Source organism: Ruegeria sp. YKSE079, from assembly GCF_059612845.1.
Genome location: NZ_JBXWRJ010000002.1, coordinates 224,389 through 328,690 on the forward strand (window position 1 = coordinate 224,389; position 104,302 = coordinate 328,690).

General features: G+C 58.1%; 109 protein-coding genes, 1 tRNA gene and 1 pseudogene. 66 read left to right on the top strand and 45 right to left on the bottom strand.

Translation table 11 applies throughout. The features are described 5' to 3' along the window. Nucleotides 1–146: 146 nt before the first annotated feature. The 11 genes from secG (at nucleotide 147) to AC2FMY_RS02750 (ending at nucleotide 8,704) form a co-directional block, all read left to right on the top strand. Nucleotides 147–512, top strand: a complete 366-nt coding sequence (secG, locus tag AC2FMY_RS02700; RefSeq protein ID WP_480748178.1) for a preprotein translocase subunit SecG — start codon at nucleotides 147–149, stop codon at nucleotides 510–512. 157 nt (nucleotides 513–669) lie between these two features. Continuing rightward, entirely contained in the window at nucleotides 670–2,313 is a 1,644-nt protein-coding gene (gene pyrG, locus AC2FMY_RS02705; RefSeq protein ID WP_480748177.1) for a CTP synthase, read from the top strand. A gap of 93 nt (nucleotides 2,314–2,406) precedes the next feature. Continuing rightward, nucleotides 2,407–3,177 (top strand): isocitrate lyase/PEP mutase family protein, encoded by a 771-nt coding sequence (locus AC2FMY_RS02710; protein ID WP_496744852.1) that lies wholly within the window; start codon nucleotides 2,407–2,409, stop codon nucleotides 3,175–3,177. 76 nt (nucleotides 3,178–3,253) lie between these two features. After that, entirely contained in the window at nucleotides 3,254–3,547 is a 294-nt protein-coding gene (locus AC2FMY_RS02715; RefSeq protein ID WP_480748175.1) for a DUF1330 domain-containing protein, read from the top strand. 42 nt (nucleotides 3,548–3,589) lie between these two features. After that, nucleotides 3,590–4,039, top strand: a complete 450-nt coding sequence (locus tag AC2FMY_RS02720; RefSeq protein WP_480748174.1) for a tellurite resistance TerB family protein — start codon at nucleotides 3,590–3,592, stop codon at nucleotides 4,037–4,039. Nucleotides 4,040–4,059: 20 nt separating this feature from the next. Further along, nucleotides 4,060–4,497, top strand: a complete 438-nt coding sequence (locus AC2FMY_RS02725; RefSeq protein ID WP_480748173.1) for a tellurite resistance TerB family protein — start codon at nucleotides 4,060–4,062, stop codon at nucleotides 4,495–4,497. Then, entirely contained in the window at nucleotides 4,494–5,246 is a 753-nt protein-coding gene (locus AC2FMY_RS02730) for a phosphate/phosphite/phosphonate ABC transporter substrate-binding protein (RefSeq protein ID WP_496744855.1), read from the top strand. The genes AC2FMY_RS02725 and AC2FMY_RS02730 overlap by 4 nt, the downstream gene beginning before the upstream one ends. A 128-nt stretch (nucleotides 5,247–5,374) precedes the next feature. Then, complete coding sequence (locus tag AC2FMY_RS02735) at nucleotides 5,375–6,151, top strand: ABC transporter ATP-binding protein (protein ID WP_480748171.1); 777 nt, start codon at nucleotides 5,375–5,377, stop codon at nucleotides 6,149–6,151. Between the two features lie 32 nt (nucleotides 6,152–6,183). Beyond that, nucleotides 6,184–6,930: a transporter substrate-binding domain-containing protein gene (locus AC2FMY_RS02740; protein ID WP_480748170.1), complete on the top strand. Its 747-nt coding sequence runs from the start codon at nucleotides 6,184–6,186 to the stop codon at nucleotides 6,928–6,930. Nucleotides 6,931–7,013: 83 nt separating this feature from the next. Next, nucleotides 7,014–7,901, top strand: coding sequence for an ABC transporter permease (locus AC2FMY_RS02745; RefSeq protein ID WP_480748169.1), 888 nt, complete (start codon nucleotides 7,014–7,016; stop codon nucleotides 7,899–7,901). After that, complete coding sequence (locus AC2FMY_RS02750; protein ID WP_496744858.1) at nucleotides 7,898–8,704, top strand: ABC transporter permease; 807 nt, start codon at nucleotides 7,898–7,900, stop codon at nucleotides 8,702–8,704. The genes AC2FMY_RS02745 and AC2FMY_RS02750 overlap by 4 nt, the downstream gene beginning before the upstream one ends. Nucleotides 8,705–8,754: 50 nt before the next feature. Here AC2FMY_RS02750 and AC2FMY_RS02755 read toward each other — a convergent pair whose 3' ends face one another. From AC2FMY_RS02755 to AC2FMY_RS02765, 3 genes are all read right to left on the bottom strand, one after another. Further along, the gene (locus tag AC2FMY_RS02755; protein WP_496744860.1) at nucleotides 8,755–10,011 is read right to left on the bottom strand and encodes a vWA domain-containing protein; all 1,257 of its coding nucleotides are present in this window, start codon (nucleotides 10,009–10,011) and stop codon (nucleotides 8,755–8,757) included. Nucleotides 10,012–10,057: 46 nt separating this feature from the next. Further along, the gene (locus AC2FMY_RS02760) at nucleotides 10,058–10,966 is read right to left on the bottom strand and encodes an AAA family ATPase (RefSeq protein WP_480748166.1); all 909 of its coding nucleotides are present in this window, start codon (nucleotides 10,964–10,966) and stop codon (nucleotides 10,058–10,060) included. Nucleotides 10,967–11,072: 106 nt separating this feature from the next. Beyond that, the gene (locus tag AC2FMY_RS02765) at nucleotides 11,073–11,510 is read right to left on the bottom strand and encodes a hypothetical protein (RefSeq protein WP_480748165.1); all 438 of its coding nucleotides are present in this window, start codon (nucleotides 11,508–11,510) and stop codon (nucleotides 11,073–11,075) included. A 117-nt stretch (nucleotides 11,511–11,627) separates the two neighbouring features. Here AC2FMY_RS02765 and pyrC point away from each other — a divergent pair, with 117 nt between their 5' ends. The 3 genes from pyrC (at nucleotide 11,628) to AC2FMY_RS02780 (ending at nucleotide 15,132) form a co-directional block, all read left to right on the top strand. After that, a complete protein-coding gene (gene pyrC, locus AC2FMY_RS02770; protein ID WP_480748164.1) occupies nucleotides 11,628–12,665 on the top strand; it encodes a dihydroorotase in 1,038 nt (345 codons plus the stop codon). 70 nt (nucleotides 12,666–12,735) lie between these two features. Further along, nucleotides 12,736–13,416 (top strand): orotate phosphoribosyltransferase, encoded by a 681-nt coding sequence (locus AC2FMY_RS02775; RefSeq protein ID WP_480748163.1) that lies wholly within the window; start codon nucleotides 12,736–12,738, stop codon nucleotides 13,414–13,416. Between the two features lie 225 nt (nucleotides 13,417–13,641). Further along, nucleotides 13,642–15,132: a replicative DNA helicase gene (locus AC2FMY_RS02780; RefSeq protein ID WP_480748162.1), complete on the top strand. Its 1,491-nt coding sequence runs from the start codon at nucleotides 13,642–13,644 to the stop codon at nucleotides 15,130–15,132. 65 nt (nucleotides 15,133–15,197) lie between these two features. Here the strand turns inward: AC2FMY_RS02780 and AC2FMY_RS02785 are convergent, their stop codons facing one another. Then, nucleotides 15,198–16,667, bottom strand: a complete 1,470-nt coding sequence (locus AC2FMY_RS02785; protein ID WP_496744864.1) for a flavin-containing monooxygenase — start codon at nucleotides 16,665–16,667, stop codon at nucleotides 15,198–15,200. Further along, nucleotides 16,664–16,906, bottom strand: coding sequence for a hypothetical protein (locus AC2FMY_RS02790; RefSeq protein ID WP_480748160.1), 243 nt, complete (start codon nucleotides 16,904–16,906; stop codon nucleotides 16,664–16,666). The genes AC2FMY_RS02785 and AC2FMY_RS02790 overlap by 4 nt, the downstream gene beginning before the upstream one ends. A gap of 253 nt (nucleotides 16,907–17,159) precedes the next feature. Here AC2FMY_RS02790 and AC2FMY_RS02795 point away from each other — a divergent pair, with 253 nt between their 5' ends. The 10 genes from AC2FMY_RS02795 (at nucleotide 17,160) to AC2FMY_RS02840 (ending at nucleotide 26,419) form a co-directional block, all read left to right on the top strand. After that, nucleotides 17,160–18,098 (top strand): isopenicillin N synthase family dioxygenase, encoded by a 939-nt coding sequence (locus AC2FMY_RS02795; protein WP_480748159.1) that lies wholly within the window; start codon nucleotides 17,160–17,162, stop codon nucleotides 18,096–18,098. A gap of 48 nt (nucleotides 18,099–18,146) precedes the next feature. Then, the gene (gene alr, locus AC2FMY_RS02800; protein WP_496744865.1) at nucleotides 18,147–19,181 is read left to right on the top strand and encodes an alanine racemase; all 1,035 of its coding nucleotides are present in this window, start codon (nucleotides 18,147–18,149) and stop codon (nucleotides 19,179–19,181) included. Then, nucleotides 19,178–19,960: an MlaE family ABC transporter permease gene (locus AC2FMY_RS02805; protein WP_480748157.1), complete on the top strand. Its 783-nt coding sequence runs from the start codon at nucleotides 19,178–19,180 to the stop codon at nucleotides 19,958–19,960. The genes alr and AC2FMY_RS02805 overlap by 4 nt, the downstream gene beginning before the upstream one ends. Beyond that, nucleotides 19,957–20,703, top strand: a complete 747-nt coding sequence (locus AC2FMY_RS02810; RefSeq protein WP_480748156.1) for an ABC transporter ATP-binding protein — start codon at nucleotides 19,957–19,959, stop codon at nucleotides 20,701–20,703. The genes AC2FMY_RS02805 and AC2FMY_RS02810 overlap by 4 nt, the downstream gene beginning before the upstream one ends. Before the next feature lie 548 nt (nucleotides 20,704–21,251). Beyond that, nucleotides 21,252–21,686: a paraquat-inducible protein A gene (locus AC2FMY_RS02815; protein WP_480748154.1), complete on the top strand. Its 435-nt coding sequence runs from the start codon at nucleotides 21,252–21,254 to the stop codon at nucleotides 21,684–21,686. Between the two features lie 40 nt (nucleotides 21,687–21,726). After that, nucleotides 21,727–23,091 (top strand): DNA repair protein RadA, encoded by a 1,365-nt coding sequence (gene radA, locus AC2FMY_RS02820; protein ID WP_480748434.1) that lies wholly within the window; start codon nucleotides 21,727–21,729, stop codon nucleotides 23,089–23,091. A gap of 36 nt (nucleotides 23,092–23,127) precedes the next feature. After that, on the top strand, nucleotides 23,128–23,691 hold the full coding sequence (locus AC2FMY_RS02825) for a CvpA family protein (protein WP_480748153.1): 564 nt from the start codon (nucleotides 23,128–23,130) through the stop codon (nucleotides 23,689–23,691). A 179-nt stretch (nucleotides 23,692–23,870) separates the two neighbouring features. Further along, nucleotides 23,871–25,331 carry an amidophosphoribosyltransferase gene (gene purF, locus AC2FMY_RS02830; protein WP_480748433.1) on the top strand — a complete coding sequence of 487 codons (1,461 nt, stop codon included), beginning with the start codon at nucleotides 23,871–23,873 and terminating at the stop codon, nucleotides 25,329–25,331. A gap of 155 nt (nucleotides 25,332–25,486) precedes the next feature. Next, the gene (locus tag AC2FMY_RS02835) at nucleotides 25,487–25,732 is read left to right on the top strand and encodes a hypothetical protein (RefSeq protein WP_496744868.1); all 246 of its coding nucleotides are present in this window, start codon (nucleotides 25,487–25,489) and stop codon (nucleotides 25,730–25,732) included. A gap of 42 nt (nucleotides 25,733–25,774) precedes the next feature. Next, the gene (locus tag AC2FMY_RS02840) at nucleotides 25,775–26,419 is read left to right on the top strand and encodes an SDR family NAD(P)-dependent oxidoreductase (RefSeq protein WP_496744870.1); all 645 of its coding nucleotides are present in this window, start codon (nucleotides 25,775–25,777) and stop codon (nucleotides 26,417–26,419) included. A gap of 68 nt (nucleotides 26,420–26,487) precedes the next feature. Here the strand turns inward: AC2FMY_RS02840 and AC2FMY_RS02845 are convergent, their stop codons facing one another. The 4 genes from AC2FMY_RS02845 to AC2FMY_RS02860 all read right to left on the bottom strand — a co-directional run bounded on the left by AC2FMY_RS02845 (nucleotide 26,488) and on the right by AC2FMY_RS02860 (nucleotide 29,060). Beyond that, on the bottom strand, nucleotides 26,488–27,330 hold the full coding sequence (locus AC2FMY_RS02845) for an ATP-binding protein (protein WP_480748150.1): 843 nt from the start codon (nucleotides 27,328–27,330) through the stop codon (nucleotides 26,488–26,490). A 117-nt stretch (nucleotides 27,331–27,447) separates the two neighbouring features. Continuing rightward, entirely contained in the window at nucleotides 27,448–28,368 is a 921-nt protein-coding gene (tatC, locus tag AC2FMY_RS02850; protein WP_480748149.1) for a twin-arginine translocase subunit TatC, read from the bottom strand. After that, a complete protein-coding gene (gene tatB / locus AC2FMY_RS02855) occupies nucleotides 28,365–28,838 on the bottom strand; it encodes a Sec-independent protein translocase protein TatB (RefSeq protein WP_480748148.1) in 474 nt (157 codons plus the stop codon). The genes tatC and tatB overlap by 4 nt, the downstream gene beginning before the upstream one ends. A 6-nt stretch (nucleotides 28,839–28,844) precedes the next feature. Then, a complete protein-coding gene (locus AC2FMY_RS02860) occupies nucleotides 28,845–29,060 on the bottom strand; it encodes a twin-arginine translocase TatA/TatE family subunit (protein WP_480748147.1) in 216 nt (71 codons plus the stop codon). Between the two features lie 223 nt (nucleotides 29,061–29,283). Between AC2FMY_RS02860 and AC2FMY_RS02865 the strand changes: the two genes are divergently transcribed. After that, nucleotides 29,284–29,589 carry a hypothetical protein gene (locus AC2FMY_RS02865; protein WP_480748146.1) on the top strand — a complete coding sequence of 102 codons (306 nt, stop codon included), beginning with the start codon at nucleotides 29,284–29,286 and terminating at the stop codon, nucleotides 29,587–29,589. A 33-nt stretch (nucleotides 29,590–29,622) separates the two neighbouring features. Beyond that, complete coding sequence (locus tag AC2FMY_RS02870) at nucleotides 29,623–30,288, top strand: helix-turn-helix transcriptional regulator (protein WP_480748145.1); 666 nt, start codon at nucleotides 29,623–29,625, stop codon at nucleotides 30,286–30,288. Nucleotides 30,289–30,297: 9 nt separating this feature from the next. On the opposite strand, the gene AC2FMY_RS02875 is transcribed toward AC2FMY_RS02870, so the two are convergent. The 8 genes from AC2FMY_RS02875 to AC2FMY_RS02910 form a co-directional block, all read right to left on the bottom strand. Further along, entirely contained in the window at nucleotides 30,298–31,467 is a 1,170-nt protein-coding gene (locus AC2FMY_RS02875) for a peptidoglycan DD-metalloendopeptidase family protein (protein ID WP_496806950.1), read from the bottom strand. Nucleotides 31,468–31,529: 62 nt separating this feature from the next. Continuing rightward, nucleotides 31,530–32,180 carry a protein-L-isoaspartate(D-aspartate) O-methyltransferase gene (locus AC2FMY_RS02880; protein ID WP_480748143.1) on the bottom strand — a complete coding sequence of 217 codons (651 nt, stop codon included), beginning with the start codon at nucleotides 32,178–32,180 and terminating at the stop codon, nucleotides 31,530–31,532. Continuing rightward, entirely contained in the window at nucleotides 32,177–32,959 is a 783-nt protein-coding gene (surE, locus tag AC2FMY_RS02885; RefSeq protein ID WP_480748142.1) for a 5'/3'-nucleotidase SurE, read from the bottom strand. Before surE ends, AC2FMY_RS02880 begins: the two co-directional genes overlap by 4 nt. Nucleotides 32,960–33,102: 143 nt before the next feature. Then, entirely contained in the window at nucleotides 33,103–34,122 is a 1,020-nt protein-coding gene (locus tag AC2FMY_RS02890) for an ABC transporter ATP-binding protein (RefSeq protein WP_480748432.1), read from the bottom strand. Between the two features lie 146 nt (nucleotides 34,123–34,268). After that, entirely contained in the window at nucleotides 34,269–35,315 is a 1,047-nt protein-coding gene (locus AC2FMY_RS02895) for a methyltransferase domain-containing protein (protein ID WP_496806951.1), read from the bottom strand. A 105-nt stretch (nucleotides 35,316–35,420) separates the two neighbouring features. Then, nucleotides 35,421–36,533: a YhaZ family DNA alkylation repair protein gene (locus tag AC2FMY_RS02900; protein ID WP_496744880.1), complete on the bottom strand. Its 1,113-nt coding sequence runs from the start codon at nucleotides 36,531–36,533 to the stop codon at nucleotides 35,421–35,423. A 2-nt stretch (nucleotides 36,534–36,535) separates the two neighbouring features. Beyond that, entirely contained in the window at nucleotides 36,536–37,315 is a 780-nt protein-coding gene (locus AC2FMY_RS02905; protein ID WP_496744882.1) for an SDR family oxidoreductase, read from the bottom strand. A 73-nt stretch (nucleotides 37,316–37,388) separates the two neighbouring features. Continuing rightward, nucleotides 37,389–37,751, bottom strand: coding sequence for a nuclear transport factor 2 family protein (locus AC2FMY_RS02910; protein ID WP_480748138.1), 363 nt, complete (start codon nucleotides 37,749–37,751; stop codon nucleotides 37,389–37,391). Between the two features lie 109 nt (nucleotides 37,752–37,860). Here AC2FMY_RS02910 and AC2FMY_RS02915 point away from each other — a divergent pair, with 109 nt between their 5' ends. The 3 genes from AC2FMY_RS02915 to AC2FMY_RS02925 all read left to right on the top strand — a co-directional run bounded on the left by AC2FMY_RS02915 (nucleotide 37,861) and on the right by AC2FMY_RS02925 (nucleotide 41,998). Further along, on the top strand, nucleotides 37,861–39,465 hold the full coding sequence (locus AC2FMY_RS02915) for a peptide chain release factor 3 (RefSeq protein WP_496744884.1): 1,605 nt from the start codon (nucleotides 37,861–37,863) through the stop codon (nucleotides 39,463–39,465). 61 nt (nucleotides 39,466–39,526) lie between these two features. Further along, nucleotides 39,527–40,468 carry a glycosyltransferase family 2 protein gene (locus AC2FMY_RS02920; RefSeq protein WP_496744886.1) on the top strand — a complete coding sequence of 314 codons (942 nt, stop codon included), beginning with the start codon at nucleotides 39,527–39,529 and terminating at the stop codon, nucleotides 40,466–40,468. A gap of 183 nt (nucleotides 40,469–40,651) precedes the next feature. After that, nucleotides 40,652–41,998 carry a DEAD/DEAH box helicase gene (locus tag AC2FMY_RS02925; RefSeq protein WP_480748135.1) on the top strand — a complete coding sequence of 449 codons (1,347 nt, stop codon included), beginning with the start codon at nucleotides 40,652–40,654 and terminating at the stop codon, nucleotides 41,996–41,998. Between the two features lie 75 nt (nucleotides 41,999–42,073). On the opposite strand, the gene AC2FMY_RS02930 is transcribed toward AC2FMY_RS02925, so the two are convergent. Genes AC2FMY_RS02930 through AC2FMY_RS02940 form a run of 3 tightly spaced genes read right to left on the bottom strand, consistent with a single transcriptional unit; the run spans nucleotide 42,074 to nucleotide 44,099 of the window. Beyond that, nucleotides 42,074–42,976, bottom strand: a complete 903-nt coding sequence (locus AC2FMY_RS02930; protein ID WP_480748134.1) for an EamA family transporter — start codon at nucleotides 42,974–42,976, stop codon at nucleotides 42,074–42,076. Nucleotides 42,977–42,997: 21 nt separating this feature from the next. Next, a complete protein-coding gene (locus AC2FMY_RS02935) occupies nucleotides 42,998–43,903 on the bottom strand; it encodes a fatty acid desaturase (RefSeq protein WP_496744888.1) in 906 nt (301 codons plus the stop codon). After that, nucleotides 43,896–44,099, bottom strand: a complete 204-nt coding sequence (locus AC2FMY_RS02940; RefSeq protein WP_480748132.1) for a DUF2061 domain-containing protein — start codon at nucleotides 44,097–44,099, stop codon at nucleotides 43,896–43,898. Before AC2FMY_RS02940 ends, AC2FMY_RS02935 begins: the two co-directional genes overlap by 8 nt. 105 nt (nucleotides 44,100–44,204) lie before the next feature. On the opposite strand from AC2FMY_RS02940, the gene AC2FMY_RS02945 reads away from it, so the two are divergent. After that, nucleotides 44,205–45,074: a helix-turn-helix domain-containing protein gene (locus AC2FMY_RS02945; protein WP_480748131.1), complete on the top strand. Its 870-nt coding sequence runs from the start codon at nucleotides 44,205–44,207 to the stop codon at nucleotides 45,072–45,074. A 108-nt stretch (nucleotides 45,075–45,182) separates the two neighbouring features. Further along, on the top strand, nucleotides 45,183–45,365 hold the full coding sequence (locus tag AC2FMY_RS02950) for a hypothetical protein (protein WP_480748130.1): 183 nt from the start codon (nucleotides 45,183–45,185) through the stop codon (nucleotides 45,363–45,365). A 58-nt stretch (nucleotides 45,366–45,423) separates the two neighbouring features. On the opposite strand, the gene AC2FMY_RS02955 is transcribed toward AC2FMY_RS02950, so the two are convergent. The 3 genes from AC2FMY_RS02955 to bcoG all read right to left on the bottom strand — a co-directional run bounded on the left by AC2FMY_RS02955 (nucleotide 45,424) and on the right by bcoG (nucleotide 48,648). Beyond that, a complete protein-coding gene (locus AC2FMY_RS02955) occupies nucleotides 45,424–46,185 on the bottom strand; it encodes an SDR family oxidoreductase (RefSeq protein WP_480748129.1) in 762 nt (253 codons plus the stop codon). Next, nucleotides 46,182–47,645, bottom strand: a complete 1,464-nt coding sequence (locus AC2FMY_RS02960; protein WP_496744891.1) for a carnitine 3-dehydrogenase — start codon at nucleotides 47,643–47,645, stop codon at nucleotides 46,182–46,184. Before AC2FMY_RS02960 ends, AC2FMY_RS02955 begins: the two co-directional genes overlap by 4 nt. An 85-nt stretch (nucleotides 47,646–47,730) precedes the next feature. Further along, nucleotides 47,731–48,648: a 3-dehydrocarnitine:acetyl-CoA trimethylamine transferase BcoG gene (gene bcoG / locus AC2FMY_RS02965; RefSeq protein WP_496744912.1), complete on the bottom strand. Its 918-nt coding sequence runs from the start codon at nucleotides 48,646–48,648 to the stop codon at nucleotides 47,731–47,733. Nucleotides 48,649–48,781: 133 nt separating this feature from the next. Between bcoG and AC2FMY_RS02970 the strand changes: the two genes are divergently transcribed. Continuing rightward, complete coding sequence (locus tag AC2FMY_RS02970; RefSeq protein ID WP_480748128.1) at nucleotides 48,782–49,768, top strand: GlxA family transcriptional regulator; 987 nt, start codon at nucleotides 48,782–48,784, stop codon at nucleotides 49,766–49,768. A 17-nt stretch (nucleotides 49,769–49,785) separates the two neighbouring features. Here AC2FMY_RS02970 and AC2FMY_RS02975 read toward each other — a convergent pair whose 3' ends face one another. Then, nucleotides 49,786–50,832 (bottom strand): aldo/keto reductase, encoded by a 1,047-nt coding sequence (locus AC2FMY_RS02975; protein WP_496744894.1) that lies wholly within the window; start codon nucleotides 50,830–50,832, stop codon nucleotides 49,786–49,788. A gap of 113 nt (nucleotides 50,833–50,945) precedes the next feature. On the opposite strand from AC2FMY_RS02975, the gene AC2FMY_RS02980 reads away from it, so the two are divergent. The 3 genes from AC2FMY_RS02980 (at nucleotide 50,946) to AC2FMY_RS02990 (ending at nucleotide 52,555) form a co-directional block, all read left to right on the top strand. Next, nucleotides 50,946–51,344 (top strand): rhodanese-like domain-containing protein, encoded by a 399-nt coding sequence (locus AC2FMY_RS02980; protein WP_480748126.1) that lies wholly within the window; start codon nucleotides 50,946–50,948, stop codon nucleotides 51,342–51,344. A gap of 104 nt (nucleotides 51,345–51,448) precedes the next feature. After that, nucleotides 51,449–51,646, top strand: coding sequence for a hypothetical protein (locus AC2FMY_RS02985; RefSeq protein WP_496744896.1), 198 nt, complete (start codon nucleotides 51,449–51,451; stop codon nucleotides 51,644–51,646). Between the two features lie 144 nt (nucleotides 51,647–51,790). After that, on the top strand, nucleotides 51,791–52,555 hold the full coding sequence (locus AC2FMY_RS02990; protein WP_496744898.1) for an ArsR/SmtB family transcription factor: 765 nt from the start codon (nucleotides 51,791–51,793) through the stop codon (nucleotides 52,553–52,555). Here AC2FMY_RS02990 and AC2FMY_RS02995 read toward each other — a convergent pair. Next, on the bottom strand, nucleotides 52,531–53,454 hold the full coding sequence (locus tag AC2FMY_RS02995) for a sulfotransferase domain-containing protein (protein WP_496744900.1): 924 nt from the start codon (nucleotides 53,452–53,454) through the stop codon (nucleotides 52,531–52,533). The genes AC2FMY_RS02990 and AC2FMY_RS02995 overlap by 25 nt on opposite strands. 191 nt (nucleotides 53,455–53,645) lie before the next feature. Here AC2FMY_RS02995 and AC2FMY_RS03000 point away from each other — a divergent pair, with 191 nt between their 5' ends. From AC2FMY_RS03000 to AC2FMY_RS03030, 7 genes are all read left to right on the top strand, one after another. Further along, nucleotides 53,646–54,266 carry an ImuA family protein gene (locus AC2FMY_RS03000; RefSeq protein ID WP_496744902.1) on the top strand — a complete coding sequence of 207 codons (621 nt, stop codon included), beginning with the start codon at nucleotides 53,646–53,648 and terminating at the stop codon, nucleotides 54,264–54,266. Nucleotides 54,267–54,325: 59 nt separating this feature from the next. Next, nucleotides 54,326–55,540: an MFS transporter gene (locus AC2FMY_RS03005; RefSeq protein ID WP_480748122.1), complete on the top strand. Its 1,215-nt coding sequence runs from the start codon at nucleotides 54,326–54,328 to the stop codon at nucleotides 55,538–55,540. Continuing rightward, nucleotides 55,537–56,136, top strand: coding sequence for a YceI family protein (locus AC2FMY_RS03010; RefSeq protein WP_496744904.1), 600 nt, complete (start codon nucleotides 55,537–55,539; stop codon nucleotides 56,134–56,136). The genes AC2FMY_RS03005 and AC2FMY_RS03010 overlap by 4 nt, the downstream gene beginning before the upstream one ends. An 81-nt stretch (nucleotides 56,137–56,217) precedes the next feature. Beyond that, the gene (locus tag AC2FMY_RS03015) at nucleotides 56,218–57,441 is read left to right on the top strand and encodes an MFS transporter (protein ID WP_480748120.1); all 1,224 of its coding nucleotides are present in this window, start codon (nucleotides 56,218–56,220) and stop codon (nucleotides 57,439–57,441) included. 115 nt (nucleotides 57,442–57,556) lie between these two features. Further along, nucleotides 57,557–59,275, top strand: a complete 1,719-nt coding sequence (gene metG / locus AC2FMY_RS03020; RefSeq protein ID WP_496744906.1) for a methionine--tRNA ligase — start codon at nucleotides 57,557–57,559, stop codon at nucleotides 59,273–59,275. A 315-nt stretch (nucleotides 59,276–59,590) separates the two neighbouring features. Beyond that, a complete protein-coding gene (locus tag AC2FMY_RS03025) occupies nucleotides 59,591–60,691 on the top strand; it encodes an efflux RND transporter periplasmic adaptor subunit (RefSeq protein ID WP_496744908.1) in 1,101 nt (366 codons plus the stop codon). Nucleotides 60,692–60,694: 3 nt separating this feature from the next. Next, on the top strand, nucleotides 60,695–63,841 hold the full coding sequence (locus AC2FMY_RS03030) for an efflux RND transporter permease subunit (protein ID WP_496806952.1): 3,147 nt from the start codon (nucleotides 60,695–60,697) through the stop codon (nucleotides 63,839–63,841). A 45-nt stretch (nucleotides 63,842–63,886) separates the two neighbouring features. Here AC2FMY_RS03030 and glpD read toward each other — a convergent pair whose 3' ends face one another. Continuing rightward, nucleotides 63,887–65,503, bottom strand: a complete 1,617-nt coding sequence (gene glpD, locus AC2FMY_RS03035; RefSeq protein ID WP_496748297.1) for a glycerol-3-phosphate dehydrogenase — start codon at nucleotides 65,501–65,503, stop codon at nucleotides 63,887–63,889. A 183-nt stretch (nucleotides 65,504–65,686) separates the two neighbouring features. Here glpD and AC2FMY_RS03040 point away from each other — a divergent pair, with 183 nt between their 5' ends. Next, complete coding sequence (locus tag AC2FMY_RS03040; protein ID WP_496748298.1) at nucleotides 65,687–66,448, top strand: DeoR/GlpR family DNA-binding transcription regulator; 762 nt, start codon at nucleotides 65,687–65,689, stop codon at nucleotides 66,446–66,448. A gap of 33 nt (nucleotides 66,449–66,481) precedes the next feature. Here AC2FMY_RS03040 and AC2FMY_RS03045 read toward each other — a convergent pair whose 3' ends face one another. Together AC2FMY_RS03045 and AC2FMY_RS03050 are read right to left on the bottom strand one after the other, a co-directional pair. Next, on the bottom strand, nucleotides 66,482–68,713 hold the full coding sequence (locus AC2FMY_RS03045) for a S41 family peptidase (RefSeq protein ID WP_496748299.1): 2,232 nt from the start codon (nucleotides 68,711–68,713) through the stop codon (nucleotides 66,482–66,484). A gap of 52 nt (nucleotides 68,714–68,765) precedes the next feature. Further along, on the bottom strand, nucleotides 68,766–69,311 hold the full coding sequence (locus tag AC2FMY_RS03050) for an iron-containing redox enzyme family protein (protein ID WP_496806953.1): 546 nt from the start codon (nucleotides 69,309–69,311) through the stop codon (nucleotides 68,766–68,768). A gap of 13 nt (nucleotides 69,312–69,324) precedes the next feature. Here AC2FMY_RS03050 and AC2FMY_RS03055 point away from each other — a divergent pair, with 13 nt between their 5' ends. From AC2FMY_RS03055 to AC2FMY_RS03140, 18 genes are all read left to right on the top strand, one after another. Then, nucleotides 69,325–69,837, top strand: coding sequence for a hypothetical protein (locus AC2FMY_RS03055; protein WP_496806954.1), 513 nt, complete (start codon nucleotides 69,325–69,327; stop codon nucleotides 69,835–69,837). A gap of 10 nt (nucleotides 69,838–69,847) precedes the next feature. Then, entirely contained in the window at nucleotides 69,848–71,083 is a 1,236-nt protein-coding gene (locus AC2FMY_RS03060) for a YcaO-like family protein (RefSeq protein WP_496748300.1), read from the top strand. Beyond that, nucleotides 71,071–72,348, top strand: coding sequence for a TfuA-like protein (locus tag AC2FMY_RS03065; RefSeq protein ID WP_496748301.1), 1,278 nt, complete (start codon nucleotides 71,071–71,073; stop codon nucleotides 72,346–72,348). Before AC2FMY_RS03060 ends, AC2FMY_RS03065 begins: the two co-directional genes overlap by 13 nt. 43 nt (nucleotides 72,349–72,391) lie before the next feature. Next, a complete protein-coding gene (locus tag AC2FMY_RS03070; RefSeq protein WP_480748109.1) occupies nucleotides 72,392–74,992 on the top strand; it encodes an adenylate/guanylate cyclase domain-containing protein in 2,601 nt (866 codons plus the stop codon). Nucleotides 74,993–75,210: 218 nt separating this feature from the next. Continuing rightward, complete coding sequence (locus tag AC2FMY_RS03075; RefSeq protein ID WP_496806955.1) at nucleotides 75,211–75,954, top strand: SDR family NAD(P)-dependent oxidoreductase; 744 nt, start codon at nucleotides 75,211–75,213, stop codon at nucleotides 75,952–75,954. Next, on the top strand, nucleotides 75,951–76,421 hold the full coding sequence (locus AC2FMY_RS03080; RefSeq protein WP_496806956.1) for a MarR family winged helix-turn-helix transcriptional regulator: 471 nt from the start codon (nucleotides 75,951–75,953) through the stop codon (nucleotides 76,419–76,421). Before AC2FMY_RS03075 ends, AC2FMY_RS03080 begins: the two co-directional genes overlap by 4 nt. Nucleotides 76,422–76,426: 5 nt before the next feature. Beyond that, the gene (locus tag AC2FMY_RS03085; protein ID WP_496806957.1) at nucleotides 76,427–77,227 is read left to right on the top strand and encodes an enoyl-CoA hydratase family protein; all 801 of its coding nucleotides are present in this window, start codon (nucleotides 76,427–76,429) and stop codon (nucleotides 77,225–77,227) included. A gap of 3 nt (nucleotides 77,228–77,230) precedes the next feature. Next, a complete protein-coding gene (locus AC2FMY_RS03090; protein ID WP_496806958.1) occupies nucleotides 77,231–78,391 on the top strand; it encodes an acyl-CoA dehydrogenase family protein in 1,161 nt (386 codons plus the stop codon). 1 nt (nucleotide 78,392) lies between these two features. Further along, on the top strand, nucleotides 78,393–80,015 hold the full coding sequence (locus tag AC2FMY_RS03095; RefSeq protein WP_496806959.1) for an AMP-binding protein: 1,623 nt from the start codon (nucleotides 78,393–78,395) through the stop codon (nucleotides 80,013–80,015). Nucleotides 80,016–80,186: 171 nt separating this feature from the next. After that, on the top strand, nucleotides 80,187–81,326 hold the full coding sequence (locus AC2FMY_RS03100) for an ABC transporter substrate-binding protein (protein WP_496806960.1): 1,140 nt from the start codon (nucleotides 80,187–80,189) through the stop codon (nucleotides 81,324–81,326). A gap of 51 nt (nucleotides 81,327–81,377) precedes the next feature. After that, nucleotides 81,378–82,298: a branched-chain amino acid ABC transporter permease gene (locus AC2FMY_RS03105; RefSeq protein WP_496748201.1), complete on the top strand. Its 921-nt coding sequence runs from the start codon at nucleotides 81,378–81,380 to the stop codon at nucleotides 82,296–82,298. Further along, nucleotides 82,295–83,278, top strand: coding sequence for a branched-chain amino acid ABC transporter permease (locus AC2FMY_RS03110; RefSeq protein WP_496748203.1), 984 nt, complete (start codon nucleotides 82,295–82,297; stop codon nucleotides 83,276–83,278). Before AC2FMY_RS03105 ends, AC2FMY_RS03110 begins: the two co-directional genes overlap by 4 nt. Next, nucleotides 83,271–84,020 (top strand): ABC transporter ATP-binding protein, encoded by a 750-nt coding sequence (locus tag AC2FMY_RS03115; protein ID WP_480748101.1) that lies wholly within the window; start codon nucleotides 83,271–83,273, stop codon nucleotides 84,018–84,020. Before AC2FMY_RS03110 ends, AC2FMY_RS03115 begins: the two co-directional genes overlap by 8 nt. Then, nucleotides 84,017–84,706, top strand: a complete 690-nt coding sequence (locus AC2FMY_RS03120; RefSeq protein ID WP_480748100.1) for an ABC transporter ATP-binding protein — start codon at nucleotides 84,017–84,019, stop codon at nucleotides 84,704–84,706. Before AC2FMY_RS03115 ends, AC2FMY_RS03120 begins: the two co-directional genes overlap by 4 nt. A 2-nt stretch (nucleotides 84,707–84,708) precedes the next feature. Continuing rightward, on the top strand, nucleotides 84,709–85,116 hold the full coding sequence (locus AC2FMY_RS03125) for an acyl-CoA thioesterase (protein WP_480748099.1): 408 nt from the start codon (nucleotides 84,709–84,711) through the stop codon (nucleotides 85,114–85,116). Further along, nucleotides 85,113–85,520 carry a RidA family protein gene (locus AC2FMY_RS03130; protein ID WP_496748206.1) on the top strand — a complete coding sequence of 136 codons (408 nt, stop codon included), beginning with the start codon at nucleotides 85,113–85,115 and terminating at the stop codon, nucleotides 85,518–85,520. Before AC2FMY_RS03125 ends, AC2FMY_RS03130 begins: the two co-directional genes overlap by 4 nt. A 40-nt stretch (nucleotides 85,521–85,560) precedes the next feature. After that, nucleotides 85,561–86,448 (top strand): tryptophan 2,3-dioxygenase, encoded by an 888-nt coding sequence (locus AC2FMY_RS03135; RefSeq protein WP_496748208.1) that lies wholly within the window; start codon nucleotides 85,561–85,563, stop codon nucleotides 86,446–86,448. A gap of 2 nt (nucleotides 86,449–86,450) precedes the next feature. Then, the gene (locus tag AC2FMY_RS03140; protein WP_480748096.1) at nucleotides 86,451–87,272 is read left to right on the top strand and encodes an alpha/beta hydrolase; all 822 of its coding nucleotides are present in this window, start codon (nucleotides 86,451–86,453) and stop codon (nucleotides 87,270–87,272) included. 11 nt (nucleotides 87,273–87,283) lie between these two features. On the opposite strand, the gene AC2FMY_RS03145 is transcribed toward AC2FMY_RS03140, so the two are convergent. From AC2FMY_RS03145 to AC2FMY_RS03155, 3 genes are read right to left on the bottom strand one after another with little or no spacing between them, the layout of a single operon-like run. Then, on the bottom strand, nucleotides 87,284–90,481 hold the full coding sequence (locus tag AC2FMY_RS03145; RefSeq protein WP_480748095.1) for an efflux RND transporter permease subunit: 3,198 nt from the start codon (nucleotides 90,479–90,481) through the stop codon (nucleotides 87,284–87,286). Beyond that, nucleotides 90,474–91,454: an efflux RND transporter periplasmic adaptor subunit gene (locus AC2FMY_RS03150; protein ID WP_496806961.1), complete on the bottom strand. Its 981-nt coding sequence runs from the start codon at nucleotides 91,452–91,454 to the stop codon at nucleotides 90,474–90,476. The genes AC2FMY_RS03145 and AC2FMY_RS03150 overlap by 8 nt, the downstream gene beginning before the upstream one ends. A 51-nt stretch (nucleotides 91,455–91,505) precedes the next feature. After that, nucleotides 91,506–91,706 carry a YgaP family membrane protein gene (locus tag AC2FMY_RS03155; protein WP_496748212.1) on the bottom strand — a complete coding sequence of 67 codons (201 nt, stop codon included), beginning with the start codon at nucleotides 91,704–91,706 and terminating at the stop codon, nucleotides 91,506–91,508. 195 nt (nucleotides 91,707–91,901) lie between these two features. Between AC2FMY_RS03155 and AC2FMY_RS03160 the strand changes: the two genes are divergently transcribed. Together AC2FMY_RS03160 and AC2FMY_RS03165 are read left to right on the top strand one after the other, a co-directional pair. Continuing rightward, entirely contained in the window at nucleotides 91,902–92,585 is a 684-nt protein-coding gene (locus AC2FMY_RS03160) for a phosphoribosyltransferase (protein WP_496748214.1), read from the top strand. Between the two features lie 69 nt (nucleotides 92,586–92,654). Next, nucleotides 92,655–92,744, top strand: a tRNA-Ser gene (locus AC2FMY_RS03165). 95 nt (nucleotides 92,745–92,839) lie between these two features. On the opposite strand, the gene AC2FMY_RS03170 is transcribed toward AC2FMY_RS03165, so the two are convergent. Together AC2FMY_RS03170 and AC2FMY_RS03175 are read right to left on the bottom strand one after the other, a co-directional pair. Further along, nucleotides 92,840–93,043, bottom strand: coding sequence for a hypothetical protein (locus AC2FMY_RS03170; protein WP_496806962.1), 204 nt, complete (start codon nucleotides 93,041–93,043; stop codon nucleotides 92,840–92,842). Then, nucleotides 93,040–93,243, bottom strand: coding sequence for a hypothetical protein (locus tag AC2FMY_RS03175; protein WP_496806963.1), 204 nt, complete (start codon nucleotides 93,241–93,243; stop codon nucleotides 93,040–93,042). The genes AC2FMY_RS03170 and AC2FMY_RS03175 overlap by 4 nt, the downstream gene beginning before the upstream one ends. An 88-nt stretch (nucleotides 93,244–93,331) precedes the next feature. On the opposite strand from AC2FMY_RS03175, the gene AC2FMY_RS03180 reads away from it, so the two are divergent. From AC2FMY_RS03180 to AC2FMY_RS03190, 3 genes and pseudogenes are all read left to right on the top strand, one after another. Continuing rightward, nucleotides 93,332–93,550, top strand: a complete 219-nt coding sequence (locus AC2FMY_RS03180) for a helix-turn-helix domain-containing protein (RefSeq protein WP_496806979.1) — start codon at nucleotides 93,332–93,334, stop codon at nucleotides 93,548–93,550. An 817-nt stretch (nucleotides 93,551–94,367) separates the two neighbouring features. Beyond that, a pseudogene (locus AC2FMY_RS03185) lies at nucleotides 94,368–94,475 on the top strand (IS5/IS1182 family transposase); the annotation flags it as partial. Between the two features lie 139 nt (nucleotides 94,476–94,614). Beyond that, nucleotides 94,615–95,472 (top strand): ankyrin repeat domain-containing protein, encoded by an 858-nt coding sequence (locus tag AC2FMY_RS03190; protein ID WP_496806964.1) that lies wholly within the window; start codon nucleotides 94,615–94,617, stop codon nucleotides 95,470–95,472. 18 nt (nucleotides 95,473–95,490) lie between these two features. Here AC2FMY_RS03190 and AC2FMY_RS03195 read toward each other — a convergent pair whose 3' ends face one another. From AC2FMY_RS03195 to AC2FMY_RS03250, 12 genes are all read right to left on the bottom strand, one after another. Further along, entirely contained in the window at nucleotides 95,491–95,709 is a 219-nt protein-coding gene (locus AC2FMY_RS03195) for a recombinase family protein (RefSeq protein ID WP_496806965.1), read from the bottom strand. A gap of 150 nt (nucleotides 95,710–95,859) precedes the next feature. Continuing rightward, the gene (locus tag AC2FMY_RS03200) at nucleotides 95,860–96,243 is read right to left on the bottom strand and encodes a hypothetical protein (protein WP_496806966.1); all 384 of its coding nucleotides are present in this window, start codon (nucleotides 96,241–96,243) and stop codon (nucleotides 95,860–95,862) included. A 216-nt stretch (nucleotides 96,244–96,459) separates the two neighbouring features. Then, the gene (locus AC2FMY_RS03205; RefSeq protein ID WP_496806967.1) at nucleotides 96,460–97,704 is read right to left on the bottom strand and encodes a phage major capsid protein; all 1,245 of its coding nucleotides are present in this window, start codon (nucleotides 97,702–97,704) and stop codon (nucleotides 96,460–96,462) included. A gap of 262 nt (nucleotides 97,705–97,966) precedes the next feature. Further along, nucleotides 97,967–98,203 carry a hypothetical protein gene (locus AC2FMY_RS03210; protein WP_496806968.1) on the bottom strand — a complete coding sequence of 79 codons (237 nt, stop codon included), beginning with the start codon at nucleotides 98,201–98,203 and terminating at the stop codon, nucleotides 97,967–97,969. Nucleotides 98,204–98,303: 100 nt separating this feature from the next. Next, entirely contained in the window at nucleotides 98,304–98,951 is a 648-nt protein-coding gene (locus AC2FMY_RS03215) for a hypothetical protein (RefSeq protein ID WP_496806969.1), read from the bottom strand. 241 nt (nucleotides 98,952–99,192) lie between these two features. Continuing rightward, entirely contained in the window at nucleotides 99,193–99,612 is a 420-nt protein-coding gene (locus AC2FMY_RS03220; RefSeq protein ID WP_496806970.1) for a DUF3102 domain-containing protein, read from the bottom strand. Between the two features lie 211 nt (nucleotides 99,613–99,823). After that, nucleotides 99,824–100,006: a helix-turn-helix transcriptional regulator gene (locus tag AC2FMY_RS03225; protein WP_496806971.1), complete on the bottom strand. Its 183-nt coding sequence runs from the start codon at nucleotides 100,004–100,006 to the stop codon at nucleotides 99,824–99,826. Between the two features lie 65 nt (nucleotides 100,007–100,071). After that, nucleotides 100,072–100,776: a hypothetical protein gene (locus AC2FMY_RS03230; RefSeq protein WP_496806972.1), complete on the bottom strand. Its 705-nt coding sequence runs from the start codon at nucleotides 100,774–100,776 to the stop codon at nucleotides 100,072–100,074. After that, nucleotides 100,773–101,000, bottom strand: coding sequence for a hypothetical protein (locus tag AC2FMY_RS03235; RefSeq protein WP_496806973.1), 228 nt, complete (start codon nucleotides 100,998–101,000; stop codon nucleotides 100,773–100,775). Before AC2FMY_RS03235 ends, AC2FMY_RS03230 begins: the two co-directional genes overlap by 4 nt. Before the next feature lie 31 nt (nucleotides 101,001–101,031). Then, on the bottom strand, nucleotides 101,032–101,985 hold the full coding sequence (locus AC2FMY_RS03240) for a tyrosine-type recombinase/integrase (RefSeq protein WP_496806974.1): 954 nt from the start codon (nucleotides 101,983–101,985) through the stop codon (nucleotides 101,032–101,034). A 350-nt stretch (nucleotides 101,986–102,335) separates the two neighbouring features. After that, complete coding sequence (pbfA, locus tag AC2FMY_RS03245; RefSeq protein WP_496748216.1) at nucleotides 102,336–103,685, bottom strand: (R)-1-hydroxy-2-aminoethylphosphonate ammonia-lyase; 1,350 nt, start codon at nucleotides 103,683–103,685, stop codon at nucleotides 102,336–102,338. Between the two features lie 73 nt (nucleotides 103,686–103,758). After that, nucleotides 103,759–104,302: aldehyde dehydrogenase family protein (locus AC2FMY_RS03250; RefSeq protein ID WP_496806975.1), on the bottom strand; the 544-nt coding region annotated here is incomplete at its 5' end.

The window sequence follows — 104,302 nt, forward strand, 5'->3', positions numbered from 1 at the left end:
CCGAGCCTGCGCGAGGCAAGGGCCTCTGTCCAGTCCTTTTGGTGTGATATCCGACATCACCGGACGTGATGGAAACTCCTCCCTTGCCCCTCCGGGCAAACTTGCATAGATACCACGCGATACACGCCACGCCGCACAGGAAGACCATGGAAAACGTTGTCCTCATCATTCACCTTCTTTTGGCTTTGGGCCTGATCGCCGTCGTTCTGATGCAGCGGTCCGAAGGTGGCGGGCTTGGCATGGGCGGCGGCGGTGGCGGAGTCATGTCGGGCCGCGCGGCGGCAACTGCCTTGGGCAAGCTGACATGGATTCTGGCGATCTGCTTTATCGTCACGTCGATCACGCTGACGATCATCGCAGCCAAGAAATCTTCGGGCAGTTCTGTCATCGACCGGCTGGGTGTTCCTACGCAGGAAGAATCGCAGCCCAGCACACCGGAGCTTCCGGCAGGCGAAGACCTGTTGCCGCCGGCACAGGGCGACAACGCGCCGCTGATCCCGCAAGCCGACTGATCCACAAAACCTAGAAATCCGATAGAGAACGGCACAGCATCTTGCGGTTCTCTTGCGCTTTGCGCGCGAATCTCTTATATGTGAAGTCCCGTGGTGCTGCGGTTTTTTTTGACCGCCGGGCAGTTGATAATACGTCACACGGGAGCAGCCGAAAAACATGGCACGATTTATTTTCATTACTGGCGGTGTTGTGTCTTCGCTCGGCAAGGGCCTGGCGTCGGCGGCACTTGGCGCTTTGCTTCAGGCACGGGGATACTCGGTGCGTTTGCGCAAGCTGGATCCTTACCTGAACGTCGATCCCGGAACCATGTCGCCATTTGAACATGGCGAGGTTTTCGTCACCGATGACGGGGCCGAGACCGATCTGGATCTTGGCCACTATGAACGTTTCACTGGTGTGGCGGCACGCAAGACGGATTCAGTGAGCTCTGGCCGCATCTATTCCAACGTGCTGGAGAAGGAACGCCGCGGAGACTATCTGGGCAAGACCATTCAAGTGATCCCGCACGTCACCAACGAGATCAAGGATTTCATCGCCATCGGCGAAGATGAGGTCGATTTCATGCTCTGCGAGATCGGCGGCACCGTAGGCGACATCGAAGGGTTGCCATTTTTCGAAGCTATCCGCCAGTTCAGCCAGGACAAACCGCGCGGTCAATGCATCTTTATGCACCTCACACTGCTACCCTATATTAAAGCGTCGGGTGAGTTGAAAACAAAGCCGACCCAGCACTCGGTCAAGGAACTGCGGTCAATCGGTCTGGCTCCCGACATTCTGGTCTGCCGCTCGGAAGGGCCGATTCCACAGAAAGAACGTGAGAAACTGGCCCTGTTCTGCAACGTCCGCCCGGACAGCGTTATTGCGGCGCAGGACCTGTCCACCATCTATGACGCACCGCTGGCCTATCACAAGGAAGGTCTGGATCAGGCGGTTCTGGATGCTTTCCAGATCAGCCCGGCCCCGAAACCCGATCTGGCCAAATGGGAAGACGTCAGCGACCGCATCCACAACGCCGAAGGCGAAGTGAAAGTCGCCATCGTCGGCAAATACACTCAACTCGAAGACGCCTATAAGTCGATTGCCGAGGCGCTAACCCATGGCGGCATGGCCAACCGGGTGAAGGTGAAGATCGAATGGGTCGATGCCGAGATTTTCGACACCGAAGACCCAGCACCCCATCTCGAAGGTTTCCACGCGATCCTCGTCCCTGGTGGCTTTGGCGAACGCGGGACCGAGGGCAAGATCAAAGCCGCACAATATGCACGCGAGCACAAAGTACCTTATCTGGGTATCTGCCTGGGCATGCAAATGGCGGTGATCGAAGCCGCTCGAAACGTCGCCGGCATTGCCGAGGCCGGGTCCGAGGAGTTCGACCACGAAGCCGGGAAAAAGCGTTTCGAACCCGTCGTCTATCACCTCAAGGAGTGGGTTCAGGGCAATCACCGGGTCGAGCGCAAGGTCGGCGACGACAAGGGCGGTACAATGCGACTGGGCGCTTATGACGCGGTTCTGGCAGAAGGCTCCAAGGTGGCCGAAGTCTATGGCGCGCGCAATATCGAGGAACGCCATCGCCACCGCTATGAGGTGGACATCAAGTATCGGGAAAAGTTGGAAAAATCGGGCCTGAATTTCTCGGGAATGAGCCCCGACGGGCGCCTGCCGGAGATCGTCGAATGGTCGGATCATCCGTGGTTCATCGGTGTTCAGTATCATCCCGAACTGAAATCCAAACCTTTCGACCCGCATCCCCTGTTCAAGGATTTTGTCCGCGCCGCCAAGGAAACATCACGGCTGGTATAAATCACCGCAAAGTGTGGGGCGGGTCGGACTTTCCTGTTCGACATACCCCGTCTCAAGGTTCACTGTCTGTGGACACGAGACAGGAGATCGGTCATGAACTCTCAGATTACCCGCGCAGAACAGTTTGCGGCCTTGCATCGCAAGGGCGACCCGGTGATTCTCTTCAACATCTGGGACGCGGGCAGCGCTGCTGCAGTACGCGACGCCGGTGCCAAGGCAATTGCAACGGGCAGTGCTCCGGTTGCCATGGCGCAAGGTTTTTCCGACGGTCAGAACGTGCCGATGGATGACGCGCTGGATAATGCCCGCCGCATTGTCAACGCCGTCGATCTGCCGGTCACGCTGGATTTCGAAGGCGGATATGCGGAAGATCCGGCAACGATCACGACCAATGTTCGTGCAGCGTTGCAATCCGGCGTGATCGGCTTCAATTTCGAAGATCAGATCATCGGAACAAAAAACCTGTACGACATTGAAACGCAAGTGGGTCGGGTTGCCGCAATGCGCCAAGGCTGTGAGGCGTCCGGCATTCCTGCCTTCATTAATGCGCGCACGGATATCTTTCTGAAGGCTCATCCGGACAACCATGATAATGCAATGCTGGATGATGCCGTTGCACGCGCCAAAGCCTATGCTGATGCCGGGGCCAGCGGGTTCTTTGCCCCCGGCCTGAAGGATGAAGCACTGATTGCCCGACTTTGTGATACCATCGACCTGCCCGTCAACATCATCGCCCTGCCCGGCACGCCAGATACGCCGACACTGGCGAAACTAGGTGTTGCACGTGTCAGCTATGGTCCGGTGCCCTATCGACAGATGATTGCCTGGCTGCAAGAGAATGCGAGCGCGGCACTGCGGCCATAGGGTTGATCCGCGTTAGGGTATTGCAAATCTGCGGTTTCCTTCGCACTTTGCCTCGTGAACCGCAGGAGGAAATCCCATGACCAAGGGATACTGGGTCGCCCATGTGGATGTGGACGACATGGAGACATACAAGACCTATATCGCCGCAAACGCCGCACCGTTTGCCGAATATGGCGCCCGTTTTCTGGTGCGCGGCGGTGAGCGGCAAGTGCGCGAAGGTCAGGCGCGCGCCAGGACCGTGGTTATCGAATTTCCGACCTACGAAGATGCTTTGGCCTGCTATGACAGCGTCGGCTACCAGGATGCCAAGGCTTTGCGTGACCCGGTGTCGACCGGCGATCTGGTGATCATCAAGGGATATGATGTCTAGTTCCTGCTTGGCGACCTTCTCAAACCGGAATAGTCTGCCCCCATGCTGAAGAAGTTGTTTCAGGCGTTTCGCCCCCCCCAACACTCGGCGCTGCCCGATCCCGACGCCGAACTGGCGCTGGGGGCTTTGCTGGTGCGCGTGGCACAAGCGGACCGCGACTATCAGGTCGAAGAAATCCGGCTGATTGATAAAATTCTTGCGCGCCTTTACCAGCACAACGCGATCGAGGCCGCCAAGGTGCGCGCGACCTGCGAGAAGCTGCATGCCGCCGCGCCGGATACAGACACATTCGGCAAGCTGATCCGTGAAACCACCGATCTGCAAGAGCGTATGGCCGCCCTGGACGCGCTTTGGGAAGTCGTGCTCGCAGATGGCGAGACTCAGGAAGGTGAGATCAAGATCGTCGAAGAAGCCCGCGCAGCAATGGGGCTCAGCTTCAATGACAGCAAGGCGGCCCGCGCGCGCGTTCAAAGCCGCTTGGACCCGCAGTAAACCCACCCTATAACCGATTCATGTTTGGCAACTTTCTTTCTCGACTGACACAACCACAACCCGACCCGCTGGGTGCCGAAGACGCCCGTCTGGCACTGACCGCCCTGCTGGTGCGCATCGCACGGTCCGACCACGACTATGCAGATACCGAAATGGCCCGGATCGACCGCATCACCGCGCGTCGCTATGGCCTGTCCCCGTTCGAGGCCGCTGCCCTGCGCGCCCAGGGAGAGGATCTGGAGGCACAAGCCCCCGACACCGTGCGCTTTACCCGCGCCATCAAGGAAGCCGTGCCCTATGACGACCGCAAGGCGGTGGTCGAAGCGATGTGGTCGGTGGTTCTGGCTGACGGAACGCGCACCGGCGAAGAAGACTCGCTGTTACGGCTGGTAACCAGCCTGCTTGGCGTTAGTGATGTTGATTCGGCATTGGCGCGGCAAAAGGCACAACGTTCATGACCGCAATGCTGGGCATGTACGACTTGCCCTCGCTGCAACCCGCAAATGACAGGTTTTGGTCGCTCATTCGCCAACACCTTGGCCGAGGCCCCGATACGCTGACACGCGACCGGGATTTCTGGGATATCTGGCTCGACCCCGAGATGGTATTTTCGCAGACTTGCGGCATGCCCTATCGAACCCGGTTGCATGGAAGGGTGCAGATCGTTGGCACACCCGATTATGGTCTGCCCGGTTGCCCCCCTGGTCACTACTGTTCGGTGTTCGTCGCCCGCAAGGATGACCCACGTAGCCTGGAACAGCTGACCACCGGAACCTTTGCCTATAACGAAGCACTGTCGCAATCCGGCTGGGCTGCAGCGGTCACCCACTTGGCGGAACTCGGTCTGGCCCCCAGAATGCTCTTGGAAAGCGGAGGTCACGCCCGCTCGGCTCAAGCTGTCGCCGAAGGAAAAGCAGATTTCGCATCACTCGATGCCTTGACCTGGGAACTGCTGAAACAGCACACCGACCTCAGGTACAGGCTCCGCGAGGTCGATCGCACGGAGCCAACCCCAACGCTGCCCTACATTACATCCGATCAAGAAGACGCTTCAGCCATTGCTCGCGCCGTGCGCTCAGCGATCTCCGATCTGCCCGACACAGACCGCCAACTGCTGCATTTGCGGCAGATGGTGAACATTCCGGCCCAGGCATATCTGGCGATTCCAACACCTCCGGGTCCAGAAGTTTTCGCCAGGTCACCCTGACCGTTTCGAGCATTATCTATGATCAAAACGGGCAATCACCCCCCCATTTGCTACATTTGCGCATTGCAATGCTCAGGAATTTCGGCCCTAGTACCGGACCAACACCACTCACAAAAACCGGACAGACAGTGACCAGTACAGCCCCCGTCATCGAAATCAGGAACCTTCACAAAAGCTTTGGACAACTCGAAGTGCTGAAAGGGGTCGACATCACCGCGCATCGCGGCGACGTCGTTTCACTGATCGGATCGTCGGGATCGGGAAAATCCACGCTTCTGCGTTGTTGCAACCTGCTCGAAGACAGCCAAGAGGGCGAGATCATCTTCAACGGCGAACCGGTGCGCTGGACCGGCAATGGCAACACTCGCCGCCCTGCCGACCCCAAACAGGTGCTGCGTATTCGCACCAATCTTTCCATGGTGTTCCAGCAATTCAATCTTTGGGCACATATGACCATCCTGCAAAACGTGATGGAGGCCCCGCTGACCGTGCTGGGGCGCGACCGGCACGAGGTCGAGGACAGTGCCCGGAAATATCTTGACAAAGTGGGCATCGGCGACAAGTGCGACAATTACCCGGCACAGCTGTCAGGGGGCCAGCAGCAGCGCGCCGCCATAGCACGTGGGTTGTGCATGGAGCCGCAGGCGCTTTTGTTCGATGAACCCACTTCGGCACTGGACCCCGAGCTGGAACAGGAAGTCATTAAGGTCATCAAGGATCTGGCCGCCGAGGGCCGCACCATGATCATCGTAACCCACGACATGAAGATGGCCGCAGACATCTCCAGCCATGTCGTCTTTCTTCATCAGGGCCTTATCGAGGAAGAGGGCTCACCCGAAGATATCTTTACTGCCCCTGAATCGGAGCGACTTCAGGGCTTCCTTTCCGCCACTCAGGCGGCATAAATTCAAATCAGTAACAAACTGGGGAGTAACCAATGAAGAACCTGATTCTGACCACCGCAGCCCTAGCTCTGGGTGCAGGCATGGCAATGGCCGACACAGTGCGAATGGGCACCGAGGGTGCCTATCCTCCGTACAACTTCATCAATGACGCCGGTGAGGTTGACGGATTTGAGCGCGAGTTGGGCGACGAGCTCTGCAAACGCGCCGAGTTGGACTGTGAATGGGTCAAGAACGACTGGGATTCGATCATCCCGAACCTTGTTTCGGGCAACTACGATACCATTATCGCCGGCATGTCGATCACCGACGAACGTGACGAAGTTATCGACTTTACCCAAAACTACATCCCACCGGCGGCATCGGCCTTTGCCGCTGCCTCCGAAGGTGCTGATCTGACGGGCGTGATCGCGGCGCAGACCGCGACGATCCAAGCCGGTTATGTCGCTGAAAGCGGCGCCACCCTGGTCGAGTTCGCAACCCCCGAAGAAACCATCGCCGCCGTCCGCAACGGCGAGGCCGATGCCGTCTTTGCCGACAAGGACTATCTGGTGCCACTGGTCGAGGAATCAGGCGGTGAGCTGATGTTCGTCGGCGACGATGTTCCGCTGGGCGGAGGCGTCGGCATGGGCCTTCGTGAATCCGACGGCGAGTTGCGCGGCAAATTTGACGCGGCGATTACTTCGATGAAGGAAGACGGCACGCTGAACACCATGATCAAGAAGTGGTTCGGCGAAGACGCCGCTGTCTACGGCACTGACGGCACGACCGTCACCAACTAATACGTCCGGCAAACGGTTCGGCGCGCCTGGCGCGCCGAACCGGCACCGGTTTCTGGCCGGGCTTGACGATCGAAAGACGCCTCATGTTTTCCTATTGCGCTGATCCCGAAACGCTCAGCACGTTCCGCTGGTTTTCCTGCTACCTCACAAACGGCGTGCACCTGTCGTTCTATATGTCGTTCGTGAAGGTTCTGGCTCTCTTGGCCGTCACCGCGCCCGTGGCGCTGAGTTTCGGCTTTGTCGGCGCTATGTCCGCGCGGTCGCATCTACTGCCGCTTAGCTGGCTGGGTAAAGGATACATAGCTGTCGTACGTGGCGTACCCGACATCGCCTTCTTCCTGTTTTTCGTAATCGCGCTGGATCAAGCGTTCGAATGGACACGCCATCAGATACTTTGCCCCGAATGGACCGATGCGATCCGACAGGGCAACGATTTTCTGGTCTGCCCCGCCGCCAAATTGCCGCTTGGAACCGCTCCGGAATGGGTTCATCAAACCTACGGATTTTTTCTGGCCGTTATCACCTTCGCCATTGTGTTCGGAGCCTTCGCGGCCAATGTCCTGTTCGGCGGTATGCGCGCCGTGCCCCACGCCCAGTTGGAAACCGCCGCGGCCTATGGGATGAGCCGCAGCCAGACCTTCTGGCGCATTCTGGTGCCACAGATGTGGGTCTATGCCCTTCCTGGCCTCAGCAACCTGTGGATGGTGTTGATCAAAGCCACGCCGCTGTTATTTCTGCTGGGGATTGAAGATATCGTCTATTGGGCGCGAGAGATCGGCGGCACAAAGACCTCAAAATTCACCCAGTACCCCCACGGCGACTGGCGAATGTGGTACTTCCTGTTCCTGCTGGTCTTCTATCTCGGTATGACCCGGGTCTCTGAGATCGGCCTCGAAAAGCTGATGCGCAAACTGTCCCACGGGCAGGCGACATCCGGCGGTGAGCTGCTGCGCAAGGAGACCACCGCATGAGTTGCCTGCAAACCATCCACGACTATGGCCTGCGGTCGATCGGTATCGGTGAACGGCTTTTGCCCAAAAGTGATTTTACGCTGTGTGAGCATTTCACTTTGATCGGCTCGGGCATGATCTGGAACATCTATTTCGGCCTTATGGCGTTGACCACCGGCTTTTTCCTCGCGACCGCTCTGGCAGTCGGAAAAAGCTCGGTCAACCGCTGGGTGCGCAAACCGTCGGAATGGTTCATATTCGTGTTCCGCGGCTCGCCGCTCTTTATCCAATTCTTCTTTGCCTATTTCTTCTTCCTGTCGCTGAAGAAAAGCTATCCGATGTTTGACGACTTCACTTCGGCTTGGTTGGGGGCGCTGATCGTTCTGTTTCTGAACACCGCAGCTTATTCGGGTGAAATCTTCTACGGCGCTTTGCGCTCGATACCAAAAGGCGATCTGGAAGCCGCCGATGCCTATGGCATGTCCGGTTGGCCGCGCTTCCGCCGCATCGTGTGGCCGACTATGCTGCGGCTGGCTTGGCCCGCCTACACCAACGAGGCGATCTTTTTGTTCCACGCCACCACACTTGTTTTTTTCTCGGCCTTCCCAGCCTGGCAGCAGCGCGGCGACGCGCTTTACTACGCCAGCTATTTTGCCGACAAAACTTTCAACCCCTTCGTGGCCTACCCGATCCTGGCTTTCTATTTCATCTTGCTGACGCTGTTGATATCGTGGGCATTCAGTCTGGTGAACAAGCGCCTGAACCGGCACCTCCCGAACGGGCAACGCGCCAAGATGCGATTCCGTCTGAACCTCGCGCGATAGGAGTGCTCTAAGGCCGTCAAATAGGGTAACGGTCTTCTGGGCGAACGGCTTCAGACATGCAGTGACGTCAAGAGGCGATCTTTTTCTCCTACGTCCTCAGGTGTCGAAATTGCGGTTGCGAGGTCTTCCAGCGACGCTATGGAATGCCCGGCCCGGAAACTGTCCACATGCGGCAGCATCGCTGCGACGCCGCGAGCTTTGGGCGCGAAACCGTCCCAGCGCAAAAGCGGGTTGAGCCAGATAAAGCGGCGCGAAGAGAGGTGGAGGCGCTCCATCTCGTGCGCCAGACGCTCCGGATCACCGCGGTCAAGGCCGTCGGTTATCAATAGAACAACCGCGCCCTGTCCCATGACCCGGCGCGACCAGTCGCGATTGAATATGTGCAGGCATTCTCCGATCCGAGTTCCCCCTTCCCAATCCTGCGCCTCTGCGCCCGCTGCCATCAAAGCCGCGTCTACGTCGCGTTGATGCAGGTGACGAGTGATATTGGTCAGCCGCGTTCCGAATGTGAAGGCGTGCACGCGCGCCCAACCCGCGCCACGCGTGTTCGAAACAGCATGCAGAAAGTGCAGGATCATGCGGCTGTATTGGCTCATCGATCCGGAAATGTCGCAGAGGGCGACGAGGTTGGGCCAACGCGGACGTGGTTTGAGGCGTGCAATATCACGCAACTCACCGCCCTGACGCATGGCTGTGCGCAGAGTGCGGGCACGGTCGATGCGATTGCCCGAATGGCTGGCCCGCCCCCGTCGTGACAAGATGGGTTTGACCGGAAGTGAAAGCCGCGCCAGCATGCGCTTGGCCAGAGCGATTTCCTCGGTGCTCATCTGTTCGAAATCCAATGTGCGAAGACGTTCCTCACTAGAAGCTGTGCGCGAGGCGTCAACTTCTATCTCGGTCGCCTCTTCCTCTTGTTGAGATTCGGGCAGGTCGCGCTGCACACCTTCCAGCAAGGCCTCGGCAGCGCGTTTCGCGCCCGCATCCGCCTTGCGTTCCTCCTGCACGCCGCGTACCGCTGGCAGCATCATCGCCATCATGTGTTCAAGGTATCGCGGATCGCGCCAAAAAAGCCGGAACACCTGCGCAAACACGGCCCGGTGTTCCGGTCGGTTTACGAAGCAGGCGTGCAGCGTCCAGAAGAAATCTTCCTTTTCCGAAAATCCCGCCGCTTCGACCGCACGAATGGCATCAACCACTCGGCCAGGTCCTATGGGCAGGCCGGCCTTGCGCAGAGCACGGGCGAAATGCGTAATGTTCTGCGCCAGCTTCGGCTTGTCGGGAATTTCCAGCGGGAGTTGTTCGGCCATCAGCGTTCAGCAATGCCTTGCGGGATATGTTTTGACCGGTCGGGCATCAGACCGGTTCCAGCGATGCCTTGGCCTGATCGAGAATGCGCTTGGCTTCGGATCCCTGCAGTTTCTGGATATCGTCCTGATATTTCAATATTGCCCCAACGGTGTCACCGATCACTTCGGGACTCAGATCAAGGACATCTAGTGCCAAAAGACATTTGGCCCAGTCAATCGTTTCCGCAACGCCGGGTTTCTTGAACAGGTCCTCGGTGCGCAACTGCTGGACGTAGGCGACGATCTGACGGCTCAGGTTTTCCGCAGCCTCCGGCGCGCGGGCATGCAAAATCTCGACTTCGCGTTCAAAACTCGGGTAGTCCACCCAGTGATATAGGCATCGGCGCTTCAGCGCGTCATGAACTTCGCGGGTGCGGTTCGATGTCAGGATAACGATAGGCGATTCAGGAGCCTTGACGGTTCCAAGTTCCGGAATCGTCACCTGGAAATCGCTCAGTGCTTCCAGCAGGAAAGCCTCGAACGGTTCGTCTGTGCGGTCCAATTCGTCGATTAGCAACACCGGAGAACCGAGTTCATCCGGACGCATGGCTTGCAGAAGGGGACGTTCGATCAGAAACTCGTCCGAAAACAACTCGGTTTGCAAGGCCGTTCGGTCGGCCCCACCCGAAGCCTCGGCAGTTCGGATTGCGACCATTTGGGCGGGGAAGTTCCACTCATAGACTGCTGACGAAGCGTCCAGCCCTTCGTAACATTGCAGTCGGATCAGGCGGCGGTTCAGCCCTGCGGCGAGCGCCTTGGCAATCTCGGTCTTGCCGACGCCAGCCTCGCCCTCCAAAAACAAGGGGCGGCCCAGCTTGAGCGCCAGGAAAACGACCGTAGCCAACGGCCGCCCACAGACATATCCTTGAGCAGCCAGCAATTCCTGCACCGCACCGATTGTTTCTGGCTTGTTCATCCACTCTCCCCCGATTGTGCCCAACAGGTCACGACAGGTCCGGCGCGTCAAGTCGCGCGTTTTTCAGGACATATGTCAACTTCGCTGATCGGCAATCGGGGCGCACTCATTTCGAACTCCTTACAAGCCGCATGCGAATGTGGTGCCTCCAGTGATGTGTCAAACACAACCAGAGCGTCACAATGGGAGCTGCCCATCCGCTTTCGACCTCGATAATGTCCACAAGCTCCGCGCCTTGGGCGCAGGGATGCACTTCGAGCCGGTGCACAAGATGCGTTCCCATCCCGGTTTCGTCCGATGTCATCTGATGCCCGGCATCGGTGCACTTGGTGACCACCATCCTATAGGGCCGAGCAGGCAGAAGGCCAAACAGCGACAGGTCGACATCGATCACCTGCCCTTCGTGCACTGGCCCCGATGGCAAATGATCGAAGCGCATCCACGGCCGGGTCACTGCCTCGAGCGTGTCGAGGTCGGTGACCAGTTCGAACAACCGATCCGGGTCGGTCGGATAGACATGTCTGAACGTCAACGTCTTTTTCATGATGACTCCCGATGCCTTAGCCTGCATGGGCTACAGCGGTCTGAGAAGCGCGCAAATTGCCTCGCCCCTCACCGCTGGGGCTTTCCCGACCGCCCCGCCTGTGCTAGCGGGTGCGCCATGACACAAAGCCTCACGATCCGCCGCCCCGACGATTGGCATCTCCACCTGCGCGATGGCGCGATGTTGCGGGCCGTACTGCCGGAAACCGCCCGCCATTTCGCCCGTGCGATCATCATGCCCAACCTTGTGCCACCGGTGGTAACTGGTAATCAGGCAGCCGCTTATCGCGACCGAATCCTGGCGGCCCTACCCGAGGGGATCTCGTTCGAGCCTCTGATGACGCTCTATCTGACCGAGGATACCAACCCAGAGGACGTGACCAGCGCTTATGCCAACGGATTGATCAAGGCCGTCAAACTGTATCCTGCCGGGGCGACAACGAACTCGGCTTCGGGCGTGCGCGACTTTGACAAGGTCCGAAATGTGCTGGAGAGGATGGCCGAGATCGGCTTGCCATTATGCGTCCATGGCGAAGTCACGGACACACAGATCGATATTTTCGACCGAGAGGCGGTGTTCATCGAAAACGTTCTTGACCCGATTCGTAGGGCAACGCCCGGACTACGCGTGGTGATGGAGCATATCACAACGTCAAATGGCGTGGACTACGTCAAGGCAAACGCAAAGGATCTGGGCGCAACAATCACGGCCCACCACTTGATCATCAACCGCAACCATATTCTCGTGGGTGGCATCAAGCCGCACTACTATTGCCTGCCGGTCGCAAAGCGCGAGGAGCACCGCATTGCCCTGCTCGCCGCCGCCACATCTGGCGATGAGAGGTTTTTTCTGGGTACCGACAGCGCGCCGCATACCGATGCAAACAAAGAAATGGCCTGCGGTTGCGCGGGATGCTTCACCGCCACCAACACGATGTCACTGGTGGCCGAGATGTTCGATCGCGAAGGCGCATTGGACAAGCTGGAGGCGTTCACCTCGTTGAATGGGCCTGCCTTCTATCGGTTGCCGGTGAACACAGGAACGATCACCCTGATCAAGGGGAAGCCGGTGGCCTATCCCACAAAGATCGAAACCGGTGAAGGGCCAGTGACGGTGTTTGATCCCGGGTTTCCTTTGCATTGGCACGTTCACTGACTGCATCTTTTCCCAAATGCTCCCGCCGGAGGCCGACAGCCTCTCTGACCAGATCCAAGGATTGAACAGTATGATCCCGTCTAGCTTTCCCGACGCCACCGAAATCGCCCGTCTGACCGCACGGATGCTTTTGGAGATCAAGGCCGTGCATTTCAATGCGCGCGAACCGTTCACGCTGGCCAGTGGCCTGCCAAGTCCGACCTACATCGATTGCCGCAAGCTGATCTCGTACCCGCGCATTCGCTCTACGCTGATGGATTTTCTGACCGTTACCGTGATGCGCAACGCGGGATTCGAGGCCTTTGACAACATCGCGGGCGGTGAAACCGCAGGCATCCCCTTTTCAGCCATGGTGGCTGAGCGTATGGCGCTGCCGATGACCTATGTTCGCAAAAAACCCAAAGGATACGGTCGCAATGCCCGGATAGAAGGTGTGATGAGCGAGGGCCAGCGAGTGTTGCTGGTCGAAGATCTGACCACCGATGGCGGATCAAAACTCAGCTTTGTCGACGCGATCCGCGCAACCGGAGCCACCTGCGGCCACACGGCGGTTATTTTCTATTACGGCATCTTCCCCGAAACGGAGAAGACACTGGGCGAACATGGCGTTAAGTTGCATCACCTTTGCACCTGGTGGGATGTGCTGGCTGAAGCCAAGGTGCAAGGCGCGTTTGATTCCGAAACTCTGGACGGAGTTGAAGCGTTTCTGAATGACCCGCGCGGCTGGCAGGAGGCCAACAAACCGACGTAACTCGGTAGAACCGTATGTGGATAATTAAAGCCGAATCGTGCCACCTCGGACAAAATATTGTGGTACTTTCTTTAATGCGCCACATGATGTACCATCCCAATAACAACCAAGCCCTGCTGTACGAAGTTATCCCACGGTCTCCCGGTGAGTTAACCACAGGGATTTCCAGATGGCGCAGTCCTCGCGCATACGTGTAGACAGGGCGGTAAGGCGACGGGGACAAGAATGAACGAGATCAGCAGTATCGGGCAGGCAACGGCACAGATTCAGAATGCCGAAACCATGCCGCATTCGATCGAAGCCGAGCAGCAGTTGCTGGGCGCGATCCTGACAAACAACGACCTGTATGACCGCATCGCTTCGATCATCGGGGCCGAGCATTTCTTTGATCCGGTGCACACACGCATCTATGAAGTGGCCGCAGCACGTATAGCCAAGAACGCGCTTGCCTCTCCGGTGACACTGAAATCCTTTATGGCCGAGGATGAGGGCCTCAAGGAACTGGGCGGACCAGCCTATCTGGTCAAGCTGGCCGGTGCCTCGATCAGCGCCTTTGCTGTGCGCGACTATGCGCAGATGATCTATGATCTGGCTATCCGGCGTGAGTTGATCCGGCTGGGGCGGGACATCTCGGATAAGGCGGCGCGGGTCGACGTGGCGAGCGAGCCGAAAGAACAGATCGTCGAAGCCGAGCAGGCGCTTTACCAGCTTTCGGAACAGGGGCAGACGGAACAGGGGTTCCAGTCCTTTCTCAAGGCCGTGACCGAAGCAGTCAACGTCACCAACGAGGCCTATCAGCGCGGTGGCGGAATGGCAGGAATTTCGACCGGCCTGGTCGATCTGGACAAGCAGTTGGGCGGGTTGCATCCGTCGGACCTGATCATTCTTGCCGGACGCCCCTCGATGGGCAAGACCTCGTTGGCAACCAATATCGCGTTCAATGTGGCAAAGGCCTATCGGCGCGGAACCAGGTCGGACGGCTCCCAAGGCGCGGTCGATGGCGGCGTCGTCGGGTTCTTTTCGCTGGAAATGAGCGCCGAGCAATTGGCGGGCCGGGTTCTGGCCGAGGCCTCCGAGATCTCGTCGCACAAGATACGTCAGGGCGATATGACCGAGGCCGAATTCCGCCGGTTCGTGGATGCCGCCAAAGAGCTGGAAGCCTGCCCACTTTTCATCGATGACACACCTGCATTGCCAATTTCCCAGTTGGCGGCGCGCGCGCGTCGCCTCAAGCGGACACACGGACTGGACTTGCTGGTCATCGACTATCTGCAATTATGCCGGGGCATGTCGGACAACCGCGTGAACGAGATTGCAGAAATCTCAATGGGCATGAAAGCGATTGCCAAAGAGTTGAACATTCCCGTCATCGCGCTGTCCCAGCTTTCGCGTCAGGTGGAAAACCGGGACGACAAACGCCCGCAACTGTCCGACCTGCGGGAATCGGGCTCGATCGAGCAGGATGCCGATGTCGTGATGTTCGTTTTCCGCGAGGAGTACTACAAAGAACGCGAAAAGCCCGGCGATCACGAGTTGGACAAGATGGAAGAGTGGAAAAACGCCATGGAGCGGCTGCACGGAAAGGCCGAGTTGATCGTTGGCAAACAGCGCCATGGCCCAATTGGCACAGTCGAGCTGTCATTCGAAGCACAATTCACCCGCTTCGGCAATCTGGTCAAACCCTGGCAGCAGGGCGGAGAAATCGAAGGATACTGAGGCAACCCACAATGTGGTAGTCGGTTGCAATGCAGTTTTCCGACGACGGAGCGCCTGTTCCAAGCTCAGGTGACGTCGCGATAATCTTGGGCGCAATATGGAACCAGAACTTCTTTGAGCGGTGCGAATAAACCGGTTTTCCTCAACGGATCATGGCCCAGATCGTTCAAGAGTTCATCATGGTAGTGGGCCATATGCAAAAGCAAGGTTGCCGAGCGTGCGGGCCCGTCGGGCATCCATGATTGCTTCCAGCGCCGCAGACCGTCGATCGCGCCCTGCATCGCTTGGGACGAAGGAAGTTCGACATTGCCGGCGGCGACCTCGGCCAGCCAACGGGCCTGCAGCGCAAATGTGGTTACACTCATGAACGACGAGGCACGACCGACGAAGGCCAAGTTTGGAACATCGGGGTGCAGGATATGCCGGTACAGATAAATGCCATCCGTCCCTTCCCCAAGTCTCGTACGAAGATCATCCGGCAATTGGTCCAGCCCTGTTCGCCACCCTGTACCGAACACCACGCAATCGACGTCAAGCGCCTCGCCATCTGCAAGAACGAGTTTATTGCCGTCAAACCGAGCTATCGCGCTGCGGTGAGCCGAAATTCTGCCACTGCGAATTTTTTTCAAAAGGCCGGGTCGCGGGACCATCGTGACTTCGCTGAACGCATCCAGTTCCACCGGGTGATCCGGCACCAGGTTTTTGCCGTTTGAAATCCGCATACCCAAACCCTGCTGTGTCCGCAGCAGAACCTCGACCACGCGCCAGAACAGCCAAGGCAGCGGGTAGCCCACGTTATGCAAGGCCCGTACCATTGGCGTCGGTCGAACATAGGGTGGGATCAGGGCCGCAACCAGCCGCGTCAGCATTCCCCATTTGAATGGCAGCAACCCCAGCAGATTTCTGGGCACCGGCCAATGTGCTGTGCGAAAAACCAGATGCACCTTGTCAGCAACGTCGGTGGCCGATCCTGCGATATCGGTTGCGCTTTTGCCATATCCAACCACGGCCACACGTTTGCCTTTGAGCACGTCGAGTGTCTTGACCTGGCTACTATGAAGAATTTCCCCACTGAACCGGTCCTGCCCTTCGATTATCGGTATGTGCGGTTGTTCGGAATAGAGGCCGGTGGCGATGACCAAAAGATCTGCCGTCCTGGTCTTTGACAGACCATTCTGGTCGGTGTCGACCTTCCACACCTCGCCAGACTGGCGTACAGACGTAACTCGCGTGCCCAGCCGCAGGCGGTCCGTGATGTCGTAATGCGCGCAATAGTCTCTCAGGTATTTCTGAAATTCCGGACCGGGCGTGAACGGAGAGGCGGACTCGGACAAGGGAAAATCCGGAAACTCATAGAGGTCCTTTTGGACCTGTACTCCGAAATCGTAGTACCCATCAGCCCACACACCGCCCAACTCCGGGTTTCGATCAAGGATCGTGCATTTAATACCCTTTTCCTGTAGGCATTTGGCCGTTGCCAGACCCGAAACTCCGGCCCCGATGATCAGCGCTTCTTTGATGTTGCCCGGGTTCATCGCTCGGCCCGCCCTATACCGAATATGCGTGATCCAAGAAGAAGGAGCGCACCCAACACCCAAAGCGCAAGAATATACGCGCCGAATATCGTCCACAGCGCCCAGACCCAAAGCCCCTGCCAGACAGACTTCAGCGGCTGAGGATCAGCCAACCTTGACCGGGCTGAGACGATGATGAACAGGTGAAAAAAACCGATGACGGCCCCCAAAAAGGTTCCCGCCCAAAAAAACGCAGACATGGTGCCCCCCATGATGTCCTACCAGCAATATAACATAAAACCTATTTCTGATGTGCAGACGAGTTGCGGACGACACGACGCTTGACCTCAGGGCCGAGAATGGTTCACAGATTGGCGCATGACCAAGGTATTCCTCAACCTGCCGCGCCGTGAGATCTTGGCGCGCCATTTCGGCCACCGCCGTAAACGCTTTGCCGGATAGATCGGGGGCACTGCTGCCCCTGTTTTCACCCAAACTCAAAGCGAGAACACCATGACAGAATTTACTGAAATCCCCGTCATTCGGCTGGGCGACCGACCCGATTCAGAGATCGCCGCCGATTTTCGTGCCGCCTATGGCGTCACCGGCTTCGGTTATGTCGAAGAGCACGGAGTCGACCCGGCTCTGGTTGAAGCAGTCTTTGAAGCATCGCGCCAATTTCACGCGCTGCCGATCGAAGCCAAGATGGCCATTGCGGTCGACCAGAGCCACCGCGGTTATATCCCGATCAATACGTCGACGGACGTCAATTCGACGCTGGCCGTCGTGACCAAGCCGAATCAATCCGCGAGTTTCATGATGATGCGCGAGGATATGGCTGCCGACCCCGATGTTTATTTATCCGGCCCGAACCGTTGGCCGGATTTGCCAGGATTCCGCGAAACCTTGAATTCTTATGCCAACACCATGTCCACCCTTGGGGGGCGACTGATGAAGATCGCACTACAAGCATCTGGTGTGACAGACACCTCAATACTTGACGCGTTTTCAACCCCGACCATCTGGTTGCGCCTGTTGCACTATCCACCGCAACCTGACGCCAGCCCTGATGACCTTTTCGGCTCGGCTCCACATACGGATTTCGGCTGTCTAACCCTTCTGGCGCAGGACAACGTGGGCGGCCTGCAAGTCATGACACCCGCAGGAAACTGGGTGGATGTGCCAACACGGCCCGGCACGTTTGTGGTCAACGTCGGTGACATGCTGCACCGGATGAGTAATGGGCGACTGCTCTCGACACCGCACCGGGTGATCAACCGCTCGGGTCGCGAACGGTACAGCTGCCCGTTTTTCTTCGACCCGCATGTCAATACCGTGATCGAACCCCTGCCGGGGACCGGTACCCCCCGGTACAAACCGCTTCTTTTTGCGGATTTTCTGCGCGGGGAACTGGAAGCGGCCTATGACGCCCACAAACCAGCACAAAGTTAGATCTTTTCCCTCTTGACCTGCGGGCGTCCGATGTCATGAACGGAGCCCATGAGTACTGCACGTCTGACCATTGACCTGTCCGCGCTCGCCGATAATTGGCGGGCGCTTGACGCAAGAAACACCGTTGAGACCGCGGCTGTAGTCAAGGCGGATGCCTACGGCCTGGGTGTTCGGCGTGTTGCACCCGCGCTGGCCAAGGCGGGTGCTCGAAAGTTCTTTGTCGCCGTCGCGGGTGAAGGCGTGGCGGTGCGTGAGGCACTTGGACCGGGACCGCTGATTGCCGTGTTTTCGGGACATATGCTGGGCGATACTGATATCCTGCGCGACTATGATCTTGTACCGATGCTCAACTCTACCGAACAATTCCAGCGTCACATGGAAACGTTGTCGGGTCACCCCTTTGGCATCCAACTGGACAGCGGCATGAACCGGCTGGGTCTTGAGCCTGCCGATTGGGCTGAGTTGCGCGAAACGGCACTGTCCAGAAACCCCGTTCTGATCATGTCGCATCTGGCCTGTGCAGATGAGCCAGATCATCCGATGAACACGCAGCAATTACACGTTTTCAAAGAGATGACGGAAGGAATTAATGTTCCCAAGTCGCTTGCGGCGACGGGCGGATTGCTATTGGGGTCAGACTATCATTTCGATTTCTGCCGACCCGGCGTCGGTCTTTATGGTGGCCAGCCCTTTGCCGAGGCAAAACCAGTCGTCACCGTCGATCTTCCAGTCGTGCAGGTTCGGCACGTACAGCCCGGTGAGACAGTGGGCTATGCCAACGCCTGGACCGCCACGCGTCCGTCGCGGATCGCAACTGTCGCTGCCGGGTATGCTGACGGCCTGCATCGGGCCACAGGCGGGGGGATCAAGGCCTATGCCTGCGGAACGCCTTGTCCGGTCGTCGGGCGCATCTCGATGGACCTGATTACAATCGACGTCACCGACGCAGGCCACGTCCCCGAGGCGCTGCAGATATTGAATGCGCAGCAGACCGTGGATGATCTGGCAAAAATCGCCGGAACAATCGGTTACGAAATCCTCACCTCGCTTGGCGCGCGATATGCACGGAAATACGTGGAATGAACCCTCTCGCTCTTCTGGCCGGACTTGGTCGAACAGTTTTGACCGTCCTTGCTGCATTCGGGCGGGTCGGCCTGTTCGCGTTTGATGCGATATCGCATATTTTCCGCCCGCCCTATTATCCGCGCGAATTTGGTGTGGCTCTGCTGAATATCGGCTGGCTGTCGCTGCCAGTCGTCGGCCTGACCGCGATTTTCACCGGTGGCGCGCTGGCGTTGCAGATCTATGCAGGCGGTGCACGTTTCAACGCCGAGGCCGTGGTACCCCAGATCGTCGCAATCGGCATGGTGCGAGAGCTTGGACCGGTTCTGGTCGGCCTGATGATCGCGGCTCGCGTGACGTCGTCAATTGCCGCCGAAATCGCCACGATGAAAGTGACCGAGCAGATCGATGCGCTGGTCACCCTGTCGACGCATCCGATGAAGTACCTGACCGCCCCACGCGTGTTGGCCGCGCTGATTACAGTGCCAGTTCTGGTCGGCGTCGGAGACATCATTGGAATCGCTGGTGGTTATGTTGTGGCGACGCAAAATCTGGGCTTCAATGCCGCCGCCTATTTGCAGAATACCGTGGATTTTCTTGAAACCCGCGACATTGTTTCGTCATTGGTCAAGGGGGCGGCCTTTGGCGTCATCGCGGCGCTGATGGGATGCTACTACGGCATGAACTCGGGCCGTGGGGCGCAGGGCGTGGGCCGCGCCACCAAGGGGTCGGTCGAGGCCGCTGCCGTGCTGATCCTTGCCGCCAACTTCGTTCTGACAGGGGTGTTTTTCTCGATATGATCCGGATGGAGAACGTTCATAAGGCCTTTGGCGACAATCGGGTTCTACAAGGAATGAACCTTGAGATTCCAAAGGGCACCTCGATGGTGATCATCGGCGGATCGGGCACCGGAAAATCCGTGGCGCTGAAATGCATTCTAGGGCTGATTGCGCCCGACAGCGGCAAGATCTTCGTCGATGGGCGCGATGCGACCGAAGGCGACCGTGATGCGTTTCTGGCGAGGTTTGGCATGCTGTTTCAGGGCGGCGCTTTGTTCGATTCTCTGCCCGTCTGGCAGAACGTGGCCTTTCGCCTGCTGCGCGGGTCGCTGAAACGCCCGGCGGACGAGGCGCGCGAAATCGCTATCGAAAAGCTGCGCCGAGTGGGCCTGAAATCCGACGTCGCCGACCGGCTTCCGGCGGAACTGTCAGGCGGCATGCAGAAACGCGTGGGGCTGGCCCGCGCCATCGCCGCTGAGCCCGAGATCATCTTTTTTGACGAACCCACCACCGGCCTTGACCCTATCATGTCCGGCGTCATCAACGACCTGATCCGTGAGATCGTGACCGAGATGGGCGCCACCGCGATGACCATCACCCACGACATGAGTTCCGTCCGCGCGATTGCCGACAACGTGGCGATGCTGCATGACGGGCTGATCCAGTGGACCGGGCCTGTGAGCGAGATGGACACGAGCGGCGATCCCTATCTGGATCAGTTCATTTACGGGCGGGCGGAAGGGCCGATTGAGGCGGTGCGTTGATAGGACCGTTGGAAGGTTCTATCGCGCTGTTTCTATTGGCTTCACCCTTTGTGGCTGCAGCCGTAACAGTGTGGCTGGGCATGAGATTGCAACTCGAGCCGGACAGTCGGAAAGCAGGAGTATTGTCTGCTACACTGCCATCCATGACATTCCTTTGGCTTGCTCTGCTGATCTTCGTAAATGCCAGCGGTTCCGATCTGCGACGGCACATGTCGTGGCATCTTCACTTGGTGACACTAGGCGCATTTATTGCTGTCAGGTTCTAATTTTCCAAGCATTTATCCAAAGCTCGTTTCGCCTACACGCAGCTATTTCAGCGCTGCTTTGTGCTGTTGCGGGGTATGTCATGTTTGCAGTCATCTTTCTTTGATCAATCCGTATTGAGCGAGTCCAAAAGGGCCGCTAGCCCATTTCTTTTTGCCAATACTCCTACCGGGTGCAAAACACGATTCACCCTGCGACCGACTGATGCGCTCAAGTTACCTTTCCCTCTTTCAAATTTGATAGGAAACGCGCAAGTCTAGGCGAACCAACAAAAACAAGCCGCCATGCTCATCCGCCTCGCCACCCTTTCGCTCCTGCTCCTCTACCCCATCGCGTGGTTCGCTCCACTGATGCGCGCAGGGCTACTGCCGATCTTCGGCCTCAGCGAGATCAGCGTGATCACCGGGCTGCAATCGCTGTGGACATCCGACATTTTTCTGGCCCTCGTCGTTACCGTCTTCGCTCTCTTAGCCCCCTACATCAAAACCATCGGCACCGCGCTGATCCAGTGGAACCTGCTGGACCCTCGCCTACAGCCCGCGCTGAACATCCTCGGCAAGCTGGCGATGGCCGATATCTTCCTCATCGCGCTTTACATAACGCTGGCCAAGGGAATCTCCTACGCCACCATAGAAACGGCCTGGGGGCTTTACCTGTTCACTGGCTGCATCCTGGCGTCGATGGTGCTAGGCTTTCTGACCGAGCGCCGCGCAACCTGAGGGCTTGATGCGGCGCGCGTCCTCGGGCACCAAGGGCGGCATGGCAAAGACGAAAACCTTCACCTGTACCAGTTGCGGCGCGGCCCATTCGCGGTGGTCGGGCCGTTGTGACGCCTGCGGCGAGTGGAACACCATCGCACAGGAGGTACCGCTGTCCGCCGGTCCCGCGTCGAAATCGTTGGGCGGCAAGCGTGGGCGGGCCATCACGCTGAGCGATCTGGCCGCAGAGGAAACGCCGCCGCCCCGCACCATCTGTGGCGTCGATGAGCTGGACCGCGTTCTGGGCGGTGGATTGGTTCCCGCCTCGGCCATATTGGTGGGGGGCGATCCGGGAATCGGCAAATCCACCCTGCTTTTGCAGGCGGCAGCACGGTTCGCCCGAACGGGCTTGAAAACCATCTATGTTTCGGGGGAGGAAGCCAGCGCACAGGTGCGCATGCGTGCACGCCGGCTTGGCCTTGCCGATGCGCCGGTGCAACTGGCCGCTGAGACCAATCTGCGCGACATCCTGACAACGCTCGAGGCGGAAAAACCCGGCCTTGCCATCATCGATTCGATCCAGACCATGTGGGCCGACAACGTCGACAGCGCCCCCGGTTCGGTCAGCCAGGTCCGCGCGGCAGCGCATGAGTTGACCTCTTTCGCCAAGCGGCACGGCGTATCGATCATCATGGTGGGTCACGTCACCAAGGAAGGCCAGATCGCCGGCCCCCGCGTGGTCGAACACATGGTCGATACGGTTTTGTATTTTGAAGGCGAGCGCGGGCATCAGTTCCGTATCCTGCGTGCGGTCAAGAACCGGTTTGGTCCAGCGGACGAGATTGGGGTTTTCGAGATGACAGGCAGGGGGCTGGCCGAGGTCAGAAACCCATCGGCCCTGTTTTTGTCCGAACGCGGCAAACCCAGCCCCGGCTCGGCAGTATTTGCCGGGATCGAAGGCACACGCCCCGTATTGGTCGAGTTGCAGGCGCTGGTCGCCCCTTCGCCCCATTCTCAGCCTCGTCGCACGGTTGTTGGATGGGACAGCGGGCGTTTGGCGATGATTCTGGCCGTGCTTGAGGCGCGTTGCGGAATCCCCTTTGCAGGGCTCGATGTCTATCTTAACGTCGCGGGCGGGCTGAAGATTTCCGAACCCGCCGCCGATCTGGCGGTTGCCGCAGCGCTGATGAGTGCGCGCGAAGACGCTGCCCTGCCGGCCGACACCGTCGTTTTTGGCGAAATTTCTTTGTCAGGTGCACTAAGACCGGCCCCGCAAACCGAAAACAGGTTGAAAGAAGCGCAAAAACTTGGTTTCACGTCAGCAATTGCTCCGGCAGGTGGCAAAACGGCCACTGTGGCAGGACTGACACTCACCCGACCATCTGATCTGGTGGGGTTTGTTGGCGAAACCTTCGGAGCAGGCTAGTATCGCGCCCGAGGCAGAAAAGAGCAGGCTAACACCATGGAAGGTTTCACCATCATCGACGGGGTCGTTGCCCTGATCATCGTGCTGTCAGCGCTGCTGGCCTATTCCCGGGGATTGGTGCGCGAAACGCTCGCCATCGTCGGCTGGGTCGCAGCTGCTGTTCTGGCTTTCCTGTTTGCGCCAAAGGCGATGCCGCTGATCAAGGAAGTGCCCGTTTTGGGCGAATTCCTGCGGGACAGTTGCGAGTTGTCCGTCATTACCGCTTTCGCAGCGGTTTTTGCCGTAGCCCTGATCGTGGTCAGCGTATTCACACCACTCTTTTCCTCGCTGGTTCAACGTTCGGCTCTGGGCGGGCTGGATCAGGCGTTGGGGTTCTTCTTTGGCGTGGCGCGGGGCATCGTCCTGGTGGCCATCGCGTTCTTTGTCTACGACACTGTAATGACCGGTCAGAACTTCACCATTGTCGATGAAAGCCGCTCGGCCGAGGTTTTTGCGCAGTTCAGCGCCAAGATCGAAGAACAAAACCCCGAACAGGCGCTCGGATGGGTCACCCAGCAATATGAAGACCTGGTCGGGGCCTGCAGCAACCCGCAGCAGTAATTCATCCGCCATTCCTGAAAATGCCCGGGCAAGTCCCGGGTTTTTTTGTTTTGGCCGCTCATTTCTTCACCTGCGGCAAATCGCGGACGTGATCCTTTGGTGACACAGGGCGTCTGAGGCATTATGTGAAGGCCAACTCGGAACAGGAATCGGAGCTGCCCGCCTTGCAAAGCCCGCAGATGCCCCCCGCCCACCCATTTGACGATGACAAGCTCCGCGAGGAATGCGGGATATTCGGCGTCGTCGGTGTTCAGGATGCTGCCAACTTCATAGCTCTCGGTCTGCACGCCCTGCAGCATCGCGGTCAGGAGGCGGGCGGCATTGTCACCCACGATCCTGAACAGGGCTTCAACTCGGTCCGCCGATTCGGGTATGTCCGCGACAACTTCACATCCGCCGACATCATGGAAGCCCTGCCCGGACCACTGGGGATCGGCCACGTGCGCTATTCGACGGCCGGGTCCAAGGGGCAGACCGCGATCCGCGACGTGCAACCGTTTTTTGGTGAGTTTTCCATGGGCGGTGCTGCGATTGCCCATAATGGTAACATCACCAACGCCAACGCATTGCGCCGCGAACTGATTGAACGCGGTTCTATCTTTCAATCTTCGTCCGACAGTGAATGCATCATTCACCTGATGGCGCGTTCCCTGCAGCGCAACATTCCCGAGCGGATGGAAGACGCCCTGCGCCGGGTCGAAGGCGCATTTTCAGTGGTGGCAATGACACGGACCAAGCTGATCGGCGTGCGCGATCCGATGGGCGTTCGGCCGTTGGTGCTGGGCAAGATCGGTGACGGCTGGTGCCTGGCATCGGAAACCTGTGCACTGGACATCATCGGCGCGGAATTCATTCGCGAAATCGAACCGGGCGAGATGGTTGTGATCACTGCCGAAAAGGGTGTCCAAAGCAACTTTCCATTCCGGCGACAACCGCCAAAGTTCTGCATTTTCGAGCACGTCTATTTCTCGCGCCCTGATTCCATTCTTGGTGGCCGGTCGGTCTATGAAACCCGCGAAGCCATCGGTCGGGAATTGGCAAAGGAAAGTCCGGTCGAAGCCGATCTGGTTTGCCCGGTGCCCGACAGTGGCACGCCTGCCGCAATCGGCTTTTCGCTGGAATCGGGCATCCCCTATGCAATGGGAATCATTCGCAACCAATATATGGGTCGCACCTTTATTGAGCCGACCGAGCAGATCCGAAATATGGGCGTGCGGCTCAAGCTGAACGTCAATCGCGCGCTGATCGAGGGCAAACGGGTGATTCTGGTGGACGACTCGGTGGTTCGTGGCACGACCAGCCGCAAGATCAAGGAAATGATCCTGGATGCGGGCGCCAAGGAAGTGCATTTCCGGATCGCCAGCCCGCCAACAGCCTGGCCTTGTTTTTACGGTGTCGACACACCACAGCGTGAAAAGCTGCTGGCAGCGACCATGACCGAAGAGGAAATGACCAAGCATCTGGCGGTCGACAGCCTCAAGTTCATTTCACTGGACGGTCTTTACCGAGCCGTTGGGCAGTCGGGTGGACGCGACAAGGCATGCCCGCAGTATTGCGACGCCTGTTTCTCTGGCGAGTACCCTGTGAGCCCCGCGGACATGATCGAACAGGGGTTCAAGATGCAACCCGCAGCGGAATGATCTTGTCTGGGATAGAAACGTAAAGGAGCGCTTGCGCTCCTTTCTTTTCATGCTCACGCGAGTAGCAATTTTTTGCTAGTCCGCACGCTTGGCTCTTTCGCTTTGGTGGCCAAATCACTACCCAACCCCGGTCACTCACTGACCGGGCCGACTCCATGAGCAACAAGGTAGACAGCGCCGCAACGCAGAAAGGTGCGTTAACACGGAATGATATTTCCGTGCTGGGAGTATTCGGCCCCGCCAATAACCTGCACGCCCTGGTTCGCCTTTCGACAGGCCGCACCAAGGAAGTCAAACCCGGCAGCCGGATTGGAACCGGCACGGTCATCGCCATTAACAACTCTGGGCTGGTACTGCGGCAAAGCGGCCAGACCCGCAGGATCGACATCCCCGGAAGCTAATCCTGACTTGACGATACCCGCATGGAGGTTCAAACCGCCCACATGACCGATAAGACCAAAATCGCCCTTGTCACCGGGGCTTCGCGCGGACTGGGAGCCGCACTTGCCGAAGCGCTCAGCGAGGACTATCACATAGTCGCCGTAGCCCGCACCACAGGCGGGTTGGAAGAACTGGACGATCGAATTCAAGCCAAAGGCGGTGCGGCGACACTTGCGCCGATGGATATCGCTGATCCGAATGCGATGGCGACCTTGTGCCGGGGGATATACGACCGTTGGGGCAAGCTGGATTTGTGGCTGCACACAGCGATCCATGCAGCGCCGCTGACGCCTGCCCCCTTCGTCGATCCCAAGGACTGGACCAAATCCGTTTCAATCAACGCCACGGCCACTTCGGTTCTGATCCCTTATATTGCGCCGCTATTGGGCGAGACAGGACAGGCAGTATTCTTTGACGATCGCCGTGCAGGCGAGAAGTTTTTTGGCAGCTATGGGGCAACCAAGGCGGCGCAAATTGCCCTGGCGCGCAGCTGGGCCGCAGAAACCGTCAATACCGGACCACAAGTGACGATCTTGGAACCGGCACCGATGGCCACTGTTTTACGGGCGCGTTTTTTTCCCGGAGAAGATCGTTCGGTCTTGGCATCGCCCTCCGACGAAGCCACTCGGTTGTTGGCTCTGCTCTAAGTGTGGCTCGTTCCGGGTCACATTCCCGGCTGTTGCCGGAGTAGACTTGTGAGGACCAAGACGACCTGTCATGCGATGTGGACGCCCTGACGTCCCGCCAGATCGACGAAGAACTGCCACGCAACTCGGCCCGAACGGGCACCGCGTGTGGCTTGCCACTCAATAGCTTCGGCCCGAAGTGTTTCCGCCCCGACACTGACACCATAGGCGCTGCAATAGCGGTCGATCATGGCAAGGTATTCGTCCTGACTGCATGGATGGAAGCCCAGCCAAAGGCCGAAACGATCCGAGAGCGACACCTTTTCCTCGACTGCCTCTGACGGGTTGATGGCGCTGGAGCGTTCGTTTTCGATCATGTCGCGCGGCATTAGGTGGCGGCGGTTCGATGTAGCATAGAACACGACATTCTCCGGGCGCCCCTCGATACCACCATCCAGCACGGCCTTGAGGGATTTATAGTGCTGGTCGTCATGACTGAATGACAAGTCATCGCAAAACAGAATGAACCGGTGCGGCGCGGCGCGCAGGTGGTTGAGCAGGCGTGCGACCGAACCCATGTCTTCCCTTTGGAGTTCGACCAGTTTCAAATCTGGATGATCGTCTTGCAAAGTGCCGTGTACGGCCTTGACCAGGCTCGATTTGCCCATACCGCGCGCGCCCCATAAAAGCGCGTTGTTCGCCTTGAAACCTTTTGCGAACCGCCGCGTGTTGTCGAGCAGCGTATCGCGTGAGCGGTTTATGCCAACAAGCAGGTCGAGATCCACTCTGTTGACATGCGGTACAGGTTCCAGCCGATCGGGATCAACATGCCAGACAAATGCCGATGCCGCATTGAAGTCCGGTGCGGCGAGCGGTGCGGGTGCCATCCGTTCCAGGGCTTCGGCAATGCGGTTCAGGGCTTGGCTGTCCATATGGTCCTCCGGTCTGATCAGGCGCTTCAAACATGTTCCGGCAAGTGCGACAAGCCATCTGAACCGAAAAAGGCGCGCGGGTTGCCCCGCACGCCATTCCAGTCGAGTGAGCGAGGCTTACTTGCCGTCCTCTTCAAACTCGGCCATCAGGGGATCGTCCTCTTCCTCGTCGTCGTAATAGCCGTCCGCACGCAGCTGCGCCTCGCGCTTCTTTTCGACACGCGCGACAAGGAAAATCGAAACTTCGTACAGGCCGTAAACCACCGTGAACAGGATCAATTGGGTGATCACATCTGGTGGCGTGACCAAGGCCGCAAGGATCAGAATACCAATCATCGCGTATTTCCGGACGGCACCCAGCCCCTCGGCGCTGACAAGACCTGCTTTACCCATCAACGTCAAAAGGACCGGCAATTGAAAGCAAAGCCCGAAGGCGAGGATAAACTTCAGCGTGATGTCGAGGGATTCATTGACCTTGCCAAAAAACGTGATTTTCACGCCGTCTGATGTCTCGGGTACCACGGCGACTTCGGTCGGCACTTCACCCGTCGCCGAAGACAGCAAGTTGGCAAAGATCGAACTGACATCGGCAAAGCCGAGGAAGAACTGCATCGCCAGTGGTGTCACCACGAATTGGGCAAAGGCTGCCCCGAGCAGGAACATGAAAGGTGACGCGACAAGGAAGGGAAGGAATGCGCCTTTTTCCGATCGGTACAACCCTGGCGCCACGAACCGCCACATCTGGTAGGAGATCACCGGGAATGCCAGGGCGAAACCGAATACCATGGATATTCTAAACAGGGTGAACAGGTATTCCTGTGGCGACGTGTACTGCAACGTCGGGGAAGGATCGCCAAGTTCGCGAAGGGTCGCCTCGATCGGCTGCAACAGAAACTGCAGGATCGGCTCGGCCACCGCAAAGGCGACGATAATGCCGACCACAAAGGCCAGAACGGAACGTATCAGCCGCGTGCGCAGTTCGGTCAGGTGTTCGATCAGCGGCGCGGAGGTGTCGTCGATCTCGTCTGATTTGCTCATGTCTTGTCTGTCTCGGTGTTGAGCGCCGCCTCGGCTTCTTCGGCCTTGGCCAGTGCATCGGCGGCCTCGCGCGCCTTGCGATCGGCTGCGGCACGGGCGGTCGCGGCCTGAATCTTCTTGGCCTGCTCGGCCCGCTCGGCGGCCAGCTTTCCGGTCTCGCTGTCAGGATCGAACTTGGTCGGATCAATGCCCGAGGTAATATCCGAGGCCATGTCCTGCGCCGCCTTCTTGACCCCGTCCATCGCCGTGTTCACGGGGTTGGTCGCAGCCTTGATCCCCTTGGATATCTCACTCACGCCAGCCTCGTCGGCCGCCTCGTTCATTGCACGGCTGAACTCACGCGCCATGCCTCGAGCCTTACCAACCCACTGCCCCACATTGCGGAACAGGACAGGCAGGTCTTTGGGCCCTACTACGATCAGCGCCACGATGCCGATAACCAGAAGCTCGGTCCAGCCCAGATCAAACATGGTTGCTTATGCCTTGTCTTTGTCGGTCTCGGGCGTGACATCCTTGGCAGCGGTGGCGGCGTCCTGTTCGATCTCTTCGGTACCGTCCTTGACCCCTTTCTTGAAGGCGGTGATCCCTTTACCGACTTCGCCCATCAGCGAGCTGATCTTGCCACGGCCAAACAGCACCAGCACCACAACCGCGATCAGCAGAAGGCCGGGAAGGCCGATATTGTTAAGCATAGTCTTACTCCTCTTTCACCGGTTTCCAGAGCACCGGTCGTCATGATTTCGATTGGTGTTTTACGCCTGTGTCCGACGCACAGAAAGCACAGAAAGCTTTGGTGACACGCCTTTTCACGAAAAAAATGACCGTTTCGTTCAGGCCTTGAAAGATACTGACAGGTTTATGTCAGTTGCCTGATGCTAGGCCCACCCTACCGACAGTAACAAATAGGAGATCAACATGACCCATGTCGCTGAAATTGTCACCTTCACGCTGGCCAATGGGGTTAGCGAAGAGGCGTTCATAAACCTTAGCAAATCTTCAGAAGCCTTTGTCCGGGCGTCAGCCGGATTCAAGCATCGTCAATTGAGCCAGGGCGAGGATGGGCGCTGGACCGACTATGTGGTCTGGCAGGACATTCAATCGGCCCAAACTGCGGCCAGGAGATTCCCCCAGCAGGATTTCGCCGTCGCACTAATGGCCGCCATTCGTCCAGATACCATCGAGATGCGGCACGAAACGGTGCTTTGGGACATGAGCGCTTGACGATCTAGGTCATGGCGCGCCAAGGGTAAGTTCATGCGCCGCACTGATCGTCTTTTCGATATCATCCAAATCTTGCGCGACGGAAAACTGTACCGCGCCCAGGATATCGCGGACCGACTGGAAGTGTCGGTCCGCACGATCTATCGCGACATGGACACGCTGGCCGCCTCGGGTATCCCGGTCGAAGGCGAGCGCGGAGTCGGTTACATAGTGCGCGAACAGATTACCCTGCCACCGCTCAACCTGACCCCTGCAGAATTGGAAGCATTGAATCTGGGGATGGCAATCGTCGCCGAGGCCGCCGATGCCGACTTGAAAGCTGCGGCAGAATCACTGGCCGAGAAAATCGACGCGGTTTTGCCAACCCAGACCATTGCCGAGGCAGATGCCTGGAAATTTGCAGTCTATCCATTTGCCGATGCGGCAAGGGGGCTGGCGCAAATGACTCCGATCCGGGCTGCCATCAAGGCGCGGCAAAAACTGCGTCTGTCTTATCGCCGTATCGACGACACCCTGACAGACCGGGTCATCCGGCCCCTGCACATGGAGTACTGGGGACGCGTCTGGACGCTGACCGCATGGTGCGAGATGCGCTCGGCTTTCCGTGTCTTTCGCGTCGACCTGATCGAAAGCGTCACCCCGTTGCCGGAGCTCTTCTCGGACGAACCGGGGAAACGGTTGAGCGATTTTCAACCGTAAGCAGCTCGGTTACTTAAAGTATGGGTCCGGATCGACCGAGTCGAAACCTTTGCGCACCTCGAAATGCACATAGGCATCGTCTCCGCCGCGCAGAGCGGCGATTTTCTGGCCACGTTTTACCTGATCCCCCTTCTTGACGCTGATCCCTTCGACATTGGCGTAAACAGTCAGCAAATCCCCTTGGTGTCGGATCACGATAATTGGAACCTGATCAGCATCTGCGGTGATCGCAGCCACGGTGCCGGCCTCTGCGGCAGTCACTGCCGTGCCCGGCGTCGCAGCGATGTCGATGCCTTCGTTCTTGCCCTTGCTATAGGGGCGTATGATCTTCCCGGTCACCGGCAAAGCCAGCGCTGAGTTGCTTGCGGCACTTGGTGCCGGTGTCTGAACCGCAGGTTCGGCAGGTGTCTTTGGCGCCACGACTTCGTCCGGCAATGGCTTAGTCGCACTGGGCGGTGTCGGCGTTGGCGAGCCCTGCCCCGGTTGCGTCACTGCAGTCGTCGAGGTTTCTGCTGCCCGTTTCGGCGCGGGTTGATCCTTGACCGGGATCAGAAGGAACTGCCCTTCACGCACCACAAAATCGGGGCCAAGCCCGTTCCATTCGGCCAAGGCCTCGACCGGCACTTGATAGAGCCGTGAGATGGTATAGGCTGTCTCGCCTCGCTTCACCTTGTGGCGCACGGGCTCAGGGCCTGATGCAACCGGTGCAGCGGGTGCGGGTTTGGCCGGGGCAAGCGTGGTGGTTTCGACCGTGTCACTGCCTGGCGTGGAGTCGATGGCACTGCCGGCGATGCTTTCGATATCAACACCGGCGCCCGGTGCAGCACCAACCGCTCGGGGCAGCGCGATCACTTCGCCCTCTCTCAGCGTATCACCAGGTTGAAGCCCGTTGAACCGGGCCAGTTCCTCAGCAGGCAAGCCTACCCGCGACGCGATTTCGCTGACACTGTCACCACGCTGAGCAACTGCAACCTGATAAGTCGGATAGGTGATGACCCCGCGCGCATCAGGCGCCGGCCGGTTGGCAGTGCTGACGGATTGGGCGGCCGGTGTGGTACTAAACCCGCCGACCTGACCTCTCAGGTCATAGTCCAGCGGACCTTCACAACCCGCCAGTACTGCCATGGCCGCTGCTGCCGCCAAATGACGCCCGGTGACCGATCGAAATACTGCACTCATCTTGCCATCCTCAATGCCGCCCCCTGTTGGCCGGGGGTCTGGCGTTTTGTCAAATCTCTTTTTCACACCCCATCCCTGCCAAGCCCCTCAAGCAGAGGTACAAATCGGACGGGCCGCAATTCGTCATATTCCATACCGGTTTCGGTGCGGGTCACCTTGATCAGCGTTTGAACCGTATCCGACTGTCCCACCGGCACCACCATGATACCGCCGATCTTGAGCTGCGCCAAGAGCGGGCCGGGCGGGTCTTCCGCCGCAGCGGTTACTATAATGCGATCGAACGGTCCCTGTTCGGGCAAACCGAATGATCCATCCGACAGGATGGCGGTAATATTGGACAGGCCCATGTCCCGAAAAAGATCAACCGCCTCTGCCACAAGGCGTTTGTGACGCTCCACCGTGTACACCCGGCGCGCCAACCTGGCGAGAATAGCCGCCTGGTAGCCAGAGCCAGTGCCGACTTCGAGAACCGTGTCGCGTGGGCGCACCTGCAGGGCCTGCGTCATCAGGCCTACGACCGAGGGCTGGCTGATAGTCTGCCCACAGGTAATCGGCAGCGGTGTGTCGTCGTAAGCGCGTTCCGCGAACAGCCCTTTGACAAACAACCCTCGATCCACCGATTCCATGGCATTCAGAACGCGTGCATCCGTCACGCCCTTGGAACGCAGGGCGAAAAGAAACTGCATCTTTGTTTCTGGATCAGGGCCGCTCATTCGATTGCCTTCAGCGCCTCCAGAGCGTCGTGCGCAGTCAGATCCGCTCGCATGGGTGTGATCGAAACATAACCTTCCAGATTGACCGCCGCATCGGTATCGGGGGTTGTCGGGTTGTGCTGATACCCGCCCTTGATCCACAAAAACCGCCTGCCTGACGGGGAACTGTGGGGTTCAACGCTGAAGTTCGTTCCCTTGCGAAATCCTTGCCGAACTACGCGATACCCCAAAACCTCGCTCGCCGGCACCGGCGGGAAGTTTACGTTGTAGAAAAGTCGGTAGTCGTCATCCTCGTCCGGCGAGGCATCCAGAATACGGCGAACAATATCGGCACCAAAACGTTCGGCGACTTCAAAGGTGTTTTCCAACCCCAGATTGCGGGGGCCGAAGTATTGCGACAGGGCAATTGCGGGAAGTCCCTGCAAAGCCGCCTCCATCGCACCGCCCAAAGTCCCGGAATACAGCACGTTTTCAGCCGAGTTATTTCCTCTGTTCACACCCGACAGAACCAGATCTGGCGGGCTATCCTTCATCACGTCATGCAGGCCTGCCAGCACGCAATCTGCCGGAGACCCCTCTGCCGCAAAGCGTCGTTCACCCATTTTGGCAATCATCATCGGATGGGTATAGCTGATGCAATGGGCTACACCGGATTGTTCGAACGCCGGTGCGACGACCCAAACCTCGCCCGAAGCCCCGGCCAAGTCCGCAGCGATCGCTTCGAGCACCCTCAGCCCCGGCGCGTTGATGCCGTCGTCGTTTGTAAGAAGAATACGCATCCTGCCATCTCTTAACCGATTTCGCCCTTGATAGACGCGGTGCCAGATTGCGGCAAGCAATCCCAGGTCGCAATCTGCGGCATTAGCGCACCACTTGGACGGAAACTACTGGTTTCAAAACAGGCTATTGGGTTGGCCCGGCGTCAGGCGGGGAAAACAAAACAACGGTCACGCCGGATCGTTAGCCACATCACACGTCCGATTTGCGGTACAAACACGTTCGGAACCGTCGCCTTGAGGATAGACCCGCTATAATCCATCCGAAACTCGACAAGGCTTTCGTTGCCCAGAAACCGCGCACGTTCTACTACACCTCGCGCGGCCACACCGTCGCTGGGGGTCGGAACCGGCCCTTTACCCCCACGATCAAAGTCAAGCTTGACGTGCTGGGGCCTGAAAACGATCTCGACATTGGTGCCGTCCGGGATGCCGGGGGCAAGGAACTGACCGAAAGGCGTTTGCGCTAAAGCACCATTAACTTGCGCCCTCAGAACATTGATATCGCTGAAAAAAGATACGGCAGCTTTGTCAATCGGGCGAGTATAGACGTTGTACGGGGCGCCTTGCTGAACAATCTTTCCACCGCGCATAAGCGCAATTTCATCGGCCATGCGCATCGCCTCTTCCGGTTCGTGCGTGACCAGCAGCACTGCTGCGTCCTCGTCCTTCAGAATGGCGAGTGTTTCGTCTCGAATGCCATCGCGCAACCGGTTGTCGAGGCCGGAAAACGGCTCGTCCATCAACATGATCCGAGGCCGCGGCGCCAAAGCCCGTGCAAGCGCGACGCGTTGCTGTTCTCCTCCTGACAGTTGATGAGGAAAGCCATCGATAAACCGCAGCAGATCGACCTTCGCCAGCAATTCCTCAACCCGGGCGCGTTTTCTCTCTTTTGTCCCTTTAAGGCCAAAGGCAACATTTTCAGCGACACTCAAATGTGGGAACAGCGCAAAATCCTGAAACATCAGGCCAATCTCGCGCCGCTCGGGTGGAACACGGAACACGGTGTCACAGATCAGCTTGCCATCGACGTAGATCTCGCCCGAATCCTGCATCTCGACCCCGGCGATCATGCGCAATGTCGTGGACTTGCCGCATCCCGAAGGCCCGAGGAGACAGGTCACCTGCCCCGCATTGATACGTAACGAGACGTCATCCACCACCATACGCCCGCCGAAGGCACGCTTGATATTGCGGATTTCCAGACGTGGAGGAACTGCCTTGACCGTCACCGATGGACCCCATTGCCTTTCCCGATCAATTTCATCGGGCTCGGGCGGGGATAACAACCCCGCCCTTCAGGTGCAAGAGATCAGCAGCACCCGGTTGAGGCCGGTTGCCCTTCGGTCACGAACGGGCTGTCGCCGCCGCATCCTGCAAAGATGCCGTAGTGGGTCGAGAAATCTCCGATAAAGGTGAAGTGGCGGGCAAAACGGGTGTCTTGCAACATCTTCCAAGTGTTGCCGCACACGGGAAAGACCTTACCCGTTTCAATCAGGTGATGATCGTCGAGTGCAAACTCATGCGGCGCATCCGGGATCGTTCCCTTATAGATGACGGCCTGCCCATAATCCTCGCAGGCCGGTTCCAGATCCGGCAGTTTGAACAGGCGATAAGTGGCAGAGATGAATTTCAATGGAGCCACCCGAGCCTCGAGCGCTGAATTTTCAATCGCGAGCGGGCGATGAGTGACACGGCGCGGATCGTCAAAGCCCGCATCCTTTGCCATCGACAGAAAATCGTTCCAATAAAGCGCGCCTGACAGGCACTCGCCATAAAGGACTTCGTCTTCTACCATCGACTTTGGAACACGGCGGTCTGCATAGACATCCGAGAAATACATCTCGCCCCCGTTTTTCAACAACCGGTGCGCTCCGCGCAGAACCGCTGCCTTGTCGGTCGCAAGATTGATCACGCAATTTGAAACGATGATGTCAAAAGACCCGGGAGCCAGATCGAGATCGTCCAGTTTTTCGATATATCCGTGATGAAATTCGACATTGCTGGCTGAATAACCAAAGGCCTCGGCATGATAATCCTGATGTGCCCGGGCCACCTCCAACTGTGCGGGCGTCATATCCACACCAACCACGCGCCCGGTTTCGCCAACCATCGCGGACAGTGCATAGACATCGCGCCCCGCCCCGCATCCCAGATCCAGGATGCGCATGCCGTCAAGGTCCAGCGGCGCAATCAGGCCGCAGCCATAGTACCGCGCCAAAACTTCGTCATGGATCTTCGACAGTATTGGCTTGAGATGTGCAGGCACAATGTCAGGCGTACAACAGGCGTTTGTCTGAAGGTCAGCGCTTCCTTTCAGGACATCGCCGTAATAGTTCTGAACCGCCTCGTGCTTCATCGTTGCCTCCCAATGGTGATTTCAGCACTCAGCTAGTTCAGTGACGGTAAAGGTTCAATCCGACCAACGGCCCGCTGACGCAACCGTGAGAATGACTCTGGTGCATCATGCCATCAGGGCGAACTCGACCTCGTCGCATATCCTGCCATTGACCTGCACTTGCAGCACGTGCAGTCCAGGCATCAGCTTGAAGGTCGTCGCATCCCGCTTGAGTTTATGCGACTTGCTCAAATGCAGAGTTCCGGAGCCAATTTCTGCCTGTTTCAACTTAAAAACCTTGGAGGAGCGTTTCCCTGAAGGCCTGAGAAAATGAATGACATAGTCGACCAGAACCGGCTGGTTTTCGGGGCCATCAATCAGCACCGAAAAATCAAGGCTTCCCCCGATCTTCGCTGCGGTCGGAGCCTTGATCGTGACATCGAGAGGTGTTTCCGGATCAAAACCCAGTTGCATCATCGCGCCGCGATGCCCCGCTTTGATCAGACCGCGCAGGGCATGGGAGGTCATCCAACGCAGTTCTTCGGGTGTTTGCCGCTCTTCGGAGCTCCATTGTTCCAATCTCGCGATCACCAGATCCGGGTGGGTGCGGGCGATGTCGTTGAGATGGTTGGCCACCGACCGAGTGACATAGCGCGTGCTGTCGAAGTGCAAGCGGTCAAGCAAGGGTAAGGTATCCCGTGGGTTCAGCGGTATACCCGCTCCCCACGGCAGTCGCGGACGCGTACCTTCGCTGGCCAGTCGGCGCACGTGATAGCTGTAATGATCACACCAATCTGACGCCCGATCCAGAACAAGGTCCGGCCAGCGATTCAGGAATGGTCGGATTGCCCACTCCATCGAAAACCGTTGTGTCACCTCTTCTAGAACATCGAGCGCCTGTTCCGGGTATTCCATCCCGATCATGGCCACCCACTCGCCCAAGGGCGCGAAAATGAAATCGCCGAAATCGTCGTCTACCAAGGCCGGATCAAGCGGCGCCGGCAAGGCGCGCAGAATTGTCGGTGCGACCGCCGGCAGTTTCCCGGGAATCGAATGCCGCAAGCAGTCTGCAATCCAGTGCATACGGTCCTTGAGTTCGAGTTCGCGCAATCGCTCCATGACCCGCGCCTCGAACGCGTAGGCGTCAAAATCCGGATCCGCTTGGGCGAAAAGGCCCGCCAGATAGCGGGTCTTTTCCAGATTGAAAAGCTGATCCTTGAGCGAAAATCCCTGCGCCATCTTCACATTGTCAGATTGGTGGCGCCACCATCCAGCAGGATATTCTGCCCCACGATAAACCCGGCATGCTGCGAACACAAAAACGCGCAGGCCGCGCCGAACTCTGACCGCGTACCATAACGGCGGGCAGGGATGGTCGCAGCGCGTTCGGCTCGGGCTTCTTCGACGCTGATCCCTTTCTGGCTCGCGACGCCGCCATCTAAAGATTCCGCACGATCTGTCGCGTGAATGCCAGGCAACAGATTGTTGATGGTTACTCCATGTGGCGCAACTTGCCGGGATGTACCGGCCACGTAACCAGTCAGGCCGGTCCGGGCCGCGTTCGACAGTCCGAGAACCGCGATGGGTGCGCGCACAGATTGCGACGTGATGTTGACCACTCTACCCCATCCGTTTTCGATCATCCCCGGCAAAAGCGCCTTCATGAAGGCAATCGGAGCCAGCATGTTGGCATCCAACGCCTTGATAAAATCGTCGCGATCCCAATCCGACCAAAGGCCAGGCGGCGGGCCACCCGCATTGGTGACAAGAATATCAACACCGCGCGCCAATTCGATGACCTGTTTCTGACCTTCTGGTCTGGTCACGTCGCAGGCAATGGTCCGCACTGGCACTCCAAACTCGGCACGGACGCGCGCAGCAGACGCCTCTAGCGCCTCGGCGCCGCGCGCGTTCATGACCAGTTCGACGCCTGCTGCGGCAAGTGCCTCGGCGCAACCCAGACCCAAGCCTTTGCTACTGGCGCAGACCAGCGCCCGTTTACCGCGAATTCCCAGATCCATGAGGTTCTCCCTATCAGCCATTTCCGCATGTCTAGCACCGGCCAGCCAGAGAAGACCAGAAACGGTTCAATGATCAGTAAAAGAACTCTTCGCGAACGATCTTCCCGTTGGCGACGTGATAGATACCAATCTCTTTCATATCAAAGCTCTCGCCAGTTTCTTTCACTTTGCCTTGCACCTCGAAGATCACGGCAAAGCGGTCTTCGCCGTGCACAAACGGGTCGCTGACCGAAGCGCCCGAAACTTCATGCGCGCCTTCCCACCATTCATGCTTGCCTCGGATCGCGTCACGCCCCTTTATTTCGCGCCCCATGCCTGAGTAATCGACCGCTTCAACAGAAACTGCGTCCGGCGTATACAATTTCTCAAGATTTTCCTTGGCGCGGTTCTCACGGCAGCCGGCCACCAATTCATTGGCAATCTCTTTCAAATCCATCGAAATACTCCGTCATTTGTTCACTATATGTTCTTATAGCCACAAGCCGGTGATTCGAACCAGCCCCTTTGTCTTGCTTCGGCAGGATTCCCCGCCTATACGCGCGGTCATGCTTGATACCTCGAACCAACCTGCCCTGCCGCCCGAGATTGCCCGTCGCCGGACATTCGCCATCATCTCGCACCCGGATGCGGGCAAGACGACGCTGACTGAAAAGTTCCTGCTTTACGGGGGTGCCATTCAGATGGCCGGTCAGGTGCGCGCCAAGGGCGAGGCACGGCGGACACGCTCGGACTTCATGCAGATGGAGAAGGATCGCGGAATCTCGGTTTCCGCGTCTGCAATGTCGTTCGACTATGGCAATTTCCGGTTCAATCTTGTTGACACGCCCGGCCACAGCGATTTTTCGGAAGATACCTACCGCACGCTGACGGCTGTGGACGCGGCCGTGATGGTGATCGACGGCGCGAAGGGGGTCGAAAGCCAGACGCAAAAGCTGTTCGAGGTTTGTCGCCTGCGCGATCTGCCCATCCTGACCTTCTGCAACAAGATGGACCGGGAAAGCCGAGACACTTTCGAAATCATCGACGAAATTCAGGAAATGCTGGCAATCGACGTCACTCCGGCCAGTTGGCCCATTGGCATGGGGCGTGACTTCATCGGCTGTTACGACATGCTGCGCGACCGGTTGGAGTTGATGGACCGCGCCGACCGCAACAAGGTGGCCGAGAGCATTGAAATTAACGGGCTTGATGACCCGAAACTGTCGGAACATGTTCCTGCACATCTGCTTGAAAAGTTGCTGGAAGAGGTTGAGATGGCGCGCGAATTGCTGCCCGCGCTGAACCCGCAGGCGGTGCTTGAAGGGCATATGACCCCGATTTGGTTCGGCTCGGCCATCAATTCTTTCGGCGTCAAGGAACTGATGGAAGGCATCGGCGCTTATGGCCCACAGCCGCAGGTTCAGTCTGCCGAACCCCGCCAGATTTCGCCGGATGAAAAGAAGGTCGCGGGCTTTGTTTTCAAGGTGCAGGCGAATATGGACCCCAAGCACCGCGACCGGGTCGCATTTGTGCGCATGGCTTCGGGCCATTTCAAGCGCGGCATGAAGCTGACCCATGTGCGCACAAAGAAGCCGATGGCGGTGTCAAATCCCGTTCTGTTCCTGGCCTCAGACCGGGAGCTCGCCGAGGAGGCCTGGGCAGGCGACATCATCGGAATCCCGAACCACGGCCAGCTGCGTATTGGAGACACGCTGACCGAGGGCGAGGCGATCCGGGTGACAGGCATCCCCTCTTTCGCGCCGGAACTGCTGCAAGGCGTGCGGGCGGGTGACCCTATGAAGGCCAAGCATTTGGAAAAGGCGCTGATGCAATTTGCCGAAGAAGGTGCCGCCAAGGTGTTCAAGCCCTCCATCGGGTCCGGGTTCATCGTTGGCGTCGTCGGTGCGCTGCAGTTCGAGGTCCTGGCCAGCCGGATTGAGTTGGAATACGGCCTGCCGGTCCGTTTCGAAGTATCGCAGTTCACCTCGGCGCGCTGGGTGTCGGGTGAAAAGGCTGCCGTCGAAAAGCTGGTCGCCGCGAACAAGCAGCACATCGCGCATGACCATGATGGCGACATTGTTTATCTTACGCGTCTGCAATGGGACATCGACCGGGTTGTGCGCGACTATCCAGGGGTCAAACTGACGGCCACCAAAGAAATGATGACCTGAGTCCGCCCCTGTCCTAACCTGCCATTGATGAGCGGCATCATAAGATTCTTTAGGAGCCGGTATGCCTCGGGATGAAATCACTTGGGGCATTGTTTCCACGATCAAAGCCGATGAGGAAGACATCCTGCGCTTTGCTGCGCACCATCTGGAGTTGGGCGCTCATCGGCTGTTCATCTATCTGGATTCACCCGAATCCGCAGTCTTTTCTCGCCTCAAAGCACATCCAAAGGTGCGCGTTACCTCTTGCGGCGACAAGCACTGGTCCAAGTTCAAACACCGCCGACCGAAGAAGCATCAGGTGCGCCAGACGGTGAACGCTACTCACGCTTATCGTCGCGCTGATGTGGATTGGCTGGCACATATCGACGTGGATGAGTTTCTTTGGGCCGAAAACAGGATCAACGATCTGTTGGACGCGCTGCCTTCGGGAACACAATGCGCGCGCGTGCGTCCGGTTGAGGCACTGGCAGGTGGCGGAGATTTGTACAAGGCCTTTATTCCGCCGGGACCGGATCGTGAGAGGCTCGTCGACGAGATCTATCCCGAATTCGGTACCTTTGTGAAAGGCGGGTTCATGAGCCATGTTGCAGGAAAGATTTTTGCCCGCACCGGTCTGGAGGACATCGAATTCAGAATTCACAACCTTCTGCAAAACGGCGAGCGTGTGGTATGCCCGGCAGAACTGGGCGGTATAGACCTCTGCCACCAACACGCCTGGTCTTGGGAAAAATGGATTGCTCGGTATCCGTACCGGCTCGCTAGCGGTGCTTACAGGCCGGAACTGTCCCCAAATGTTCCCAGATCACAAGGTGGTATGAGCATGCATGATCTTCTGTCTTCCGTCGAAAACACAAGTGGAGAGCCAGGCTTGCGCGCGTTTTTCGATGAATTGAGCGGTGCTGATCCAACCGTCCGTGAGCGGCTGAAAGCCCGCGGACTTTTGAAGTACCGCCCATTGGATTTGGAAAAAATGGTCACGAAACACTTTTCTTCCAACTGCTAAATTGTTGAATGAAAAACGCGTTCCATACGACAAAACCCAATTAACTTCGTCTTCATTTGACCCTGCCCCACGTTTTTGTTATGTCCCCGCGCATGCCGAAACGCGCATGGGGCGCATGGCCATCCGGGCCCGGCTGTATTCAGACGCGCGGGCCAGGTCAGTGTCCGCATGAACCGGACATATATGACAAAATTCAACGAACTAAACCTGAACCCGAAGGTCCTCAAAGCTGTTGAGGAAGCCGGATACGAAACTCCCACCCCGATTCAAGCCGGTGCAATTCCGGCGGCCCTCGAAGGGCGCGACGTGTTGGGGATTGCGCAGACGGGAACCGGCAAGACCGCCGGGTTCGTGTTGCCAATGATAACGCTTTTGGCGCGGGGGCGCGCACGGGCGCGAATGCCGCGCTCGCTGGTACTTTGCCCGACGCGTGAATTGGCGGCACAGGTGGCCGAAAACTTCGACACCTACGCCAAGCACCTGAAGTTGACCAAGGCGCTGCTGATCGGCGGCGTCAGCTTCAAGGAACAGGATGCGCTCATCGACCGTGGTGTCGATGTGCTGATCGCCACGCCAGGCCGACTGCTCGATCATTTCGAGCGCGGCAAACTGCTTTTGACCGGCGTCCAGATCATGGTGGTGGACGAGGCCGACCGGATGCTCGACATGGGCTTCATCCCGGACATCGAGCGTATCTTTTCGCTAACCCCTTTTACCCGCCAGACATTGTTCTTCTCTGCCACCATGGCGCCCGAGATTGAGCGGATCACCGATACCTTCCTGTCGGCCCCGACCCGAGTTGAGGTTGCCCGGCAGGCTACGGCGTCGGAGACTATCGAACAGAGCGTGGTGATGTTCAAAGGCAGTCGCCGTGACCGCGAAGCAAGTGAAAAACGCAAGGTTCTGCGCAAATTGATCGATGCCGAGGGCGACAAGTGCACCAACGCCATCATCTTCTGCAACCGCAAGACTGATGTCGACATCTGCGCGAAATCGCTCAAGAAATACGGTTATGACGCCGCTGCAATCCACGGCGACCTGGATCAATCCCAGCGTACCAAAACACTGGATGGGTTCAGGGATGGTTCGCTACGATTGCTCGTCGCATCGGATGTGGCAGCACGCGGGCTTGATATTCCGTCTGTCAGTCATGTGTTCAATTTCGACGTGCCGGGACATGCCGAAGATTACGTCCATCGTATCGGCCGCACCGGCCGCGCGGGCCGCGCGGGCAAGGCGGTAACGATTTGTGGGCCACGGGACGCGAAAGCTTTGGATGCGGTCGAAAGGTTAATCCAGAAGGAAATTCCGCGTCTGGAGAACCCGCTGAAGGACGAACCCAAGCCGGAACCCGCCAAATCCGAACCGAAAAAGGCGAAAGCTGACAAACCCACCGAGCCCAAGAAGGGAAAAGAACCCAAGGGACGTGGCCGGGATCGCGGCGAAGGCGGCGATCGGGCGGTCGTCGGGATGGGCGATCACCTGCCCAGCTTTATCGCACTGAGCTTTGAGGAACGCCGCGCAGGGTGAGATCATTTGTAACAAGGCGTTTTGTGAACGCCTTGCAATTGATTGAACCGCTTGCAAGCTGCTTTTCCCTGGCAATCAGATAACCAGCACAAGCACCAGGATCGACAGGCAAAGCAATACGATGCCTGCGATCTCTCTGAACGTGATTGATTCCCGAAAGAAAAGACTTGAGGCCAAGAGGCTGAATATCAACTCCACCTGCCCCAGCGCCTTAACATAGGCGGCATTCTGCAAGGTGAAGGCCAGAAACCAGCAAAACGACCCGCCCAGACTCGTCAAGCCTACAAAAACCGCGGTCCGGCGGGTTTGCCAGACGGCCAACAAGTCCCCCCGATTGCGCCAAAACAACCAAGCCCCCATCGACACCATCTGAAACGACGTCACGGCTGCCAAGGTCACCAGTGCGCGAAACCACGGATCAATATCGCCCAACTGCAAAGAAGCCCCACGATAGCTGACTGCGGAGAAGGCAAACAGCACCCCGGAGCCTAGCCCAAGTTGCGAGGCCCGATTGGTCAGATGACGCCACCACGCACCATCGCCGCCAGGCGTCTTGGACAGCAGCAGAACAGCTGCCAATCCAAGCGCAATCGCACCAAGCGCACCGACCGAGACACCTTCTCCTAGAATGATGAAGCCGACAATTGCCGTCTGGATCACCTCGGTCTTTTTGAAGGTGATTCCGACCGCGAAATTGCGCTGCTTGAACAGGGCCACGACACAGATCGTAGCCAGAATTTGCGCCGTCCCTCCAATCGCAACGAACATCCAGAACCGCACCGCGAGGGGTGGCAGTTCCGCCGGAGTGTTGAGAAGAACCAATATCAAAGCCAGCACCGCCAAAGGCGCCGAATAGGCGAACCGGGCAAAGGTTGCGCCTGCCACCGAGAGCCGGACTGTACTTAACGATTTTTGCAGCATGAACCGCACTGTTTGGAACAGCGCGGCTGCGATCGTGACGGGAACCCACAAACTCATGGCTTCCCTTGTGGAACGAAATCAGTGCTTTGGCCAGAGAGGATGTGGCACCGGGTCTTTTGCGTGCCAGAAATAACGCCGAAATACCTCGCCGTACGACCGATAGACATAGCTGTCGTTGCACGCGAGATAACGTTCTTTTCCCTCGTGATACAGGGCAGGTAACCGATACCAGGCCGCGTTCGGGTTCATGTGATGTACGACGTGCAGGTTGTTGTTCAGGAACAGAAATGACAGCGGCCCACGATCTTCGATGACGACTGTACGGCCACGAACCTTTTCATAGGCCCTGTGTTCCAGAAATGTCCGTATCTTCAGCAAGCCAAGCCCGATATAGGCCGATATCAGATAGGCCCACACCGGCATGGGCGACAGGAGCGCGATCCAAAGCACTGCAACGGCTCCGGGAAGATGTAGCCCCCAGGCAATCCAGATCGCCCGGTTGCCTCCTATGGCCCCACGCCATTCCTCCGCAAAAAATGCGGCCTGGCCGATGGCCGGCCCCAGAACCATTCTGCCCAAAAGAGTGTTGTTTGCCGAATAAAGAGTCCGCTTCCAAGTCGGCAGCGTGTTCCAGACTTTTGGGTCAAGATAGTTGGATTCCGGATCGTCGTAGGGATCGGTCAGGTTTGAATCACGGTGATGCGCCAAGTGCAAGTCACGAAACCGGTTGTAGGGAATACAAAGCGTCAGTGGCAAAGCCATCAATGCCTCGTTCAACCACTTAGAACGGAAAGGATGTCCGTGAAGGACTTCATGGGTCAGCGACGAATGCAGCGCCGCGACCAACCCCATAACCGGAATCGCAATCCCAAGACTGATATTCGCCAGCCAAAAGACTGCAGCCAACCATGCCGCATAGCAGGCAACGATCAACAAGAACGTTCCCCATTCTGGTGCGTCGTTCGAGGATCGCAAATCAGACATTGCGCCCCCACCCGATGCCAGCCCAGACACGCTCGTACAGGATATACATAGTCAGGCCGATTGCGGTATTCACCACTGCCAAAGTGCCGCCGACCGCTGCGGATCCCGTTGCGGCCAATCCGACCAATGTCATGGTCGCCAAGCCCATCACATTCCAGATCACGGCCTTTACGACCGATCTCTTTCGCGTCTCCATTTCATACCCCAATTTTTTCTTCACAGAATTGTTACTTACAGATGGGCATGATGAGAATTCGGAATATGATTAACAAAATTCAGCAACTATGATATTTCTCAACACATGTATGACAAAATGGACAAACGGGACCGCGCCTCGCAATTTCGGCTGAGGCTGGCCAAGGCCATGGAAGAAAGACAGGTCACGCAAAGCGGATTGGCCCGACGCATCGGCGTAGATCGATCAACAGTCTCTCAGCTTTTGACGGATGACGGCGCACGCCTGCCGAATGCGCATGTCATCGGCAGTTGCGCAGAAACACTGGGCGTTTCAGCAGACTGGCTGCTCAGCTTGTCGGACCGTCCTGAAAGCGCTGCCGAGTTGCTGGCCAGCTCACTATCAATGACCGAAGCGCCACGCGCGCTGGTCGACGAACGGATATTCGAATGGCATCAACAGGCGGCCGGTTACAAAATTCGGTATGTCCCCGCCACATTGCCCGACATGCTGAAAACGCGTGCCGTGCTGGAATGGGAATATGCCCCGCATTTGGGGCGAACGGCCGATCAGGCAATCGGAGCTTCTGCTGACCGTCTTACCTGGATGCGCAGCGCGCAGTCGGACTATGAAATCGCGATGCCGCTGTTTGAAATTGACAGTTTTGCCCGCGCCACCGGGTACTATCGCGGATTGCCGGCGGATGTCAGACTGGAACAGATTGACCACCTTTTGGATTTGTGCGAGCAGCTTTACCCGCGACTGCGCATCTATCTCTTTGACGCCAAACGCCTATATTCGGCACCAGTCACGATTTTCGGGCCGTTATTATGCGTTTTTTATGCAGGAAGTCACTATATGGCGTTTCGTGACCGAGATCGGATCGAGCTTTTTACCCGGCATTTCGACACATTAGTGCGTGAGGCAGATCTCACCGCCCGTGACCTTCCGGCACATTTACTGCGGTTGCGACAGGCCGCCTCGGCCTCCCAATAACGCCTCAGATCTCCTGCTGGGTGCAAAATGCTCTGGTCTCGCTTATACTTGCTTGGCGCGAACCTGATGGAAATCCCACCGGTCGATAAAAAGCGGAGGATTCGACGAATGGACGCAATACAAACTGCCGAATACGCACGGGCGCTGTACGCGGCGCATGGCGACAAGGCCGAAGCCGAAGCGGCACAAAAGATGCGCGCCTGTGAGCAAGCAGGAAAAACGGGCGAGGCCAAGGATTGGGAGGCCGTCCGACAGGCCATCCGGCAGATCCGGGGACCAAATCAGAGCTGACCACCCAAGTTGTCAAGCAAGGACCGTCCCGCTCCGCGGGCCGGTCGAGCATGTCGCCCTACAATTTGGGATCGGGGTTAACGGTGTGCCCGTCAACCGCGATCACCTGCCCAGACACCAGACGAGCCGCGTCCGAAGCCAGGAATACAGCCATATTGGCGACATCAAGCCCTTCGACGAAACGGCCCATTGAGGTACCCGAGGCGTAGCCACGATAAACCTGATCACGTGTCATTCCCTTGGCCATCGCCTCGCGCTCCAGAACGCCTTCCATGCGCGGCCCCTCAACAGCGCCCGGGCAGATCACGTTACATCTTGCCCCATATGGCCCCAGTTCCATTGCAAGTGTCTTGCCAAGCCCTATGACGCCCCATTTTGCCGCCGCATACGGCGCGCGATTGGGGTAACCGTATTGACCGGCTGTCGAAGAGGTGATCAGAATGACACCGTTGCCTTGCCGCTTCAGGATGGGAGCCGCATATTTGGCGCAAAGGAACGCGCCCTCTAGATTGACGGCCATGCAGTCCCGCCACTCCTCCAGCCGCACATCTTCAATCAAGGCCGTTGGTCCGGCGATGCCCGCATTGGCGCAGAGCACGTCCAGCCCACCCCATTTTGTGTCGATTGCTCGAAACAAGGCGGCTACTTCCGCCTCGTCCGAAACATCGACCCGTGTACGCCGCCAGGTTTCGGGACATTTCGCAAGCGCCGATTCATCCACGTCCGCCACCCAAACTTCTGCGCCCGAGCCAGCAAAGGCGTCCGCCATCGCGCGCCCAACTCCCGATGCGCCGGCAGTGATCAGGACACGTTGGTTCATACAGGTTTTCGGATTGCGGCCCCCGCCCCTTCCGGAAAGGGCAGCCCGGCTTGCGCCTGCGCGATGCGCGCCATTGCCGCCTCGATCTCGGCCGAAGGCGCACAGGGCCTCCGGGTTTCGAGACTAACATGCAGCAGGAAGGTTTCACCCGTGGCCAGCAACATGTCGCCCTCATACATGCTGTGGAACAGGTGCAGCTTCTTGCCCGCTCCCAGCAGCATTTGCGTGCGCACCTTGATTTTTGAACCGGCATGGGCCTCGCCCAGATAACGGACGTGGCTCTCAGCTGTGAAATAGCTACCACCTGAAGAGATGTAGTCGGCATCGCACCCGATAATCTCCATGAACCGGTCCGAGGCCGCGCTGAACGCTTCCAGGTATCGTGCTTCGTTCATGTGCCCGTTGTAGTCGGTCCAGTCCAGCGGCACCGCGCGCGCCAATGTCAGGATCGGCTGGCTGATATCTGCCTGATCCAGTGTCGGCAATGCGCCCGGTTTTAGTGCCGCGTCATGTTGGTTCAGCACCGCGCCCGCGCCCCAGTTCTGCGCCTTGAGTGCACGCATCATGCCGACAAGGTTGTTGTCGCGGATACGCTCAAGTTCGCGAATGGAGTGCATGCCCGATTGTGCGTCGGATTGACCCGCGATTAGATCGACCAGTTCGTCGGTGAATTCGGGTACATCCATCAGCTTGGTCCAAGGCCAGCTGAGGCAAGGACCGAACTGGGCCATGAAATGCTTCATCCCCGCCTCGCCGCCCGCCACACGATAGGTCTCGAACAGCCCCATCTGCGCCCAGCGGATACCGAACCCCATGCGGATCGCCTCGTCGATCTCCTCGGTGGTGGCGATGCCATCCTTGACCAGCCACAACGCCTCGCGCCAGACAGCTTCAAGGAAACGGTCAGCGATATGCGCGTCTATTTCCTTTTTGACATGAAGCGGAAAGAACCCGACGGAACGCAAAATGTCCTGCGCCTTCGTAATCAGCCCCGGTGCGTTTTTCGGACTGGGAACCAACTCGATCAGTGGCAGCAGGTAGACCGGGTTGAACGGATGCGTCACCACGATCTGCTCGGGGCGCATTGCATCTTCCTGCAACTCCGAAGGCTTGAACCCGCTGGTCGAGGACCCGATGATCGCATCCGGGTCGCAGGATTCCTGCAAGCCCTTGTAAACCTTCAGCTTCAGATCCAATCGCTCCGGCACGCTTTCCTGAATCCAGCTGGCTCCCTGCACGGCCTCGACCATGTCCGAGTGGAAGCTCAGCTTGCCCTCAGGCGGAAGCGGTACATCACTCAGCCCCGGCAGCGAGCGGCGGGCATTATCCAGGACCTCACCAATCTTGCGTTCCGCCTCGGGATCCGGATCGAACACCCGAACATCCCAGCCATTGAGCAGAAACCGCGCGGCCCATCCGCCGCCGATCACACCGCCACCGATGATTGCCGCTGTTTTCATGATTTCCTGCCTACCAAACACGCATACTTCATCTTTTTCAAAATACTCCGGGGCTTGGGAGCTGGCCCCCAAGCCGACGTAGCGCCTACTTTGCCACTGGTGCCCGCTTGGTCAGCCCCAGTTTCTCGCGCACTTCCTGCGGCCCGATCACCCGCGCGCCCATATTTTCGATGATCGAACCAGCGCGCTCGACCAACTGCCAGTTCTCGGCCAATACGCCCTTTTCCAGCCACAGGTTGTCCTCAAGCCCCACCCGCACATTGCCGCCTGCCAGAACGGCTGCTGCAACATATGCCATCTCGTTGCGCCCCAGCGAGAATGCCGAGAATGTCCAGTCATCCGGCACATTGTTGACCATCGCCATGAACGTGTTCAGATCATCCGGCGCCCCCCACGGTACGCCCATGCATAGTTGGACCAGAGCGTTGGGTTCCAGAACCCCCTCTTTGACCAGTTGCTTGGCAAACCAAAGATGGCCGGTGTCAAAGGCCTCGATCTCGGGCTTCACGCCCAGGTCGGTCATCATCTTGCCCATCGCACGCAGCGCGCCGGGCGTGTTGGTCATGACATAATCTGCCTCGGCAAAGTTCATGGTACCGCAATCCAGCGTACAAATCTCGGGCAGGCATTCGGCAACATGGGCGACGCGGGCGCTGGCACCGATCAGATCGGTTCCGGAATCGTTCACGGGAAACGGGTTTTCGACATCGCCAAAGACGATATCGCCCCCCATGCCGGCGGTCAGGTTCAGCACCACATCAACCTCGGCGTCACGGACGCGGTCGGTGACCTCGCGGTAAAACTCAAGCTTGCGGCTCGGCGCGCCGGTTTCCGGGTCGCGCACGTGGCAATGAACCACTGCCGCCCCGGCCTTGGCAGCGGCAATCGCGCTGTCGGCAATCTGCTTGGGTGAACGTGGCACATGCGGGCTGCGATCCTGTGTTCCGCCCGAGCCCGTGATGGCACACGTGATGAAGACTTCGCGGTTCATTTCCAGCGGCATTGCGTTTTCCCCAAGTTTTACCGGCTTGTGCCACGGGTTGTCCCCAGGCTTGTCCCCGGATTCCGATTTGCTTTCGAAGGCGACTCTGGCGCAGCCTTGTGCAAACAACTTGCCAAGATGCGAATCGAACTTGATGAAATCCGCAAAAAACATACTGCAGCCCGAACATCGCGCTTTGAAGACGGCGGTGCTTGTCCTGGATGACTGCAACACGCTCAGCTTTGCCGCCGCCGTCGATCCGATGCGGGCGGCCAATCGCCTTGCCGACCGCCCAGCGTTTGACTGGGACTATGTCACCGCCACACCAGCCCCGGCACAATTGACCAGCGCGCTATCGGTGCCTGGCATCCCATTGGCGCGTCTTGAGGGGTGTGACCTGTTGGTCGTTGTGGCCGGATTCCAGCTTGCCCGCCACGCCACGCCCAGCCTTTTGGCGGGTCTACGCAGGATCGCCTCGACCGGTGCGGCGATGGCAGGGATCGATGGCGGGCCGTGGCTGTTGGCCGAGGCCGGCCTGCTGAACGGCCACACCGCTACGACCCACTGGGAAGACCTCGAGAACTTCGCATCGCGGTTTCCCGAAATCGATGTCCTGCCGGATCGTTTTGCGATTTCCGGCAACCGGATGACCTCGGGCGGGGCCATTCCGGCGATCGAGATGATGCTGCACATCATTGCCGCACGCCATGGCGCGCGATTTGCCTCCCGCGTCGCTGGCCTGTTCCTTTATGACGGCACCTCGGGCCCCTCGCGCCCGCAAAGTCGAATCGGAACACCGCACCGTCACAACGCACTGACGGCCAAGGCTAATGCGTTGATGGAGGCGGCGTTGGACGAACCTATGGCGCTGGCCGAGATTGCCACGACGCTTGGTACAAGTCCGCGCACGTTGCAACAGCAGTTCCGCCTGCGTCTCGACACCACGCCACAGGATCACTATCTGCATTTGCGGCTGGCCGAGGCGCGCCGCCTTGTAACGGATACCGATATGTCTCTGCTGGACGTGGCCCTGGCGACCGGGTTCACTTCGCAATCCAGCTTTGCCCGCGCCTTTCGCACTGCGCACGGGCTGTCGGCGCGGGACCTTCGGCAGGAACGCGCGCAGCCGACACATCACTGAATGCAGGTTGGCCGAGGCTAATAAGGCATCGGATTCGCCCGGTGAGCCCTTGAAATCTCTGCCAAAATGTCGTCAGGCAATATCAGATCAGCGCCGCTCAGAATGTGTTCGAGTTGCACCAGCGTCGTGGCGCCGAAAATCGCCGACATCATGAAAGGCCTTGTCCGGCACCACGCCAACGCCATGTGAACCGGATCGAGGCCGTGCCGGTTCGCGATGTTCAGATAGGCCGCCACGGCTTCGAGTACGCGTGGAGATTTTCTGCCGCCCATCTCAGGAACGAGCGACATGCGCGATCCGGATGGTACAACTCCGTCCTGGTACTTGCCGGTCAGGAAGCCGGCGCCGAGCGGAGAGAACGCCATCAGGCCCACGTCTTCGTTCACGCTCAGCTCCGACATGTCCGTATCGTACAACCTGCAGAGCAGTGAGTATTCATTTTGTACAGATGCGACGCGGGGCAATCCGCGCTCTGCAGCGATCCTGAGCCACTGCGCGGTGCCCCACGCGCTTTCGTTCGACAGGCCAAAGGCGCGGATGTTGCCCTTGTCCACCTGCCGCTGCAGCGCCTCCAGGCAATCCTCCATGTTGGCGACCGTGGATGCGCGATCCTGTTGCGAGGGGTCGTAGTTCCAGTTCTGCCGGAACATGTAGCTGCCCCGGTTCGGCCAGTGAAACTGATAGAGGTCGATATAGTCTGTTCTGAGCCGTCGCAACGAGCCTTCGACCGCCTCGGGAATGGTCTGTCCCGAGATCGGTGCGCCGCCGCGCGCATGCATGAAACCGGCCCCCGAATGCTTGGTGGCCAGGATATAGTCTCCTCGGCGTCCGGGGTTTGCGGCATTCCAGTTTCCGATGATCGCCTCGCTGCCGCCAACGGTTTCCTTGGTGACAGGATTGACTGGATACATCTCGGCGGTGTCCATGAAATTCACACCTGCGGCCAGGGCCATGTCGATTTGCGCATGTGCTTCGGCCTCGGGGGTCTGGGTTCCAAAGGTCATGGTGCCGAGGCACAGGTCGCTGACCTTTATCCCAGAACGGCCCAACGGGTTCATTTTCATCCGGATACCTCTCTGCTCGCACCGGGCAAACCTAACCGACCGATCACGAGGGGCAAGCCCCTTGAGGTTGATCCGGATTTCCGCCAGCTTTTGCCGGTGTGCAGGAGGATGAGATGACGCAGAATATCACCAAGGGGATCAAGACCCTGCTGGCCGAAGCCAATGCGGTCGTGGAAACGATGCCGGTGGCGCAAGCCAAGGAGCTGTACGACGATCCGGCCTATGTCTTTGTCGATCTGCGCGATATCCGCGAGTTGCAGCGGCTGGGTCAGATCCCCGGAGCGTTTTCATGCCCGCGCGGGATGCTGGAATTCTGGATCGACCCGGAAAGCCCCTATCACAAGGAGGTTTTCAATCAGGACAAGACCTATGTCTTTTATTGCGCCAGCGCCTGGCGATCTGCGCTCAGCGCCAAGGTTGCACAGGAAATGGGGCTGAACCCCGTGATGCATCTGGAAGGCGGATTCAGCGAATGGGTGAAACAGGGCGGCGCAATCGAAAACAGAGAATGAGGCCTCACGGGAAATGATTGCAGGGTTCTCACTCCCAACGCCAATTATTGGTACTGGGTCGACTATCCGCAAGAGAAGGAGGCGAATTCGGGAAAGGCTGAGTCATGGCTTTTCGACGTGCGGATTTTGATATCCAAGGGAGCGAAAGCCGAAGATTTTCGAAAGCGGCTGAACCGCTTGCCCAAGGTGTTTCTGAAGTCTCGTTGTGTGGCGAATTTCAGCATCTGCCCTGTCGGTTTGCACTGAGCCAGCAAGAACGCGGCGCTTTCGAATATAAGTCTGCAGAGCAATTGAATGCCTGAGGTTTTGCGTGTGGCCGCGAGGTCGAAGGCTCATTCCATAGGTCGATTTAAGGTCCATATCGTCAAAATGCATTGTCCGGTCCTTTCAGTTCCACCCAATTCATACAGCTTGTTGCGGCACGATATTTCGGTTATGACCGAAATATGAATGGTGTTAACCGGATTGCCGAAATCTGCTCGCTGTTGGGTGAACCTGCCCGCGCGAATTTTATGTATGCCCTGAAGGCGGACGAAGCGATTTCCGCCGGAGAATTGGCCTTGATCGCCGGCGTCGCGAACAGCACGGCCAGTGAGCATCTTTCCAAACTGGTGGAGGCGGGTCTTGTCACTGTCACCAAGAAAGGCAGAACCCGCCTTTTTCGGTTGGCCAGCGAAACCGTTGCCGAAATGCTGGAGAGCGTCGAAGGGCTGGTTCGTGCCGCCGAGACAAACCGACCGAGCGTGCCCGACTGGCGTGAAGTTCATGTCCATGCCCGGCCTTGCATGGATCACATAGCGGGGCGTTTGGGATGTGGCATCGCGGCAAATCTGATGCAGCGTGGTTTTGTGGCGCTGTCCGAGTCGGGCCCTGTGGTGGAAGACGCTGGAATCAAATGGATGGTGGAATTTGGGCTGAATGCACAAGCCGTACTTGGGGGGCCACGCAGAAGTGTCAGTTTTTGCCCCGATTGGGTTGAAAACCTACCTCATCTCGGCGGCGCGCTTGGTGCTGAACTCATGCGGAGTTTCATCGCGCGTGACTGGATACGCCGCGATGTTGCGCAAGGGAAAACCAGCATCACCCCGAAAGGCAGTAACGGGTTCAGAGTAGAATTCGGCCTGAGCCTGCGGGCAACGGCTTGGCCTGCGGGCGAGATCCGGGGTTCTGCTGCCAAGGTTGCCGGTCAGGGAATGCCGCCGCCTTTGTAAAGCCAGTTGACGGCGGCGGCGTCGGGGCAGATGCGGTTTCCCACGGCGCGCAGGTGGGCGGAAATTTCATCGGTCATGCCATCGGACCGGGCTTTGCCCACCTCGCCCTTTCGCATCATGGCACCTGATTTGAGAATGGGAATCCTGCCGGCGGTGTGCGCCTCGAACTTGTCCTCGTGCTTTTTCATCCAGGCGAAGGATGTGTATTCCATGATGCCTGACCATTGATCTTCGTTCGGATGGATGCCCAGAAAGTCCGAAATTTTTCGGATCGAGCCTTTGTGATCCCGTTTCATGTCGGAAAAGTGGATGAGCAGGACATTGCGCTCGTTTCTGAGTGGCCACCAGGCTGCGAGTGTTCCAAAGAAGGCCCCTTGTGTTCCGCGCGGGTCGATGATCTGGGAATAGAATGACGGAAAGTCCGGGCGGGATACTGCGCCCCTTGGGTGCTGCCAGAGGTCGAGCCAGTCGTCCGAGAGTTTTTCGAGGAACGGTCGGAAGGATACCAGCGCCTCTTCAGGGTTGCGAAAGACCACGATGTATTTCACGTCGCGTCCCGCCGCCTGAGCGATGAAGGGGATATTGGGCGGCGCGGAATGCGTTTTGAATGCACGGCGGCGCGTGGTTGGCATTGCGTCGATACGCTCCAGAACCTCCTGATGTGGCTGGCCGGGATATCCCAGCAGTTCGATCCACGGAACTTCTTCGTAGATGTCCCGGAACTCCGCCGTGCCTCCGGTGAACAGCTGATAGACAATGTTCATTGTCCAGGTGGTTCCGCTTTTCGGCGGCACCGAAATCACGACGTCCCCGTCGCGCCAGCCGATCCTTTTCTGGATTTCACGGTCTATCCACGGGTTTCCGCGCGGGGAGGTGGCATTGTCGCTGGGATCATTCATTCTTTGACCTCTCTGTCGGCGGGCCATCCGATTGTGCTGGCATCATCTTGCCGCTCCTGACGCTTTGGGATGCGAAAATCCGGCCGGGAACAGGGCCAGATTACATGCGCTTGGCTGCCCGGCAAACAAAAGGTCGCTTTGGGACGATCATCCCGATTGAGAACAAACAAGGAACACTGTAAACTGTTCCCATGCCGACTCACCTTCTCAGCCGCAGGCCTGCGCGCGATGTGCCGGGGCTTTGCCTGCATCCCCAGATCACCCTGCCGCTGGCGCGCGTGCACGAGGCCTGCGGCCCGGCCCGGCGCAGCTTTGCCCTGTGGCTGGCGGGGCGGATGCAGGGGCCGGTTTTATGGATCTCGCCCGCGTGGGAGAGCGATCAGCTGAACCCCGACGGGATGATGCCCTTCGCCGATCCGGCACGGTTCCTGTTCGTGCGGCCCGGGCGCGCCGATGACCTGCTGTGGTGCATGGAAGAGGCGCTGCGCAGTGGCGCGGTGCCGCTGGTCATCGGCGATCTGCCTGAAGCGCCGGGGCTGACGCCGGTGCGGCGGATGCATCTGGCCGCCGAACAGGGCGGCGCCATGGGGCGGGCGCCTTTGGGGCTGTTGCTGACCCCCGGCGAGGGCGGTGCGCAGGGGATCGAGACGCGCTGGCACATGGCCCCCGCACATCAGGGCACAACCCGGCGCTGGACCCTGACCCGCCGCCGCGCCCGCGCCCTGCCCCCGGTCTCATGGCTGGCCACGCAGACCGGACCGCGTGCGGAGCTGAAGCTTGAGCGCATCGGAGCCGAGCCCCCGACAGGCTGAGCGTTCGGTAACAAAACTTGTGACTGGTCAAACGATCACGTGCTCCTTAGCGTGCGCGCATGACACACCCGATCCACGACAGCCGGTATTCCTGGCTCCGACTGCTGATCACGCTGGCCATCGCCACGGTGGCCAATGTCGGCATGTGGGCCGTCATCGTGGTGATGCCGGATATCGAGGCGCAGTTCGGCGCCGGGCGGGCCGAAGCCTCGCTGCCTTACACGCTGACCATGATCGGATTTGCGCTGGGCAATATGTGGCTGGGGCAACTGGTCGACAGGCTGGGCGTCACCCGAGCGTTGATCGGAGCCGCCATCCTCAGCGCGATCAGCTATGGTCTGGCCACCCTGGCGTCTTCGATGACGATTCTGGCCCTGGTGCATGTGCTGTTGGGGTTGGGCACAGCCATCGGGTTTGGCCCCCTGATCGCCGATATATCGCACTGGTTCATCCGGCGGCGTGGGATTGCGGTGGCGCTGGTGGCAAGCGGCAACTATCTGTCGGGTGCAATCTGGCCCACCCTGCTGGCCGGCACCCTGGCCGAGCACGGCTGGCAGCAGGTTTATCTGAACCTCGCGGGGATCACGTTGGTGGTGGTGATCCCGCTGTCGCTTTTGCTGCGCAAACCGCTGCCGCTGGATGCCCATGACACGGCGGCCAGTGCCGCAAGCCTCAACGCCAAGAGCGCGGGGCTGTCGCCACGGGCGCTGCAATATGTGCTGGGGTTGGCCGGGATCGGCTGCTGCGTTGCCATGTCGATGCCGCAGGTTCACATCGTCGCCTATTGCGTCGGGCTGGGCTATGGCCCGGCCGTGGGTGCCGAGATGCTGTCGCTGATGCTGTTGGGCGGCGTCGTCAGCCGCGTCATCTCGGGGCTTGTCGCCGACAAGCTGGGCGGCGTCCGAACGTTATTGATTGGATCGGTCCTTCAATGCACCGCCCTGTTCCTGTTCCTGCCCTACGACGGGCTGGTTTCGCTTTATCTGGTCAGCGCGTTGTTCGGCCTGTCGCAGGGCGGCATCGTTCCCAGCTACGCCCTCATCGTGCGCGAATACATGCCGCCGCGCGAAGCGGGCGCGCGCGTGGGTTTCGTGATGATGGTCACGATCCTGGGCATGGCGTTGGGCGGCTGGATGTCCGGCTGGATCTACGATCTGACCGGAAGCTATCAGTTGGCCTTTGTCAACGGAATCGCGTGGAACGGGCTGAACATCGTGATCATGATCATGCTGCTGATGCGCTCGCGCCCACGGCGGCAAGAGGTTCTGGCATGAAACCGCGTCTTTCGCGACGCAGTTTTCTGCTCACAGGATCTGCCCTGATGATACCTACCGCCGCCTTTGCAGCCCAGACACGATACGATCTGGAACCAAGCCAATCGGAGGTCGGGTTCTATTTCACCATGGCCGGGACCAACCAGTTCGGAACCATGCCGGTTCGGTCCGCCGACATCCGGATCGACCTGCAGAATCTCGCACGCAGCCAGGTTGACGTGACGGTCGATGTCACCGGCGCAAAGACGATGTTCGGATTTGCCCGCAATGCCATGCTGAGCACACAGGTTCTGAATGCGGCCGAACATCCAGACATTCGTTTCGTTTCGACAAGGATCGAACTGGGCAAAGGCGGCAGACTGTCGGACGGGGCGCGGGTCACGGGCAACCTGACCCTGCGCGGCGTCACACGCCCGGTGACCTTGCAGGCAAACCTTTATCGTCAGGCGGGAAGTTCACCCGACGATCTGGACGAATTGAGCATCCAGTTGCTTGGGCGACTCAGCCGCAGCGCATTCGGGGCGGACGGATTTCCTGAACTGGTGACGGATATTGTGAGTCTGGACATAAAAGCGACAATCAAGCGCGCGAACTAGTCTTCCCATCGTTCAAAACCGACACCATAAAGTCGAGAAACTTCGTGCAATGCAAAACCGAGTGGTCATGTTGGGGGGGCCATGCGTACGATCATTTCTTTTGCCGCCCTTTTTCTGTCCGTCATCCTGTTGCAGCTCTCTACCGGAGGTGTCGGCCCGCTTGATGCGATTTCCGGGCTGACGCTTGACTTCACGACCGAGCAGATCGGTCTCTTGGGTTCGGCCCATTTCTTTGGGTTCTTCATTGGCTGCTGGTGGGCGCCGCGCCTGATGGGGAGCGTCGGCCATTCCCGCGCCTTCGCTGCCTTTACCGCAATGGGCGCAATGGGGTTACTGGGGCATACCCTGACGCAAAACCCGAATGTCTGGGCCATGCTCCGGATCGCCTCGGGCATGTGTGTTGCAGGCAGCTATACGGTGATCGAGGCCTGGCTGAATGCAAAGGTCACCAACGAAACGCGTGGACGCGCGACCGGCATCTATCGCATTGTCGATATGAGCGCGTCGCTCAGCGCCCAGTTGATCATCGCGGTGTTGCCGCCGGCGTCCTATGTTTCGTACAACCTGTTGGCGATCCTGTGCTGCGCGGCATTGTTGCCACTGACATTGACCAAGGCCACCCAACCCGAAACGCCGGACGCGCCGCGTTTGCGGCCCAAGCTGGCCTGGCACTGTTCGCCATTGGCGGTGGCAGGGGTGATCGTGGCGGCGCTGAGCTCGGCTTCGTTCCGGATGGTCGGCCCGGTTTACGGTCAGGGCGTTGGCCTGGGCGTCGACCAGATCGCCTTTTTTCTGGCCTCGTTCGTCCTTGGTGGAGCGCTGGCGCAATACCCAATGGGCTGGCTTGCCGACAAATACGATCGCCGTTGGGTTCTGATCTGGCTTTCGGTCGCAGCCGTTTTCAGTTGCGGCATCACGATGGCGGCCAGCGATACAGGCACCGTGGGTGTCATGCTTGCCGCCGGTTTGTTTGGCTTTACGACGTTTCCGATATTCTCCGTTTCGGCCGCGCACGCGAATGACTTTGCGACATCCGAGCAACGTGTCGAATTGTCGGCTGCGCTGATGTTCTTTTATGCTCTGGGGGCAATCGCCGCGCCCTATGTGGCGTCGTCATTGATCGAGGCCTATGGCCCCAGCGCCTTGTTTGCATTTGTCGCCCTGGGTCATGCGTTCCTGATTGCATTTGGCCTGACCCGGATGCGGGCCCGCCCGACGCCCGAGGACCGCACGCACTATGTCTATTCTCCGCGCACCTCATTTACGGTCGGTCGCCTGCTGAAACGGTCACGCGAAGACGGATGACTGCAGGCCGGTTGCCGTGCCGGGGGCAGGAAACGCGCCCATTGCGCCATGCGGGCTTTTGCTGGGCGGCGACATGGGTTAGACGGTCGCGCAGACAGATACGCGGGTACGACTTATGGCACGGATTCTCATCACCTCGGCGATCCCCTATATCAACGGGATCAAGCACCTCGGCAATCTGATCGGCTCGCAACTGCCTGCCGATCTTTACGCGCGCTATCAGCGCGGCCGGGGCAATGAGGTCATGTTCCTGTGCGCCACGGATGAACACGGCACCCCGGCCGAACTGGCCGCTGCAAAGGCCGGACAGCCGGTTGCGGAGTATTGCGCCGAGATGCATGGTGTTCAATCCGACATCGCCCAGCGCTTTGGCCTGAGCTTTGATCATTTCGGCCGCTCCTCCAGCCCGCAGAACCACAAGCTGACCCAGCATTTCGCCGGCAAGCTGGCGGAGGCGGGGCTGATCCGCGAGGTGACCGAAAAACAGGTCTATTCCAATGCCGATGGCCGGTTCCTGCCTGATCGCTATATCGAGGGCACCTGCCCCAATTGCGGATATGAGCGCGCACGCGGCGACCAGTGCGAGAACTGCACCAAGCAGCTGGACCCGACCGATCTGATCGAACCGCGCAGTGCGATTTCCGGCTCGACCGATCTGGAGGTGCGGGAGACCAAGCACCTGTATCTGCGCCAGTCGGCGATGAAGGATCAGCTGGACGCGTGGATCGACGGCAAAACCGACTGGCCGGTGCTGACCACCTCGATCGCCAAGAAATGGCTGCATGATGGCGACGGGCTGCAGGATCGCGGCATCACCCGCGATCTGGACTGGGGTATTCCGGTCAGGAAGGGCGATGCGGACTGGCCGGGCATGGAGGGCAAGGTTTTTTACGTCTGGTTCGACGCGCCCATCGAATATATCGCCTGTGCGGGTGAATGGGCCGAGGCCAATGGCAGGGCGGATGCCGACTGGGAGCGCTGGTGGCGCACCGACAAGGGCGCCGACGACGTGCGCTATGTTCAGTTCATGGGCAAGGACAACGTGCCCTTCCACACACTCAGCTTTCCGGCAACCATCCTCGGGAGTGGCGAGCCGTGGAAACTGGTCGATCACCTGAAATCGTTCAACTATCTGAACTATGACGGTGGTCAGTTCTCGACCAGCCAGGGGCGCGGTGTATTCATGGATCAGGCGCTGGAGATCCTGCCGGCCGACTACTGGCGCTGGTGGCTGTTGAGTCACGCGCCCGAAAGCAGCGACAGCGAGTTCACCTGGGAAAACTTTCAGGCGTCGGTGAACAAGGATCTGGCGGATGTTCTGGGCAATTTCGTCAGCCGCATCACCAAGTTCTGCCGCTCGAAATTTGGCGAAGAGGTACCATCAGGTGGCACGTATGGCGAGCGCGAACAGGCGTTGATTGCGGACCTGACCGCGCGCGTGCGGGCCTATGAGGGCCATATGGAAGCGATGGAGGTCCGCAAGTCGGCGCAGGAATTGCGCGCAATCTGGGTGGCAGGCAACGAATACCTGCAAGCCGCCGCCCCTTGGTCGACCTTCAAGGAGGACCCGGAACAGGCGGCCGCGCAGGTGCGTATGGGGCTGAACCTGATCCGCCTCTACGCGGTTCTGAGCGCGCCGTTCATTCCGCACAGCGCCGCCAAGATGCTGTCGGCCATGAACACGCTGGATACCGCATGGCCCGAAGACGTGGCGCAGGCATTGACCGCGTTACCTGCAGGCCACGAGTTCGCTGTCCCTGACGTTCTGTTCGCCAAGATCACCGACGAGCAACGCGAAGATTGGCAGACCCGTTTTTCGGGCCAGCGCGACTGACGGGCCTAGCAGAAGGTCTCATTCGACATATCTGGACGAGATAAGAGCCCCGGCGTTGTGCCGGGGCTTTTTTTGTGCCGTCATCCTCAAGTTTCCGGTTTTCCCTGACGTTTCAATGATCAGTCGGGCAAGGTTGACTTGAGAAATCGCGAGAATGCCGTCATCCTGACATGGATTCTATTCGGCTTGGCCTCGTGCCAGGCAATCCTATCACTTTTAACGAACAGACAACGAGGCCCCGGAATGCCATTTGCTTCGCCACTTTCTTTCACCAACGGCGGCCCTGCGTCACGAGGCCTTTGGATTGGTGCCTTGATGACTTGTGCGCTAGCCGGGTCGGCCCTGTCGCAACAGGACGAACAGGCACAAGCACCAAAAGTTTCCATCGCGGCGGCTTACAGCGAGGAGATCGTCGATGAGGCGGAGTTCATTGGCCGGGGCGAAGCCATCGACAAGGTCGACATCGTTGCCCGGGTTAACGGCTTTTTGCAAAAGCAGTTGGTGGAGGACGGTTCGGCGGTCGAGAAAGGCGAGTTGCTGTTCGAAATCGAACCGGATCTTTACGAGGCGACATTGCAGTCGCGAAAGGCCGATCTGGACAAGGCCGATGCCAATCTGGAACTGGCAAGGGTCGATCTGGCACGGAAATCGGAGTTGTTGAAGCGCGAGGCTGTTCCGGAATCCGAGGTCGACATCGCCAAAGCGAACGAGCTGGTCGCAGAGGCGGCCGTCAAGGCGGCCAAGGCAGCGATCCAGCAAGCCGAACTTGATCTGAGTTATACCAAGATCAGCGCCCCATTTCCCGGCCGACTGGGCCGCGTAACAACAAGCGTGGGTGATGTCGTGGGCCCAAACAACCCTCCATTGGTCACCTTGGTCCGCGAAGCCCCGATTTACGTCAGCTTCTCTTTGAATGAAAAGCAACTGGTCGATGTCCTTGAAAAGTTCGACGAATCCAGTGGCACGTTGAGCGAAAACCCCAAAAGCCCCGAAGTCCATGTCGATCTTCCAAACGGGTCCGAACTGGATGAGACCGGGCGGATCGTTTTCATCGACAACAGGATCGATCCCCTGACAGGCGCGGTGCTGGTTCGCGCGGAATTCGAAAATTCGTCTCGCCTGATCGTGGATGGCGCTTACCTGAATGTGCGTATTCAGGCGCTGGAACCTACATTGCGCACTCTCATTCCACAGGCGGCCCTGCAACGGGACCAGCGTGGCGATTTCGTTCTGGTGGTCAACGACAAGCAGATGGTCGAACAGCGCTATATCACCACCGGTGACACCGTGGGCAGCGCGATCATCGTTCTGGATGGCCTGCGCGAAGGCGAAAGCGTGATTGTCGAAGGCCTGCAGCGGGTTCGCCCGGGCGTTGCGGTCGATGCCGTGGTGGCATCCGAGTCGGGCGGGGAATAAGCGATGTTCTCAGCCTTGTTCATAAGCCGGCCCAAGCTGGCGCTTGTCATTTCGCTGGTGCTGACGATCATGGGGGGCATCGGGTATATGGTTCTGCCGGTTGCGCAGTTTCCCGACATCACCCCCCCGGTCGTGAGTGTATCCGCCAACTATACAGGCGCAAACGCGGAAACCGTCGAAAACGCCGTTGCGGCGCCGATCGAGGCGCAGGTCAACGGGGTGGACGACATGATCTATATGACGTCGACCTCGGCGGACAACGGATCATATTCCCTGAACGTCACTTTCGAAGTTGGCACCGACCCCGACATCGCCTCGGTCAACGTGCAAAACCGGGTGGCACAGGCCATCGCCTCGTTGCCGGCCGAAGTGACATCGTCGGGCGTTGTCACGCAAAAGGCCTCGACCAACATGCTGATGGCGGTCACGCTGACATCGCCCAACGAAACCTATGACAGCGTGTTTCTGTCAAACTATGCCTCGATCAACCTCAAGGACGCGCTGGCGCGGATTCAGGGCGTGGGCAAGGCCGATGTTCTGACCAATCTTGAATACGCCATGCGCATGTGGATGAACCCGGACAAGATGGCGGCGCTTTCGATCACGCCCGGAGACCTTATTGCCGCAATCCGGGAACAGAACATCGAAGTCTCGGCCGGTTCCATCGGCTCGCCCCCCGTCCCGGAGGGGCAGACCTTTCAATACACGATCAAGTCGAAGGGGCGGCTGAGCACCCCCGAAGAGTTCGGCAACATCGTTGTCAGAACTGGTGAAGCCGGTGCCATCGTGCGCGTCAGGGACATCGCCCGCGTTGAGCTGGGGGCACAATTCTACAGCGCGTCGGGATACTATCAGGGGCTTCCCGCGACCGTTCTGGGCATCTATCAGGCCCCCGGTGCAAATGCCCTGGCCGTCGCGGAACGGGTGGAGACGGAACTGGAACGCCTGTCCCGCGCCTTTCCGGCTGATCTGGAATACGAGATTCCGTTCAAGACGACGGATTTCGTCGAGCAATCTCTGAACGACGTTGTGTCAACCCTGATCCTGACCTTCATTCTGGTGATTTCAGTCGTTTTCATTTTTCTCGGCTCATTCAGGGCAACGATCATACCGGCGGTGGCCATCCCGGTTTCACTGATCGGAACGTTCGCGTTTCTGCTGGCGTTTGGCATGTCGCTCAACACGATCTCGCTTTTTGCGCTGGTTCTAGCCATCGGGATCGTCGTGGATGATGCCATCGTCGTGGTCGAAAATGTCGAACGCATCATAGCCGAAGAAGGACTGAGCCCGCCCGAGGCCACCCGCAAGGCGATGGGCCAGATCACCGGACCGGTGATCGCCACCACACTGGTTTTGTTGGCGGTATTCGTTCCGGTGACGTTCATGCCTGGCATATCGGGGCGGCTATATTCGCAGTTTGCCGTGACGATTTCGACCGCTGTTGTGATATCGTCGATCAACGCTTTGACCCTGTCCCCTGCCCTCTGCGGGTTGGTTCTGAAAGCGCGCTCGGGCCCGCCGACGGGATTGCTGGCGGTGTTCGAAAGGTTCATTGGCGGCATGCGGGGCGGCTATACCGCCATCGTTCGGCGCCTGCTGCGCATTCCCGTGATTTCGCTGGGCATCATTGCCGCCATTGCGCTGGGTGCGGGTGCAATCATGGGGAACACCTCGAAAGGGTTCATTCCGCTTGAGGACAACGGCTATCTGTTTGTCGATATCCAACTGCCCGACGCGGCGACGCTGGAGCGGACGGAAACGGTCACTGCGCGTGTGAACGACCAGTTCCGCCAGCTTGACGGGGTGGCCAACACTGTTCTGGTCAACGGGTTTTCGTTGCTCAACGGGCTCACCGCCAATGGCGCGATGATCATCGTGAACCTCGACAACTGGAACGACCGGCAGGAGGGGGATCTGAGCGCCAACGCGATCCTGCGGAAAATCCTGGGCATCGCGAACCAGGAATCCGCTGCCTCGATCGTGGCCTTCAACCCGCCGCCGATCCAGGGCCTTGGCATGTCTGCCGGGGTCGAGATGGAGGTGCAGCAGACCGGCGGCGGCAGCGCGCAGGATCTGGCCTCGGCGGTCGGGTCGTTCGTTTATTCAGTGAACCAGCGGCCCGAAATCGCGCAATCCTACACCACGTTCCGAGCCAACGTGCCCCAGCTTTTCGTCGATCTGGATCGGGAAAAGGCCAAGACATTGCAGGTCTCGGTCGCCGAGATATTTCAGACCATGCAGGCGCAGCTGGGTTCCTATTATGTCAACGATTTCAACCTTTATGGCCGCGTCTATCGGGTGATGATCCAGGCCGAAGGAAGCTATCGCGACAAGGTCGAGGATATCTCGAACCTTTTTGTGCGGTCGACCAAAGGAGAGATGGTTCCGCTGGGAACGCTGGTTGATGTCGAAAACGTCCTGGGGCCTGTCCTGTTGAAACGGCACAACCTGTTCCGTTCGGCAACAGTGACCGCTGTGCCGGCGCCGGGATTGTCTTCGGGCGACGCTATCCGGGTCATGACCGAGGAGTCGGCGACCGCCCTGCCCTCGGGCTATGCATTCGAATGGACGGGAACGGCGCAACAGCAATTGGCGTCTGGCAATCTGGTGGTGATCATTCTGGGGCTTGCGGTACTGTTCGGCTATCTGTTCCTGGTGGGACAGTACGAGAGCTGGACGATGCCCGTCTCAATCCTGTTATCCGTTATCGTGGCATTGTTCGGGGCGGTGGCGGCGGTCGCCATCGTGGGCAGCGACATCAATCTTTATACGCAGATCGGGATGATCATGCTGGTGGGGCTGGCCTCGAAAAACGGCATTCTGATCGTGGAGTTCGCGATGGAGCAGCGGGCCAAGGGCCTGTTGATCCGTGAAGCCGCGGCAGAGGCCGCTCATCAGCGTTTCCGCGCGGTTATGATGACGGCGCTGTCGTTCCTGCTGGGGGTCGTTCCGTTGCTGGCCGCAAATGGCGCCGGAGCCGCCAGTCAGAAGGCCATCGGCGTTGCGGTTTTCGGCGGGATGCTGGCCGCCACAATCGTCGGTGTGATTTTGGTGCCGGTGCTTTATGCGGTGATGCAGGGCCTGCGTGAATGGGTCAAAGGCACGAAAGACACCAATCCCGGAGACGAGGCGACGCCTCCGACGGCCTGATCATTGAGGCGACGGCAGGGGTTGCACCCTTGCCGCCGTTCGCCTTCAACCGGCTGAAGGAACGTGGTTGGCTGGCGCTGCTCCGGTTACGCCCCGCCGCTGCAGCATCCATGCGTCCAACACGGCAATCTGTTCCGCGTTCAGTCGCAGGCCCAGCTTGTTGCGGCGCCACACGATATCTTCGGCCCTGCGCGCGAATTCGCGGTCTATCAACCAGACGGCTTCGCGTTCGGTCAGTGTCGCACCAAAGTCCTGCCCCAGTTCGTCACGCGATGTTGCGCCTGCCAGTACGTCCCATGCCTCGGTGCCGTAGGCCCTGACCAACCTGCGTGCCCAGAATGCATCCAGAAAGTTGAACTCGGAGGACAGGCGCGCGACGAGGTCATCGAAGCCGCCCACGGCGAAATCCCCTCCCGGCAGGGCGATCCCGGCTGTCCAGGGACCGGGCAGGTCAGGGAAGTAGCGGCCGATCTTTTCCAGGGCGCTTTCTGCCAGACGTCGATAGGTGGTGATCTTGCCCCCGAACACGTTCAGAAGGGGCGCGCCGCCGTCGTCATCCACCTTGAGAGAATAGTCGCGGGTCGCCGCCGTAGCGCTGCTGGCCCCGTCGTCATGCAGCGGGCGAACACCGGAATAGGTCCAGACGACATCCTTACGAGACAGCGGCGTTTTGAAGTATTTCGAGGCAAAAGCGCAAAGGTAGTCCTGCTCTTCTTCGGTGCAGACGGGTTTTTCCGAAAGGTCCGCATGGTCTTGATCGGTGGTTCCGATCAGCGTGAAGTCGGTTTCATACGGGATCGCAAAGATGATGCGTCCGTCTTCGCCCTGAAAGAAATAACATTTGTCGTGGTCGTAAAGCCTGTGGGTCACGATATGGCTGCCGCGCACCAGACGCACGCCATCACGCGATTGCGTGTGGACGCGATTCTGAATGATATCGCCAACCCACGGCCCGCCCGCGTTGACCAGCATACGTGCCTGAAATGATCGTGTGCCTCCCGTATTGCTGTCCCTGACCGAGATTGTCCAAAAATCGCCGTCGCGCCTTGCCGCGACCACCTCGTTTCGGACAAGAATTTGTGCGCCACGAGCCGCGGCGTCGCGGGCGTTCAGGACGACGAGGCGGGCATCTTCGACCCAACAATCAGAGTATTCAAAGGCGTGCCGGAACTTGTCCTGCAATGGCAGGCCTTCAGGGGTATTCCGCAGATCCAGCCGCCGTGTGCCGGGCAGTACCTTGCGACCGCCCAGATGATCGTAAAGAAAAAGACCCAGCCGGATCAGCCAGGCTGGCCGCCGGCCGCGCATCCACGGCATGACCGTATTCAGAATGCGCGAAGTCGGGGTTTCCGCGTCAAAGCGCATATCGGGATGGTACGGCAGGACAAAGCGCATTGGCCAACTGATATGAGGCATGGCCGACAGCAAGGTCTCGCGCTCGATCAGGGCCTCGCGCACAAGGCGCACTTCGAAATACTCCAGATAGCGCAAACCGCCATGAAACAGCTTGGTCGATGCTGACGAGGTTGCGGAGGCCAGATCGTTCATTTCCGCAAGCACGACCGATAGGCCCCGACCAGCGGCGTCGCGCGCAATGCCGCATCCGTTGATACCGCCACCGATGATGAAAAGATCGCAAATCTGGGGTTTTTGACCGGGCATTTTGGAGTGGCTCCACGCTCTGGGTTTTGCGCGCATCTATGCGCCAGTTATTCGTTTCGTCAACATTAATTTTCGTTTTATTTCGTTTTGGCTTGATTGACTTTCGCATGCGTTCACGCAAAAACACCAAGAATAGTCCAACCCCCTTCAACGGTGCGTTCGGAAACAGCCGAGAATCCCAGCATGTCCCTTTCGTTCAGACAATCGGATATTCTTGAAATTGCCCGGACCGAAGGCCGGGTTACGGTCGAGGATCTGGCGGAACGCTTTGGGGTTACGGTCCAGACCATTCGTCGCGACCTTGGCGAGTTGTCGGAGGCCGGAAAGATTGACCGCGTGCACGGCGGGGCGGTTCTGCACTCGGGCGTGTCAAATATCGGATACGAAGACCGGCGCGGTTTGAACGAGGACGCGAAAACCAAAATTGCCGAAAGATGCGCACGGGATATTCCGGACGGCGCGTCGATTTTTCTGAATATCGGCACGTCGACCGAGGCGGTCGCGCGGGCGCTGCTGGCCCATAAGAACCTGATGGTGGTTACGAACAATATGAACGTGGCCAATATTCTGGTTGCCAATCCAGATTGTCAGATCGTCGTCGCTGGCGGGGTTCTGCGCAGGGCGGACGGAGGATTGATCGGCAACCTGACGGTGGCCGTGATCGAACAATTCAAGTTCGACTATGCGGTTATTGGCTGCTCGGCACTGGACATGGACGGGGACCTGCTGGATTTCGACTTTCAGGAGGTCAAGGTCAGCCAGACCATCCTAACGCAGGCGCGAAAGAGCTTTCTGGTTGCGGACCATTCCAAGTTCCAACGCTCTGCCCCTGCGCGCATCGTGTCGATGGAGTGTATCGACAGGTTTTACACCGATCAGGCCTTGCCCCCCACCCTGGCCGAGAAATGCCAGGACTGGGAGACTGAGGTCGAGATTTGCGGGTAGAACGGCAAGACCGGGGCGGCAGCCCCGGGCTGGTCAGGCGCTTTGCAACGCCGCACCGTCGACATCATCCGACAGCCGCCTAAAGAGGATCCGACGCCGGAAGGAAGCAGCCACCCCTGAGCTATGACCGCTTACGATGTCAAAGTCATGGGCATCCAGCCGAACATCCGCCATTTTGTTTGTGTCAAGCTTGAACTTCATTCGGGTCCGGTTGCTCGTTGGGAGTTGTAGCCCTATGGGCCGACCATCCACGGACAGAATGAACTGCAGCCCTCCGTACCGCTCGCCCACATCCACGTCGAGTTCCACCTGAACCTGGTCGGTAACGACCGGTACATCCAGAATGATTGAATCAAGCGCGATGGGCCGACCATCCACCCGTAAACCCACATCGAAATCCTGCTTTGGCAGCCCGCTCAACAGCTTGGCGGCATGGCGGATCAGATCGACGTCACCGCCCAGCAGGTCGTCGCGGGTCAGGTTGTGGAAATGATCGCGACGAACGCCATCCTCTTCAATGGGAAGGCCCTGGTTTTTGCCCACCCTCGTGCAGCGTCGCACCGCGTAATGCGGTTTGGGTTCGACTGGCGCCTTTCCGGGCGGCAGGTAGTCGAGCGTTTCGCCGGGGGTAACCAGATCGACGCAATGGCGATGCGGCCACATATTGGCCCCGCCCCCTCCTGTGCTGGGGTCGACGCCGATGACGGGCCCGATTTCGTGATCCTGAAAACTGGCCGCGAAGATGTCGCCCGAACTGTAGGTAATCGCGTTGGTGACCAGCGCAATCGGCCCGTAATAGACCTGCCCGATATCGTTGGCAGATTGCGGGTCTGTCAGCGTTTCCTGGCCCGAAAACATATTGCCGACGTCCACGGCCGGAGACACCCTGTTGCGCCAATCCCGGAGAGGTTTTGCCTTGCTTTTGCTGGACCATACGATCTGTTCCACCAGCGTTGTCGCCAGAAACTGAAAAGGCAACGGCGTGATGACACGTGGTGTCAGGAATTGCAGGACCCGTTCGGCGGCGACCACCTGTCCGCCCGGATTTGATCGAACGTCAATCAATAGCCCGGTCTGTGGAATGCTGAACAGAATCTTGAGAAAGCCTTCGACGAATTTCTTTGGGCTGCAATCAAAGTGCACGATCCTGACAAGGCCGAACTTGAACCCGTCAGGCCCATGGTCGACCTTGATATTGTGCACTTCGAACACGCCGGGCGGCAGGCCTTCGATTTCGGCGGGCATCTTGATGATGCGTTCCTTGCGGTCGATCTCGCTGGGCCGTTGGAACAGAGTATTCCGCACGGTCGATTCATACATCGAGCGGTGTTCCATTGAGGGGTCCGACGTGGAGTTGTTCTGAAAGTTCTTCTTCAATTCCCACATGGCCTGAACCGAGGCCACCCTGCCCTTGTCTTCGTTGTCCAGAATGACACGCCAGGGAAAACGGATTTCGCGAATGACCTCTTTGTCTTCTTCATCCCAATAGCGGTACGCGATCGTAACATAGTACTCGCTGGGCGGAAGCGAGCCACCGAACCACCTGACCGTCATCAGACGCAGACCCAGAGCGAATTGTGCATAGATGTTCGAGCCCTGCTCTTCCTCGCCGATGCGTCGGATCGCCTCGTGGATCGGCATTCCGTTCCAACTCAGGATTTCGACGCCGGGCTTGAAATATGGATGTTTGAAATCCGCGAGCAGCCCTGAAACGATGACCGTACGCTCGGCATCCGGGTCGAAACTGTCTTCGCTGAGGTCTTCGACTTCGCACACCTTGCCATGCACAGGTGCGTCGCTGTCGATGACGTGAGCATCCAGCAGGAATGGCAGGAACGCCACCATGTTTGAAAAGGGCGGAGGCATCACATAGGCCGTGTGAATATCCCGCAACCCCTTGAATATCTTCATGATATGAAGGTGAAATTCATATCCGTCCAGCTTGTCGCAGCGTCGTTTGAGCTGACGCAGAGCCGTCACCGGATCGACCGCATGCCTGGTTCGTTTAAGTTCCCGATGAACATAGAGCTCGCTGAGAACAAGAATGGACTGATCGATGATCTTGCGCCGGTCACGGGTGGAAAGGGGCTCGGTTTCCGGCATCGCCAACGCTTCGCCCACTGCGTAGGTTTTGCCAACGCTTTTCAAAGCTTGCGCCAACGCCGGAACTTCGATTTGTGCGACGCGGTCCGTTGCGTCGTCGGCATAGGGACTGCCGCGCAAAACCATCGGGTTTCGAAGCGGCGCACTGCTGCGCTTGGTCACTGTGATCTCCTGTATTTTGCGGATCGCGATCCCCCGAAATCGCGATGCCGTCTCAGATCCGTCGATCAGGGGCGTCGGAGGGAGAAATTCGGCCTGCGATCGACGCAAGCGTGTTCGCAGTATGCGTCGCGCTGATACCTATCAGACCTAGATGGCGGCGGCTGAGCGGCATCTGATCCAGCGCTTCATCCAGATCGTCGCGATGATGCGGATCGACGCGGCCGTGGAAATGATAGGTTCGAAAGGCTTCTTTCGGCAAACCGCTTTCGCGTTCAAGCTTGTCAATCAACTGGTCACTGGGGGGTGCGGATTCCAAAAGCGCGATACAACCCAACAGCATGACCGGATGATAATGGTGGATCCAATAGTATTGCGCCCCCATCATCGAGGCCACATCGCCAAGCGGCAGAACGTCAAGAACGTCTGCCCGCGCAAACCCCGCCGCTTCGAGATCGTCGAGCGCCCATAAATCATGGTCACGTTCTTCGCCTACATGCTTGGCAAAATAGTCGCGCAAATGGCGGCACAAGGCGTCACGCTCGGCCATTTCCGCCGCACGATCCCGCGCGGCCTCCATCAATGGGACGGTGGCACGCATGATTTGTTGAAGCGTGACAAGAAAACCCGGAATTAGGTCTGGCAGGTCTGGCCGCGCCCAGAATCTGGCGAATGCCTCATTCGCGGCAGAGCAGGTCAGCTTCATCTTTGTGCGAACGATCTGGCTGTTGGAAAGTTTGCCTACGACAGAAGCATTCTCATTCATTGCTCGCCTCAAAATTTCTAAACATTTGGTTAAGTTTCGGCTGGAAAGGGCAGAAATTCAACAATATTCGTTGACACGCTGGCATAATTTGTCGTGCATAGAGTTTGTTAATAATTTTCGGCATTCCGCCGGAAACCTACAGAGGGGGAATGAAGTCATGGCCGAATCTTCGAATTTGGATCGCTTGGTCAACGCAGGAGCCGTTCAGGACGCAAGCCACATTTCAGATGACCACAAGCGCATTTTGAACGAGGAATTCTCGAAAGAAGAAATCGACGCGATTATCAAACTCAAGGACAAGATCACCGGTATGCCGTTTTCGTCCGACGGTGATGAAGATGGCGGCATGGCCGCGCTTTAAGGTTACCTGAGTGCCGTCTATCGCCAAGACCGTACGGCACCTATTTGGCCACGAAAACTCGGTCAAGGTCTCGCTTGATTTCCCAAGGACCTTGACCGCCGAACAGACACTCGAGAAATGTGACAGGATCAGGTCCGCGCTGCCGATAACACGGGTGGCCGATCTGACGCCTTTGGATCGCCTTGGATTACCGGTCTATTGTGCTGTCACCCCTCTCGCCCGCGATTTGACCACGCATATGGGAAAAGGGCGCAGCAAGGCGGCGGCAAAAGCAAGCGCCATCATGGAAGCGTGCGAAAGGGTCACAGCGGAAACGATTCCCCAAGGCGCCATTCGGGCCAGCTTTTCCAAGCTGTCGGAATGCAATTCCAACGCGTTGGACCCTAGGCTTCTTACTCTTCCACCTGGCACCCGATTTGACCCCGATCGTGAATTTACGTGGCTCGCGGCAACCGATCTGAAAACGGCACGTGATGTCCTGGTTCCTGTGGACATGATGGTCTGCCCGCCGGTTGACGGCCTTTTGCACCTGCCGGACACGAACGGGCTCGCCTCGGGCAACACCCTCCTCGAAGCGGTCGTGCACGGGCTGTGCGAGTTGGTCGAGCGCGATGCAATCAGTCAACTGCTGTTTTTTGAACTCTATGGCGAAGCAGAAGACACGGCGCCGACGTGCCGGAGAATTGCCGCCGAGGCTGACCTGCCGCAAACCTGTCGGAATCTGATCGGCGAAATCGAGGAAGAAGGGCTGTCGGTTGAGCTTGAGGAAATTACTCAGGACATCCGCATCCCCGTTTTTCGCGCCACCATTATCGATGGGTCGTATCCGACGCCTTCGGGACCGCAAAAAAAGAAGTTTCCCGGCCTTGGCTGTGCGCCGAACGCCGGTGTGGCCCTGTCCCGGGCCTTGACCGAGGCCGTTCAGTCGCGTCTGGCCCGCATTCAAGGCGCGCGAGACAGTTTCAACAGAATGCCGCAACGCAAACGCCCCTTTCCGTTTCACCCTGAGGCTATGGAATTCAGCACATGGAGCAGCGTTCCCAGTTTTGAAAGCCACGATCTGGTTGATGATCTGGCTCACATTCTCGGCGCATTGGAGGTTGCCGGGTTTTCGCAAGCTTTGTTTGCAGACCTGACCCGCAGTGATTTGCAGGCGGCGGTTGTTCGGGTCTGCGTTCCGGGGCTGAGCGTTTTTCTGGTGGACCAAAGCCGCGTCTCGCGACGGGATCTGAGATGGCTGGTATAGATACACCTGACTTCACGACCCCCGCGGCCCCTCCACTGGTCTTTGTCGGCCCGTCGATCCCCGCTGAGGAAGTCCGGCGCATCCTGCCGATTGCCGAGCTGCGACCGCCTGTGCGTCGCGGTGATCTGCACTTGGCCCGCATGTTACGCTACTCTGTTATGGTCATCCTTGATGGCGTGTTTTCGCAAAACGACGCGGTGTCGCCGCGCGAAGTTGCCGATGTTTTGCGGGACGGAGCAGTTGTCGTTGGTGCAGCAAGCATGGGAGCGCTGCGCGCGGTGGATTGCGCCCCTTTGGGGGCCATCGGCACGGGCCGGATTTTCCGCATGTTCCGACGCAGGTTGATCGACAGTGAGGACGAGGTCGCCGTGACCTTCAATCCCGAGCGCCCTTATCCATCTCTGACCTTGCCACTGGCCGGCGTGCGGATCGCCCTGCGCCGAGCCGTTCGCCGGAACCTCATTTCGCTGCAAGAGGCCAACGCACTTTGCCAAGCCGCACAAAACCTGCACTATTCCGAACGCACGTGGCGCGCCATTTTTGCCGCCAGCCAGAACCAAGAACCGTCTACCGGGATGTCCGACTGGCTCAGGGATCAAGACCCGAAGCGCGAGGATGCCCGCAGCGCGTTGAAGCTGGTGGCGCGACTGATGAAACGGGACCCCGGTTGGGCTACGCGCCCACGTGCGACACGCGTTCCGTTCAGGGATCTGGACGATCTGCGAACCAGCCTGCCGGGGTCTGCGCTTGGACCAGATGTTGGCGAACATGACGCAGGATTCGTTTTGTGGTTGCTGATGACCGGTCGCGCAAACCGGTGGCTTGGAAAAAACCGGAATGCGCTTGAAGAATTGCACAGTATTGACCCAATCCTGCCAGACAAATGGACCAAGTACCTTGAGCAACTCGATTGGCGTCACGTCAAATGCAAACATATTGATCAAGCAATGGCTTTTTCCGGTTTCCTGATTGACCAGGTGTCCCGTTCCGGCGACATTGACGCAGAGCGTTTCCGTTTCAAGGCGGTCTCAGAATTTCTGAGAGCGGTTGAGGATGGTGCGCTGGGTGACGAGGAACACAGGTTGTTGCAATACCGGATCGCCGCCGAACACAGGGCGGAGGATTGGAATTGTCTGATGGCCCGTGCATCCCCAACGGTTGGCGATTTGGTATCGGACTTGGCAAGGCAATGGGCACAGGCCAAGGCCGCGGTTGAAAGAAAAATCAAGACGAACGGAACCGACGATGAATCAAGCGGCGATTGAACAAAAAGCTGAGCACAGAACTGATGCCGTCAGCAGAACGATGATGTTCACAGACATCGAAGCATCAACGGCTTTGCTGCAGGCGCTTGGCGATGAATACCCTGCCGTTCTCAGGCGCCACCAGGATATCGTTCGGGAATGCTATGCCCCGTTTGGCGGCGATGAGGATGGTACGCAGGGTGACTCGTTTCTGGTCTTGTTCGACACCCCGCGCCAGGCCTTGGGCGCGGCTATTGAAATTCAGCGCAGACTAAAAACGGAACAGTGGCCACGCGGCATCGACCTGCGTGTCAGAATCGGACTGCACGAAGGACCGATACAGCAGCTGGGAAAACAACTTGTCGGCTATGACCTGCATCTGGCCGCGCGCATCGGAGATACCGGACACGGTGGACAGATCGTATTGTCGCGAAACGTCTATCAATTGCTGGAACAAGATGATTTCGCGGCGTGGGACGTAAAAGTTCGACCGCTGGGTGTTCATCGGTTGAAAGCGATCCGATATCCCGAAACACTTTTTGACATTGTCGATCCGCAGATTTGCATCGACTTTCCACCGCTCCGCACTCTGGACGTACGTCGTACCAACATCACTCAACCCTGCGGCCCGATCGTTGGCCGCGATCGGGAAACTTCCGAGATCATGGGCTTGCTGAACGACTCCTCGGATCGTCTTGTTACGGTTACGGGCATGGGGGGCACGGGTAAGACGACTTTGGCGCAACGCGTTGCTGCGCTTTGGCTGCGCGACACCGAAGACGGCGCGTATTTTGTCGATTTCAGCGGTCTCGATACCCCGGGACTGGTACTGCCCAGTATCGCTCAGGCGCTGGGCGTGCGTGACTATCCCGGCCGCCCAATCAGCCTCGATATCGCATCCTTCATCGGCACCAGCCGCATGCTTTTGGTGCTCGACACCTTCGAGCACGTCATTGATGCGGCCGTCGCCGTGTCAGATCTGTTGGACGATTGCCCCAATCTGCGCCTTCTCGTCACCAGCCGGGCTGAGTTGCGAGTGAGAATGGAAAAGATCTATGCCATTGATCCGCTCAGCCTGCCCAAGGCCAGCGACCCCACCCCCGAAACAAGCGGTGCCATGCGGCTGTTTGTAGAGGCGGTGCAAGCGGAAACGTCGGACTTTCAGATTACTGCCGACAACCGGGCGACGGTGGCAAAAATCGTTACCCGACTTGAAGGAATACCGCTTGCGCTCAATCTGGCAGCCGCACGCATGTCTTTGTTGTCGCCGCAACAGCTTCTGGAGCGGCTGGACAAGAAACTGAAGCTTTTGCGCAGTTCGCAACAGGATTCCGGGCGTCATCGGACGCTTCGCAATGCCATCGAATGGAGTGAAAGCCTGTTGAACGAGGAGGAACGACAGACCTTTTTGGCCCTATCCGTTTTTTCGGGTGGCTTCCGCATCGACGATGCAGAGGACACTTTGTTGGAAATATCAGATTTTGATGCGGACGTCCTTGAGGCCGTGGCATCGCTGACATCCAAGAACCTGCTCTATCGACGTGTCGCCAACGGCGCCCCTCGATTCGGAATGTTTGATATGGTGCGCGAGTTCGCCACGGAGTTGTTGGAGAAAAACGGTGACTTGGAACAGGCGCAAACTGCGTTCATCGATCAGTTCGCACGGCTTTGCAAAACCTGCGGCGCGTATGTTCTGACCCACGAACAAAAACGCCATGTCACACGGCTGAGTGACGAGGCTGACAATATTCGTGCCGCTTTGCGCATTGCCCTCGGGCGTCAGGACATCGAGACCTGCGCGCGTTTCATAGACGCACTCTATTGGTACTGGATATCTCAGGGTCAGTTTACGGAAAGCCTTGACTGGATCAAAAAAACGGATGAACTCGCCTCCAAGTTGGGTGACAGCGCTGCCGCTGCGAAAATCAATTTGGCCGCTGCCTATACCAAGGCCATGGCGGGCGATTACGAAGGGGCTTACCTTCACGGTCAGAAGGCCGAGCGTATCTTTACTGAATTGAACGACGAAGATGCCACGAAGAAAGCCGCCATGATCCACGCGATCTGCGGGGCTGCGACCGGCAACATCGAAGATCCGAGTGAAACGATCATGGGCTGCATCCAGCACATGCAGGCCAAAGGCGACAATTATTTCACTGCGCTCGGTTTGCTTATCATGGGCGAAGGCGCGCGCATGGAAGGCATGAAAGATGCTGCCGAAGAATGCTATGGTCAGGCGCTGGAGCTTTTGACGTTGGAACGGAACACATTCTGGCCCGGGCTATTGAAACAGAACGTCGCGCATTTCCGGATCGCCGAAGGCAAAACCGACGAGGCGCTGGCACTTTTGGGCGAGGCGTTCGATCTGGGGCGGGATTTCGATTATCCGCCCGTAATCAACCTTTGCGTCGCCGCATATGGAGGCGTTGCAATGAAACATGGAAACGCCGAGAAGGCGGCGCGTCTGCTTGGAGCCGTCGAGGCAAACATGGCCAAGATCGGCGCAAAGTTTGAACCGACGGACAAGGCCGACATCGATGGCTATATTGCGCAAGCTGTCGAAGCGCTGGGGCGCGAGAAATATGACGAGTATGCCAAAGCCGGTGCTGCCACTCCCTGGGTGAACATTCGCGAAGAAGCGCGCTCTTCCGGCAACGACGGTTGATGGACCGCTGACGATTCTCCCGGCAAATTGCTATTGCCGGGAGATGATCACGTAACGGTTCTGTCGAACCTCTGGGTCAATCCTCGATAACCGCGAATTCAAATTTCCGGGGTAAAGAATTGATTTATTAACTGTTTTCATCATTTTACTTTAAGTTCAAAATTTTTATTGTTGAAATAAATACCGGTTGCTAAAGTACCCTGTAACTGGGGTTCGCAATGCATATTTCTGGCTCTCATGTTGTCGTAACCGGTGGAGGAACCGGAGTTGGTGCGGAATGCGCCCGTCAGTTCGCTGATGCCGGAGCGAAAGTGACGATCCTCGGACGCAACGAGGACAGGCTGAAAGCACAGAACCTTTTCTATCAGATCTGCGACGTGACGCGGCCTGAGGATGTCGAGGCGGCGTTCGCAGCGGCCCGGCAGGAACAAGGCAAGGTCACGATCGTAGTTGCGAACGCGGGTGCGGCGCCTAGCAAACCGTTTTCGAAGATGTCCAGTAGCGATCTTCAGCAGGTGCTGGATGTGAACCTGTCTGGAGTTTTCCACTGCTATCAGGCTGCGTTACCGGACATGCAGGAGGCCGGGTATGGGCGCTTGATCGCCATAGCTTCGACCGCTGGCCTGAAAGGATATCCCTATGTCTCGGCGTATTGCGCAGCCAAGCATGGTGTCGTGGGGTTGACCCGTGCTCTGGCCCTGGAACTTGCACCATCGGGGATTACCGCGAACGCTATCTGCCCCGGGTTTGTCGCAACTCCTTTGCTGGAGCGTTCGATAGCCACCATCATGGAAAAAACCGGTGCGGATCGGGTACAGGCAGAAGCCGCCCTTAAACGTTCTAATCCGCAAAACCGTTTCATCAACACTGACGAGGTCGCCGCCGCCGCCTTGTGGCTGTGTTCAGAGGGCGCGCGCGGCGTCAACGGTCACACGATGACCATATCCGGAGGTGAAATATGACCCGCCCCGCCTCAAGACCCACCGAAGCGCCAAGCAAGGAACGCCTGCGACTTTGGTTGCGCTTGCTCAAGGTGTCACGTGGGGTCGAGACACATCTGCGCGCAAAACTGCGCAGTGAGTTCAACTCAACCCTGCCGCGGTTCGATGTGATGGCTGCTCTGTCAAGACACAAGAACGGCCTCAAGATGAGCGAGCTTTCAGGCGTGTTGCGGGTGTCGAACGGCAACGTCACCGGCATCGTGGATCGCCTGGTCGACGAGGGACTGGTCATGCGGGTGGCGGTCGAGGGCGACCGGCGCGCCTCACTGGTGCGGCTGACACGCAAGGGCGAGGCCGAGTTTGCGACGCAGGCGGCGGCCCACGAAGGATGGATCGACGAGCTGCTTGGGACGCTCGACGCGGAAGAAGCCATGGTATTCAGCACCAAGCTGGAGACGTTGGTGAAATCGTTGGACGAGGGCAAATAACAAACATGCGAAGTGACACCAGACATTTCCTTTGTGATATCTCCGATGGCATCGCGACGGTTGCCCTGAACAGGCCTGACCGGAAGAACCCGCTGACCTTTGACAGCTATGCCGAATTGCGCGACTGGTTTCGCGACCTGGCCTACTCCGATGACGTCAACGCGGTGGTCTTTGCGTCGAACGGCGGTAATTTCAGTTCTGGCGGCGATGTCCATGACATCATTGGGCCGCTGACCCGGATGAACATGAAGGAATTGCTGGCATTCACCCGGATGACCGGGGATCTGGTCAAGGCGATGGTGAATTGCGGCAAGCCGGTAATTGCCGCCGTCGACGGGATTTGTGTCGGTGCCGGTGCCATCATTGCCATGGCAAGCGATCTGCGCATTGGAACACCCGACGCAAAAACTGCTTTTCTGTTTACCCGTGTGGGCCTAGCCGGATGCGACATGGGTGCCTGCGCCATCCTGCCCCGGATCATTGGCCAAGGGCGCGCCGCCGAGTTGCTGTATACCGGCCGTTCCATGAGCGCCGAAGAAGGCGAGCGCTGGGGGTTTTTCAATCGTCTTGTGCCTGCAGGAAATTTGGAGGCAGAGGCACAGGACCTGGCGGCCCGTTTGGCCGCAGGTCCGAATTTTGCGCATATGATGACCAAGACAATGCTCGCGCAGGAGTGGTCGATGTCCGTTGAACAGGCCATCGAAGCCGAGGCGCAAGCACAAGCAATCTGCATGCAAACCGGCGATTTTGAACGCGCCTATACCGCGTTCGTCGCCAAGGAAAAACCGGTGTTCGAGGGGGATTGAGTCATGGTGGATCGATCCTTTCTGAACTGGCCTTTTTTTGACCAGAGGCATCGGAAGCTTGCCGATGCGCTGGAAATGTGGGCCGGTCAGGAACTTGCGAGGATCGACCATTTCGACACTGATGCAGCCTGCCGTAGCCTTGTTGCCTCACTTGGTCAGGATGGCTGGTTAAAACACACCGCGTCAGATCAAGGGGGCGATGCGCTTGACGTCAGAACCCTGTGCTTGATCCGGGAAACGCTGGCCCGGCACGATGGTCTGGCGGATTTTGCCTTTGCCATGCAAGGGCTGGGAACAGGTGCAATTTCACTTTTCGGCACTGCCAAGCAAAAAGCCGAATGGCTGCCACTGACAACAGCGGGCAAGGCGATATCGGCCTTTGCCCTGACCGAGCCGCAATCGGGGTCAGATGTTGCCAATTCCACGATGACGGCGACTCGTGACGGTAATGACTTTGTTCTGAACGGAGAAAAAACCTGGATTTCAAATGGCGGCATCGCCGATGTCTACACGGTGTTCGCCCGTACCGGAGAGACCCCCGGTGCCAAAGGACTGTCGGCCTTTGTCGTGCCCGCCGGTCTGCCCGGTTTTGAAGTGACCGAGCGGCTGCACACGATTGCACCGCATCCCCTTGCTACTCTGCGCTTTTCGGAATGCCGCATTCCCGCCGCTGCCATGATCGGTGCGCCCGGAGACGGATTCCGGATCGCCATGTCGGTTTTGGATGTGTTTCGCTCCACCGTGGCGGCAGCCGCGCTAGGGTTTTCCCGCCGCGCACTCGACGAAGCCCTGACCCGAGTGCAGGCGCGCAGAATCGGCGGCGCGCCCTTGTCGGATTTACAGATGGTGCAAGGCCACATTGCCGATATGGCCGTGGATGTGGACGCCGCAGCCCTGCTTGTTTACCGCGCCGCGTGGTCCAAGGATTCCGGAGCGCCGCGCATCACGCGCGAGGCAGCCATAGCCAAGCTGTTTGCAACCGACCACGCCCAGCAGGTCATCGACCGGGCCGTGCAGCTTTTTGGCGGCGACGGAGTGAAATCGGGGGAAACGGTCGAAAAGCTGTACCGCGAAATCCGGGCGCTGCGCATCTATGAGGGCGCATCGGATGTGCAGCGCGTGGTAATCGCGCGGCAAACCCTTGGCGCGCATCAGGGAGGATGACATGCTGAGACCATCTGCCCATATTGACACCTTCGCGCGGGACAACTTGCCGCCGGCAGATCAATGGCCGGACCTGCTGCTTGACGCGTTCGACTATCCGGATCGACTGAATGCCGCGGTCGAGTTGACGGACCAGATGGTGGAAAAGGGGTTTGGCGACCACACTGCGCTGATCGGGAACGGGCGGCGCCGCACGTACAAGGAGTTGACGGACTGGAGCAATCGCATCGCGCATGTTCTGGTCGAGAATCTGGGTGTTGTGCCGGGCAACCGCATCCTGATCCGTTCCGCAAACAACCCGGCAATGGTGGCCTGCTGGCTGGCCGCGACCAAGGTCGGTGCGGTCGTCGTCAACACGATGCCAATGTTGCGCACAGGTGAGTTGACAAAAATCGTGGACAAGGCGGAAATCACGCATGCGTTGTGCGATACGCGCCTCAAGGACGAATTGGTCGCTTGCGCCAAGGCATCGAAGTATCTGAAAACCGTTGTCGGCTTTGACGGCACTGCCAATCACGACGCCGAACTGGACCGGCTGGCGTTGGAAAAGCCTGTGCACTTTGACGCCGTCAAGACCAGCCAGGACGATGTCGCGCTTTTGGGGTTCACTTCTGGAACCACCGGCTCGCCCAAGGCCACGATGCATTTCCATCGCGATTTACTGATTATCGCGGACGGCTATGCCAAGGAGGTTTTGAAGGTCACGCCAGAAGACGTGTTTGTCGGCTCTCCTCCATTGGCATTCACTTTTGGTCTCGGAGGGCTGGCGATCTTTCCGCTTCGGTTCGGTGCGGCGGCGGCCTTGCTGGAAAACGCCTCGCCACCGAATCTCATCGAAATCATTCAAACCTATAAGGCAACAGTCTGTTTCACGGCGCCGACGGCCTATCGAACGATGTTGGCGGCGATGGAAGAAGGGGCCGACTTGTCCTGCCTGCGAGCGGCGGTGTCGGCGGGGGAAACCCTGCCCGCCCCAATTTACGACGACTGGATGGCAAAGACCGGCAAGCCGATGCTGGACGGCATCGGCGCGACCGAGATGTTGCATATCTTTGTCACCAATCGGTTTTCCGACCACCGCCCCGCCTGCACGGGCAAACCGGTCACGGGATACGAAGCGAAAGTCATTGACGATGACGGGGCCGAACTTCCACCCGGAACAGTCGGTCGCCTTGCCGTGCGCGGCCCGACCGGTTGCCGTTATCTCGATGACGAGCGACAGAGTGACTATGTGCTGGATGGCTGGAACATTACCGGCGACAGCTTTACCATGGATGCGGAAGGGTATCTGCATTTTGCCGCCCGAAACGACGACATGATTCAAAGCTCGGGCTACAACATTTCAGGTCCCGAGGTCGAGGCCGCGTTGTTATCACATCCCGCGGTATCCGAATGCGCGGTGGTGGCAAAACCGGACGAGGCGCGCGGCAACATCGTTCAGGCGCATGTGGTTCTGAACGAAGGCCATGCCCCCGATGAGGCAACGATCAAGGCGTTGCAGGATCACGTCAAGACGACGATTGCACCGTACAAGTATCCGCGCAGCATCGTATTCACGGGTGCGCTACCCAAGACGGCGACCGGGAAAATTCAGCGATTCCAGTTGCGTGAGGGCGGAAAATGATCTGCGTGCTTGCACCTTGGGAGAAACCGGATAGCCTTCGGCCCAGACGCTGAAGATCAAGCAAACGAACAACCCGCGGCATTTGGAAGGGGGCGGCGGGAACTCGGGGGAGCCCGAACAGGAAGCGTCCAACAACACCTTCAAGAGACGTTGTTTTACAGGGAGAAGACAATGAAAACCAAATCTTTGCTTTTGGCGGCGGCAACTGCCGCTCTGACAGTTGGCATGGCCTTTGCCGAACCCGTAAAGGTCGGAATGATCACCACTTTGTCCGGCGGCGGTGCCGGATTGGGTATCGACGTGCGCGACGGTTTCATGCTGGCAGTCAAGCAATCCGGCAATTCCGACATTGAAGTCGTTATCGAGGATGACCAGAGAAAGCCGGATATCGCCGTGCAACTGGCCGACCGGATGATCCAATCCGACAAGGTGGATATCCTGACCGGAATCATCTGGTCGAACCTGGCGATGGCGGTTGTGCCGTCGGCGACCGCGCAGGGCAAGTTCTATTTGTCGCCAAATGCCGGACCTTCGACCTTGGCGGGAAAAGGCTGTCACCAGAACTATTTCAACGTCGCATGGCAAAACGACAACCTGCATGAAGCAGCCGGTGCTTATGCAAAATCAACAGGTTACAAGAACAGCTTTATCCTTGCGCCCAACTATCCGGCGGGTCAGGATGCGCTGGCGGGCTACAAGCGCAAGTATGGTGGCGATCTGGCCGGCGAGGTTTACACCCAGCTAGGTCAAACCGACTATGCCGCAGAAATCGCCCAAATCCGGGCATCAGGCGCGGATAGCGTGTTCTTCTTTCTGCCGGGGGGTATGGGAATATCCTTCCTCAAGCAATACGCTGACAGTGGCGTCGACCTGCCTGTCGTCGGACCTGCCTTCAGCTTTGATCAGGGCATCCTTCAGGCGGTGGGAGCTGCGGCGCTTGGCGTGAAGAACACCAGCCAGTGGAACAAGGATATCGACAATGCCGCCAACAAAGCCTTTGTCGAAAGCTTCCAGGCTGAATATAGTCGCCTGCCTTCGCTCTATGCGTCGCAGGGGTTCGACACCGCAAACCTGATCCTTTCGGCCATGGCCAAAGCGGACGTGAACGATCAGGGCGCGTTCCGTGCGGCGCTTGAAGACGCAGAGTTCGACTCGGTGCGCGGCGATTTCAAGTTCGGGCCGAACCACCACCCGATTCAGGACATCTATGTTCGCGAAGTCGTGCAGGAAGGTGATGTCTTCACCAACAAGATCCTGGGTGTCGCGCTGGAAGATCACGCCGACGTTTATGCGGCCGAATGCGAAATGTAAGATCCCGGCGGCGCAAGGCATTGTGCTTGCGCCGCCCTCTAGGATAGCGAAATGTCCTTCATTCTGCTGATTGAACAAATCCTGAATGGTTTGCAGTTCGGGGTGATGCTCTTTCTGACCGCCGCCGGTCTGACGCTGGTGTTCGGGGTGATGGGGCTTATCAACCTCGCCCATGGCTCGCTGTTCATGATTGGCGCTTTTGCCGCCGCAGCAACGGCTGCCGCAACAGGGAGTTTTGCGCTCGCACTGGCGGCCAGCCTTGCTGCGGCCGCAGCTGCCGGTGCATTGGTGGAGGTGCTGGTGATCCGGCGGCTGTACAATCGCGATCACCTCGATCAGGTTCTGGCGACTTTTGCCCTGATCCTGATTTTCTCTGAAGGAACCCGGTGGGTGTTCGGTTCGTTTCCCCTTTTCCTCAACATCCCGGATACCTTGTCCGGCCCGATCACCCTGCCCGGAGGCATTCAGTATCCGCTTTACCGGCTGACGATCATCGCCGTCGGCCTGATCGTTGCGGCCGGCCTGTTCCTGTTGATCTCGCGCACGCGGCTTGGCGTTCAGATCCGTGCCGGTGAGAGCGACCGCGAGATGATCGCGGCACTTGGCATCGATATCACCCGGCTTTACACCATCGTTTTTGCCCTTGGTGCGGCGCTGGCCGGATTGGCCGGCGCATTGGTCGGAGCAATCCAGTCTGTTCAGGTCGGCATGGGCGAGCCGGTGTTGATCCTTGCCTTTGTCGTGATCGTCATCGGCGGTATCGGGTCGATCAAGGGGGCGCTGGTCGGTTCGATCCTCGTCGGCGTAACCGACACGCTTGGGGGAGTACTGCTGCCGGCAACGTTCAAGCTTTTCATGGACCCGGCCTCGGCCACCTCGGTGGGGTCGGCACTGGCATCGATGTTGATCTACATCCTGATGGCGGTCGTGTTGATCGCGAAACCTACCGGACTGTACGGAGCACGCGCATGAGCCGCGAAAGTATCTTCAACGCAGTTCTGGCACTCGGTCTGTTGCTGTTTCCGCTGTGGGCATATGTGTCGGATGAACCTTTCATGATCACGCTGTCCACGCGGGTGGCCATTCTTGCGTTGGCGGGTGTTGGCCTCAACATCGCGTTGGGGCTGGGGGGCTTGGTCAGCCTTGGGCACGCGGCGTTCTTTGGAATCGGCGGGTATGCAATGGGCATCCTTGCCAGTCATGCCCAAAGCTATTCGCCCCTGATGCAGACACCGTTTTTGATAGAGGGAACCAAGTCGATGCCAGTTATCTGGTTGACGGCGCTGTTTGCCTCGGCGCTGGCCGCGCTGGTTATCGGCGCTCTCAGCCTGCGTACCACAGGTGTCTATTTCATCATGATCACCCTCGCCTTTGGCCAGATGCTGTTCTATTTCGCGATAAGCTGGCCCGCTTATGGCGGCGAAGACGGGTTGTCGATCTATGTCCGCAACGATTTCCCCGGTCTCAATACGTTGGATCCGATCCAGTTCTTTTTGATCGCATATGTGATCCTGGCGGCGGCACTCTTTCTGTCTGCAAGGCTTGCGAAATCGCCGTTTGGTCTGGCATTGAATGCGGCGCGTCAAACGGCGGAAAGAGTCGAAACCATCGGGATAACGCCCTATCGTTTGCGTCTGACCGCTTTTGTGATCTCAGGCATGATTACCGGACTTGCGGGTGCCCTATTTGCCGATCTCAATCGCTTTGTCAGCCCCACCATGTTCAGTTGGCAGACCTCAGGCGAGATCATGATCTTTATCATACTTGGCGGCACGGCCCGGCTGTTCGGCCCGGTGGCAGGCGCTGCTTTGTTCATTGCGCTGGAACACGTTCTTGGCGGATTGTCCGAATTCTGGCACGTCTATCTGGGCCTGCTTTTGCTGGCTGTTGTTCTTTTCGCGCGCGGCGGCATCATCGGCACTTTGACCGGACAGGAGGCGCAGCATGGCTGAACCAGTCCTGTCCGTTCGCAGCATCACCAAGAGCTTTGGGGCGCTCAAGGCATCGGACGACGTGAGCCTTGATCTGCGTCCCGGTGAAATCCACGCCCTGATTGGCCCGAACGGCGCCGGTAAATCCACCCTGATCAAACAGATAGCCGGCGGACTGAAGCCGGATAGCGGAGAGGTTCATTTTCTCGGGCAGAATGTGACGGCGTTGAGCACGGTTCAGCGCGCGCGAATGGGTTTGGGACGCACATTTCAGATATCCGCGCTGGCGATGCAGGACACGGTTCTGCAAAACGCCCTGCTGGGGGCGCTCGGGGCCAGCGGCAGGCCCTATCGGTTCTTTCGCCCGGTCCTCAGGGACAAGTCCCTTCGTGGCATCGCCGAGCATGCATTGGATCGTGTCGGCCTGTCCGATCATGCGGCCATTCGCACTTCGGACCTGTCGCATGGGCAGCGCCGGCAGTTGGAGGTTGCCGTGGCTCTAACCCTCAATCCGCGCGCCTTCATCATGGATGAACCCATGGCCGGGCTTGGCGCCAGTGGATCGAAACATCTGACCGGATTTCTAAACGAGTTGCGGCATGAAGCGCCCATTTTGCTGGTCGAACATGATATGGACGCCGTTTTTGCCCTGGCCGACCGGATCAGCGTGCTGGTCTATGGCGAAGTGATCGCCACCGGAACGGTCGACGAAATCCGCGCTCATCCCGAGGTGCGCCGCGCGTATCTGGGAGAGGATGCATGAGCCTGCTGAGCCTTACCAATGTCTCGGCTTTTTATGGTGCGTCGCAAGCGCTGTTCAAGGTCAACCTACGGGTGAATGAAGGTGCAGTCATATCACTGATGGGCCGCAACGGGATGGGCAAAACGACCACGGTCAAAACGATCCTGCGGATGCTGCCGGTTGCTGGCGGCGAGTTGATGTTCGACGGCCACGACCTGCGCCGTTTGCCCAGCCACAAGGCCGCAAGACTCGGCCTGGGCCTCGTACCCGAAGGTCGGCGGTGCTTTCCGAACCTGAGCGTCGAAGAAAACCTGACGGCCGCCGCCCGCCCGGGTCATTGGGACATGAAACGAATATCCGCCCTGTTTCCACGATTGCAGGAGCGGCGGTCGCAATCCGCGGCTTCGCTTTCAGGCGGCGAGCAGCAAATGCTTGCAATTGGCCGCGCCCTGATGACCAACCCGCGCCTGCTGATCCTCGACGAAGCGACCGAAGGTCTGGCCCCGATCGTGCGACAGGAAATCTGGGCCGCCATCGCGACTTTGAAGCGGGAAACGGGGCTGGCAATCTTGGTCATCGACAAATCGCTGAAGGAACTAACGGAAGTGGCCGACGAAGCTGTTATCCTGCAACGTGGTGAAACTGTCTGGCATGGCGCGATGGGCGCGCTGACCCCGGATGTCACCGACAAATACCTGGGAGTGTGACCATGGCGTATCAGTGGAAACAAAAGGTTCTGTTCAAACACTGCGACCCGGCGGGGATCGTGTTCTATCCCCGCTACGTCGAAATGATCAACGATTGTGTCGAGGCGTTCTTTTACGACGCGTTGGACTATCCGTTCGAGGGGTTTCACAAACTCGACGCCGGTGTGCCAACTGTCCAGATCGAATCGACGTTTCACGCGCCCAGTTATCACGGCGACATGCTGGATTTTTCATTGCAGCCCGTGTCGGTCGGGCGCAGCAGTTTCGGCTTTGCAATGACCGCAACCTGCAATGGAGAAGCGCGGATGAGCGTAAAAGCAACGTTGGTCCATGTGCAAGGTCACAAGTCGGCCCCATGGCCCCAAGCGGTACGTGACAGGCTTTCCCAGATGATTGGAGGCACAGCATGAGCAATCAGGTGATACATCCCGAGGGCTGGTTGCCCGCCAAGGGCTATGCGAACGGTACGTTGGCCGACGACGGCACACTCTATGTCGGAGGCCAGGTCGGATGGACGGCCGAACAGGTCTTTGAAACCAACGACTTCATCGGCCAGATGGAACAGACTTTGCGAAACATCGCGGACGTGGTGCACGCCGCTGGTGGAGAGGTCAGCGACATTACCCGGCTCACCTGGTATGTGACGGACAAAAGGGAGTACCTTGCCCGGCAACGCGAAGTAGGTGAAGCCTATCGCAAGATAATGGGTCGGCATTTCCCGGCTATGACAATGGTTGTCGTCGCCGGGCTGGTTGAGGATGGTGCGCTGCTCGAAATCGAAGCGACAGCAAAACTAGCGCCAAAAAAACACTAGATATTCAAGAAACGCGCATCCTTATTCAGGAGAGCCTGCGATGGCACAAGAGGATAACAAGGACCGCCTGCTCAAACGCGGGATCGAAGATACGTTGGTCACCGACTTTGCCAATACCCACCGCAAGAGTTATGGCGACTTTCTTCAACTCAAGACGCTGCTGAGTATCCAGAAGACCTTTCAGGACCCCGCGCAACCTGACGAGATGCTGTTCATCATCATCCACCAGGTCAGCGAGCTGTGGCTCAAACTCATGCATCATCAGCTGGTCGAGGTACGCAGGTTCCTGCAACAGGACGACTTTGGCCCGGCAATGAAGAACCTCGACAGGATCAAGGCCATCCAGCGACAACTGATCTCGGCATGGGATACCCTGCTGACCATGACGCCAGCCGATTACATGACCTTCCGGAACGCGTTGGGGAATTCTTCGGGGTTTCAGAGCTATGGATACCGCCAGATCGAGTTCATTCTTGGCAACAAGGATGTCTCGACACTGAAGGTTCACGAACATGACCCGGACGTCATGGAGATGCTGAACGCAGCACTGACGAAACCCTCGCTATATGACGAAGTTCTTCACATGCTGGCGAGACAGGGGTTCGACGTTCCGCAAGAGCTGCTGGATCGGGACTATTCTCAGCCCTATTCCGGTGATCCTCGCATCGTGAAGATTTGGGTCGAAGTATTCCGAAATACCGAGAAATACTGGGATCTTTATGCCTTGGCCGAAAAGCTGATGGATGTGGAGTCGCTGTTTCAGAGGTGGCGGTTCGATCATGCGACTGCGGTTGAGAGGGTGATCGGAATGCAGCCGGGTACAGGCGGATCAAGTGGCGTGGCATTCCTGAGAAAGGCTCTTGAGCTCAAGTTCTTCCATGACCTCTATGACATGCGGACAGAACTGATGTACCGGCAGGGAGCCTGAATGTGCTGTATCGTGGCTTCTCTCGCGAGGAACTGGCGCTTGAATATTCACCCAGCGCCATGGTCGGCGGGGATATCACACCCTATCTGGCCAGTTATGCAGCCCTGAGTGCCGAGGCCCGTGCTGATCTGACAGTTCGGGATAACCTGGATTATGGGAAAGAGCCAAGCCATGTCCTAGACTATTTTCCCGGACGAGAAGCCAACTCTCCTTTGCATATATTCATTCACGGAGGCTATTGGCAGGCGCTCAGCCAACACGAATCTTCGATGATGGCCCCTGCCCTGATCGAAACGGGTCACGCCTTTGCCACGCTGAACTATACGCTCGCGCCGGTCGCCCGACTGGGTGATATGATTTTGGAATGCCGTACGGCGTTGATGTGGCTGGCACAGAATTCCGAACCATTGGGGTTTGACCCTGCGCGCGTCACGCTATCGGGCCACAGCGCCGGCGGGCATCTGGCGGCGATGGTTATGGCATCCGCAGCCGCGGACTTGGCCAATGCGGGTATGATGATTCAAAACGTAATCTTGGTTAGTGGCGTTTTCGACCTGGAGCCCATTGCGCTGACCCCCGTCAATGACCCGCTGCAACTGACCGATAAAGAAATTCAGGCGTTGTCACCAATGCAAAACCTGCCCCTTATCGGGCCGCATTACCGGGTGACGGTTGCTGAACGTGACACACCCGAGTTCATCCGTCAAAGCCGCGACTATGCCGAGGCTTTGCGCAAAGCCGGACACTCTGTCAGTTTTGACCTGCAAAAGGGGATGCACCATTTCGATATCATTTTGCATTCGGGAACCTTTTTGGCGCGGTAGTGCACAATCTCTCAACTCCGAAAGACGCGGTATATCGCGGGGATCACGAGGACCGTCAAAAGCGTCGAGGACAGTAAGCCAAAGAGCAACGACAAGGCGAGGCCCTGAAAGATCGGATCGGCCAAGATCACGACTGCGCCAATCATCGCGGCCAGGGCTGTCAGAAGGATAGGTTTAAAGCGTATCGACCCGGCTTCGATAAGAATATCGATCTTCGATTTGCCCTCGGGGTCCGCATGTCGGATGAAATCCACCAACAGGATCGAGTTGCGTACAATGATCCCGGCCAGTGCAATGAAACCGATCATTGACGGGGCAGAGAACGGTGCATTCCACCACCAATGCCCCAGCATGATCCCGACAAAGGTCAGCGGGATCGGTGTCAGGATCACCAGCGGCAACTTGAACGACCCGAACTGCCCGACCACGAGGATGTAAATACCCAGCAAGGCCACGGCAAATGCCGCGCCCATGTCGCGGAAGGTGACATAGGTGACCTCCCATTCGCCGTCCCACAACAGGGTTGGATGTGTGTCATCTTCGGGTTGGCCGTTGAAACGGATTTCCGGCTTTGTCCCTTCGTCCCACTCCATCCCCTCGATCAGATCGGCAACCGCCAACATACCATAAATCGGAGCCTCGAACGCACCGGCCAATTCGGCCTGAACCATTTCTGCCGCGCGTCCGTTGCGCCGAAATATCGGGAACGAGGCCTGTTCGTCGACAATGTCCACCACGTCACCCAATTCGATCACCCCGCGTGATCCCGGCAATGTGTTGGCAGGCACTGGCGTGGACAGGAAACGTTCATCCATGACCCGGTGGGCCTTGTCACGCTCGATCACGATGGGCAAAGGCGGTCGACCTTCGCCACGATGCGAATAGCCCACTGTATTGCTGGAGCCGAGTATGGCAAGCGTGTCAAAGACGTCCTGCTCCTGCACACCGAAATATTCCAGTTGATCGGTCGACAAAACGGCACGCAGGCGGCGCGGTTGGGTTCCGAAACTGTCATCGACATCGACGACAAACGGAACCTCTTCGAAAGCATCTCGCACTTTCTGAGCAACCGCACGGCGCGTCTGGCCGTCAGGGCCATAGATTTCGGCAAGCATCGTCGACAACACCGGCGGCCCCGGAGGCGGTTCGACCGTTTTCAGACTGGTTCCGACGGGTACATCCAGTTGCGCAATCCGTTCACGGATATCCAGCGCGATCTCATGGCTGGTTCGCGTACGGTCGTGTTTCGGCAACAGGTTGATCTGAACATCGCCAAGATGCGCAGACTTGCGCAGATAATAGTGCCGAACCAACCCGTTGAAATTGAACGGCGCGGCATCGGCCGCATGGGTCTGGACCGCGACGACCTCAGGTACTTCGAGAACTGCGCGGGCCACATCCTGCGCCACTGCATCCGTGGCTTCAACCGATGTGCCTTCCGGCAAGTCGATGACAACCGAAAGCTCCGACTTGTTGTCGAATGGCAAAAGCTTGACTGTCACGTCCTTGGTGTAGATCAATCCAAGCGATCCGAAAGACAAGATGGCGGTCGCCAGCAGAAACAAACCCGCACGAGTTTTGGTTTTCAGCAGCGGGCGCGCGACGGATTCGTAAAGACGCCCCAACCGACCGCCGCGTTCCTCACCTGCATGCGCCGGGGCGTGGCCGGCGATCTTGACCATCAACCACGGGGTTATGATCACCGCGACGAAAAAGGAAAAGATCATTGCAGCCGAGGCATTGGCGGGGATCGGGCTCATATACGGGCCCATCAGACCCGAAACGAACAGCATCGGCAGCAAGGCGGCTACAACGGTCAACGTTGCGATGATCGTGGGGTTGCCAACCTCGGCCACCGCACGGATGGCCTTGGAAACTCGCGTTTCCTTATCCGGCATAGCCCAGTGGCGCGCGATGTTTTCGATCACGACAATGGCGTCATCGACCAGGATCCCGATCGAAAAGATGAGCGCGAAAAGAGACACCCGGTTGAGCGTGTAGCCCATGATCCAAGCCGAAAACAGCGTCAACAGAATGGTCACGGGGATCACGATGGCCACAACCATGCTTTCCCGCCAGCCAATCGCGATCAGCACAAGGCCGACGATGGATACCGTTGCAAGACCAAGGTGAAACAATAACTCGTTGGCCTTTTCGTTGGCGGTATCGCCATAGTCGCGCGTGACCTCGACATGCACACTGTTTGGGATCAGATCACCTTCAAGCTGGTGCACCCGGTGCAGGATCGCCTCGCCCACAACCACCGCATTTGCCCCGGCGCGTTTGGCAAGTGCGAGCGTCACGGCAGGCGTGCGGGTTATTTCCCCGTTTGCACCGCGAGAAACGTTGGCCACGATCCGGTCTGTTGTATCGGGAACATAGCTGACGTCGGCGACATCGCGAACATAAACAGGGCGATTGTCGCGTGTGGTCAGCAGAAGGTCCGAGATGTCCTTGGGGGCTTGCAGGGTTTGACCAGCCACAAATCCTATCTGCTGTCCCCGATCCCGCAGATTGCCTGTTGGGAAAGACCGGTTAGCGGCCTGCACTTTTTGGGACAATTGCTGGAGAGTGACCCCATAGAGGGCAAGCCTGTCAGGGTCAGGCGCGATCCGGATCGCATCCGTAGCTTCGCCGACGACATAGGTCAGGCCTACGTCTTCGATCTTGGCAAGTTCCACCTTCAATTCACGAGCAACACGTGTCAGATCACTTGCCGTGACACCCTGCCCGCTTTCCGAGGGCGTCAGTGTCAGCGTCATGATCGCAACATCGTCGATCCCGCGCCCTACAATCAACGGGTCGGAAATACCGTAGGGAATGCGGTCCAGATTGGCGCGTACCTTTTCATGAACACGCAGAATGGCCGCATCTGCTGGGGTTCCGACGAGAAATCTGGCGGAGACAATCGCGAGATCATCATAGGTGGTCGAATATACATGTTCGACGTCATTGATGCCTTTGACAATCGTTTCCAACGGTTCGGTAATCAGCTTGACGGCATCATCAGCCTTGAGGCCCGGGGCCTGTACGTGAATGTCCACAAGCGGAACCGAGATTTGCGGCTCTTCCTCGCGCGGCAAAGCCCCAAGCGCCACAAACCCCATCACGAGTGCTACGATGATCATCAGCGGCGTCAGGGCCGACTGAATGAAGGCCCTTGTCAATCCGCCCGCAACCCCGAGCGGCACCTTGCCGAACTCACTCATGTCCGACCACCACTATGTCGCCTTCTGACAGGCCAGTCAGAACCTCGGCCATGTGCCTGCCATCAATCGATATCTTGCGGCCGATCACAACCGTTCTGTCAATCACTTCTTCAACGTCTAGCCGGATCCGAACGAAATCCAATCCACGGCGGTTGTTGACAGCTTCTTCAGGGATCAGGAGTCCCATTCTCTCCCCTACGGGAAGACGAACGAGAACTCGCGCATTGACGTAGCGGCTTTCGAGGCCCTCCACTTCCACGTCAGCGGTCACCCTTCCGTTTTCGATTTCGGGATAGAGTTTGACGATCGTACCGCCGACACTGTTGCCCCTTTCTTCGATGCGAATTTTGTCACCTTCAGTCAGCGCAGTCGCGTTGCGTTCTGGGACGGACAGTCGCAGATAAAGCCCGCCGCCTCCGATCCTGGCTACCTCTTCCCCAGGCAGAACGACCGACCCTTCGGTCACAGGTACGGCAAGAACTACGCCATTGAGCGGAACAAGCACCGCGCCTTCTTGTGTCTGCTGTTCCAGCACCTGCTTTTCGGCACGCGTCGCCGAGATTTCGTTTTCCATAACGCTGACTCTGGTTCGTAACAGATCAACCTGTTGGCTTGACATAACGCCGCGTTCAAACAGTTCCTCTCCGCGTTTCAACTCGGCATTTGCGTTTGCCAGCTGCGCGGTCAACGCTTCGATGCGCCCGCTGACCGTCTGTATCCGGAAAGCGAGCTTCTCATCTTCAATCAGACCGATCTGTTGTCCGCTGGTGACGCTATCCCCTTCGCTGACTGAAAGCTGTGTGATCGTGCCGCCCAGGCGGGACCGCGCAGATATCTGGTCGCGGGCTTCGATCTGGCCGAATACGGCCTTCCATTCAACAATCGGCAAAGCCTTAACCGGAAAGGAATCATCGGCAAAGGCCGCGGCAGGAATTGCCGTCAGACACAACGCAGCGAGGGTCTTGAAGTTCATTACGCACCTCATTTGGTTGCAATTGGCCGGTCGCAACTAAGTGGATTTCAACTAGAACGCCGAACCAGCCTTTACGCCCAGCTTCTTGAACAGCATGGCTGCGGGGCAGAATCCGGTAAACGAGGACTGGATCATGTTTATTCCGATAAATACGGTAAACCACATCCACAAGGGCGATACGAAAACCGTGAGCACGACGCTCAGCAGAACCATCAGTCCGGCGAACAACATTACAGTGCGATCGAGTGTCATGACGTGAATTCCTTTGAAATTGACATTGGCATCATGCCTGTCCATCACTTTCACATAATTGAATGCATCATCACATTCAATAAGGAGAATGTTTATTTTGGCACGTCTCAATAAATTACCAGGATGGCGGAGAAGCCAATTGACATGGTAGACTGAACTGGCAACCCATTTTCTTGTCGCTAAGCGGGGAAAGCCGTGCAGCGCTTTCAAAACAGAGCGGAAGCTGGAAAAGTCCTTGCCGCGGCAATTGCCGCAAAAGGCTATGCAGATCCGGTGATCTTGGCACTGCCCCGGGGCGGAGTACCGGTGGCCATCGAAGTCACGCGAGAATTGCACGCACCGCTGGACCTGCTGATGGTGCGCAAGATCGGCGCACCCGATCAACCCGAACTGGCGGTTGGAGCAGTGGTCAACGGAGATCACCCCGAATTCGAAACGAATATCGAAGTCGCGCGCGCATTAGGACTTTCGCCGGAAGACGTTGAACAAATGGCCAATGCACAGCTTGAGGAGATAAGGCGACGCCGCGCCAAGTATCTCGATGGCAGGCAACAAGTTCCAATCGACGGACGGACAGCCATCATTGTGGACGACGGTATCGCGACCGGCGCAACTGTCAGGGTCGCGATCAAGGCATTGCGACGCCGTTCCCCTAAAGCGATCATCCTTGCAGTCCCGGTCGCGCCCGTCGAAGTGATCAACACCCTGCGTTCGAAGGTGGACGATATTATCTGTCTTGCCACTCCTGTCCCGTTCTGGGCCGTGGGCGCGCACTATTCCGATTTTCAGCAAACAACAGATGAAGAAGTGACACGCCTGCTGATTGAGGCGAGCCTGATCTCGGACCAAGCCAGAAAACGACCGCCCGGACGACCGTAAAAAACACTGCAATCGGGATGCTTCTGGTTCTTGAAGAGGCCGCGGGGCCATGTTACCTGACGCCTGTTCGGAAGCGTGAGTGAGTGGTTGAAACTACCGGTCTTGAAAACCGGCGTACGTGAGAGCGTACCGTGGGTTCGAATCCCACCGCTTCCGCCACATATCACCGTAAGCAATTGATATATAACAATAAAAAAACGAGCGCGCCAGATACCCGCCAACGCGCCCGCCAATCTCAAAACGCTTGAAATCCCTTAGCTTGGTGCTCCTTCCAGCGTTTCAACACGATCAATCAATTCGTGCATCAATGCTTCAGCCACTTCCAAAGTTTGGGCAATGCCATCGCCGCGAAACATGCCATCGGCATCAACGGTCGTTGATTCGGCGCAAATGCATGTGCAGATCATTCCGTGAACCTTGTAGGCAAGGCCGGTTGCGGATTCTGTTCTGGTGTTCATTTCATTTCCTCCACGCTCTCTAGCTTCATCGCAAGAGCCGCCGCCCTTTCAAAGGCGATGCCGGTGACGGCAATCCGGCTGTTGTCGAATATCTCGCCCTCATTGCTCATCAGGTCCACGGCCTCGATCAAACCCGCCAGGATAGACGCCTCACGCTGGCATTCAGAAACAGCTTTTCGAAGTTCGGTTTGGTTGGTCATTGCTTTAGTCTCCACACTAAGCTTTAATACCAAAAGTATCACCATGTAAGGCAAGGCAGTGTCAATACTAAAAGTATCAATTGAGCAGGTGAAGGCCGCGCGTGCACTATTGCGTTGGTCACAAAATGACTTGGCTGAATCGTCCGGAATATCAGTACCGACGATAAAACGACTAGAAGCTGCAACCGGGCCTATTGGTGGTCGCATCGAAACGGAAGAGGCCATTCGCGCCGCGCTGGAAGCTGCCGGGGTAGAGTTTATTCCAGAGAACGGCGGTGGGGCCGGTGTGAGGTTGAGAAAGGGATAGGGGCGTTACCTCCTGCTTTTGCGCGCGCGCGCGAGGGAAAATCCTGTAATAGCGATAAAAGATAGTTAGGCGGTCGGTTTCCGAGTGGTGCGGTTGGCAAGACTGAACCACCCCGGGGGGTAATCGAATCTCTGTAGGCATTTGCGCCTAACCCGCGCGCCCCCACACAAGACGCATTTCCCCAATTCGGAACTTTGAGAGGGCGGCAAAAGCCGCCCCGCCGTCAAAGCACAAGTGCGATGATGGTCAGCAAGAGACTCAGGGTCGAAACGACGTCCGAATAGGTCACCTTGCCCTCTACCGTAAGAGTGAAACGCATTGGATTTTTCCTGTTGCGTCGCTCGTCCGGACGAGCTGATAAAAACCAGCTCAGTACTTATATCCCGCCCTAATACCGGCGGTTGGGTGCTCCTATGTACAACTCGTCACACCCGGCGATCTAACGGGCTTAAGGGTGGATGCACACTCTCTCGGCATCGTCCATACCCCCGCTGACCTTAGCAACAGGTCGCTAAACCCGTTACATAGCGCCGCTAGGCACTTCCCGAATTGTGGCATCGCCACAGCAACACAGTCGCATCCGAGCCACCTGAAAATAGTCTCAGCGTTCCAGATTGCTAGAGGGATTTCCGACTGATACCTACATTTTTTGGCGGTATTAACGCTGCGCTCTGATACGTTGAGAAGTTCGGCGGCCTGAGATTGGGACGTTTGACCTTTCCGCAAATTTGCGGATTGCTCCGTGACGGTATCGCCGCCCCGCTCCATTTTCGCCAGCTTCGCCGCAACCATTGCCCGCTGACTTTCCGTCAGGTGGCGATGCCGCAGGCTGGCAAGGGATTGGGAGAAAACCATCGAAAGCGCCGAAGCATGGGTCCTGATCGCCCACATCAGGAGAATGACCCGCGCCCTCGCAACATCCTGAAATCCCTCTCCCCTTATTGAATCAGGCTCTCAGGGCGACAGCAGAGGGGGGGTGTGGTAGTGATGATTGCATGGCAGCGGGCAAACCCAGGAACTGAGAAAATTGCGCAGTTAGAATTCGATTGTCATAGGGGGAACGAATGCTTTTACATCAGTCAGCTTTCAAGGCGGTAGCGTGTGCGGCGCTTCTTTTTCTTATCTCCACTCAGCCGAGCACGGCGCAAAACGAAGCGCCGATAATTCAAGCTGCTATGCAGCAGGACGCTGCCAAAATCGAACTTCTGATTGCCGAGGGTGCGGACGTCAACACTACCGCGAGCAATGGTTCAACAGCACTACACATCGTTTCGCAGCTCCAGAACAGCGCGTTGGCGAAAGTGCTGTTGGATGCCGGTGCGAACGTCGATGCAACTTCAGGGCAGGGCGGCTCCGCTCTTTATGCAGCAGCCCAAACAGGTGATGCAAAAACAGCTGAGGTTCTGCTTGAGCACGGTGCGAACCTGACGCTGAAAGTTCCCAGTGGAGAAATGCCCCTGCACGTAGCCTCAGACCGAGGACACAAAGAAGTTGTTGAGCTGCTGCTTGCGCACAACGCTCCTACCGAGGACCGAGCGCAGGGTGGCGTGACGCCGCTTTATGCTGCGGCGCAAAGGGGACATGCGGAAATCGTAGCTGTTCTGCTAAATTCGGGTGCGGACCCAAATACAAAGAACAGCAAGGGCACTGCGGCACTTTTTTTGGCTGCGCAGTCGGGCTCACTTGAAACGGTTTCGGCCCTATTGGAGGGCGGAGCAGACGTTAACATTAAACGATCTTCTGACCGGGCAACACCCCTGCACATGGCTGCTTACAAGGGCTGGAATGATATTGTGGCCTTGCTTGTTGAAAGGGGGGCAGACTTAAAGGCCGTAAGTCGAAACAGAACGCCTCTCGGCTTTGCTACATGGCAAGGAAAGAGCGGAGCCGCGCAGATCATTAGAGATGCAGGTGGGAAATAATCGTTTCTATCGCATGGGTTAGGCCGCATGAGCTTCGACAACGTTTCCCACCGTTAGAATATTCCGAACCGTGGTCGCGTGCCACTTTCCGCCCCGTGCGGTTTTGATCCCGCGTGCGTTCAGCTCCGCCGCGATCTGGCGAAGGGACGCGCCCCCTGCCCTGATCTGCTCGATCACGGCCAGACACGTTCGTGAGCCGTGCAATCCCGGTGCTGGCGTGATTGGCGTTTGCAGCAATCTTCTTACCCGCTCTATCCCATGTCCGCTCTGAGGCAACAGCGTTTGTTTCCGCCGCCTTGCGCCCCTTTTCCATCTGGCGCTCAAACTTGGTAAGCGCCGCTTCCATGCGGACAACGAGAGCGCTTTCAACGTCTTGGGCCATTAGATTCACTCCATGAATTGCGCCCAGGGATCGTCATCGTCCGGGTTTTGTGGTGTCTGAACGCCGTGGCGGCTTGTCGGTGTTGCGCCTAACGCGGTCAGGTGCATTCGCAATTCCCGGATATGCGCCGCCGTCACGTCGCCACCGGCTTGAATACTCGCCCGCAACATGCAGGCCGCTTCCAGCAACGCCCGATCCGACGAAACCAACCAAGGCAGCTCGTCAGCGAATGTTGCCCATGCTATTTTCTGCGCCTCAGAGAGCCACTCAGGAGGCCCGCCAAGCTCACCCATGCCCTGCGGCTCGTTAATGCCCCGATAACGCTCTGGGTGCTTCTCCAGCGCCCCTGTGAGCGCCGCCTTGGCTAGTGGTGTCTTGCGTCGTGCCATGTCAGCCTCGGATTTCTGAATTGGAGATACGTGAAAAGAGCGGGGGCGTCGGTTTGCAGGCTGTTCGTTCTGAAGATCGGAAGCCCCCCCCTGTATGCCGGAGCCGTGACGATGGAGTGCCACGCTCCGGCTGCGGGTGTTTTTCATGACACTCCACCGCCCGCTGGGAGTGGATGCGCGGAAAGGATCTGCGAGAACCGCGCATCGCAGAAGTCATCAGCCCTGCACTCCGGTGATGGTGTGGAAGGCCGCTTCGTGCTGTGCGGCGATATCGGCGCGCATGTAGGCAATCAGGCCGTATTGCAATTGATCTGCATAACGCTCTCGAAGGATTTCAACGCGGATATCCGAACGAATGCCGATCATCAGGTGAGCGAAGTTGCCCAAGAAGATGGTGGACTCGTCTGAGCCTGCGCCGCCATCTGTCGGGATTGCCGTCGTGGTCAGCATAGGAATGTCCGCGACGGCTTTGGGTGCCATCAAGGGTTGTCCGGTGCTGTCGGTCAAGCCGGTCAAAGTGCCTTCGTCACGCGGGTGCATGATGATTGCCGAGACCGGGCCTGCATTGGCGCTGAGAATGCCGGTGCGGGCCGTCACGAAGGGCGCATATGTGGTCAGCGCCGCACCGTGGGCCGTGGTTCCAATGCCAGACATATTCGCGATGCCTTCCGGCTCAGGAGCCGTGCCGCTGCCCAGAAAGGCCACTCGGTCCAGTTCCTTTGCCAGAGCTGTCGAGAGAATGCGCGGCAACTCAATGTCCAGGTTCAAAGTGTCCTCGAACAGTTCGCGCGATAACCGTGTCAGCACTGCCAAAGATTTGGGAACAAGCGGCACGTTGCTGAAGGTCGGTTCGGACTCGGTCACCACCGCGTTTTCAACGCGCCACGCCGGAACCGGATCAGAGGCCAGCTTGGCAATATTGTTGCTGTCGCTACCTAGCGGAACAGTTCGCGCTCCTGCGGCGATTGCAACCGAGTTGGCGCGCAACAGGTCGATCAACTGTGCCGAAAGCATGGTCGGCACGGTATAGCCGCCCGCGCTGTCGGTGCCTTCTGCCAAGGCCCGTTTCTCGGCTTCAGACTTCGCCCCACGTACCATTGCGCCCAGATATTGCCCAAGGGTCAGGTTGTGCTTTTCCGGGTGCTTTGCCTGCGCCCAGGTCGTCATGCGTTCTTCGGGCTTCAAGCCAAAGTCTGCATCGCGCGCGCCGATTTCGTCGCCATAGTAATCAATCGAGAGGTTGTCACCCAACGGGCGGCGTTCGTCGCCATCGTCGGAGCTTTGCTCTTTGGCGTCCTCGATCTTCTCGCGCAGCTCGTCGGCTTCGGCCAACAGGATGTCAAATTCGCGTTCGATCTTCCGCGCCTCTTTTTCCGGCGTCTTGTCGGTGATCTTCTTCGACAATGCGCGGGCCTCTTTGACCTTGGCCCGGTGTTCGGTTCTCAATTCTTCGAGGGTCATCAGTCGTGTCCTTCGCTTTTGGGGCGCGCGTCGGAAAGCCGCCCCGGTTGATGGGGTTGTGCTTTCTCCTGCGCTTGGGGCGAAGGGGGGCCAGCCGGTGTTTCGGCGGCGTGCTCCGAACAATGTTCGGGCAAATCACACTGGGTATATGATACGTTATCACATATCATTCTGTCAATTGCTGCCCGGCGCAATCGCAACTTCCGGCGCAGACGGGCGGCGCGAAAATTCCGACGCCGGGTGGATTTCCGAGCCTTCGCCATTAAGCCCGCCCGCATGGTTGGCGGCGTTTCTGTTCTGCTTGCAATATGTGCTGAATGGCCTTTTCCAAATCAGTGAAGCCATGAACCTCTGCAAAGAGGTGAGCGCTTGCCCGCAACATGGCGTAGCTGAACAGGTGAATGTTGCCGCCGAATTGTTCCATTGTGGAAATTGCCTGTTCAAGCGTTGCCATTGAACGCTCGGCTTCGACATCAAACTGTTGTTCGTTGTCCGTCATTGCTCGATTTCCTTTGTTGCTAAGAATAGGAACCACGCAGCCTTCCAAGCCTCTCGGCTTTGGGAGGCCACCGGCTTGGAAGGCTGCTTAGCGTCTGTCGTCATTGTCCAATTGCCCTCGCTGTGATTTCGGTGACGATTTCCCCCAAACCCCTGGTAGTTAAGGATGTGCCCTTTTTGGGAACGTCGGAGGCTTGGATATCGGGCTGTTCGTGCCCTTTTTGGGAACGTCCTATGCCCTTTTTGGGAACGTGGGATTTCTGTTCGTGCCCTTTTTGGGAACGTGCTGTTCCCTTTTTGGGCATAGGGTTTTGAATTCCGTTTATGCCGTCTGGGTTGTTGGTTCTCACTTCGGCAACCGGAAAATCAGCACCCTTTCTCCACTTCAAATAGAGCGCGCTGGGGCGGTCACTCGGCAGGCACGCGATTTCGGTCAACTCGATTTGGTGTGTCCGTGCATGTCCTGACAGGCCAAGATGGGCGGGACGTTTGACGACAATCCAGCCTTTGCGCTGAAGGTCGTGAAACGCCCGCATAGCGGTCTTGACATCGCATCCAGCCCTATCGGCAATCTGGCGCAAGGAAAGTTCAATTTTGCCGTTGTTGTTGGCCCGTGGTCCTTTCCATTCCAGCTTGAACCACGGGTATATCGCCTGCGCCGACAATGACAGCGCCCGCCATGCCGGACACTCCATGTGCTGCCGGATCAACTTCGTCCAGTGCTCGTTTCCATCGGTTGCCCGCGTCATACCTTCCCCATGGTCTTGTGGGCCTGCTTGTGATGTTTGCGGCATAGCCACTTCACAAAGAGGGGCCGGTCATAGTCTGGATGGTGGGCTTCGGCCTTTTCTTCCCCGCAAATCTCGCAGGGTTTGCGCTGGATCAGGCCGCGACGAAGGGCCGAGGCTGTTGCAACGTGCGCCCAAACCTTCTTGGGGTTTCGCTGTCTCCAACGCTGCTGGCGGCTCATTTTCCGTTTTTCCGCCATGCCTACGCCTCCCCAATCCGGGGGGCGATATCGGCGCGCAGTTCGTGGTCTGACATATCTCGGAACCTGCGCCCCTCGACAATGCACGCGGCCAAATCTTCCGGGTCGCGGTCGGCCAGACCTTCAGCACGTATCCATGACAAAAGCCGGTCGGCCTCTACTATGCCGCCCAAATCCGCCACGGCGGCGGATTTCAGGCCCGAGCGGGATAGGCGTAAATACCGTTGCGCCGTGCGCTCGGGGATTCCGGTTTTTGCCAACCACGCGCCCCACTGGCCGTGTCTGCACAGCCCCTTGGCCTCGATCAGAACCGCACCGGCAGCAATCGCGCGGTCAACGGTTAGTTCGGCATGTTTAAGGCTATCGGTGTGCGCTTGGCTGGCCTCGTTTGCCAGCATGGGAAGTCTGTTGCTGCCCTGCATTAGCCTGCCCCCCACACTAGGAGAGCCAAAGCGTTAGCCTGGGCCTCTGTCAGCCCGTGAAGGCGCATCAAAAGTTTGACTTGAAGGTTTTTCACTGCTTGTTCCTCAAAGGTTTGCCTTTGACGGCGCAGAGTGGTATTTTCGCGGTTAGACGCCCTGCAAAGCATCTGAAATGCGAAAACCCCGCCACGCTGTTTCGGGCGGGGTTTTTCTATGCGGCGGTTGCGCCTTGGGCTTCTTCCCAAGCTTCAATGTCGGCAAGACGCCACCGGGTGCAGCCGGGTGTCAGCTTTACAGGCTTGGGGAAGTCGGGATAACGCTTGACCCAATCCCAAGGGGTAGTGCGGTTAACGCCCCAACGCTCGGCAAGGTCTTTGTCGCAAAGATACTTCATTATTCGGCATCCTTTGGTTGGCTTCGGATACCGTCAAGTTGGCAGGCTCGATTAGGGACAGTGGTCTATGTGTCCCTATTTTTTTTGTGACGATTCCACTGCTTCTTGATGCCTTGCCAACCGCCAAATCCACGAGCCTCGAGATTTTGAGCCGCAGCATTTACCCCAAATTTCGGTACGAGCCTTTCCATTTCACCGAACCTCGCGTTGCGCAGTTCCCCATGCTCTCGATTCACTATCTCGGCTCCGCGCCGTCTGCCCGCCGCCAATGTTTGTCCCTCCGTAGCATCACGCAAAGCAATTTTTCTTATGTCGATTTCAGACTGAAATATTCCAAGCCTCACAGCATGATGAAACAAGTTTAAATGGTCATTCTTATCCAGAGCGTTATCGAGACACTTGAGAGAAAATGCTATCTTTCCAAGAAAATATGCCTCACTTAAAGGGTCTGACGCCTTGTCGATCCAAAGAAACGACCACCAAAATTCTTCACCGGTTTGTAGATCATCACGAGAGTCCACACCTCGCCACTCGTTGTTCTGATTAACTGCAATTCGCTGGATGGAGTTCGGCAACCCTAACTTGGTTAGAGCCACGTCTAGGGTTGCGCGGATTTCATCCAATTCGTTTCTCAAATTCCAGCCAACCGGCTTTGCCTTTAGGGACAACCGCAATGCTTCCCCCCACTCGCTTGCTTCCTCTGGCTCCCAAATCTCTTGTTCAACAGAACCAAGCGCGTCTTTGGCAATTAGATTTCGCTTATACTTCACCGCCCCGCCTCCATCTTCACGACTTTGCCCCCGGCTTCGCCGCGCAAGAACCGCCCCCATGCAGCCATCATGCCGCGCCGTTTCTCAATCATGTCACCGCGACGGTAAGCCCGTTCGACTTCGGAACCGACTGTGTGTGCCAGTGCGATTTCGGCCATTTCTCGCGGGAATTCGGTGCGCTCTGCCGCCCAATCCCGAAACGTGCTGCGAAGGCCGTGCGGCACCGCTGGACGCCCTGAGCGCCTATCCAGATACTTACCCCGGCACGGCCTCGTGTATGCGCTTCATACAGGCCGCTAGGCCCGCGTCTGATAACATCCCCCCTCTTACTGCCGGGAACACAAACTCGCTGCCTTCCAGTCGATCCATAGCCCGCAACAGGTCAACAGCTTCGCGCGTCAATGGAACGCGGTGTTCCTGCCGTGCCTTCATGCGCTCGGCGGGAACCGTCCAGATACCTTTTTCAAGATCCATTTCCGCCCAAGTTGCCCCGCGAATTTCGCCCGATCTGGCGGCGGTCATTGCCATGAATTCAAGCGCCCGCGTTGCAAAGCCTGAGCGCGCCTTTACATCAACAAACCAATCCGCAGCGTTGTCGAGGCTGAGCGCTGGATGGTGATCCTTGCGCGCGACCTTCGATGGTTTGGGCAGCACCGCGTCAAGATTGCCCTTCCAGCGTGCCGGGTTGTCGCCCTCACGATGCCCGTTCGCCGTTGCCCAATTCAGAACCGCCTCTATGCGCCCTCTGAGCCGCGCGGCGGTTTCTGTCTTGTCCGCCCATATCGGCGTGAGTGTGCGCTTGATATCCGAAAGCGTTATGTCGTGCACCAGCATAGAACCAATTGCGGGAACGGCGTATTGATCCAACGTCGCGCGCCATTGCTTTCGATGCTTGTCGCTGCTGAGTTCCGCCAGCTTTACGGCAAGAAATTTCTCCATAGCATCGGAGAATGTTATCCCGCGCTTCTGGGCCGCTATGAGCGCCGCTCTGGCCTCTTTTCGGTGCTCAACCGGATCAATGCCCCTGCGGATCAAATCACGCGCCTCACGCGCCCGCTCACGCGCATCAGCTAGGGGAACGTCAGGGAACCCACCCAAACCAATGTGCCGCCGTTTTTCACCCACCTTGCAACGCAAGAGCCAAGAGCGCGCGCCTGTTGGCGTGATCTGCATCAAAAGCCCATCAACGCCGCCCACCGCAAACGTCACGTTTGCCCCCCTGCCGGGGTGCTCCAATCGCTTCACTTCTAGGGCTGAAAGTTCCCGTGCTTTTTTCGGCATAGTTCGAATCCCAAAGTCTCCGCCATTTTTGGGTTTTTGGGCATTTTCCCGCCCGCCGTCCTACCCGCCATAATGGTTTCAATTGGACACTACTACAGCCGACAAACCCCGACAAGAGGATTGCTTAAGCTATTGCAAATATTTGGTTATTCTAACAGGCTCCGACTGCATACAACACGGCAAATGCAGTCACCGCTTCCGCCACATTTTTTTCAAAGTGCCAACCACTCCAAGACTTTGAAGCCCATGTCACGATGCACTATCGACGTCGCCTGCTATCATTCGGTTACAGCCCGAATGGTGCGACATACGGTATCAAGCGCCTGATCCAACTCAATCCGACTGATGACTAATGGCGGCGACAGCGTCAGCACACACCCCTGACTGATCTTGAAACTGACACCGTTTTCCAGACAGGAATAGTAAATCTGTTCCGCCTTGGCATTGCCGGGTTGTTTGCTGGTCCTGTCCTCAACGATTTCAATCCCGAACATCAGGCCACGTCCCCTGACATCACCGACGATCGGATTACCGGCCAGTTCTTCGTTGAGCCGGTTGATGGCATAGTCTCCCAACTCTTCCGATCGCTCGACCAACCCCTCGTCCTCGATAATCTCGATGGTGGTCAGGGCGGCGCGGGCGGTAACCGGGTTCTTCTCATGCGTGTAATGACCAATCGCGAAATCACCACAAACATCCAGATCCTGGCGCGCGATACAGGCCGCGATGGGGAGAATCCCCCCACCCAGGGCTTTCCCCAAAGTGACGATATCCGGAATGATCTCGTCATGTTCGAAAGCAAACATTTTGCCGGTTTTCCCAAGACCGGTTGGGATCTCGTCCATGATCAAGAGCGCGCCGTGGCGGTTGCAGGCATCACGAACAGCCTTCCAAAACCCGACGGGCGGCACATAGGGAACAGCGCGCATGGGTTCAGCAATAACCGCAGCGATATCGCCTTCGCGTTCCAGAACGAATTCCACCATTCGCGCGCAAGCCAACCCGCAAGTGTCCGGACCGCTGTGATTGTAAGGACAGCGATAGCAAGCGAATGGCGCGACGTGTTCGGCGCCCGACAGCAACGGCCCGGCGATATGACTACGAAACGTGGCTTCGCCACCAACCGATGCCGCACCAAAACCCGCTCCGTGAAAAGCATCCCAAAACGAGATGGTCTTGAATCGGCCCGTCGCGGCCCGCGCTATCTTCAGCGCTACCTCGTTTGCGTCCGACCCGCCTGTTGTAAACAGAACCTTTCCCAAATCTCCGGGGCTGATTTCTGCCAGCTTTTCGGCCAGTTGCACGGCCGGCTCATTGGTAAACCGTCGCGGTGCGAACGGCAGTTCGTCCAGTTGAGCCTTAATTGCCTCGACCAAGCGGGGGTGACCGTACCCGATATGGTGAACCGAGTTACCGTGGAAATCCATATAGCGTCGGGCTTCGAGATCTTCAATCCAGATCCCTTCGGCCTTGACAATGGTACTGACGCAGGGGCTGGACAAGCTTTGGTGCAGGAAAACCTCGGCATCTCTACGCAACAGCGATTCAGAGGCCGGGCCATTGGATTTCTCCAACCAGGTCCTTCGCGCGTCGGATCGATTCGATTCGCCTTCGGTGTGAACGATCATGTCGGGTCTCGCCTGGTTGGATGCTGCAGTGTTCCCTGTCCGGGAAATATGGAAATCTAAACCTCCCAGTTTATCATGTTGGCCATGGCAGGGAGTATGTTTTGACGTTTGTGAAGAACTTCATGGCTTCGATGACGCCTTCTTTTACGCCGTTTCCGCTGTCCTTGATGCCGCCGAAGGGGGACATTTCGATGCGGTATCCGGGTTGTTCCCAGATGTTGCAGGTACCCACGTCGAGGCCGTTGATAAATGCGATCGCGCGGTTCAGGTCGTTGGTGCAGACGCCCGAGCTGAGGCCGAACTGGGTGGAGTTCGAGATCCTCATCACCTCGTCGTCATTGTCGGGAACCCGCACGATCGGGATGATGGGGCCAAAGGTTTCCTCCATCACCAGTTCGCTGTCATGGGGCACGCGGTCGACCACGATGGGCGGCAGCAGCGCGCCCTGGCGCGGCGGGTGATAGAGGATCTCGGCGCCCGCGGCCGCGGCCATCAGGACGCGGTTCTCGAACAGCTCGGCGGCCTTGTCGTGGATGACGCAGCCCAGTTCCGTTTCGGGATCCTGCGGGTCGCCGAACCTGATCTTCTTCGCCTTCTCCAGCACCAGCGGAACGAAC

Bases quoted from the DNA above. Each gene is read 5' to 3' on its own strand.
- AC2FMY_RS02765 (WP_480748165.1), bottom strand. From the start codon at position 11,510: ATGAAAAAGACGTTGACGTTCAGACATGTCTATCCGACCGACCCGGAT.
- AC2FMY_RS02985 (WP_496744896.1), top strand. From the start codon at position 51,449: ATGGCTTTTCGACGTGCGGATTTTGATATCCAAGGGAGCGAAAGCCGA.
- secG (WP_480748178.1), top strand. From the start codon at position 147: ATGGAAAACGTTGTCCTCATCATTCACCTTCTTTTGGCTTTGGGCCTG.
- AC2FMY_RS02980 (WP_480748126.1), top strand. From the start codon at position 50,946: ATGACGCAGAATATCACCAAGGGGATCAAGACCCTGCTGGCCGAAGCC.
- tatB (WP_480748148.1), bottom strand. From the start codon at position 28,838: ATGTTTGATCTGGGCTGGACCGAGCTTCTGGTTATCGGCATCGTGGCG.
- AC2FMY_RS02750 (WP_496744858.1), top strand. From the start codon at position 7,898: ATGAGTTGCCTGCAAACCATCCACGACTATGGCCTGCGGTCGATCGGT.
- AC2FMY_RS03170 (WP_496806962.1), bottom strand. From the start codon at position 93,043: ATGAACACCAGAACAGAATCCGCAACCGGCCTTGCCTACAAGGTTCAC.
- AC2FMY_RS03040 (WP_496748298.1), top strand. From the start codon at position 65,687: ATGTCCCTTTCGTTCAGACAATCGGATATTCTTGAAATTGCCCGGACC.
- AC2FMY_RS02790 (WP_480748160.1), bottom strand. From the start codon at position 16,906: ATGTCTGCGTTTTTTTGGGCGGGAACCTTTTTGGGGGCCGTCATCGGT.
- AC2FMY_RS03120 (WP_480748100.1), top strand. From the start codon at position 84,017: ATGAGCCTGCTGAGCCTTACCAATGTCTCGGCTTTTTATGGTGCGTCG.
- AC2FMY_RS02975 (WP_496744894.1), bottom strand. From the start codon at position 50,832: ATGAAAATGAACCCGTTGGGCCGTTCTGGGATAAAGGTCAGCGACCTG.
- AC2FMY_RS03225 (WP_496806971.1), bottom strand. From the start codon at position 100,006: ATGAAGTATCTTTGCGACAAAGACCTTGCCGAGCGTTGGGGCGTTAAC.
- AC2FMY_RS03015 (WP_480748120.1), top strand. From the start codon at position 56,218: ATGCGTACGATCATTTCTTTTGCCGCCCTTTTTCTGTCCGTCATCCTG.
- AC2FMY_RS03105 (WP_496748201.1), top strand. From the start codon at position 81,378: ATGTCCTTCATTCTGCTGATTGAACAAATCCTGAATGGTTTGCAGTTC.
- AC2FMY_RS02780 (WP_480748162.1), top strand. From the start codon at position 13,642: ATGAACGAGATCAGCAGTATCGGGCAGGCAACGGCACAGATTCAGAAT.
- AC2FMY_RS02990 (WP_496744898.1), top strand. From the start codon at position 51,791: ATGAATGGTGTTAACCGGATTGCCGAAATCTGCTCGCTGTTGGGTGAA.
- metG (WP_496744906.1), top strand. From the start codon at position 57,557: ATGGCACGGATTCTCATCACCTCGGCGATCCCCTATATCAACGGGATC.
- AC2FMY_RS02880 (WP_480748143.1), bottom strand. From the start codon at position 32,180: ATGAGCGGCCCTGATCCAGAAACAAAGATGCAGTTTCTTTTCGCCCTG.
- AC2FMY_RS03075 (WP_496806955.1), top strand. From the start codon at position 75,211: ATGCATATTTCTGGCTCTCATGTTGTCGTAACCGGTGGAGGAACCGGA.
- AC2FMY_RS02895 (WP_496806951.1), bottom strand. From the start codon at position 35,315: ATGAAGCACGAGGCGGTTCAGAACTATTACGGCGATGTCCTGAAAGGA.
- pbfA (WP_496748216.1), bottom strand. From the start codon at position 103,685: ATGATCGTTCACACCGAAGGCGAATCGAATCGATCCGACGCGCGAAGG.
- AC2FMY_RS02935 (WP_496744888.1), bottom strand. From the start codon at position 43,903: ATGTCTGATTTGCGATCCTCGAACGACGCACCAGAATGGGGAACGTTC.
- AC2FMY_RS03010 (WP_496744904.1), top strand. From the start codon at position 55,537: ATGAAACCGCGTCTTTCGCGACGCAGTTTTCTGCTCACAGGATCTGCC.
- AC2FMY_RS03100 (WP_496806960.1), top strand. From the start codon at position 80,187: ATGAAAACCAAATCTTTGCTTTTGGCGGCGGCAACTGCCGCTCTGACA.
- AC2FMY_RS02930 (WP_480748134.1), bottom strand. From the start codon at position 42,976: ATGAGTTTGTGGGTTCCCGTCACGATCGCAGCCGCGCTGTTCCAAACA.
- AC2FMY_RS02920 (WP_496744886.1), top strand. From the start codon at position 39,527: ATGCCTCGGGATGAAATCACTTGGGGCATTGTTTCCACGATCAAAGCC.
- glpD (WP_496748297.1), bottom strand. From the start codon at position 65,503: ATGCCCGGTCAAAAACCCCAGATTTGCGATCTTTTCATCATCGGTGGC.
- AC2FMY_RS02900 (WP_496744880.1), bottom strand. From the start codon at position 36,533: ATGGCGCAGGGATTTTCGCTCAAGGATCAGCTTTTCAATCTGGAAAAG.
- AC2FMY_RS03210 (WP_496806968.1), bottom strand. From the start codon at position 98,203: ATGACGGACAACGAACAACAGTTTGATGTCGAAGCCGAGCGTTCAATG.
- pyrG (WP_480748177.1), top strand. From the start codon at position 670: ATGGCACGATTTATTTTCATTACTGGCGGTGTTGTGTCTTCGCTCGGC.
- surE (WP_480748142.1), bottom strand. From the start codon at position 32,959: ATGCGTATTCTTCTTACAAACGACGACGGCATCAACGCGCCGGGGCTG.
- purF (WP_480748433.1), top strand. From the start codon at position 23,871: ATGCCCCCCGCCCACCCATTTGACGATGACAAGCTCCGCGAGGAATGC.
- radA (WP_480748434.1), top strand. From the start codon at position 21,727: ATGGCAAAGACGAAAACCTTCACCTGTACCAGTTGCGGCGCGGCCCAT.
- AC2FMY_RS02925 (WP_480748135.1), top strand. From the start codon at position 40,652: ATGACAAAATTCAACGAACTAAACCTGAACCCGAAGGTCCTCAAAGCT.
- AC2FMY_RS03190 (WP_496806964.1), top strand. From the start codon at position 94,615: ATGCTTTTACATCAGTCAGCTTTCAAGGCGGTAGCGTGTGCGGCGCTT.
- AC2FMY_RS03130 (WP_496748206.1), top strand. From the start codon at position 85,113: ATGAGCAATCAGGTGATACATCCCGAGGGCTGGTTGCCCGCCAAGGGC.
- AC2FMY_RS02995 (WP_496744900.1), bottom strand. From the start codon at position 53,454: ATGAATGATCCCAGCGACAATGCCACCTCCCCGCGCGGAAACCCGTGG.
- AC2FMY_RS02710 (WP_496744852.1), top strand. From the start codon at position 2,407: ATGAACTCTCAGATTACCCGCGCAGAACAGTTTGCGGCCTTGCATCGC.
- AC2FMY_RS02875 (WP_496806950.1), bottom strand. From the start codon at position 31,467: ATGAGTGCAGTATTTCGATCGGTCACCGGGCGTCATTTGGCGGCAGCA.
- AC2FMY_RS03110 (WP_496748203.1), top strand. From the start codon at position 82,295: ATGAGCCGCGAAAGTATCTTCAACGCAGTTCTGGCACTCGGTCTGTTG.
- AC2FMY_RS02950 (WP_480748130.1), top strand. From the start codon at position 45,183: ATGGACGCAATACAAACTGCCGAATACGCACGGGCGCTGTACGCGGCG.
- AC2FMY_RS02715 (WP_480748175.1), top strand. From the start codon at position 3,254: ATGACCAAGGGATACTGGGTCGCCCATGTGGATGTGGACGACATGGAG.
- AC2FMY_RS02890 (WP_480748432.1), bottom strand. From the start codon at position 34,122: ATGGTGGTGGATGACGTCTCGTTACGTATCAATGCGGGGCAGGTGACC.
- AC2FMY_RS02730 (WP_496744855.1), top strand. From the start codon at position 4,494: ATGACCGCAATGCTGGGCATGTACGACTTGCCCTCGCTGCAACCCGCA.
- AC2FMY_RS03065 (WP_496748301.1), top strand. From the start codon at position 71,071: ATGGCTGGTATAGATACACCTGACTTCACGACCCCCGCGGCCCCTCCA.
- AC2FMY_RS02870 (WP_480748145.1), top strand. From the start codon at position 29,623: ATGCGCCGCACTGATCGTCTTTTCGATATCATCCAAATCTTGCGCGAC.
- AC2FMY_RS02720 (WP_480748174.1), top strand. From the start codon at position 3,590: ATGCTGAAGAAGTTGTTTCAGGCGTTTCGCCCCCCCCAACACTCGGCG.
- AC2FMY_RS03050 (WP_496806953.1), bottom strand. From the start codon at position 69,311: ATGCGTGCCACCGTCCCATTGATGGAGGCCGCGCGGGATCGTGCGGCG.
- AC2FMY_RS02810 (WP_480748156.1), top strand. From the start codon at position 19,957: ATGATCCGGATGGAGAACGTTCATAAGGCCTTTGGCGACAATCGGGTT.
- AC2FMY_RS02955 (WP_480748129.1), bottom strand. From the start codon at position 46,185: ATGAACCAACGTGTCCTGATCACTGCCGGCGCATCGGGAGTTGGGCGC.
- AC2FMY_RS03150 (WP_496806961.1), bottom strand. From the start codon at position 91,454: ATGAACTTCAAGACCCTCGCTGCGTTGTGTCTGACGGCAATTCCTGCC.
- AC2FMY_RS03220 (WP_496806970.1), bottom strand. From the start codon at position 99,612: ATGCAGGGCAGCAACAGACTTCCCATGCTGGCAAACGAGGCCAGCCAA.
- AC2FMY_RS03215 (WP_496806969.1), bottom strand. From the start codon at position 98,951: ATGACGCGGGCAACCGATGGAAACGAGCACTGGACGAAGTTGATCCGG.
- AC2FMY_RS02865 (WP_480748146.1), top strand. From the start codon at position 29,284: ATGACCCATGTCGCTGAAATTGTCACCTTCACGCTGGCCAATGGGGTT.
- AC2FMY_RS03205 (WP_496806967.1), bottom strand. From the start codon at position 97,704: ATGACCCTCGAAGAATTGAGAACCGAACACCGGGCCAAGGTCAAAGAG.
- AC2FMY_RS02745 (WP_480748169.1), top strand. From the start codon at position 7,014: ATGTTTTCCTATTGCGCTGATCCCGAAACGCTCAGCACGTTCCGCTGG.
- AC2FMY_RS02860 (WP_480748147.1), bottom strand. From the start codon at position 29,060: ATGCTTAACAATATCGGCCTTCCCGGCCTTCTGCTGATCGCGGTTGTG.
- pyrC (WP_480748164.1), top strand. From the start codon at position 11,628: ATGACACAAAGCCTCACGATCCGCCGCCCCGACGATTGGCATCTCCAC.
- alr (WP_496744865.1), top strand. From the start codon at position 18,147: ATGAGTACTGCACGTCTGACCATTGACCTGTCCGCGCTCGCCGATAAT.
- AC2FMY_RS03200 (WP_496806966.1), bottom strand. From the start codon at position 96,243: ATGGCACGACGCAAGACACCACTAGCCAAGGCGGCGCTCACAGGGGCG.
- AC2FMY_RS02795 (WP_480748159.1), top strand. From the start codon at position 17,160: ATGACAGAATTTACTGAAATCCCCGTCATTCGGCTGGGCGACCGACCC.
- AC2FMY_RS02960 (WP_496744891.1), bottom strand. From the start codon at position 47,645: ATGAAAACAGCGGCAATCATCGGTGGCGGTGTGATCGGCGGCGGATGG.
- AC2FMY_RS03025 (WP_496744908.1), top strand. From the start codon at position 59,591: ATGACTTGTGCGCTAGCCGGGTCGGCCCTGTCGCAACAGGACGAACAG.
- AC2FMY_RS02825 (WP_480748153.1), top strand. From the start codon at position 23,128: ATGGAAGGTTTCACCATCATCGACGGGGTCGTTGCCCTGATCATCGTG.
- AC2FMY_RS03155 (WP_496748212.1), bottom strand. From the start codon at position 91,706: ATGACACTCGATCGCACTGTAATGTTGTTCGCCGGACTGATGGTTCTG.
- AC2FMY_RS02725 (WP_480748173.1), top strand. From the start codon at position 4,060: ATGTTTGGCAACTTTCTTTCTCGACTGACACAACCACAACCCGACCCG.
- AC2FMY_RS03005 (WP_480748122.1), top strand. From the start codon at position 54,326: ATGACACACCCGATCCACGACAGCCGGTATTCCTGGCTCCGACTGCTG.
- AC2FMY_RS03080 (WP_496806956.1), top strand. From the start codon at position 75,951: ATGACCCGCCCCGCCTCAAGACCCACCGAAGCGCCAAGCAAGGAACGC.
- AC2FMY_RS03095 (WP_496806959.1), top strand. From the start codon at position 78,393: ATGCTGAGACCATCTGCCCATATTGACACCTTCGCGCGGGACAACTTG.
- AC2FMY_RS02840 (WP_496744870.1), top strand. From the start codon at position 25,775: ATGACCGATAAGACCAAAATCGCCCTTGTCACCGGGGCTTCGCGCGGA.
- AC2FMY_RS02760 (WP_480748166.1), bottom strand. From the start codon at position 10,966: ATGAACAAGCCAGAAACAATCGGTGCGGTGCAGGAATTGCTGGCTGCT.
- AC2FMY_RS02805 (WP_480748157.1), top strand. From the start codon at position 19,178: ATGAACCCTCTCGCTCTTCTGGCCGGACTTGGTCGAACAGTTTTGACC.
- AC2FMY_RS02940 (WP_480748132.1), bottom strand. From the start codon at position 44,099: ATGGAGACGCGAAAGAGATCGGTCGTAAAGGCCGTGATCTGGAATGTG.
- AC2FMY_RS03115 (WP_480748101.1), top strand. From the start codon at position 83,271: ATGGCTGAACCAGTCCTGTCCGTTCGCAGCATCACCAAGAGCTTTGGG.
- AC2FMY_RS02915 (WP_496744884.1), top strand. From the start codon at position 37,861: ATGCTTGATACCTCGAACCAACCTGCCCTGCCGCCCGAGATTGCCCGT.
- AC2FMY_RS02905 (WP_496744882.1), bottom strand. From the start codon at position 37,315: ATGGATCTGGGAATTCGCGGTAAACGGGCGCTGGTCTGCGCCAGTAGC.
- AC2FMY_RS02970 (WP_480748128.1), top strand. From the start codon at position 48,782: ATGAAATCCGCAAAAAACATACTGCAGCCCGAACATCGCGCTTTGAAG.
- AC2FMY_RS02740 (WP_480748170.1), top strand. From the start codon at position 6,184: ATGAAGAACCTGATTCTGACCACCGCAGCCCTAGCTCTGGGTGCAGGC.
- AC2FMY_RS03090 (WP_496806958.1), top strand. From the start codon at position 77,231: ATGGTGGATCGATCCTTTCTGAACTGGCCTTTTTTTGACCAGAGGCAT.
- AC2FMY_RS03070 (WP_480748109.1), top strand. From the start codon at position 72,392: ATGTTCACAGACATCGAAGCATCAACGGCTTTGCTGCAGGCGCTTGGC.
- AC2FMY_RS03145 (WP_480748095.1), bottom strand. From the start codon at position 90,481: ATGAGTGAGTTCGGCAAGGTGCCGCTCGGGGTTGCGGGCGGATTGACA.
- AC2FMY_RS02835 (WP_496744868.1), top strand. From the start codon at position 25,487: ATGAGCAACAAGGTAGACAGCGCCGCAACGCAGAAAGGTGCGTTAACA.
- AC2FMY_RS03125 (WP_480748099.1), top strand. From the start codon at position 84,709: ATGGCGTATCAGTGGAAACAAAAGGTTCTGTTCAAACACTGCGACCCG.
- AC2FMY_RS03085 (WP_496806957.1), top strand. From the start codon at position 76,427: ATGCGAAGTGACACCAGACATTTCCTTTGTGATATCTCCGATGGCATC.
- AC2FMY_RS02945 (WP_480748131.1), top strand. From the start codon at position 44,205: ATGTATGACAAAATGGACAAACGGGACCGCGCCTCGCAATTTCGGCTG.
- AC2FMY_RS02845 (WP_480748150.1), bottom strand. From the start codon at position 27,330: ATGGACAGCCAAGCCCTGAACCGCATTGCCGAAGCCCTGGAACGGATG.
- AC2FMY_RS02910 (WP_480748138.1), bottom strand. From the start codon at position 37,751: ATGGATTTGAAAGAGATTGCCAATGAATTGGTGGCCGGCTGCCGTGAG.
- AC2FMY_RS03135 (WP_496748208.1), top strand. From the start codon at position 85,561: ATGGCACAAGAGGATAACAAGGACCGCCTGCTCAAACGCGGGATCGAA.
- AC2FMY_RS03000 (WP_496744902.1), top strand. From the start codon at position 53,646: ATGCCGACTCACCTTCTCAGCCGCAGGCCTGCGCGCGATGTGCCGGGG.
- AC2FMY_RS03175 (WP_496806963.1), bottom strand. From the start codon at position 93,243: ATGACCAACCAAACCGAACTTCGAAAAGCTGTTTCTGAATGCCAGCGT.
- AC2FMY_RS02755 (WP_496744860.1), bottom strand. From the start codon at position 10,011: ATGGCCGAACAACTCCCGCTGGAAATTCCCGACAAGCCGAAGCTGGCG.
- AC2FMY_RS02775 (WP_480748163.1), top strand. From the start codon at position 12,736: ATGATCCCGTCTAGCTTTCCCGACGCCACCGAAATCGCCCGTCTGACC.
- tatC (WP_480748149.1), bottom strand. From the start codon at position 28,368: ATGAGCAAATCAGACGAGATCGACGACACCTCCGCGCCGCTGATCGAA.
- AC2FMY_RS02815 (WP_480748154.1), top strand. From the start codon at position 21,252: ATGCTCATCCGCCTCGCCACCCTTTCGCTCCTGCTCCTCTACCCCATC.
- bcoG (WP_496744912.1), bottom strand. From the start codon at position 48,648: ATGCCGCTGGAAATGAACCGCGAAGTCTTCATCACGTGTGCCATCACG.
- AC2FMY_RS02785 (WP_496744864.1), bottom strand. From the start codon at position 16,667: ATGAACCCGGGCAACATCAAAGAAGCGCTGATCATCGGGGCCGGAGTT.
- AC2FMY_RS03030 (WP_496806952.1), top strand. From the start codon at position 60,695: ATGTTCTCAGCCTTGTTCATAAGCCGGCCCAAGCTGGCGCTTGTCATT.